General features: G+C 47.6%; 100 protein-coding genes, 1 tRNA gene and 2 pseudogenes (2 of these 103 running past the window's edge). 70 read left to right on the top strand and 33 right to left on the bottom strand.

Going from position 1 to position 115,343, the window contains the following annotated elements:
* The 3 genes in view from E0E47_RS06145 to E0E47_RS06135 are tightly spaced (at most 19 nt apart) and all read left to right on the top strand, a layout consistent with a single transcriptional unit that may run on beyond the window.
* On the top strand, positions 1-1,240 hold the 3' portion of the coding sequence (locus tag E0E47_RS06145; RefSeq protein WP_130893224.1) for a glycogen debranching enzyme N-terminal domain-containing protein. 707 nt of this gene lie to the left of the window's left edge; the window shows 1,240 of its 1,947 coding nt (coding positions 708-1,947); its start codon lies beyond the left edge, outside the window; it ends in the stop codon at positions 1,238-1,240.
* A gap of 19 nt (positions 1,241-1,259) precedes the next feature.
* Positions 1,260-2,540 (top strand): glycosyltransferase family 4 protein, encoded by a 1,281-nt coding sequence (locus E0E47_RS06140; protein ID WP_008624405.1) that lies wholly within the window; start codon positions 1,260-1,262, stop codon positions 2,538-2,540.
* Positions 2,541-2,556: 16 nt separating this feature from the next.
* Entirely contained in the window at positions 2,557-3,912 is a 1,356-nt protein-coding gene (locus tag E0E47_RS06135; protein WP_130893223.1) for a glycoside hydrolase family 57 protein, read from the top strand.
* A 421-nt stretch (positions 3,913-4,333) separates the two neighbouring features.
* Here E0E47_RS06135 and E0E47_RS06130 read toward each other — a convergent pair whose 3' ends face one another.
* Together E0E47_RS06130 and E0E47_RS06125 are read right to left on the bottom strand one after the other, a co-directional pair.
* Complete coding sequence (locus tag E0E47_RS06130; protein WP_130893222.1) at positions 4,334-5,743, bottom strand: DUF4270 domain-containing protein; 1,410 nt, start codon at positions 5,741-5,743, stop codon at positions 4,334-4,336.
* 24 nt (positions 5,744-5,767) lie between these two features.
* Entirely contained in the window at positions 5,768-6,592 is an 825-nt protein-coding gene (locus E0E47_RS06125; RefSeq protein WP_172604664.1) for a glycogen/starch synthase, read from the bottom strand.
* 188 nt (positions 6,593-6,780) lie between these two features.
* On the opposite strand from E0E47_RS06125, the gene panC reads away from it, so the two are divergent.
* Together panC and panD are read left to right on the top strand one after the other, a co-directional pair.
* Entirely contained in the window at positions 6,781-7,632 is an 852-nt protein-coding gene (panC, locus tag E0E47_RS06120) for a pantoate--beta-alanine ligase (RefSeq protein WP_008624413.1), read from the top strand.
* An 18-nt stretch (positions 7,633-7,650) separates the two neighbouring features.
* The gene (gene panD, locus E0E47_RS06115) at positions 7,651-8,004 is read left to right on the top strand and encodes an aspartate 1-decarboxylase (RefSeq protein ID WP_130893221.1); all 354 of its coding nucleotides are present in this window, start codon (positions 7,651-7,653) and stop codon (positions 8,002-8,004) included.
* A 402-nt stretch (positions 8,005-8,406) separates the two neighbouring features.
* Here the strand turns inward: panD and E0E47_RS06110 are convergent.
* The 3 genes from E0E47_RS06110 to E0E47_RS06100 form a co-directional block, all read right to left on the bottom strand.
* Positions 8,407-8,491 (bottom strand) — tRNA-Ser (locus E0E47_RS06110).
* Positions 8,492-8,765: 274 nt separating this feature from the next.
* Positions 8,766-8,966: a hypothetical protein gene (locus E0E47_RS06105; RefSeq protein ID WP_008624416.1), complete on the bottom strand. Its 201-nt coding sequence runs from the start codon at positions 8,964-8,966 to the stop codon at positions 8,766-8,768.
* 208 nt (positions 8,967-9,174) lie between these two features.
* Positions 9,175-10,380: a tyrosine-type recombinase/integrase gene (locus E0E47_RS06100; RefSeq protein ID WP_130893220.1), complete on the bottom strand. Its 1,206-nt coding sequence runs from the start codon at positions 10,378-10,380 to the stop codon at positions 9,175-9,177.
* 159 nt (positions 10,381-10,539) lie between these two features.
* Between E0E47_RS06100 and E0E47_RS06095 the strand changes: the two genes are divergently transcribed.
* Complete coding sequence (locus E0E47_RS06095; RefSeq protein ID WP_130893219.1) at positions 10,540-11,892, top strand: MATE family efflux transporter; 1,353 nt, start codon at positions 10,540-10,542, stop codon at positions 11,890-11,892.
* A 29-nt stretch (positions 11,893-11,921) separates the two neighbouring features.
* Here the strand turns inward: E0E47_RS06095 and E0E47_RS06090 are convergent, their stop codons facing one another.
* Entirely contained in the window at positions 11,922-12,350 is a 429-nt protein-coding gene (locus E0E47_RS06090; protein ID WP_232038353.1) for a hypothetical protein, read from the bottom strand.
* Positions 12,351-12,684: 334 nt separating this feature from the next.
* Positions 12,685-13,668 carry a hypothetical protein gene (locus E0E47_RS06085; protein WP_232038352.1) on the bottom strand — a complete coding sequence of 328 codons (984 nt, stop codon included), beginning with the start codon at positions 13,666-13,668 and terminating at the stop codon, positions 12,685-12,687.
* 291 nt (positions 13,669-13,959) lie between these two features.
* On the opposite strand from E0E47_RS06085, the gene E0E47_RS06080 reads away from it, so the two are divergent.
* From E0E47_RS06080 to E0E47_RS06065, 4 genes are all read left to right on the top strand, one after another.
* Positions 13,960-16,914, top strand: coding sequence for an outer membrane beta-barrel protein (locus tag E0E47_RS06080; protein ID WP_232038351.1), 2,955 nt, complete (start codon positions 13,960-13,962; stop codon positions 16,912-16,914).
* Between the two features lie 599 nt (positions 16,915-17,513).
* Positions 17,514-18,572, top strand: coding sequence for a tRNA 2-thiouridine(34) synthase MnmA (gene mnmA / locus E0E47_RS06075; protein ID WP_008624431.1), 1,059 nt, complete (start codon positions 17,514-17,516; stop codon positions 18,570-18,572).
* Positions 18,573-18,949: 377 nt separating this feature from the next.
* Positions 18,950-20,092, top strand: coding sequence for a DNA cytosine methyltransferase (locus tag E0E47_RS06070; protein ID WP_130893216.1), 1,143 nt, complete (start codon positions 18,950-18,952; stop codon positions 20,090-20,092).
* Positions 20,068-21,183, top strand: a complete 1,116-nt coding sequence (locus E0E47_RS06065; protein ID WP_130893215.1) for a hypothetical protein — start codon at positions 20,068-20,070, stop codon at positions 21,181-21,183. The genes E0E47_RS06070 and E0E47_RS06065 overlap by 25 nt, the downstream gene beginning before the upstream one ends.
* Before the next feature lie 91 nt (positions 21,184-21,274).
* Here the strand turns inward: E0E47_RS06065 and E0E47_RS17270 are convergent, their stop codons facing one another.
* The 8 genes and pseudogenes from E0E47_RS17270 to E0E47_RS06025 all read right to left on the bottom strand — a co-directional run bounded on the left by E0E47_RS17270 (position 21,275) and on the right by E0E47_RS06025 (position 28,310).
* Positions 21,275-21,487, bottom strand: coding sequence for a hypothetical protein (locus tag E0E47_RS17270; RefSeq protein ID WP_172604663.1), 213 nt, complete (start codon positions 21,485-21,487; stop codon positions 21,275-21,277).
* Between the two features lie 21 nt (positions 21,488-21,508).
* Positions 21,509-22,150, bottom strand: coding sequence for a dethiobiotin synthase (gene bioD, locus E0E47_RS06060; protein WP_008624434.1), 642 nt, complete (start codon positions 22,148-22,150; stop codon positions 21,509-21,511).
* Positions 22,147-22,908 (bottom strand): malonyl-ACP O-methyltransferase BioC, encoded by a 762-nt coding sequence (gene bioC, locus E0E47_RS06055; RefSeq protein ID WP_130893214.1) that lies wholly within the window; start codon positions 22,906-22,908, stop codon positions 22,147-22,149. Before bioC ends, bioD begins: the two co-directional genes overlap by 4 nt.
* The gene (locus E0E47_RS06050) at positions 22,893-23,561 is read right to left on the bottom strand and encodes a DUF452 family protein (protein WP_130893213.1); all 669 of its coding nucleotides are present in this window, start codon (positions 23,559-23,561) and stop codon (positions 22,893-22,895) included. Before E0E47_RS06050 ends, bioC begins: the two co-directional genes overlap by 16 nt.
* Before the next feature lie 13 nt (positions 23,562-23,574).
* The gene (locus E0E47_RS06045; RefSeq protein ID WP_008624440.1) at positions 23,575-24,738 is read right to left on the bottom strand and encodes an 8-amino-7-oxononanoate synthase; all 1,164 of its coding nucleotides are present in this window, start codon (positions 24,736-24,738) and stop codon (positions 23,575-23,577) included.
* Positions 24,739-24,762: 24 nt separating this feature from the next.
* A pseudogene (bioA, locus tag E0E47_RS17840) lies at positions 24,763-27,019 on the bottom strand (adenosylmethionine--8-amino-7-oxononanoate transaminase).
* Positions 27,013-27,456, bottom strand: a complete 444-nt coding sequence (locus E0E47_RS17530) for a hypothetical protein (protein WP_130893210.1) — start codon at positions 27,454-27,456, stop codon at positions 27,013-27,015. The pseudogene bioA and the gene E0E47_RS17530 overlap by 7 nt, the downstream one beginning before the upstream one ends.
* A 116-nt stretch (positions 27,457-27,572) precedes the next feature.
* On the bottom strand, positions 27,573-28,310 hold the full coding sequence (locus E0E47_RS06025; protein ID WP_130893209.1) for a helix-turn-helix domain-containing protein: 738 nt from the start codon (positions 28,308-28,310) through the stop codon (positions 27,573-27,575).
* A 185-nt stretch (positions 28,311-28,495) separates the two neighbouring features.
* Between E0E47_RS06025 and E0E47_RS06020 the strand changes: the two genes are divergently transcribed.
* The 12 genes from E0E47_RS06020 (at position 28,496) to E0E47_RS05965 (ending at position 42,759) form a co-directional block, all read left to right on the top strand.
* Complete coding sequence (locus E0E47_RS06020) at positions 28,496-29,473, top strand: UDP-glucuronic acid decarboxylase family protein (RefSeq protein WP_130893208.1); 978 nt, start codon at positions 28,496-28,498, stop codon at positions 29,471-29,473.
* 35 nt (positions 29,474-29,508) lie between these two features.
* Positions 29,509-30,111 carry a hypothetical protein gene (locus tag E0E47_RS06015; RefSeq protein ID WP_130893207.1) on the top strand — a complete coding sequence of 201 codons (603 nt, stop codon included), beginning with the start codon at positions 29,509-29,511 and terminating at the stop codon, positions 30,109-30,111.
* Positions 30,108-31,727 carry a glycosyltransferase gene (locus E0E47_RS06010; RefSeq protein ID WP_130893206.1) on the top strand — a complete coding sequence of 540 codons (1,620 nt, stop codon included), beginning with the start codon at positions 30,108-30,110 and terminating at the stop codon, positions 31,725-31,727. Before E0E47_RS06015 ends, E0E47_RS06010 begins: the two co-directional genes overlap by 4 nt.
* Positions 31,709-32,470: a galactosyltransferase-related protein gene (locus E0E47_RS06005; RefSeq protein ID WP_130893205.1), complete on the top strand. Its 762-nt coding sequence runs from the start codon at positions 31,709-31,711 to the stop codon at positions 32,468-32,470. The genes E0E47_RS06010 and E0E47_RS06005 overlap by 19 nt, the downstream gene beginning before the upstream one ends.
* A complete protein-coding gene (locus tag E0E47_RS06000; RefSeq protein WP_130893204.1) occupies positions 32,467-34,098 on the top strand; it encodes a vitamin K epoxide reductase family protein in 1,632 nt (543 codons plus the stop codon). The genes E0E47_RS06005 and E0E47_RS06000 overlap by 4 nt, the downstream gene beginning before the upstream one ends.
* A gap of 24 nt (positions 34,099-34,122) precedes the next feature.
* The gene (locus E0E47_RS05995; protein WP_130893203.1) at positions 34,123-34,368 is read left to right on the top strand and encodes a hypothetical protein; all 246 of its coding nucleotides are present in this window, start codon (positions 34,123-34,125) and stop codon (positions 34,366-34,368) included.
* Positions 34,369-34,561: 193 nt separating this feature from the next.
* The gene (locus tag E0E47_RS05990; RefSeq protein ID WP_172604662.1) at positions 34,562-37,288 is read left to right on the top strand and encodes an outer membrane beta-barrel protein; all 2,727 of its coding nucleotides are present in this window, start codon (positions 34,562-34,564) and stop codon (positions 37,286-37,288) included.
* A 68-nt stretch (positions 37,289-37,356) separates the two neighbouring features.
* Positions 37,357-39,573, top strand: coding sequence for a peptidase domain-containing ABC transporter (locus E0E47_RS05985; protein ID WP_130893201.1), 2,217 nt, complete (start codon positions 37,357-37,359; stop codon positions 39,571-39,573).
* Positions 39,570-39,773 carry a hypothetical protein gene (locus E0E47_RS05980; RefSeq protein WP_021981341.1) on the top strand — a complete coding sequence of 68 codons (204 nt, stop codon included), beginning with the start codon at positions 39,570-39,572 and terminating at the stop codon, positions 39,771-39,773. Before E0E47_RS05985 ends, E0E47_RS05980 begins: the two co-directional genes overlap by 4 nt.
* Positions 39,773-41,203 (top strand): DUF707 domain-containing protein, encoded by a 1,431-nt coding sequence (locus tag E0E47_RS05975; protein WP_232038350.1) that lies wholly within the window; start codon positions 39,773-39,775, stop codon positions 41,201-41,203. The genes E0E47_RS05980 and E0E47_RS05975 overlap by 1 nt, the downstream gene beginning before the upstream one ends.
* 10 nt (positions 41,204-41,213) lie before the next feature.
* On the top strand, positions 41,214-41,975 hold the full coding sequence (locus tag E0E47_RS05970; protein ID WP_130893200.1) for a hypothetical protein: 762 nt from the start codon (positions 41,214-41,216) through the stop codon (positions 41,973-41,975).
* A gap of 28 nt (positions 41,976-42,003) precedes the next feature.
* The gene (locus tag E0E47_RS05965; protein WP_130893199.1) at positions 42,004-42,759 is read left to right on the top strand and encodes a hypothetical protein; all 756 of its coding nucleotides are present in this window, start codon (positions 42,004-42,006) and stop codon (positions 42,757-42,759) included.
* A gap of 341 nt (positions 42,760-43,100) precedes the next feature.
* Here the strand turns inward: E0E47_RS05965 and ispE are convergent, their stop codons facing one another.
* Positions 43,101-43,982 (bottom strand): 4-(cytidine 5'-diphospho)-2-C-methyl-D-erythritol kinase, encoded by an 882-nt coding sequence (gene ispE, locus E0E47_RS05960; protein WP_130893198.1) that lies wholly within the window; start codon positions 43,980-43,982, stop codon positions 43,101-43,103.
* A 132-nt stretch (positions 43,983-44,114) separates the two neighbouring features.
* On the opposite strand from ispE, the gene dnaB reads away from it, so the two are divergent.
* The 5 genes from dnaB (at position 44,115) to E0E47_RS05940 (ending at position 49,494) form a co-directional block, all read left to right on the top strand.
* Positions 44,115-45,674, top strand: a complete 1,560-nt coding sequence (gene dnaB / locus E0E47_RS05955; RefSeq protein WP_130893197.1) for a replicative DNA helicase — start codon at positions 44,115-44,117, stop codon at positions 45,672-45,674.
* A gap of 128 nt (positions 45,675-45,802) precedes the next feature.
* Positions 45,803-48,310, top strand: a complete 2,508-nt coding sequence (pheT, locus tag E0E47_RS05950; RefSeq protein WP_130893196.1) for a phenylalanine--tRNA ligase subunit beta — start codon at positions 45,803-45,805, stop codon at positions 48,308-48,310.
* A gap of 8 nt (positions 48,311-48,318) precedes the next feature.
* Positions 48,319-48,477 carry a hypothetical protein gene (locus E0E47_RS17260; protein WP_172604661.1) on the top strand — a complete coding sequence of 53 codons (159 nt, stop codon included), beginning with the start codon at positions 48,319-48,321 and terminating at the stop codon, positions 48,475-48,477.
* Between the two features lie 32 nt (positions 48,478-48,509).
* Entirely contained in the window at positions 48,510-49,241 is a 732-nt protein-coding gene (locus E0E47_RS05945; RefSeq protein ID WP_008624499.1) for a YebC/PmpR family DNA-binding transcriptional regulator, read from the top strand.
* A gap of 1 nt (position 49,242) precedes the next feature.
* A complete protein-coding gene (locus tag E0E47_RS05940; RefSeq protein WP_008624500.1) occupies positions 49,243-49,494 on the top strand; it encodes a TIGR03905 family TSCPD domain-containing protein in 252 nt (83 codons plus the stop codon).
* 121 nt (positions 49,495-49,615) lie between these two features.
* Here the strand turns inward: E0E47_RS05940 and E0E47_RS05935 are convergent, their stop codons facing one another.
* Positions 49,616-50,041: a hypothetical protein gene (locus E0E47_RS05935; RefSeq protein WP_130893195.1), complete on the bottom strand. Its 426-nt coding sequence runs from the start codon at positions 50,039-50,041 to the stop codon at positions 49,616-49,618.
* A 68-nt stretch (positions 50,042-50,109) separates the two neighbouring features.
* Here E0E47_RS05935 and E0E47_RS05930 point away from each other — a divergent pair, with 68 nt between their 5' ends.
* From E0E47_RS05930 to E0E47_RS05915, 4 genes are all read left to right on the top strand, one after another.
* The gene (locus E0E47_RS05930) at positions 50,110-50,577 is read left to right on the top strand and encodes a C-GCAxxG-C-C family protein (RefSeq protein ID WP_008624503.1); all 468 of its coding nucleotides are present in this window, start codon (positions 50,110-50,112) and stop codon (positions 50,575-50,577) included.
* A 180-nt stretch (positions 50,578-50,757) separates the two neighbouring features.
* On the top strand, positions 50,758-50,958 hold the full coding sequence (locus tag E0E47_RS05925; RefSeq protein ID WP_008616818.1) for a winged helix-turn-helix domain-containing protein: 201 nt from the start codon (positions 50,758-50,760) through the stop codon (positions 50,956-50,958).
* Between the two features lie 236 nt (positions 50,959-51,194).
* Complete coding sequence (gene gdhA, locus E0E47_RS05920) at positions 51,195-52,532, top strand: NADP-specific glutamate dehydrogenase (RefSeq protein WP_130893194.1); 1,338 nt, start codon at positions 51,195-51,197, stop codon at positions 52,530-52,532.
* A gap of 141 nt (positions 52,533-52,673) precedes the next feature.
* Positions 52,674-55,634, top strand: a complete 2,961-nt coding sequence (locus tag E0E47_RS05915; protein WP_008624505.1) for a PEP/pyruvate-binding domain-containing protein — start codon at positions 52,674-52,676, stop codon at positions 55,632-55,634.
* 199 nt (positions 55,635-55,833) lie between these two features.
* Here the strand turns inward: E0E47_RS05915 and E0E47_RS05910 are convergent, their stop codons facing one another.
* A complete protein-coding gene (locus tag E0E47_RS05910) occupies positions 55,834-56,019 on the bottom strand; it encodes a helix-turn-helix domain-containing protein (protein WP_172604660.1) in 186 nt (61 codons plus the stop codon).
* Positions 56,020-56,040: 21 nt separating this feature from the next.
* The gene (locus E0E47_RS05905; RefSeq protein WP_130893192.1) at positions 56,041-56,592 is read right to left on the bottom strand and encodes a hypothetical protein; all 552 of its coding nucleotides are present in this window, start codon (positions 56,590-56,592) and stop codon (positions 56,041-56,043) included.
* 235 nt (positions 56,593-56,827) lie between these two features.
* Here E0E47_RS05905 and E0E47_RS05900 point away from each other — a divergent pair, with 235 nt between their 5' ends.
* The 4 genes from E0E47_RS05900 to E0E47_RS05885 all read left to right on the top strand — a co-directional run bounded on the left by E0E47_RS05900 (position 56,828) and on the right by E0E47_RS05885 (position 60,861).
* Positions 56,828-57,745 carry a radical SAM protein gene (locus E0E47_RS05900; RefSeq protein WP_130893191.1) on the top strand — a complete coding sequence of 306 codons (918 nt, stop codon included), beginning with the start codon at positions 56,828-56,830 and terminating at the stop codon, positions 57,743-57,745.
* Complete coding sequence (locus E0E47_RS17835) at positions 57,631-57,990, top strand: SPASM domain-containing protein (RefSeq protein WP_087944058.1); 360 nt, start codon at positions 57,631-57,633, stop codon at positions 57,988-57,990. Before E0E47_RS05900 ends, E0E47_RS17835 begins: the two co-directional genes overlap by 115 nt.
* 11 nt (positions 57,991-58,001) lie before the next feature.
* The gene (locus tag E0E47_RS05890; protein ID WP_130893190.1) at positions 58,002-59,687 is read left to right on the top strand and encodes a TonB-dependent receptor; all 1,686 of its coding nucleotides are present in this window, start codon (positions 58,002-58,004) and stop codon (positions 59,685-59,687) included.
* 274 nt (positions 59,688-59,961) lie between these two features.
* Complete coding sequence (locus tag E0E47_RS05885; protein WP_130893189.1) at positions 59,962-60,861, top strand: Abi family protein; 900 nt, start codon at positions 59,962-59,964, stop codon at positions 60,859-60,861.
* A gap of 131 nt (positions 60,862-60,992) precedes the next feature.
* Here E0E47_RS05885 and E0E47_RS05880 read toward each other — a convergent pair whose 3' ends face one another.
* Positions 60,993-61,244 carry a hypothetical protein gene (locus E0E47_RS05880; protein ID WP_130893188.1) on the bottom strand — a complete coding sequence of 84 codons (252 nt, stop codon included), beginning with the start codon at positions 61,242-61,244 and terminating at the stop codon, positions 60,993-60,995.
* A 37-nt stretch (positions 61,245-61,281) separates the two neighbouring features.
* On the bottom strand, positions 61,282-61,938 hold the full coding sequence (locus E0E47_RS05875) for an MFS transporter (RefSeq protein WP_262708091.1): 657 nt from the start codon (positions 61,936-61,938) through the stop codon (positions 61,282-61,284).
* Positions 61,939-61,973: 35 nt separating this feature from the next.
* On the opposite strand from E0E47_RS05875, the gene E0E47_RS05870 reads away from it, so the two are divergent.
* Positions 61,974-62,573 carry a hypothetical protein gene (locus tag E0E47_RS05870; protein ID WP_172604609.1) on the top strand — a complete coding sequence of 200 codons (600 nt, stop codon included), beginning with the start codon at positions 61,974-61,976 and terminating at the stop codon, positions 62,571-62,573.
* A gap of 318 nt (positions 62,574-62,891) precedes the next feature.
* On the opposite strand, the gene E0E47_RS05865 is transcribed toward E0E47_RS05870, so the two are convergent.
* Positions 62,892-64,226 carry an NADP-specific glutamate dehydrogenase gene (locus E0E47_RS05865; protein ID WP_130893186.1) on the bottom strand — a complete coding sequence of 445 codons (1,335 nt, stop codon included), beginning with the start codon at positions 64,224-64,226 and terminating at the stop codon, positions 62,892-62,894.
* 276 nt (positions 64,227-64,502) lie between these two features.
* On the opposite strand from E0E47_RS05865, the gene lepA reads away from it, so the two are divergent.
* The 3 genes from lepA (at position 64,503) to E0E47_RS05850 (ending at position 68,418) form a co-directional block, all read left to right on the top strand.
* The gene (lepA, locus tag E0E47_RS05860; protein ID WP_130893185.1) at positions 64,503-66,284 is read left to right on the top strand and encodes a translation elongation factor 4; all 1,782 of its coding nucleotides are present in this window, start codon (positions 64,503-64,505) and stop codon (positions 66,282-66,284) included.
* A 22-nt stretch (positions 66,285-66,306) separates the two neighbouring features.
* Complete coding sequence (locus tag E0E47_RS05855; protein WP_040602461.1) at positions 66,307-66,930, top strand: Crp/Fnr family transcriptional regulator; 624 nt, start codon at positions 66,307-66,309, stop codon at positions 66,928-66,930.
* Between the two features lie 258 nt (positions 66,931-67,188).
* Positions 67,189-68,418, top strand: coding sequence for an energy transducer TonB (locus tag E0E47_RS05850; protein WP_130893184.1), 1,230 nt, complete (start codon positions 67,189-67,191; stop codon positions 68,416-68,418).
* A gap of 142 nt (positions 68,419-68,560) precedes the next feature.
* Here E0E47_RS05850 and E0E47_RS05845 read toward each other — a convergent pair whose 3' ends face one another.
* The 7 genes from E0E47_RS05845 to E0E47_RS05815 form a co-directional block, all read right to left on the bottom strand.
* Positions 68,561-69,742, bottom strand: a complete 1,182-nt coding sequence (locus E0E47_RS05845; protein ID WP_008624523.1) for an iron-containing alcohol dehydrogenase — start codon at positions 69,740-69,742, stop codon at positions 68,561-68,563.
* A gap of 67 nt (positions 69,743-69,809) precedes the next feature.
* Complete coding sequence (locus tag E0E47_RS05840) at positions 69,810-71,474, bottom strand: AMP-binding protein (RefSeq protein ID WP_130893183.1); 1,665 nt, start codon at positions 71,472-71,474, stop codon at positions 69,810-69,812.
* 67 nt (positions 71,475-71,541) lie between these two features.
* Positions 71,542-72,213: a YggS family pyridoxal phosphate-dependent enzyme gene (locus tag E0E47_RS05835; protein ID WP_130893182.1), complete on the bottom strand. Its 672-nt coding sequence runs from the start codon at positions 72,211-72,213 to the stop codon at positions 71,542-71,544.
* A gap of 26 nt (positions 72,214-72,239) precedes the next feature.
* Positions 72,240-72,710, bottom strand: a complete 471-nt coding sequence (locus E0E47_RS05830) for a DUF4494 domain-containing protein (protein WP_130893181.1) — start codon at positions 72,708-72,710, stop codon at positions 72,240-72,242.
* A 507-nt stretch (positions 72,711-73,217) separates the two neighbouring features.
* A complete protein-coding gene (locus E0E47_RS05825) occupies positions 73,218-73,487 on the bottom strand; it encodes a hypothetical protein (RefSeq protein WP_130893180.1) in 270 nt (89 codons plus the stop codon).
* A complete protein-coding gene (locus tag E0E47_RS05820) occupies positions 73,474-73,842 on the bottom strand; it encodes a hypothetical protein (protein WP_008616784.1) in 369 nt (122 codons plus the stop codon). Before E0E47_RS05820 ends, E0E47_RS05825 begins: the two co-directional genes overlap by 14 nt.
* Positions 73,843-73,852: 10 nt before the next feature.
* A complete protein-coding gene (locus E0E47_RS05815; protein WP_008616782.1) occupies positions 73,853-74,062 on the bottom strand; it encodes a YtxH domain-containing protein in 210 nt (69 codons plus the stop codon).
* A 258-nt stretch (positions 74,063-74,320) separates the two neighbouring features.
* On the opposite strand from E0E47_RS05815, the gene E0E47_RS05805 reads away from it, so the two are divergent.
* The 12 genes from E0E47_RS05805 (at position 74,321) to E0E47_RS05750 (ending at position 85,594) form a co-directional block, all read left to right on the top strand.
* Entirely contained in the window at positions 74,321-74,821 is a 501-nt protein-coding gene (locus E0E47_RS05805) for an SPOR domain-containing protein (RefSeq protein WP_040602462.1), read from the top strand.
* A gap of 154 nt (positions 74,822-74,975) precedes the next feature.
* On the top strand, positions 74,976-75,401 hold the full coding sequence (ruvX, locus tag E0E47_RS05800; protein WP_008624532.1) for a Holliday junction resolvase RuvX: 426 nt from the start codon (positions 74,976-74,978) through the stop codon (positions 75,399-75,401).
* Positions 75,402-75,417: 16 nt separating this feature from the next.
* Positions 75,418-75,975, top strand: coding sequence for a peptide deformylase (gene def / locus E0E47_RS05795; protein ID WP_008624533.1), 558 nt, complete (start codon positions 75,418-75,420; stop codon positions 75,973-75,975).
* 56 nt (positions 75,976-76,031) lie between these two features.
* Positions 76,032-77,987 (top strand): tetratricopeptide repeat protein, encoded by a 1,956-nt coding sequence (locus E0E47_RS05790; protein ID WP_232038348.1) that lies wholly within the window; start codon positions 76,032-76,034, stop codon positions 77,985-77,987.
* A 93-nt stretch (positions 77,988-78,080) separates the two neighbouring features.
* A complete protein-coding gene (gene thrS / locus E0E47_RS05785; RefSeq protein ID WP_130893178.1) occupies positions 78,081-80,024 on the top strand; it encodes a threonine--tRNA ligase in 1,944 nt (647 codons plus the stop codon).
* Between the two features lie 71 nt (positions 80,025-80,095).
* Positions 80,096-80,740 carry a translation initiation factor IF-3 gene (infC, locus tag E0E47_RS05780; protein WP_130893177.1) on the top strand — a complete coding sequence of 215 codons (645 nt, stop codon included), beginning with the start codon at positions 80,096-80,098 and terminating at the stop codon, positions 80,738-80,740.
* Between the two features lie 79 nt (positions 80,741-80,819).
* Positions 80,820-81,017, top strand: coding sequence for a 50S ribosomal protein L35 (gene rpmI / locus E0E47_RS05775; protein WP_008624537.1), 198 nt, complete (start codon positions 80,820-80,822; stop codon positions 81,015-81,017).
* A gap of 118 nt (positions 81,018-81,135) precedes the next feature.
* Complete coding sequence (gene rplT / locus E0E47_RS05770) at positions 81,136-81,480, top strand: 50S ribosomal protein L20 (protein ID WP_130893176.1); 345 nt, start codon at positions 81,136-81,138, stop codon at positions 81,478-81,480.
* A gap of 124 nt (positions 81,481-81,604) precedes the next feature.
* A complete protein-coding gene (locus tag E0E47_RS05765; protein WP_008624547.1) occupies positions 81,605-82,501 on the top strand; it encodes a DUF368 domain-containing protein in 897 nt (298 codons plus the stop codon).
* A 14-nt stretch (positions 82,502-82,515) separates the two neighbouring features.
* The gene (locus E0E47_RS05760) at positions 82,516-84,243 is read left to right on the top strand and encodes an ArnT family glycosyltransferase (RefSeq protein WP_130893175.1); all 1,728 of its coding nucleotides are present in this window, start codon (positions 82,516-82,518) and stop codon (positions 84,241-84,243) included.
* Between the two features lie 9 nt (positions 84,244-84,252).
* Positions 84,253-84,636, top strand: coding sequence for a GtrA family protein (locus tag E0E47_RS05755; RefSeq protein ID WP_008624550.1), 384 nt, complete (start codon positions 84,253-84,255; stop codon positions 84,634-84,636).
* The gene (locus E0E47_RS05750; RefSeq protein ID WP_130893174.1) at positions 84,629-85,594 is read left to right on the top strand and encodes a glycosyltransferase family 2 protein; all 966 of its coding nucleotides are present in this window, start codon (positions 84,629-84,631) and stop codon (positions 85,592-85,594) included. The genes E0E47_RS05755 and E0E47_RS05750 overlap by 8 nt, the downstream gene beginning before the upstream one ends.
* 85 nt (positions 85,595-85,679) lie before the next feature.
* Here the strand turns inward: E0E47_RS05750 and E0E47_RS05745 are convergent, their stop codons facing one another.
* The gene (locus E0E47_RS05745; RefSeq protein WP_130893173.1) at positions 85,680-86,513 is read right to left on the bottom strand and encodes a hypothetical protein; all 834 of its coding nucleotides are present in this window, start codon (positions 86,511-86,513) and stop codon (positions 85,680-85,682) included.
* A gap of 249 nt (positions 86,514-86,762) precedes the next feature.
* Here E0E47_RS05745 and E0E47_RS05740 point away from each other — a divergent pair, with 249 nt between their 5' ends.
* From E0E47_RS05740 to E0E47_RS17790, 8 genes and pseudogenes are all read left to right on the top strand, one after another.
* A complete protein-coding gene (locus tag E0E47_RS05740) occupies positions 86,763-87,137 on the top strand; it encodes a winged helix-turn-helix transcriptional regulator (RefSeq protein WP_008624554.1) in 375 nt (124 codons plus the stop codon).
* A gap of 405 nt (positions 87,138-87,542) precedes the next feature.
* On the top strand, positions 87,543-87,761 hold the full coding sequence (locus E0E47_RS05735) for a helix-turn-helix transcriptional regulator (RefSeq protein ID WP_040602469.1): 219 nt from the start codon (positions 87,543-87,545) through the stop codon (positions 87,759-87,761).
* A 28-nt stretch (positions 87,762-87,789) separates the two neighbouring features.
* Positions 87,790-88,761, top strand: a complete 972-nt coding sequence (locus tag E0E47_RS05730) for a DNA adenine methylase (RefSeq protein ID WP_008624559.1) — start codon at positions 87,790-87,792, stop codon at positions 88,759-88,761.
* A complete protein-coding gene (locus E0E47_RS05725) occupies positions 88,754-89,575 on the top strand; it encodes a type II restriction endonuclease (RefSeq protein ID WP_008624566.1) in 822 nt (273 codons plus the stop codon). The genes E0E47_RS05730 and E0E47_RS05725 overlap by 8 nt, the downstream gene beginning before the upstream one ends.
* 2 nt (positions 89,576-89,577) lie before the next feature.
* Positions 89,578-90,420, top strand: coding sequence for a type II restriction endonuclease (locus E0E47_RS05720; protein WP_130893172.1), 843 nt, complete (start codon positions 89,578-89,580; stop codon positions 90,418-90,420).
* Between the two features lie 19 nt (positions 90,421-90,439).
* A complete protein-coding gene (locus tag E0E47_RS05715) occupies positions 90,440-91,309 on the top strand; it encodes a DNA-methyltransferase (protein ID WP_008624569.1) in 870 nt (289 codons plus the stop codon).
* 84 nt (positions 91,310-91,393) lie between these two features.
* A pseudogene (locus E0E47_RS17795) lies at positions 91,394-91,973 on the top strand (DUF262 domain-containing protein); the annotation flags it as partial.
* Between the two features lie 189 nt (positions 91,974-92,162).
* Entirely contained in the window at positions 92,163-92,945 is a 783-nt protein-coding gene (locus E0E47_RS17790) for a GmrSD restriction endonuclease domain-containing protein (protein ID WP_338045608.1), read from the top strand.
* 620 nt (positions 92,946-93,565) lie between these two features.
* Here E0E47_RS17790 and E0E47_RS05705 read toward each other — a convergent pair.
* On the bottom strand, positions 93,566-96,829 hold the full coding sequence (locus E0E47_RS05705) for a sugar-binding domain-containing protein (RefSeq protein WP_130893171.1): 3,264 nt from the start codon (positions 96,827-96,829) through the stop codon (positions 93,566-93,568).
* A 205-nt stretch (positions 96,830-97,034) separates the two neighbouring features.
* On the opposite strand from E0E47_RS05705, the gene E0E47_RS05700 reads away from it, so the two are divergent.
* The 3 genes from E0E47_RS05700 to carB all read left to right on the top strand — a co-directional run bounded on the left by E0E47_RS05700 (position 97,035) and on the right by carB (position 104,760).
* Complete coding sequence (locus E0E47_RS05700; protein ID WP_130893170.1) at positions 97,035-99,722, top strand: 4-alpha-glucanotransferase; 2,688 nt, start codon at positions 97,035-97,037, stop codon at positions 99,720-99,722.
* A gap of 29 nt (positions 99,723-99,751) precedes the next feature.
* Positions 99,752-101,389, top strand: coding sequence for an ABC-F family ATP-binding cassette domain-containing protein (locus tag E0E47_RS05695; RefSeq protein WP_130893169.1), 1,638 nt, complete (start codon positions 99,752-99,754; stop codon positions 101,387-101,389).
* A gap of 146 nt (positions 101,390-101,535) precedes the next feature.
* The gene (gene carB / locus E0E47_RS05690) at positions 101,536-104,760 is read left to right on the top strand and encodes a carbamoyl-phosphate synthase (glutamine-hydrolyzing) large subunit (protein ID WP_130893168.1); all 3,225 of its coding nucleotides are present in this window, start codon (positions 101,536-101,538) and stop codon (positions 104,758-104,760) included.
* A 61-nt stretch (positions 104,761-104,821) separates the two neighbouring features.
* On the opposite strand, the gene E0E47_RS05685 is transcribed toward carB, so the two are convergent.
* Entirely contained in the window at positions 104,822-105,703 is an 882-nt protein-coding gene (locus tag E0E47_RS05685) for a hypothetical protein (protein WP_008616733.1), read from the bottom strand.
* Between the two features lie 189 nt (positions 105,704-105,892).
* On the opposite strand from E0E47_RS05685, the gene E0E47_RS05680 reads away from it, so the two are divergent.
* The 3 genes from E0E47_RS05680 to E0E47_RS05670 are packed head-to-tail and all read left to right on the top strand — an operon-like array spanning position 105,893 to position 109,195.
* Positions 105,893-107,269 (top strand): DUF5690 family protein, encoded by a 1,377-nt coding sequence (locus tag E0E47_RS05680; protein ID WP_130893167.1) that lies wholly within the window; start codon positions 105,893-105,895, stop codon positions 107,267-107,269.
* Positions 107,270-107,293: 24 nt separating this feature from the next.
* Positions 107,294-108,082, top strand: a complete 789-nt coding sequence (gene phnX, locus E0E47_RS05675) for a phosphonoacetaldehyde hydrolase (protein WP_130893166.1) — start codon at positions 107,294-107,296, stop codon at positions 108,080-108,082.
* Positions 108,083-108,103: 21 nt separating this feature from the next.
* Positions 108,104-109,195, top strand: a complete 1,092-nt coding sequence (locus E0E47_RS05670; protein WP_130893165.1) for a 2-aminoethylphosphonate--pyruvate transaminase — start codon at positions 108,104-108,106, stop codon at positions 109,193-109,195.
* A 112-nt stretch (positions 109,196-109,307) separates the two neighbouring features.
* Here the strand turns inward: E0E47_RS05670 and E0E47_RS05665 are convergent, their stop codons facing one another.
* Positions 109,308-110,072 carry a YaaA family protein gene (locus E0E47_RS05665; RefSeq protein ID WP_130893164.1) on the bottom strand — a complete coding sequence of 255 codons (765 nt, stop codon included), beginning with the start codon at positions 110,070-110,072 and terminating at the stop codon, positions 109,308-109,310.
* Positions 110,073-110,462: 390 nt separating this feature from the next.
* On the opposite strand from E0E47_RS05665, the gene E0E47_RS17255 reads away from it, so the two are divergent.
* From E0E47_RS17255 to E0E47_RS05640, 5 genes are all read left to right on the top strand, one after another.
* Positions 110,463-110,645 (top strand): hypothetical protein, encoded by a 183-nt coding sequence (locus E0E47_RS17255; protein WP_172604659.1) that lies wholly within the window; start codon positions 110,463-110,465, stop codon positions 110,643-110,645.
* Between the two features lie 444 nt (positions 110,646-111,089).
* Entirely contained in the window at positions 111,090-112,145 is a 1,056-nt protein-coding gene (locus E0E47_RS05655; RefSeq protein ID WP_232038347.1) for a hypothetical protein, read from the top strand.
* 18 nt (positions 112,146-112,163) lie between these two features.
* On the top strand, positions 112,164-113,651 hold the full coding sequence (locus E0E47_RS05650; RefSeq protein WP_232038346.1) for a hypothetical protein: 1,488 nt from the start codon (positions 112,164-112,166) through the stop codon (positions 113,649-113,651).
* A 132-nt stretch (positions 113,652-113,783) separates the two neighbouring features.
* Positions 113,784-114,335: an HDIG domain-containing metalloprotein gene (locus E0E47_RS05645; protein ID WP_130893162.1), complete on the top strand. Its 552-nt coding sequence runs from the start codon at positions 113,784-113,786 to the stop codon at positions 114,333-114,335.
* Positions 114,336-114,439: 104 nt separating this feature from the next.
* A protein-coding gene (locus E0E47_RS05640) for a putative LPS assembly protein LptD (RefSeq protein ID WP_130894328.1) crosses the window boundary here: on the top strand, positions 114,440-115,343 show its beginning. Its footprint extends 1,916 nt past the window's final position; only the first 904 of its 2,820 coding nucleotides appear in the window; it begins with the start codon at positions 114,440-114,442; its stop codon lies beyond the right edge, outside the window.

The following is a 115,343-nucleotide window of genomic DNA, read 5'->3' as shown; positions in this document are numbered from 1 at the left end:
AGGCGAGAGTGTGGTATTTTCCGCCGGAGTGTCTGAGATAAAGACCACTCAGTTGAAACAGATAGCAGATTTTGAAGCGAAGATTCGTACTCCGAGGGATAATTTCTATCATTGTCTGGTAAATTCTGCACATCAATTCTATTATCATGTAGACGGGGAGAATTATATTTTGGCAGGCTATCCCTGGTTTAAATGCCGTGCGCGTGATATGCTGATTGCTTTGCCGGGATTGACTTTGGTCAATGAAGAAGTGGAGCAGTTTGAAATGTGCATGAAAACGGTGGAAAAAGGCGTTCGGGAATTTATGGCCGGCGAGCCGTTGAGCGTGAAAATACATGAAATAGAACATCCGGATATTCTTTTGTGGGCGGTTTGGTGTATTCAACAATATGGCAAGATTGTTTCTTTGCAGAAATGTGTCGAGAAATACGGACTTCTGGCAAAGGACATCATGATGTATCTGAGTACAAGTTCCCATCCCAATTTGAAAGTCAGAGACAACGGATTGGTATACGCCCAGGGGAAGAGTAAAGCCGTGACTTGGATGAACTCGACGGCAAACGGCCGTCCGATAGTACCGCGAAGCGGGTATATCGTGGAGTTCAATGCCTTATGGTATAATGCATTGAAGTTTAGCGAGGAGATTTGCCGGATGGCTGGCCGAAAGGAAGAGGAACAATATTTTGCAGGGATGGCCGCCAAGGCGGAAAATTCGTTCAGAAAGGTTTTCTTGAACCAGTATGGATATTTGTTCGATTACGTGGACGAGAAGAACCAAGAACAAGACTGGAGTGTCCGTCCCAATATGATATTTGCCGTGGCACTTGACTATTCTCCCTTGCCCCTTCCGGAAAAGAAAGCGGTTTTTGATATTTGTACGAAGGAGTTATTGACCCCTAAGGGGCTTCGTTCCCTGAGTCCCAAGAGCGGGGGATATAACCCGATGTACGTCGGCCCTCAAGTCCAACGTGACTACGCCTATCATCAAGGTACGGCATGGCCTTGGTTGGCTGGATTTTATATGGAAGCCTGCATGCGTTTGTATAAAAAGAGCCGTGTAAGTTTTGTGGAACGCGTGTTGGTGGGCTTTGAAGAAGAAATGTTTTCGCATTGTATAGGCACCATACCGGAACTGTTCGACGGAAACCCACCTTACCATGCCCGAGGGGCCATATCCTTTGCGATGAATGTGGCTGAGATTCTCCGTGTGGTGAAATTAATCGAAAAATATGATATATAAAGATTAGGAGGAACTGAATATGAAAGTATTAATGTTTGGTTGGGAGTTTCCTCCTCATATTCTTGGAGGACTCGGTACGGCAAGTTACGGTCTGACGAAAGGTCTTTCCTTACAGCCAGATATGGATATCACTTTTTGTATCCCGAAACCTTGGGGAGATGAAGACCAAAGCTTTATGAAGATTATAGGTATGAACAGCGTGCCTATCGTTTGGCGTGACGTGGATTGGAATTATGTAAACGGCAGGGTGGGCAGTTACATGGACCCGCAACTTTATTATGATTTGCGCGATCATATTTATGCCGACTTTTCATATATGCATGTGGATGACTTGGGCTGCATGGAGTTTTCCGGCCGCTATCCGGACAACTTGCACGAGGAAATCAACAACTATTCCATCGTGGCAGGAGTGGTGGCCCGGCAGCAACGGTTCGACATCATTCATGCACACGATTGGTTGACCTATCCTGCGGGCATCCATGCCAAGCAAGTCAGCGGGAAACCGTTGGTGATTCATGTGCATGCCACGGACTTCGACCGGAGTCGCGGAAATGTGAATCCCACAGTCTACAGCATCGAAAAGAACGGCATGGACCATGCGGACTGTATCATGTGCGTGAGCGAGCTGACGCGCCAGACGGTAATCAACCATTATCATCAAGATCCGGCAAAGTGTTTTGCCATGCATAATGCCGTGTATCCGTTAGCTTCCGAGCTTCAGGAGATTGTGGACCAAAGGAAACCCTATTCGGAACGCAAGGAGAAAGTAGTGACTTTCCTGGGGCGTATCACCATGCAGAAAGGGCCTGAGTATTTCATCGAAGCGGCCAAGCGGGTGTTGGACCGTACACACAACGTGCGTTTTTGCTTTGCCGGAAACGGTGACATGATGAACTCCATGATTGAGATGGCTGCAGCCTACGGGATAGCCGACCGTTGCCATTTTCCCGGGTTTATGAAAGGGAAACAGGTGTTCGAATGTTTCCGTGACAGCGACGTGTATGTGATGCCTTCCGTGTCGGAGCCGTTTGGGATTTCCCCGCTCGAGGCGATGCAAAGCGGGGTGCCTTCCATTATCAGCAAACAATCCGGTTGCGCCGAGATTCTGTCTAAGTGCATCAAGGTGGACTATTGGGACATAGATGCCATGGCCGACGCCATGTATGCGCTTTGCGTGTACCCTTCCTTGCATGAATATTTGCAGGTGGAAGGAAAGAAAGAGGTGGACGGCATCACGTGGGAGAAAGTGGGCCAACGCATCCGGAAACTTTATGACGAGACAATCCAAAAATATAAATAATCTAAAATCCTAAGACATGAAAACGATATGCCTTTACTTTGAAATTCATCAAAATATACATTTGAAACGTTACCGCTTCTTCGACATCGGTACGGACCATTATTATTATGATGATTATGAGAACGAATGCAGCATAACCAATACGGTTGAGCATTCCTACCTGCCTGCGTTGCAGGCTTTGCTTCAGATGCTGAAAGAGAACCCTGGATTTTTCAAGGTCGCTTTCTCGATTTCCGGCACTGCCATTGAACTGTTGGAGAATTATGCGCCATCCGTCATAGATTTGTTACAAGATTTGAACGAGACAGGAGGTGTGGAGTTCTTGGTGGAGCCTTATTCCCACGGCTTGTCTTCCCTGGCCAATGAGGAGAGTTTCCGGGAGGAAACCTTGAGGATGTCACGAAAGATTAAGGAACTTTTTGGAAAGTCGCCAAAGGTGTTCCGCAATTCTTCTTTGATATATTCCGACGACATAGGGAATATGGTAGCTTCGATGGGGTTCAAGGGATTGCTGACGGAGGGTGCCAAACACATCTTAGGATGGAAGAGCCCTCATTTTGTGTACCATTGTTCACAGAATCCGAACCTGAAACTCCTTTTGCGGGATTATAAATTGTCGGACGATATATCCTTGCGTTTCAGTAATTCCACTTGGAGCGAGTTCCCCTTGTTTGCCGAAACCTATATGGATTGGATAGCGGCAGTGCCGGAAGAGGAGCAAGTGATTAATATCTTCATGGAGTTGTGCGCATTGGGTATGTTCCAACCGCTTTCGTCCAATATCCTGGAGTTCCTCAAGGCCCTGCCGGCTTGCGCCAAGGCCCGTGGGATCTCTTTCTCCACCCCTTCGGAAGTGATAGACCATCACAAGTCGGTTGACGCGCTTGAAGTGCCTTATCCCATGTCATGGGTGGACGAAGAGCGCGACATCAGTTGTTGGCTGGGAAATGGCATGCAGCGAGAGGCTTTCAACAAGCTGTATAGCGTGGCCGACCGCGTGCGTATTTGTAACGACAGCCGTATCAAACAGGATTGGGATTACCTGCAGGCCAGCAATAATTTCCGTTTTATGACCACGAAATCCAGTAGTTGGAACATGTACCGCGGAATTTATGATTCTCCCTACGATGCCTTTACGAATTATATGAATATCCTTGGCGATTTCATTAACAGGGTGAATGGCATGTATCCTCGTGATATAGACAATGAAGAGTTGAATTCACTGCTTACGCTGATTAAGAACCAGGGAGAAGAATTGGAGGTGAAGGACAAAGAGATTGCACGTTTGAATGCCCGTATGAAGAAGTTGGCATCTGAAGGGGCGGAAACGGCCAAGAAGGTTTCCACGCGCAAGGTTGCAGACAAGAAGTGACGCATGCCGTTCCGTGTCCCACGGTGCAGGTTTGTGCGTGGGCATGGAACGTAAGATGACAGTGGCCGACTCGCCGTAAAGAAGTGGGTCGGCCTTTCTCGTGTATAGTACCGGGGAGGGGAGGCACATGCGTGACGGACGTTTCTTTGTTGAAAATCCGGAATCTTGTAATGTTTTGGTTTATAGGTCGGTAACATTCTCCTTAGATTCGTTTTTCATTCTCAGGAGATTGAAAAATCATTCGGCTTAGATTGATTTTCCGTTTGGCGCAGATTGGTTTCCCACAGCCCTGTGTCCGTTTTTTTTGAAAGTATGGTGAGAATTTGGCATAGGGAGGGGAATAAAAAGAACAGGTGGAGAAACCATAGGCTTCTCCACCTGTTCTTTTTATTCCTGCCGTGGTTACGGGTAAATGAGTGGGTTAATTGAACGTACTATAAATCACTTGGATTTTAAGTTTGTCTGTTGCGCCACCCACTAACTTGGCACTTCCCAGTCCCATGTCATGCGTCACGCTGACGATATTGTTGTTGTTGTCCTGGTTGGTTTCAACAGGAATGAGTACCACCTTGTTCCAGTCCTGATGCTGCTGTTCCCAAGCTTCCGGTGTGATGCCGGCTTTGGCAGATTCCTCATTCCTCTCTCTCTTACAGTAAGATACCAAGTTGCTGATGTTGGAAAAAGTATAAGTGTTATAGCTGCTGTTGAAAGAGGTGACGTAAGATGTTTTCTCGTCCGGCACTTTTCCTTCTTCAAAGAACGTGTACATGTCTTGTTTGCGCACCAACAATAGGGTCTGGGGAACCTCGAAGGCCGATTCCTGGTTTGTGGCATTATAGCGATACAAGGAGAATTGAGCCTGGCTGATGCTGTCGTTGAGGTGTCCTTGGTAGATTTCGTTTACAGGAAGTGTGATTTCCGTAAACACTCCGGCGGGAGTTTTCAAGTAAGTGCATTGGGTGTCGTTTTCTACCAACTCGGCCAGGTCATCATTTTCCACGTAAGTGTTCTGCAAGACTTCGGGAGTAGCTGCAAAACGGCTCATACCTACGTAAACCGTGTCTTTTTCGGCATCTTTATACCTGAAATAGAGATTCATGGCTCCTACTCTCATCTTAACCATCGTACCGTCCCCGTCCGTCAGTTTGAAATAGAAGCCGGGGCATACATGGCGTATGAAATTATATGAATTCTTGAAAAAGCCCTTGTTCTCGTAGTATTTCTTTATGATGAATGTGCCGTATTCTTTAGGCAGCATGATACGTATGTTCGGAGTGTATGAGCTGCTTTCCAGATAATCGTCCGACAAAGTGAAATCCTTTGTCGTGAAGACCTTTCGTGTAATGGGACCCGTTGCATGGCGGTTGATATACCGGCTGAAATCGGCATTGCTGTAATACGTTGTGTCCTCGCGCACGACGTTTGCGGTGTCCAATTCGTATACGTCTACTTTCATCGGATTGTTCTCGTCTCCGTAATACTTTTCGTAATATAACCTGATTTCAATGGAATCCGCTTCGATTTCTCCTTGCTCGTTCTTGACCATCAGGTCGTAAGCGGGGAATTCATAGTTTTCCAACGTGCCGAACTGCGCCAGAAACTCGGCCTTGATTTGCATGTTCGTTTCCGGGTCGGTCATACGTCCTAAGTAAGAACTGTTGCTATTGCTTAAAACGGAATCTGCCAATAGTGAGTGTGTGCTTGCTTCATATACCGAAGCGGAAGCGTTGATGTTATCGGAATCCGTGAAAATTCCGATAGTATCGGTCGTGTCGTCACAAGCCACGCTGCATAATCCGAGCAACGTGATGAATGAAGTTTTGAATTTCATGTTTGCAGAGGATGATAAATGTTTTTAGTCTTCATTCTTACCCTGGCTCCATACTTTGTCGTAGAAGTCGGCAAAAGCATCGGCGTCGGCGGCACTGACGTTTTCCAACACCGGAATCTCTTTGCTTTGGGCGTATTCGGCAAAGGCTTGGAACTTGTCCGTATCGGGCACGGTCAGCCCGTCGGAATAATTGATGGCTAATTTGTTCAGTTCGTCGTATGTCACTTCCGGGCTGAAGTCTTCGAGGACAGATGCGTTCACATCCCTGAACGTTATGCAATTGCCGAAATTCGTGCCCATCGACTGTTTCAAATCTTCGGAAGACATGGAATACACGATTTTGCTGTCGCGGAACGAAGGCTCTTCCTTATAGGCGGTCTTGACATAGAGGGGAACCAAAGCTGACATCCATCCTTGGCAGTGGATGACATCCGGAACCCATCGAAGTTTCTTTACAGTCTCCAATACGCCCCGCGCATAGAATATGGCCCGTTCGCTGTTGTCCTCATATTCGTTGCCGTTCTCGTCGAGAGCCATCAGGCGTTTCAGGAAATAGTCATCGTTGTCTATGAAATATACTTGCATCCGGGCGGCCTGGATTGAAGCCACCTTGATGATGAGCGGATGGTCCGTATCATCTATGATTAAATTCATGCCGGAAAGACGAATCACTTCGTGGAGCTGGTTGCGACGTTCGTTGATATTTCCCCATTTGGGCATAAATGTTCTGATTTCTCGTCCTTTTTCCTGTATTTCCTGAGGAAGTTCTCTACCCATAGCAGCCAGTTCCGAATCGGGAACATAAGGCGTCATTTCTTGAGTAATGAATAGTATTTTCTTTGCCTTCATTGTCATGTTCACTTTTTCCTTGGCACAAAGGTACGAAAAAAGTTTGGCATTATAGCCTTTTTCAAGGGAATAGAGCTTAATTCTTTCATTAATTTCACGTATTTATTTGGCTAATGTTTTTGCTATGTGGTATTTTATATGTTATTTTGCAGAGTTTTTTAGGGAATGCAGTTTAAAATCAACCACAAATGAAGTTAATTCATACAATTGAAGATTTGCGACGCAACTTGGCAGAGGCGCGTGCAAAAGGTGAAAAGATTGGATTGGTGCCTACGATGGGTGCATTGCATGAGGGACACGCTTCCTTGGTGAGACGTTGTGTAGCAGAAAATGATGTGACCGTAGTGAGCGTGTTTTTGAATCCTACGCAGTTTAATGATAAAAAAGATTTAGAGAAATATCCTCGGACGTTGGATGCGGATTGTGCTTTGTTGGAAGGTGTGGGGGCTGATTTCGTCTTTGCGCCGTCTGTGGAAGAAATGTATCCTCAGCCTGATAGCAGGAAATTCAGTTATCCGCCGGTGGATACGGTGATGGAAGGGGCTTTCCGTCCCGGACATTTCAATGGCGTATGCCAGATTGTGAGCAAATTGTTTGCCATCGTGGAGCCTGACCGTGCTTATTTCGGGGAGAAGGATTTCCAACAGATTGCGGTGATTCGTGCCATGGTCGAAGATTTGCATTTGAAAGTAGAGATAGTGCCTTGTCCGGTTGTCCGTGAAAAGAGCGGGTTGGCCATGAGTAGCCGTAACACCTTGTTGACGGACGGGGAGAAGGCTGTAGCGGCTCATATCTTCGGCATTCTTTCCAAAAGCAAGAATTTTGCCACGAACCATACCTTGAAAGAGACCCGGCAATATGTGGTGGATTCCTTGAATGCCATAGTGGGACTGGAAGTGCAATATTTTGCCATAGTGGATGGAGGGTCTTTGCAGGAACTGGACAGTTGGTCGGATTCGGATGACATCGTAGGGTGTATCACCGTTTTCTGTGGAAGCCAGCCTATCCGTTTGATAGATCATATTAGATATAAAGAATAAGATTAAAAGCAAAAGGGTATGATGATCCAAGTGCTGAAGTCGAAGTTGCACTGTGTGCGTGTGACGGAGGCTAATTTGAATTATATGGGGAGCATCACTATTGATGAGGACTTGATGGATGCGGCTAATTTGATTGCAGGAGAAAAGGTTCAGATTGTGAACAACAACAATGGTGAGCGTTTGGAAACCTATATTATAAAAGGTGAACGCGGTTCGGGGTGTATTTGCCTGAACGGCGCAGCTGCCCGTAAAGTGCAGGTAGGAGACGTTTGTATTATCATCTCATACGCCATGATGGATTTTGAAGAAGCCAAGACGTTTACTCCTACTGTCGTTTTTCCGGATTCAGCGACTAACCGTTTGGTGCGTTAAGGATTTGCGATAGGGGAGGGCATGCATTTGTGGAGTGCCGCTATCGTTCTTATATAATTGTTCCGGCCGACAGTGTCCGTAAAGAGACGGTCGGCCGGTTTCTTTTTTATTTCCTTTGCCCTTTTTGGCTAAACAGAAATTGTTTGCTCTGATAATAATATGAACCCTTTTAGAGTCGTGGTGATATGTGGCGATTTTATTTTAGATTTTCATCGGTTTGACTTAGCCTGTTGAGGAATAAACTTTTAGCGAACTGTTTGAGAAATAGAAGTAACGAAACTTTGTCTTTTACCGTACTTTTGAAGTCTTGTAAGCCGGACTTTCGGACAATAAAAAAAGCCACAAATCATTGATTTGTAGCTTTTTGTCCGTTTGCTGACCATTTCTGTCCAGTACGTTCAGCGGAGAGAGAGGGATTCGAACCCCCGGTGCCTCTCAGCACGACGGTTTTCAAGACCGTTGTAATCGACCACTCTACCATCTCTCCAATACTTTGTCCGGGAAACTCTCTTCCTCAAAAGCGATGCAAAGGTACGTGATTATTTTCATTCGTCCAAATTTTCAATGAAAAAAGTGCTTTGAATTTTTGATTTTATTCTTTCCCTGCTTTCATAGCCCTATGTAAGTTACTATTATTAAACGATATATAGAATAAAGTTTTAGGGCACTCTTTCAATAATCCGGTTCTTTATTTTATATAAACTCTATTATATATAAGGAGATTGGTGTTGTGTGGAAAGGGAATAGGACAGTTCTTTCGGCTACAATCTAGCCGATAGCATTTTCTTGAAGATTTCCGTTTGTTCTTTTCGTTCTTCCTCTGTAAAATCAGGATGCAGTGTTGCCAAGTAACATTTGAAGGTTTCTATGGCTTGCATACGAGCCATGGCTTTTCCTGCTTGTAAACCGCTGTGGTAAGGGGTGTGAGGCAATAGGCTGCGATTGAAATTTCCGTCACTCATGATTTTTTCTTTTAAGATGGGATAAAGTTAAGTGATTTTTTTTATTTCAACGAAGGGTTGGGAGAAATTTAGGACTAATGGGGTATATTTATGAGACAATTTTAGATTCATCTCTCCCGGGGAAACCGGGAGAGATGGGTGAAGTGTATCATTGTCATATTTTGGTCTTAAAGTATAACCACTTCACCTTCTATATGAGGTAGAATGGTTACAAGTCGTTTAATATTAAATAATTGGCTTTGTCTATGACAGTCGTGTCCAAAGAAGCCAGATAAATCTGTGTGGTGGTTTCGGAATCATGTCCCATTCCTTCGCTGATGATGGATAAAGGTATGTTTTTACTTTTAGCGATGCTCGCCCACGAATGCCTTGCAACGTACATGGACAAGGGGTGGGGGCTGTGTACGAATACGGACAGAATCTTGAGTTTCCTGTTTACCAGTGTGAGAGAGTTACGGTATTGTAGGCGTTCGTTTTCATTGGTTGATGTAATGATAGGGAGTAGGTATTCTGTCGGGTTAGGAGGGTATTTTTCTATAATCTCCTGCATGCATTGTTCCCATTTGATGGAAAGTTGCTGTCCGGTCTTTTTTCTGCGATAGGTCAGTATGCCGTTGTGCAAATCCTTTTTTTTCAGATATGCCATGTCTACAAAAGACATGCCTCGCGTGTAGAAACTGAAAAGGAACATGTCGCGGGCGTAGTCTACCGAACTTCCGGTCAGGAGTTCCTTTTCTTTTATCTGCCGGATGATGGGTTGGGGAATAGCTCGTTTTATGGTTTTCTCTATTCCGGTGTATACGTGGCGAAAGGGAAAGCGTTGTGTGGTCAGTTCTTTCTCCACTGCCCGGTTGTAAACAGCTCTTAAGATACGCATATAAAAAGATATGGTATTCAGGCTTAATCGTCCTTTTTTAAAGTATGCCTCATAGGCTTCTATTGTTTCCTGGTTCATCTCGTCCAGTATGATTTCTTCTCCGTTTTTGAAACGCATGAAGCTGTTCAGTGTGCATTGATAAGTTTCTCCCGTGCGTATTCTTCCTTGTTCTTTCAGATGACGGATGAGCGAGGTCATGAAACCGGTCAAAGTGTCGTTTTCACATCGCTTACGATAGAATCGGAGAAGCTCGTCAGTACTGTATGGTTGCCCTTTGCGCGTCAGGTTGGCAATGCACTCATTCAGACGGAACAAATCCTGTTTGATTTCATGTCGGTAGCGGGATAATATGGAATGCCTGTCCGGTCTGGAAGGAGATGGTGTGATGCGTGCGGTACGTGCGTTCCATTCGTCGGGATAGACTTTATACTTAGTCTTTTGTGAGCGTACGATACGACGGTGGATAACTTGCAAATAAAGAGTTCCTGTTTTTCCTTCGATAATCGAGGGTCTGAATTTTACTTTAACTGATGCCATTTGTATGTTTTTTAGTTATGGATTTATGGGCAAGTCTTAAAAAAGGGCTTGCCGTGAAATAAGTTCAAATGTCCAAACCAATTTAAAACATGCTGTAGACGTTGGGCATATCCGGTGTTTTTTATAATTTTGCCCGTCTAAATCGAACACTTATAAGAAATGGGAACCAAGAACGCTTTAACAGAAAAAGTCTATTCCGGGAAAGATATCATGCGTATTGCTTATCCTATTCTGATCAGCCTGTTGATGGAACAGATGATAGGAATGACGGATACAGCTTTTCTCGGCCGGGTGGGAGAAGTGGAACTGGGAGCAGCTGCCATTGCCGGCATCTACTATCTGGCTGTTTTCATGATGGGTTTTGGTTTCGGCGTCGGGGCCCAGATTTTGATTGCCCGTCGTAATGGGGAGAAGCATTACGACGAAATCGGCGAAATCTTTTATCAGGGTATTTATTTCATGTTGGGGTTGGCTTTGTTCGCTTTCCTGCTCACCAAAATCATTTCTCCGTTTTTGTTGCCGGTTATTGTGTCGTCGCCTCATATCTGTGAGGCTGCTCTCAGTTATATAGACTGGCGTATTTTCGGTTTTTTCTTTTCCTTCATAGCTGTAATGTTCCGGGCGTTTTTTGTTGGTACGACTCAGACTAAGACGCTGACACTGAACTCTGTGATAATGGTCTTGTCCAATGTGGTGTTCAATTATATATTGGTGTTCGGAAAGTTCGGCTTTCCGGCATTGGGGATTGCCGGGGCCGCCATCGGTTCGTCGTTGGCGGAGTTGGTTTCAGTCGTATTTTTCATTCTTTATACCTATCGTCGTGTGGATTTGGTCAAATACGGTTTGGTTCATCCTGTGCGTTACAGTTGGTGTAAACTTCGCAGGATGCTTGACGTGTCTTTTTGGACGATGATACAGAATTTTATCTCTCTTTCCACCTGGTTCTTGTTCTTTCTTTTCGTGGAACACCTCGGAGAGCGTGCTTTGGCCGTAACCAATGTCGTACGCAATATCTCCGGAATACCCTTTATGGTTGTGGCTGCTTTTGCTTCTACGTGCAGTGCCCTGGTCAGCAATCTGATAGGCTCGGGAAGAGAAGACATGGTGATGTCCACCATTCGTCAGCACGTCCGTCTGACTTTTATGATAGTGTTGCCGATGGTAGGATGTTTTGCTCTTTTTCCGAAAGTGATATTGGGTGTTTACACCAATATACCGGATTTGATTGCTGCCGCTATTCCTTCGCTATGGGTCTATTGTACGACTCCTTTGCTGATTGCTCCGGGAAATATTTATTTCCAGGCCGTTTCCGGTACGGGTAATACCCGCAAGGCTTTTATCCTGGAGATGGTGACATTGTCGTTTTATACCTTATATATATACGTTACCATCCAGCATTTGCGTTTCGATGTGGCTTGGTGTTGGACATCCGAGCACGTATACGGTTTTTGCATCGTGTTGCTTTGTTATGCCTACTTGCGTGGGGGCCGTTGGAAGTTGAAGAAGATATAATGTGTTCCGGTTCTTGTTCTGGTAAACATTTATCGGTTCAGGCTATCCGTACGGACATAAGTCGTGATTTGCCCGTTCTTTTCTAAGCTCAGCATTTTTTCGTCCACGTCTATAATCTTAAACGCCGTTCTCTCTGGTCGTTTTTGGGCCATGCGTTCGAACAATTCTTTTACTAAGGTCTTGTTTTCCTCCGTTATGCTGTCGCCGAATTCGTAAGTCGTGTTTTGAATGTCGTTGGCGATAATCAGGCTGTCGCCGTCTACTTTCCAAGTTCCGGGATGTTTTATGATACAGTCCATGGTGCCGGCTCCAGTCGTATTCATAAATGTGTGGTCGGCATGAAATTCAAAGGTTTGTCCGGGCAGGGCCGGATGTTCGTATATTCCTGCTATTCTGCTTTCGGTATCATTCTGGCAACCGATGGTTATGAAAGCGGTTGCAGCCATTAGGGCTGCCATGAGACAGGCTCTTTTCATCATTCATTATTAATTAATCGTTAAACTTATCGGGCAGCTCTGAGCCGCATCCTATCTTATCCAAAGATAGCGATTAATCACAGGAGAATTACTGTAAAATCCCCAAAATATTGCAAATTATTCTTATTTGATTTGTCGGACAAGGTGTTGGCTTGTCGGGTTATATAAAAGCAGAAACGGTCTCTCCTTCACGGAGAGGCCGTTCTTTTAGTCAGTGAAAACACTGACTTTTCATAGTTGAGGTTTCCTTATTTAGATTCAATTCATAGTTTTTTCCTTGATTTATGTTTCTTTGTCCAGAATGAAACACAGGTTGCTATCTCTTAGGGTCGCGTTTGCTGTGTGGGGCTGCCGGACTTCTTTTGACCGAGGGTGTCGGTTTAGAGAAAGACGAACGTGTAGGACTCCTTTGTATCCGTTGTGTACTTTGCACTCGCGGAGACATTGGCGATTTTGCCGTTGGGATTTCCGGGTGCACCGATGGACGGTTTACTGTTGTCCGGGTGGAACTCCGTCTATTGTAGTGGCTCTTCGTCCTCAGGTTCGTCACCGGTTCTTCCCGTTTTCTGTTGTCCGAATGTGGCCGTACGACGGGCGGTCGTTTATTGTCGTTGTCCTTTCTTGTAACTTGATTTCCAGGTCTTTGTACGGGGGTAAAACGGAAACCATTACCATGGTGCCCGTTCGGGCGTTGTCCTGGTCGTGGCGGTCTGCCGGGCGATTCGAAATGAAAACCAGAACCACCGTTGCCTTTGTGTGGCCCGGGACGGTGAGGTGGCAGGGCAGGACGCCCCGGTAACGGGCCTCTGTGTTCCCCTCTCAATCCTCCGTTCCATACCGGGCGCCGGTGAGCGTAGAAGCTCTGCCGATGCTCGTGCCGGTAACGGTAGTGTCCGCCCCTGTACACCCGGTATACCCTTGGTGGACTGTAATAGAAGCGGCTCGGGCTGTAAATGGTATACACCGGTAAGAACCACCCCGTAGCTCTCCATATCACAGGACGAAAAAAGTAAGTGGCAGCCTGAAACAAAGCATACTGCCAATCGTAGAGGATAAAGCGCAAATCGGCGTTTCTGTATTCCAGATACACGCTCGAAGCGTCGCTTGCCGTCCTGATGTTCATCAGGTAATCCAGATTGATTTCGTAGGCGTCGTTGTATTGTTGGTCGTTAAGGTTCAGTTCATACGCCATCTTGTCCGTCAGGAACCTGGCCCGGTCGCGGGCTTCTTCGTAAGACATGGCATTAAGGCTGGCCAGTCCGAAGCATAGAGCAGTAATCAGTCCTAATAACTTTTTCATGTCTTTTTTGTTTAACGGTTCGTACTTCATCTTTTCTACATTGCAAATATCCGGCTTTTTCATGGAACGTGAAAAGGATTTTTCCTATTTTGCGGTAGGCGTTTCCCTATCATACAAGAGGAGAATGTTTTTGGGAAAAGATTGGTTAATAGACTTTAAAAATGGGGGGGGTAAAAAGAGAAAGTTAAAAGAATTATCTTCGTTCATCATTTAAATCGTTACTTTTGAGAAGGCAAGATGGGAGGCTTGCGGAAAGCCTTATTTTGATAAATGGAAAAACAAGGAAGCCGAATGGAAGGACTTTTAAAAGCGATATGGGTGTGGGGGCTGTTGTTGGGTTTATCGTCCGGGGCTGTGGCTCAGGCTCGGCAGGAGGTAGCGAAGGAGGACACGGTTAAATCACGCGCCATTGCCCTTTGGGGGCATGTGAAGGACGGTTTCACCTATGCCGCCCTTCACGGCACGTTCGTCACATTGATGCGCGAAGACAGCACTGTGGTGGATACCATGCACGTGCAGTGTTTAGATCCCGGCACACCGCAGGAAGACACCTATTACAGGTTCAATGTACCTCCCCGGAGGGCGCGTTACATCATCAAAGCCGAGCATCCCGATTACTATCCGGAATACGTGGACTGCACGGTGCGTTACGTGGCACGCAATTCCTACGTTGATGCCCGGCATCATGAGATGCGCCGTCGTCAGCGTTCGTCGTTTGCAGACCGCAGTTTGGGAGAAGTGGTGGTAAAGGCTACCAAAATCCGGGTGGCTTACCGGGGCGATACGGTGGTCTACAATGCAGATGCCTTCAACTTGTCCGAAGGGGCGATGCTCAATGAACTGGTCCGCCAGTTGCCCGGAGCGGAATTGAAGCCGAACGGCGAGATTTACGTCAATGGTCGCAAGGTGGATTACCTGACGCTGAACGGTACGGACTTTTTCAAGGGCGACAACCGTAAGATGATCGACAACCTGCCTGCCTTCACGGTGCAGCAAGTGAAAGTGTATGACAAGACGACCGACCGCAGTGAGTTCCTCGGTTACGACACGGAGAAAAAAGCCTACGTGATGGATGTGAGCCTCAAACGCGAATATAACACTGGCTGCATGGCCAATGTGGCGGCGGGAGGCGGTACGGACAGCCGCTATGCCGGACGGGCTTTCGGCCTGCGTTATTCCGACCGCTCACGTGTGACACTCTTCGGTGGGATGAACAACACCAATGCCCGTTACGACCGGCCGGGCGAAAACGGAGAATGGCCGGAGGAAAGCCTGACCAACGGTGAGTTTGTCACCCGGCAGGCCGGTGGGGAGTTTTTTTGGCAGAACAAGGCGAGGGGCATTGAGGACAAACTCACGGCCAATGCCGAATGGAGCGACCAGTTCGTCAACCAAAAGTCGGCGACAGAGGCTTATCTGCCGCAAGGCAACCGTTACCCCCGTTCTTCTTCCCTTCAAGACGTGGATTATATGGGGGTGAATGCCAATAACTGGTTGACGTGGAAAACAAAGGACCATTTGCTCACCGTGCATTCCTACGTGGGTTACGACCGTACGGACACGCACGGTTATGCCCGTGATGCGGCTTTCGATGCCGACCCTTCGGCCGTGGGAGGCATCGACGAGGTGCTCGATTCCGCTTTTCTCCTTCCCTCGTCCGGAAGCGCACGGATGCGCTGGCTGAACCGCTCTTCCACCCGGTCGCTTTTTGAGGAATGGAAGTACAATGTGGGGCATGACATGATGTGGGACGCCAAGTTGCCGTGGGGTGACAACCTCCGGTTGCGATTCACCGGCTCTCTCAGCCGGACGGAGAACGACCGTTTCGAGCATTACCTGCTGGATTATGCTTCGTCCGGGTCCGAAGCCGACCGCCGCAACCGTTACGACCGCAGACGTCGGCGTAATTATTATTACCAACCCTCGGCGGAATACACCTTCAACTTTCCGAACGACTGGCATTTCCTTACCTATTATATATATAAGCAGGATTATCGTTCCGATTCCTCGCCACGCTATCGTCTGGACAGTCTGGCCGGTTGGGAGGTGGGGGCGGCCCGGCATTTGGGCGAATTGCCTTCCGCACGCGAATTGTTCGCAGCGTTGGACGTGCCGAACAGTTACTACCGGCATGACCTTTCTCGGGTGCATACTTTAGGGCTGCGTACTTTCTATTCCCGGCGGACGGAGGACAAATACGTTTGGTTCAATTTCCATCTGCCTTTCACACAGTCGAAGGAAGACATGCGCTACCGCCGGGAGGAGATAGATGCCAGCCTGCAACGTCGCGTGTTCCGTGTCCAGCCCGATTTCACTTATTTGGTCTATTGGTTTGGAGGTACAAGATATTTCAGGACGTTCATGGTCAATGCCGACATGGCTTTGGGCACGCCCGACCTTGTGAACCGTTTGTCTGTCCGAGATGCTTCCGATCCCTTGCATGTACGTGTGGGGAATCCGCACCTGCAAAACAGTTGGCGGTATAACTTCCGCACGGGATTCTTGCACCGCAGCTCGGAGAAAAAGTGGTTTACACAAGTGAACGTGAATGCCTGGCTTGGGGTGAACGACGTGGCACAGGGGTTCAGCTACAATTCCGAAACCGGAGTGTACACCTACCGTCCGCAGAACGTGGACGGTAATCGGGGCATCAATGGAAGTCTGGCATTTCAGAAAGAAGGTATGGCCGAATATTGGAATGTGGGAGCGAATTTGAACTATGACTTTCACCGTAGCGTGGACCTCTCGTCCGTGGAGGGGATGACGGAGAGCGTGTTGAGCAAGGTGCACAACCACGAGACGAAGGCCTACCTTTCCACCGGTTACCAGCGCGGAAGTCTGACCCTGAATGTGGGATGCGATGCCACTTACCGCCATGCCGACGGCAGCCGGGCGGACTTCAACACCGTGGATGCTTTCGATTTCCGTTACGGCCTTTTGGGAGAATACACGATGCCGTGGAAAATCCACTTGTCCACCCGTTTGAACATGTACAGCCGCAGGGGCTATGACGAAGCCGCCATGAATACGGACTATCTGATATGGAACGCCTCCCTTTCGCGTTCTTTCCTGAAAGACCGCCTGATGGTGAAGGTGGAAGGCGTGGATTTGTTGCGCCAGATGCGTTCCGTTTATATGGACGTGAACGTGCAGGGGAAGACAGAGACTTATTATAATATCGTGAAAGGCTACTATATGCTTACTTTGTGGTGGAAGTTGACACGAAATCCTAAAAAGCGGGAGTAAGGCGTGCAAAATGTCATTTCCGACCCGGTTTTCGGCCTGTCTGAAAAAGGAATCCAGAAAGAGAATGTGAAAAACAATTTATCCGGAATGCTTGTATGAAGCATTCCGGAAGGGTGTTTCTTAAAAAAAGGGGATTTTTCTCAGCCGAATGAAAAATCGTTCGGCTGAGATTGGAAAATCGTTCGGCTGAGAAAAGTTTGAGGATGTCAGCCGACAAGGGAAAAAGCGGGCTTCAATCGTGAAAAGACGAGGCTTTCACGGGCAGATTTGCCTCCTTTTTTCGTCTTTTATGAATTATTAGACCCTTTTTTCGTACAAGAGCCCGGGTGCAAAATGTCAGTGGATTGCTGTAAAGGCAAAACGGATAAATCCGTTATGGCGGAAGTCAGCGGACAGTCTCTGTCTTTATTTCCCGTTTTGCCCCGTTCGGATGCCAGAATGATAAAATCCTGATGTGGGAGAATCGTTTATTTGCAGTCAAATCCCACTCTGGGTGTGTATGGACGAAGGAGGAGGGAGCGGAATGTCAAATTGTCAGGATATGGCATTTTGCCAGAAAAACGCTATCTTTGCCGTAATAAAGACCAAAGGTTGCGGATATGAGGATAGCAGTATTGATTTCAGGCGGAGTGGACAGCGCAGTGGCCGTCCACCGGATTTGCGAAATGGGATATAAGCCGGATTTGTTTTATATCAAGATAGGAATGGAGGGCGAAGGGCTGAGCTGTACGGCCGAGGAGGACATAGAGCTTTCTACGGCTACGGCACGCCGTTACGGCCTGCACCTTGAGGTGGTGGACTTGCAAAAGCAATATTGGGAACTTGTGGTGGGCTACGCCATGGAGCGTGCCCGGCGGGGACTGACCCCGAATCCGGACGTGATGTGCAACAAGCTTATCAAATTCGGATGCTTTGAACAGGAGGTGGGACACCGGTACGACAAAATCGCCACGGGACATTACGCCACGGTACGCGAGCGGGACGGTAAAATATGGTTGGGTACGGCACGCGACCCCGTGAAAGACCAGACGGACTTTCTGGCGCAGATTGACAGCTTGCAAGTGGCAAAGCTGATGTTCCCTGTGGGCGACCTGATGAAAGAAGAGGTGAGGCGCATTGCGGAAACGCAGCGTCTGCCATCGGCCAAACGCAGGGACAGTCAGGGCATTTGTTTCTTGGGACAGATAGATTATAATGATTTCGTACGCCGTTTCTTGGGCGAACGGGAAGGGGCGGTAGTGGAAATCGAAACCGGACGTCGCATTGGTACTCACAAAGGGTATTGGTTCCATACCATTGGCCAACGCAAGGGCTTGGGGTTAGGGGGCGGACCTTGGTTTGTGGTGAAGAAGGATGTGGAGCAAAACATTCTTTACGTGTCTCATGGTTATGACACGCTTTTGCAGTATGGACATAGTTTTAATCTGAAGGACTTCCATTTCATTACGGGAAACCCGTGGGGCGACGCGCCGGAAGTGGATGTCACCTTCAAGACGCGCCACCAGCCCCATTTCATGAAAGGCCGCCTGTATCGCGCAGGGCACGGCTACCGGTTGGAAAGTCCCGAAAGGATACAGGGGATAGCTCCCGGACAGTTCGGTGTAGTGTATGATGCGGCGGCGGAGATTTGCATCGGGAGCGGCGAAATAGGGGTTTAGGCTTCTGCCGCTTTACCTTTTATATATTTATTGCATATGCCTGAATATAAAAATACATTTTCCAATCACTTGTAAAATGGGATAATTTCTAAAAATGTCAATCTGATGTCACAATAAGAGGATTGTTTGAACCTACCCATGGCAGCTCGGAGCGCAAGGGATAAACGAAATAGTGCCTACAAGACACAAGAGTTTTATTCAAATGCCAGGAATGTACGGTTAACACAGAAATAATCCGGCATTTGTGCTAGTTTCGCAACTTAATTGTGTATATTTGCAATCGGTAATAAGAAGCGTCCCATGAACTTTTGGAAGTGGATGTGAAAGAACTTTTAATTAATGATAACCCAGGTAATAAGCGATAGAAAGTAATTATTATGATCAAGGAATGCAGTCAAGATATTGGTAAATTAACAGCATTTTCTATATTCTCGGGTGCAGGGGGAATGGATATTGGTGTTATGCAAGCAGGCTTTGAAATATTGGCTTGCATTGAATTGGATCATAACTGCTGCGATACTCTTCGTGAAAACATCAAAAGAGAGAATCGGGAAACAAAAGTATATGAAGGAGATATCCGAACTTTTTCCCCTAAATCCATTATGAATGATTTGAGCATAAAAGAAGGCCACATAGACCTGCTGTTTGGTGGTCCGCCCTGCCAAGCTTTTTCTCAAATAGGAAAGCAGCTTTCCCTGCAAGACGATCGCGGAATGTTGTTGTATCAAGTTCTCAGATATGCAGAAGCCTTGAAGCCTCATGCCATAATGATGGAACAAGTAAAAGGTCTGCTTACCGCTAAAGACTTAAATGGAAATCCGGGAGGAGTATTCAACTCATTTATAGAAAAATTAGAAGCACTTGGCTATGTGCCAAAGTGGAAAGTCATGTTGGCCGCTGAATATGGTGTTCCACAGCTAAGAGAACGTGTCATATTGGTTGCAACGAGGAAACCAAATGGTTTTGTATTTCCTAGCCCTACGCATGCTTCTCCGGAGAGATGCAGTGGGTTGTTCGCTTTGTTGCCATACGTTACAGTAGGAGACGTGATTAACGATTTGGAAGAACCTTTGCAAAAAACAGACACAAGTACCATTCCAGACAACAGCCATTATGATGTCACACCAAAAAGGGATAGGGAGCGAATTCATGGAGTTCCTGAAGGTAAAAACTTGTCTTCACAGTTACAATTACCCATAGAACAAAGAGGGAGGTTAACAAAAAAAGACACCACCAAATTTCTTCGGTTAAATAGGAGTAAGCCATCAAACACTCTTAGGGGTGGGGAAATATTTTATCATCCTATTGCTGATAGGTATCTTACCCCACGAGAATACATGCGGATTCATGGCTTTCCCGATGATTATGTTTTGAGGGGGCCGATAAGAGGTAGGACGGGAACTGTTAAGGACTTGGATCAGCATCGACAGGTAGGTAATGCTGTTCCGCCTCCTTTGGCTAAATCAGTAGCGTTACAAATTAAAGAAATAATGGCATGCCACAAATCTTTGAACTTTTAGGTTATCCGGCTTCTGACAACTCGGAGAAAGTTGTTCAATCGCGGAAAAAGGCTTTTTGCCCTTTCATGAATGCCACTTGTGATGGTGGTGGCAATCGTTTTATGTCAGAATTGTTACTGAAAGAGCATCCGGAATTACAGATGTTTTTCAACTCTATGGAAACGGTTCCATCTGGAATATGTTCAATTCAACTGTCAGAGAATACTCCGCCATGGATTATCTGTCCTCGAAGATTGCTGTATATGGGAAGTAAAGCCAATGAGGATACGTTTAAAGGCGCAACGCAACAGAGGCTGCTTTCCAAATGCAATTTCCCGACAGGTTCTCGAATTGGGATTTGGGCGGAAACAAAAGTAAAATATGTAAAGGAACAATCAACAGAAGATAATGCTTTGTTTGATTACACATTTGATTATGTGCTTTCCAGGCTCGGAAGGGTTAGTTTGGAATCTGCTTCCATACAGACAGGTATGGCAGAAAACGAGTTAAAAAGAAAACTGACTGTAGCGGGCTATACGCTTGCACTTGTTAATGGAAACATCATGATTGAAGATTTCCCAATTGGTTCACCCTATATTGTGGAAGTAATGACTTCAAGCACATCAGGAGGAAATAAACGTATTAGAAGTTGCATCCCTCAATCTTTTGAAGATTGCATTTTAGGAAAACCACATAATGCACCTGGCATAAATTATAGGCAGGTGTGGGCACGGATGGCTAGTCAAATGATAGTCAAATCGCAAGCAGCCAATACTTGGGGAGGTTATACTATTTGGATTCTTCAGGATGTGCTGGCGGACTACATATCCAATAGTACGGCTCTAGACCTCAAGCATTTTATCACAGAACAATTATCTGAAGTCAACATCTTGTCTTTTTCATACTCTGAAAAATTCAAGTCACCCTCAAAGGGCGATACAATAGAACTTACAGACTCCACATTGTTCGCAGGACCAATACGGCCGTATAAAGATAATCAGAAAATATCCCCATCGTTTCAAGATATTGTTTTGGCTTCAGTATGTCCTCCAAAATCAGTGTTGCTTGCTGCACTTGCGAAGAAATCACTTTCAATTATTATCCAACTTTAGGAAAGTGTAACAATCCTATCTCATAGGCTTATGTCCTCGCTTTGGCCTCTCTTAATCTTCCAATCATATTTACGCGAGTTCGGGATAAGTTTCAAGCGAGAAGTCTCATTTGCGTAGGTGTTTCCATGTGCACGGGCAATGTCTCCGGTTTGTTTTCAAAGAAGTAGTAAGCCGAAAGCGCACCGCAGATGGTCACGATGAACCCGCGTATTTCATTACAGAAAACCCGTGGGGCGACGCGCCGGAAGTGGATGTCACCTTCAGGACGCGCCACTAACCCCATTTCATGAAAGGCCGCCAACATCGTGCAGGGCACGGCTTCCGGCTATATGAGCGGGAGGGTCACGAACCGGGTTTCCGGATATTCCTTCTCCAATAAATGGCGGATATAGCTTTCTGTATCGCGCCGGATGATGTCGTCTTTCTCTTCGGGGTATAGGTTGTACACGACCGTGTGCAGCCGGATATTCCGGCGTGCGATGGCTTCCAGACTCAATAAGGTATGGTTGATGCTTCCCAATTTGCCGGAGGTGACGAAAATAAGCGGGTAATGGTGACGGGCGATGTAGTCGATGGTCAGCAAATCACGGGTGAGGGGCACCATCAGGCCGCCCGCTCCTTCCAACAAGACCGCATCGTAGGTCTCACTGAGCCGTTGCGTGGCACGTTCTATCTTGTCGAAATCCACCGGACGTTTGTCTATCTCGGCCGCCAGATGCGGAGAGCAGGGATAGCTGAAAATTTCGGGCATGGTCAGTCCTTCGGCATCCTCGGGCAGCAGTCCCGTACCCATGATGCAGCGGTGCAGTTCGATGTCTTCCGAAAGTCCGGTATTACCCGTTTGGATAAGTTTTTGCGTAATCGTACGGATGCCTTGTCCGTTCCATGATTTGGCCAGATAGCCGGTGGCATAACTCTTGCCAATGTTGGTATCGATGCCACTTACGAAAAATACGTTTTCTTTCATTGTTCTTGTTTTTTGCAAATCATATAAATAGGGTGGTAAGTCAGGGAGACCGTTCCGTCCGGTGCGGCATATTGCCGGTGGTAGCGTCGGCAGAAGTCTTCCAGTTGTCCTTTGGTCCATTTCCGGTTCCGTATGCCCGTCACGCCGGTGGCCTGCAAGTGTTTCAGTACATCCAAGGGTGAGGAGAATGTGCGATGTAGGAGTTCTTCCCGGCTGTACACGATTTGGTATACGCCAGAAAGCATCCGGCGCAGTTCCTCTAATGAGCGGTAGGGCAACGCTTCGGAAGTGAGCGAGGCCACTTCCCTTACGTTCTGTGGGCCGAAAGTGCTGAAGGCCAGATAGCCTTCCGTCTTCAGCAAGTCCTTGCATTGGCAGAGGAACCGTTCGGGATGCTCGAACCATTGTATGGCCGAGCATGAAACGATTAAGTCCTGTCCCTTGGGGAAAGGCAGAGGCTCTGCGTCGCAGGCCCGGAATTGGAATCGGGGAGTGTCCGGCAGTCCGGACAGGTAAGGCTCCACTTCCGGGCAGATGTCGTTCAGGAGCAAGCTTCCGGGACGGGCATCACGGAGATATTCACGGGTGAACAGCCCTGTCCCGCATCCGATTTCAAGCACGTTCCAACCGTTGCTGTCGGGGATGTGGTTTTTGATGGCCCCGGCCATGTGCCGGGCCACGTGTCTTTGCATTTCGGCTTGTCGGTCGTAGCTGCCGGCAGCTTTCGCAAAACGTTGCCGTATCAATGCCTTGTCCATTCTTCCCCCTTTCCTTCAAGCAGACGGCTGAACAGCGGTGTATCGTAGTGTTCGGCTTCTGTTTCCATGATTTCTGTTCCTTGCCATGCCTTGTGTTGGTTGCGTGGCGGAAATATTTTGTCCCGGTTTCCTATGATGGCTTTGTCCCAGGTGAAGGAAGGGGCTGCACATGTGGTTATTACCTGTGCCAGTGCGGCCAGTTCTTCGCGGAGCTCTTCCGCCGTACGGGTGGGGGCATGGGACAGGAATTCTTCCGTTTGTCCGGAAGAGCCGCACATCCTGCGGCGGAAACGTGCTAACGTGTCTTCCGAGAAATGCTCCAATGTGCCTTTGAAAATCATTTCGGGGATTCCCCGCCGGTCGTCTATCGGGAAAGGCGTCCCGTTGACAGCCAGTTTCATTTGCCACGGAAAGGAACGCTCTGCGAAGACCCGGCTTGCCGCCCACACGCCCATCGACCATGCCAACAGTCTGATTTCTGTGTAGCCCTTGATTGAGGCATAGTCGAAATCCAACGTGCGGTAGTCGAAGCAAAGCAGGTAGTCATAACCTTCTTCCACGGGGCGTCGGAATAGGTTTTCTTCGCTTCCCCATCCGGCAAAAAACAACATGAGCCGGGGATTTCCTTCTTTCTTTATGAATGTTTGTTTCATTTTTGTTCTATCTTTAAAGTGTAGCCAATGTCGTGCAGAGACGGTCTGTCTCCTCGTCGGTCAATGCCGCGGTGAGTGAAAGGCGCAGGCGCGAAGTCCCTTCCGGCACGGTAGGTGGACGGACTGGCAGGACATAAAATCCTTTGCGTTGCATGTCTTCCGCTTTCAGGATGGTGTCGCGGCTTTCTCCTATTACCACGGGAATGATGTGACTCGAAGACGGGCAGGATTTGCCACTCTCTTGTATCGCTTGCCGCACGTGGAGCGAATGTTTGGCGAGCCGGTCGCGGCGCTCGCCCCACGTGTCCAGGCGGGACAGCACGAACTTTGTCCACGCGGTATTGAAGGGAGGCAAGGCTGTGGTAAAGATCAATGTACGCATGCGGTTGACCAGATACTCCCTTATCGTTTGGCTGCACACCACGTATGCCCCTACTGAGGCCAGTGCTTTGCCGAACGTGCCGCACAGGAAGTCTATGTCCTTCAGGCAGCCTTGTTCTTCGGCTATTCCCAGTCCCTTTTGTCCGCGTACTCCGACGGCATGTGCTTCGTCTACGTAAAGCATGACGTTGGGATATGTTTTTTTCAGCTCGGCCAAACGGGAGAGGGGAGCCACATCGCCGTCCATGCTGAAAATGCTTTCCGTCACGATGATGATTCTGGAAAAGTCATGACGGTGCTTTTCCAACAGGGCTTGCAGCTGCGTATAATCCTGATGACGGTAGCGGATGCATTTTGCAGCCGACAGGCGGATGCCGTCTATCAGACTGGCGTGTACCAATTTGTCGGCCAGTATCAGTGTGCTTGCGTCCGTCACGGCAGGCAATATGCCTGTATTCAGATGATAACCGCTGGAGAAGACCAGTGCCCCGTCCCGTCCGAACAAGCCGGAAAGCATCTCTTCCAGTTCGTCGTGGACGGGAAAATTGCCTGTCAGCAAACGTGAGGAGGAAGCCGAGAGCAAGAAATCGCGTTCGGAAAGGCCTTTCATGAATTCATCGCGTAGTGACAAGTCGGAGGCCAGGCTCAGATAATCGTTGGATGACAAGTTCAACATGTCGGTATCGTTTCGTATCATCCATTTGTCCCGGTGCCCGGCTTGTGGCAGGTTTCGCAAGTTGCCTGAACGTTGCAAGGCTTCGAGCGTGTCGGTATATATTTTCTCCGGTGTTTCCATTTTCGGTGTGTGGTTTGTTACGGTTTATAATGGCTGCCTTTGTCTAGCGGGTATTTCTCTTACGATTTTCAAGAGTCCGCTTGTCAGTTTTGTCAGTTCCTCCGTCCGGATGACAAACGGAGGCATCACGTATACCAGCCGTCCGAACGGGCGTACCCATATTCCCTCTTCCACGAACCGGCGTTGCATCCATGCCATGTCCACGGGATGTTCCATTTCTATCACTCCGATGGCACCTAACACCCGTACGTCGGCCACTTGGGGCAGGTCGCGGGCCGGAGCCAGTTCCCTGCGGAGCTGACTTTCTATGCGTAGTACTTTTTCTTTCCATCCGTAAGACAGGAGTAGCCTGACGGAAGCGCAAGACACGGTGCAGGCCAACGGGTTGCCCATAAACGTAGGGCCGTGCATGAAGGTGTGCGGGGCGTGGGCTGAAATGCAGGTGGCTACCCGGTCAGTCGTCAGTACGGCGGAAAAAGTCAGGTAGCCGCCCGTCAGGGCTTTGCCGATGCACATGATGTCGGGTTCCACTCCGGCGTGTTCCCATGCAAACAGTTTTCCCGTCCGTCCGAAGCCGGTGGCTATTTCGTCGAAGATGAGCAGCAGGCCGTATGCCTTGCACAACTTTTCCGCCTCGCATAAATAGCGGGGATGGTAGAAACGCATCCCTCCTGCACCTTGTACGACGGGTTCCAGTATCAGTCCGGCCAGTTCGCTATGGTGCCGCTCTATGGTCTCGCGCAGCGGAAGTATGTCTTTTTCGTCCCATTCCCCGTCGAACCGGCATTGGGGAGCCGGGACGAAATGCCGTATGGGGAGGGCGGAGCCGAACAGGCTGTGCATGCCCGTAACGGGGTCGCATACCGACATGGCGTTCCATGTGTCGCCATGGTAACCGGAACGGATGGTCACGAAGTTGTTCTTTTCCGGCTTCCCGGCCGCATATTGGTATTGTGCGGCCATTTTCAATGCGACTTCCACGGCCACCGAACCGCTGTCGGCATAGAATATCTTTTGCATGGAAGGAGGGGCTATGTCCAATAGCAGTTTGCCCAGTTCGATGGCCGGTTCGTGTGTTAGTCCGCCAAACATGACATGGGACATGTTCCGCAACTGGTTTTCCACGGCACGGTTCAATACAGGGTGGTTGTATCCATGCACGGCGCACCACCACGACGACATGCCATCCACGAGTTCCGTGCCGTCTTCTAGCGTAATGACACAACCTTCCGCCCGTCTCACTTTGTAGGTAGGGAGAGGGTCAATCGTGGAGGTATAGGGGTGCCACAGGTGTTCCCGGTCGAAGTTGTCGGTAATCAGTTCATAATTCATATCCCGTTTCTTTGATTCGTTTTACATCTTCTTCTACATTTGATCCTATCGTCGTAAGCAAGTCGCCTGAGATGGCCGAGTTTATTCCCGTGTACATGGCCCGGCGTACCGTTTCGTCGCCCAGTTGGGAGCGTCCTCCGGCAAACCTGAGATATGCGGAAGGATTCGCAAAACGGAACAAGGCAATGGTGCGCAGGATTTCTTCTTCGCTCAACGGCGGTATGGCTTCGAGCGGTGTCCCTTTGATGGGGTGTAGCAGGTTCAATGGGATGGAAGGGATTTCCAATGCTTTGAGCGTGAAGGCCAGTTCCGCACGTTGCCGCATGTTTTCTCCCATTCCGATGATGCCTCCGCTGCATACTTCCATGCCCACCCGGCGGGCGGCACGTAAAGTTTCTATTTTCTCAGCTTGCGTATGGGTGGTACATAGTCGGGCAAAATAGGAAGGAGCTGTTTCTAAGTTGCAATGGTAGCGGCTTGCTCCTGCCTGGCGCAGTTTGCGTAACTGTTCTTCGGAGGCAAGCCCCAGTGAGACGCAAAGGCTGAGTCCGGTGGTTTCGCGCAGATACGAGAGATGTCCGCACCATGTGTCCACTTCCTGGTCTGTGGGGCGTTTTCCGCTGGCCACCAACGAGAACCGGCGTATGCCCGATTGCTCGTTGATACGCGCATGGCGCAGGCATTCCTCTTTCGGGACGATTCCGTAAGTTTCTATTCCGGTGGGGTGGTGTGCCGATTGCGCGCACCATTTGCAGTTTTCGGAACAACGTCCCGATTTGGCATTGATGATGGAACATAAATCGAATTTGCGCGAAGCATATTTCAACGTGATGCGGTGGGCGGCATCGCATAGGGCATCAAGGGGCGCCTTTTCTACCGTCCGGAGCACTTCTTCCGGTGCGAGGGCCTGGCCTTCATGCACTTTCTTTTCCAGTTCTTCAATCATAATAAACAAGTATAAAAAGAGCGGAGTGACGAAGAAAACCCATGGGCATCCGTATGGATGTGGTGGGGTTCTTTCGTCACTCCGCTTGTATGGATGACAAATAAATGAGAATACGTGACAGGGGCTTCCGGGATATTCGTAAGCTTTATGGCCGCAGATAATCCGGACGCCGGAAAAAGAAAAAGGATGGACAATAGTTCCGGACTGCCTTCCGGTGGCTGTGGTTCTTCTTCCTTTTGTGTTCGGGTATCACTGCCTCTGCTTCCGTTTCCAAGGTTCATTGTGTTCTTGTCCTTGCTTAATGCGGAGTCAGCGATGCTTTTGCATACGCGTCCTATCGTGACGTGGCTATGCAGGCTTCTGAATATGGCATATCCTTTCCGGCTCCAGCAACGGAAACGGATGGTTTTCTCAGCGTTGTAGATGACAGTCTTGTGCATTCAAAAGTCCTTTAGCCATTGCAAAAGTATGAAAAAAAAGATAACCCCGGAACAAGCTAACGTAGAAATAGGTTAAAAAAGACATTAGTACGTACAGGCACACATTCGGATTTGTTTTAAATCTGCTTGCGGTTCATGATGTCCACCCAGACACTCACGACGGTGTCCGTTTCGAGGCGTTTGAACAGGTTCCGTTTGGTGGTTTTGATGGTGTTTACCGACTTGCATGTCTGTTCGGCGATTTCTTTTTCAGTGTATCCTCTGGCAGACAAAAGCAGGATTTCACGTTCCGTCTCGCTCAATCCTTTTATTTTCTTTTTGTACCAATCGTGGCATAGCAGGTCGTATTTGTAATACGTATCGGTCTCCGTGTGCAGCATGAGGGCGTGTCCGGGGGCTTTATGTGCCGAAGGTAATATGATGCATATCGCAATCCAGACCCGGCCGTCCGGGGCAAGCGCAAACGGAGTGAGTTTGTGGTTTAAGAGTGTTTTTTTCCTGTTTCGGATAAGGTCTATGTCATAGGACAGGGTAAAGCTTTTCCTTTCACCGGCAGGGAATGTGTGGAATAGGCCAAGGCCTTTTTCGTGAATCTCCGAAAGCATGTCCCGTTCTTCTTCCGGGACATGTTTCAAGTACGTTTCATAACTGAAACCTTTGCTTCCGTCCGTTTTCTCCCCGCAAAGTCTGGCGATTTTGTCGGATACGTACAGGAAATCCCTTTTAAAGTAATCGATAATATAGATATATGTGGTACTTCCGAAAAATATCTTGAAAGCTTCTATAAGCGGCTTCGTTTTTTCGTATTCCTCCGGTGATATGTAAGGAATAAAATATGTGGGTTGAGTTTTCATAACAGCTCCATTGAAATCAAGTTAACTGTCGCAAAGGTATAAAAATCCTTTTAATAGAATAATAAAAAAAACGATAATTTTCACACTTTAGGGTGAAAATGGCCTTTGGAACTATAAAAACATCATTCAAAATTTGGCGAAACGGAGTCAAATCACATTCTTTGCATAAACTTAAACGTAAGGCCATGACAAAACAAGAATGGAAAACAAATCTTAGGGCATTGGTTGCAGGTGGTGCGGGTTTCGTGGGCAGCCATCTTTGCCGGAGGCTTCTTCAATCAGGTTATGGGGAAGTCATCTGTGTGGATAACTTGCAGACCGGCCGGATAGCCAATGTGGCAGATTTGTTATGCTCTCCGCATTTCAGGTTCTTCGAGCATGATATCGTAAATGGGTTGCCCGTATCCGGGGCATTGCATGAGATTTACCATTTGGCCTGTCCGGCTTCTCCTGTGCAATATCAAAAATCTCCGATACATACGTTCAAGACTTCCGTCCTTGGCAGCATCCATCTTCTGGAACTGGCCAAAGAGAAAGGGGCAAGAATCCTGTTTACTTCCACTAGTGAAGTGTATGGCGATGCGCAAGTCTCTCCCCAAAACGAATCATATTGGGGCAATGTGAATCCTTTCGGTATCCGCAGTTGCTACGACGAAGGGAAACGAGGTGCCGAGACCTTGTTCCACGACTATCATGAAGAATACGGTGTAGATACACGTATCATTCGCATATTCAATACATACGGGCCGCAGATGAGTGCGGAGGACGGTCGTGTAGTGTCCAATTTCATTGTGCAGGCACTTCGCGGCGAGCCTTTGACTATCCATGGCGACGGCACCCAGACACGTTCGTTCCAGTACGTGACAGATTTGATAGAGGCGATAGTCCGCACCATGCGGGACGGAGTGCCGCATGGCCCCATCAATGTCGGCAACCCTTACGAGATTTCGGTAAACGATTTGGCGGAACGGGTGTTACGCATGACCGGTTCCCGATCGCCTGTTGTGTATAAACCTCTTCCACAGGACGACCCCTGTCGCCGGCGGCCAGACATTACATTGGCCGCATCCGTGTTGGACGGGTGGAAGCCGGTGGTGGGGTTGGATGAAGGTTTGTCGCAGACTATAGCCTATTTCCGTCAGAATATGAACCAGGTTGTATAAAGCACGAATATGGTTGTTTGTTACTTAGTAAGTGTATGAAAGAAGAAATGGATAAAATCGCGGATTATTTGCTGTTACGGAGCGGTTATATGCAAGAGCTTGGGCTGTTTCATGGCAAGATGGGTGTGGTGGTCGCATTGTATCTGTATGCTGATGCTTATGGAGACGAGGTGATGCGCGAGTACGCATGGGAGTTGTTCCAACAAGTGTATGACGGGGTGCATACCGATATGCCGGTAGGTTTGGAACGCGGTTTGGCCGGTATCGGTTACGGCACGACGTTCCTCTGTAAACGCGGTTTGGTGGAATGTAGCTTGAATGACATCTTGGAAGACATAGACCGCAAGATTATGGAACGTGATCCGCGTAGGCTGACAGACATGTCTGTACGTTCAGGTGTGAGGGGATTGATGCTTTACCTTGGTCTGCGCCAAAGCGTGGAGGCTGTGACGACGTTCGACAGTCGGTATATGATGGAATTACAGGACACAGTGGAAAGGAACAACCTGTCTTGCCGGACGTTGGACTTCATGGATGTTTTGAACGAACCCACATTTCCAAAGGCGGAATATATCGAGAAGCCGTTAGGCATAGACGGGGGATGTGCTTATTATATATTAAAATCCATAGGGGTATGATGCACATATTCATTTTCAATAATGCGAGCCGTGCGGCCAATTATGGCATAGGCACTTACGTACGTTTGTTGGCAGACGGGCTTTTAGGACGTTCCGGCGTGAAAGTGTCTTTTGTGGACATGTTTTCGGACGTGAAAGAGTATTCGATAGCGGAAGACGAACGCGGATGCCGTCATTACAAGGTTCCGGCTTTGTTTTCGGGTATGGAGAATGAGCCTTATTGCCGCAATGTGTTTTATTTTTTAGCCAGGCATATCAAGGCGGAGGATGATGAACGATTGGTGTTCCATTTCAACTATTTCCAGCATAAGCCGCTTGCCTCTTTGCTGAAAGGGCAATACTTTGATTGCAGGATTGTTTTTACGGTGCACTATTTGGGGTGGTGTTTTGAGCTGAAAGGCAATAAGACCCGTTTCCGTGAACTGATAGCTGAAGAGTATCAGCCGAAAGATGACAAGGAAAGAGGCTTGTTGGCGAGCGTGGAAAACGAAAAAGAGTTTTTGCATTTAGCTGACGAGGTCATTGTCTTGTCAAAAGATACACAACAGATTCTGGCTGAAGGCTATGGCGTTTCTTCGGATAAGATGCACTTGGTTTATAATGGTTTGGGGGATGGTTTATGTTTCGACAAAGATAAAAATGTAGGAAATGGCCGCATAATTCTGTTTGTCGGTCGTTTGGACGAGATTAAGGGGTTGAACTATTTGATTCATGCGTTCAGGCATATTGCAGACAAATATGCGGATATCCGTTTGGTGGTTGCCGGGGACGGGGATTTTCAACTTTATTTGTCGCAGTGCAGGGATTTGCAAGGTCGTGTCTCCTTTTTAGGGAAAGTGTCAAGCAGTGAGGTGGAGGACGTTTATCGGTCTGCATATATCGGCGTAATGCCTTCTTTTCATGAACAATGCAGCTATACGGCCATTGAGATGATGCGTCATAAAATACCTTTGATTGGTACGGATACAACTGGGTTGGCGGAGATGTTGGATGCCACACCGGAGTTGCGCGTATCCATTGATGAAGATAATATGATGGATGAGGAGTTTACGGAGCGTCTTGTGTCCTGTCTGAATTTGTTGTTGTCGGACGAGGATGCATATCAACGGGCGGCGGATGCCGTGGGCAAATTGTATGAAGCCCGTTATAAGGTGTCAGATATGGTGCATGCCACGTGCGGGGTGATGGAAAGTTCATGGGACAGGCCGGATTATACCGTGTCGCCCGATTATCTGAAACATATAGATTCCCGTATGATACAGTTGATAAACCAATGTCCCGACATAGATACGGATTTTTACGGGATGGGAGGAATCGGTGTATATTTATGGAAAAGGGTGTTGGATTTATGTGACAGGAAAGAAGGGGATTTCCAAGCTTCCCTGATACTGGAACATTTGATATACTATATGGATTGGGTACAGGATGTGGTTGGTTCGAGTCCTTTGCCTGTGGAATTGTGGGCCATGATACGAAGTATGGGACAACACGGTTTTTATAAGACGTGTGTGAACGCGTTGCTCGTGCGGCAACCCGGTTCGGATACGCTTTTTCAGATGCCGTCAGATAGAGTTATAATACAAAATGCCTTAAAGATATGCAACTGCAAGATTTAAAATCACAGCTTACTTTTGTCTTTCCGGTACGCATAGATTGTGAAGAAAGACGGGAAAACCTCCGTGTCGTATTGCGGCAGCTCGATGGTTTAGGATGTCGCATGCTTGTATTGGAAGCCGATGCGGTGCCTGCCCTTGGGGAGGAAGCTTGGCCGGATGGGGTGGAGTACACTTTCGTGGAAGATGCTTCGAAGGTTTTTCATCGCACGCGGTATATCAATGAATTGCTGCGTATGGCCGGTACGGAGGTTGTAGGAGTATGGGACACGGATGTGTTGGTCGGTTACGCTCAGATTGGTGAAGCGGTGCAACGGATTCTTGAAGGATGCACCATTGCTTATCCCTATAACGGACAGTTTGTGATGCTTTCGGAACAAATGTCGGTGCATACAAGGAAAAAGCCGGATTTGGAATATTTGCGTAGCATGAGACTAAATTCTTTTTTTGGACGTAGGTTATTCGGAGGAGCTTATTTGGTGCATCGTCAGCGTTATTTCCAATGTGGAGGCGAGAATGAACGGTTTATTGGTTGGAGTCCTGAGGATGCGGAACGGATGCACCGTGTAAGGATACTCGGACACAAGGTGGCATGGACTCAGAGTGGGCAACTCTATCACCTGTATCATCCCCGTGGTGCGAGTTCCAGTTACCAGTCGAAAGACGATGCAGACCGGTTGAGACGGGAACTGGTGAAAATCTGCAGTATGGATAAAGAAACTCTGATAAGTTATCTGTTGAAATGAAAAATATATTGGAATCTTTTCTCGACGCTTTAGAGGTGCGCTATACAAAGCGGTATGTGCGGCGTTTGTACGAAGAACATCCGCATAGAGGCAATATGTACGGGCTGAAGCAGATGTTGGCAGTGTATGGCGTCAGGGCTTTGGGTGTATATATGGAGGACAAGGATTTGCTGAATCTCAGCTATCCCTGTATTTTCCATACGGGAAATGATTTTGTTATCGGTTTGGAGAGCAATGGGAGCCGGATTGTATTCTGGCAACAGGGGAAGAAGAAGACATCCACGCATGAAGCTTTCAAGTCGGATTGGACAGGCAATGTGTTGGTGGTGGAGGATTTGGAAAAGGCCGGTGAGCCGGATTTCAAAAAGCATCGGTGGGAAGATTTGCAGTTCGTGGCTCGATGTTTTTGTCTGCCAACCCTATTGGTGTTTGCTACAGGGATGGGATGTGTAAATAATTGGGGTGAGTTGTCTTTTCTCCATTTGTTTTGCATGTCGTTGGATCTGGTAGGCTTGTGCCTTTGTTTCATGCTTATGCAGAAACAGTTATTGGGCGAAAGCAAATATGGTGATAAGGTATGCTCATTTTTCCATCATGCTGATTGCAACAGCATATTGGAGGGGGCGTATGCCAAGATTTTTGGGGTCAGTTGGAGTGAAATCGGATTCGGTTATTTTATGGCGAATATCCTGTTGCTTTCGCTTTATCCATCAGGTATTGACGTGTTGCGTGTGGTGAATGGGTTGGCCATGTGCTACGGGGTGTGGAGCATCTATTATCAATGGCGTGTGGCTAAGAACTGGTGTGTGCTTTGTGTGTCAGTGCAGGCTGTGGTGTGGTGCACGGGCATCATGGCGGCTTGCCATATTCGGGGCATTTCATTGTCCGTCGAGGCTTGCTTGTGGTCGGCCATGGTTCTGGTGGCTTGTGTGATGCTTGTGCATCAATATGTCTTTTCGTATCAATCGGACAAAGAGCGCATCCGTATGGTACAGCAATACAAGGGATTGAAAGCCAATAGTGTTGTGGCCAAAGCTTTGATAGAAAGCAGTACCTATTACAAGGTTTCGGAAGAGGATTCTTCTGTCGTCTTCGGAAATAAAGAGGCTCACTTGCATATCACGGTTCTCAGCAATCCACATTGCAATCCGTGTGCAAGGTTACATAAAAGGGTAGAGGACATGCTAAAGTGGTATGGCGACGACCTTTGTGTGCAGTACATCTTCACGGCTTTCAGTGAAAAGGCGGAAGACAGTTGCCGATACCTTATTTCGTGTTACGACAAAGACAATCCGGAAGCCACACTCAAGATATATGGCGAATGGTATGCCGGAGGAAAGAATAGATATGAATCCATTGTGAAGGAGCATGCGGATCGTATTCATACGGACGAAGTGGAGCAAGAAGTACAGAAGCATTTCCGGTGGTGCAAGGGATATGGATTTACGGCTACACCTACGGTATTGGTGAATGGTTTTCTTTTGCCTCGCGAGTATGACATAGAGGATTTGGTGATGCTAATAAACTGTCGGATAGAATATCCAAGAAAAAATATCGTACACGATATCAATGGCCGAAGCACTACGCCATTGGGAGCAGAGTCGCTCTCTGCAGAAGAGTCAGTGTGATTGTTTAACTTTCCAAACAGAAACATGATGAAGAAGCTTAAAAGATTTGCTTTGAATGATGCCAGGATGTTGTCCCGTGAAGAGTTGGCCGCTGTTGAAGGTGGTTTGGATATGACTGCACTGGATGAATGTACTGTATATACAAGAGGTATGACTTGTGTGTATGCTTTGGGTTACTGTGATGGGCATCAAGCGATAATGTTAGGCAAATGTGCTATTAAGTATGAACAAGTTGGAACAGAGGTGAAAGCCATTCCTTTTTGTGAGTAAAATCAATTTTAATATTCCGTCGGCATCCCATCGTTGATGCCGATGGAATTTAGTGTGTTATTTGAGTAAAGATGGTAGTATTGATGACGATATGGATGGAAAAAAATTGTTAGTGCATATTTTATTGTTTTTTTGTTATGTACACTCTTATGCACAGACCGTAGAAATAGTCGGTGAGATAGAAGATGATTTTTTGAAAACTCCACTTAGTGGGGTGAAGGTATCTATTCTCAATCCGGATAGTACAGTTGTGGTGGATTCTGCAAAGACTGTGGATTTTATAGACCGTAATGGAAAACTTCTGCAGGTGATGTTTTCTGCAGCAGTTAAAGCTGAAAAACGGGATTATTTAGTACATGCTACCCTGCCGGGTTATACTGATGTGTGGAAGCCGGTATCCGTCCTTCTTCCTGAAAATAGCTCCGTAAGATTGGAAGAACCCATTAAGATGCGCAAGGAGCGTAATTTGGCTTTGGACGAGGTGGTTGTAAAAGCCACCAAGGTCAAGATGTATTATAAAGGGGATACATTGGTATATGATGCCGATGCTTTCAAACTGCCCGATGGTTCGATGCTCGATGCCTTGATACGCCAGTTGCCGGGCGTGACGATGAATGACGGCGGCGAGATATTCGTGAACGGGCGACGGGTGGATGAGTTACTGCTCGGTTCGCGCACTTTTTTTCGTGGAAATAAGAAAGTACTGATGGAAAACCTACCTTATTATACGGTGAAAAACCTAAAAGTATATGAAAAACAGACGGACAAGAGTGAGGCGTTGGGATACGATGTGGAACCGCGCAAGTATGTGATGGACGTAAACTTGAAAAACGAATATAGCCAAGGATATATTGCCAACGTGGAAGCTGCGGGCGGAACGGAAGACCGGTGGTTGGGGCGCGGCTTCCTTTTGGGGTTTGCTGACCGCTGGCGGTATGCGTTGTTGGGCAATGTGAACAACGTGAATGAAAGCCGCCACATCGGTGAGCATGGCCATTGGTCTCCGGCCACCATGCCCCAGTCGCTTCTCACTACGCGCAGCGTAGCGACCGATTTGGATTACCAATCGAAAGATAAAAAGGTGACGAACAATTTCAATGCCGATTTCACATCGTCCAATACCGAATCGGAGATGCGTCAACGCTATGAGCAATTTCTTGAAGGTAGCAAACCCATGTCGCTTACGGAAAACCGTAACGAATCTGACAACTGGCACTTGAAATTGGTCAACCGTTTGGTGTTCAAAAAACCGTCTTACTTTGATTTCACGTCTTATTTTGATTATGACAAGTGGGATGCCCGGGGACGTTCCGGGTTTGAGCAATGGGATAAGGATTTGACAGCTTCCATGCGTACCAATGCTTTGAGCGAGGGACGCGGATGGGCTTTTTGCCAAGAGTCAGGAGGAACTTTTAACATCAACAAGGAGAAACAATGGCATGGTGGATACTCCTTATTTTTCCGGTACAGTGATAACCAGTCTTGGTTATCCAACCGTTACGACACATGGCGGACAGTTTCGCAGGCTGAAGACGTACGTTATAATGCCAGCGACGTTTCCAAACGTTGGACAAACTTTTCTTTGAATACGTACTTTACCTTTTCCGAACTATGGGGCAAGGTAAATCTTCTAACGGGAGGGAACGTGCAGTTCTCAGGTGACCGGAGCCATGATTACCTCTATCATCCCGACACGTTGCTGTTGGCCTCGCAGCTCGACATGCTGACGGCCATTACCGACCCGTCCAATTCTTATGACAGCCACCAACGTAATTGGCAATATAAAGTCTATCTTGCGTTAAGCCAACAAGCATCTTATAGTGTAGGAGATTCTCCTTTGAAAATCATGTACGACCAATGGAGGATAGGTGTGGACGTACCCGTTTCTCATCAATCGTTAGATTACAAAAGAGGTGTCATCGACACTTTGGCACACGATACTTGGGTGTTCTTTACGCCCAATGCCGCCTTCCGCCATATGTCGAAAGACGGTAAGCACGACTTTCGTGTCGGGGTCGGATACAACTGTTCCCCTGCCGACCTGTTGAACCAAATAGCTTATCGCGACGACAGCCAACCGCTTGTGGTTAAGGAGGGAAATCCCGACTTGAAGGGGACGGCCACGACAAGTGCCAATGTCGATTATACCCGGAAATACGGGACGCACGTCAGCCTATGGCATGCGGGCGCGTCGTTCAACTACCGCCACCGTGACGTGGCGCAGTCAGCGAGTTACAATCCGGTGACGGGCGTGTACACTTACAAGCCTATGAATGTGAGCGGAGCTTATTCCGCTACGGCACGGTTCGACATTTCGGCCAACATCGGCGAGAAGCGTTATTGGACATGGCAGATGAATGCAGATGCGAATTATGACCATTCCGTAGACCACGCCATGTTGGCGGGGGAGACGGAAAGCCACGTGAATGCGGTGAACACCACTGTCCTGCACGATGGTACTTATATCCAATATAATAAGGACGCATTCAACATCCGGGCTTCCGGTGACATCCGTTGGCGGCATTCTGAAGGACGGATGCGCGATTTCGAGACACTCGATGCCTTGGATTTCAACTACGGACTTTCTGCCCGTTACACCCTACCACGTATCAAGACCACCTTGTCGGCCGATGCCACAATGTACAGCCGCCGGGGCTATGGCAGTGCGGAATTGAATACGGATGACTTTGTGCTGAATGCCTCGCTCAGCCAACCGTTCTGGAAAGGCAAGCTCATTGCAAGGATTGAAGCGTTCGACCTGTTGCATCAGGTTTCTTCCACACAATATAGTGTCAATGCGCAAGGGCGTACCGAAACATGGTTTCGTTCTCTGCCCCATTACGTGATGTTGCATTTGGTGTTTCACTGGAACAAGAATCCTAAAAAAGGAGGGTGTTCAGGTTCATGTCCCATTTTTTAGTGGATATTTTAGTGTCGTTTAAAAGTGCATCAAAAACGGGAACAGTAAATTGGAAACTCTGAAAAAATATGAATAGGTTGAAACGTTTTCCACACTTCAGACAGAATAATGTGTCGGATTGCGGGCCGACTTGTTTGCGTATGATTGCGCGGTACTACGGTGTAGACTATACAGCGGAGATGTTGCGTCGTCATTGCCATGTTTCACGTCGTGGAGTCAATATGTTGGGCATAAGCGAAGGAGCGGAACATATCGGTTTGGATACGGTGGGGATGAAAATGACATTTAGCCAATTAGCGGAGGAGGGTGTATTTCCCTGTATCCTGTATTGGAACCAGAGTCATTTCGTGGTTTGTTACGGTATAGAAAGAGATAAGGCGGGAAGTTATAAAATCCATATTTCAGACCCTGCCTCGCAACGCCTTACCTATACCCGAGAAGAATTTGAGCGATGTTGGATTGGAAGACGTGCCGAAGATAAAGGGTGCGGTGTGGCTTTGATGTTGGAACCGGGGGAGAATTGGGGAAAGGTGGAAGATGAATATCGGAAGAACAGCAGAAGCATTTTTTCGTTTACCCGTTATTTCGTGCCATACCGCTGCATGATAGGCCAGTTGCTGTTGGCCATGCTTGTCGGGAGCTTGATACAGATGGTGTTGCCTTTCCTTTCGCAAGCGATGGTAGACCAAGGTATCAACGGGCGAAATTTGGATATCATCACCCTGATACTTTTGGCGCAGTTGGGTTTCTTTGTGGCCACACTGAGTATCGACTACATCCGTTCGTGGATTATGCTGCACATGAATTCGCGTATCGATATTGCGCTGATTTCCGATTTCCTGATCAAACTTACGGCCATGCCCTTGCAGTTTTTTGATGCGCGCATGACGGGCGACATCTTGCAACGTATTGGAGACCATGGACGGATAAAAGGCTTCCTATTGGGCAACAGCATGCGTATCGTGTTTTCGATAGTGAATTTCATTGTATATTTGGGTATTCTGGCCTATTATAACATGGTGGTGCTGACCATTTTCCTTGTGGGCAATGCTTTGTATGTGGCATGGATTTCGTTCTTTATGCGCTATCGGAGAGAACTTGACATCAAGCGGTTCAACCAGTCTGCTTTGGAACAGAGCAAGATGATACAGTTGGTACAGGGCATGCAGGACATCAAGCTCAATAACAGCGAACGCCAGAAGCGTTGGGAGTGGGAACGGATACAGGTCAAGCTCTTTCAGATTGGCCTGAAAGGGCTTCGCATCGGGCAGGTGCAGCAGTCCGGTTCGGTATTTTTCACGCAAACCACGCATATACTTATTTATTATATCGCAGCGAAAGCCGTGGTGGACGGTTCGATGACCCTGGGTATGATGATGTCCCTGACCTACATTATCGGGCAGGTGTCGGCTCCGATTGGGGAGTTCATCGGTTTTGCACAGTCGTTCCAAGATGCGAAAATCAGTTTGGAACGGTTGAATGAGATACATTCGCAGGATGACGAAGAGGCGGATATTGATAAAAAACTGGCCACGCTTCCTCAAAAAAGGGACATTTGCATTGAGCGCCTTTCGTTCAGTTACACTGGTTCGGAGCGGGATTGGGCATTGAAGGACGTTTCCATTCATATTCCGGAGCGTCAGGTGACGGCCATCGTGGGCGAAAGCGGATGCGGAAAAACCACGCTGATCAAACTGCTTCAGGGATTTTATGAACCGACCCGTGGCAGTATCAAGGTGGGAGGAGTAAATCTCTCGGACATCAACCCTCATACTTGGCGTGCGGCCACTGGTTCGGTGATGCAGGACAGTTTTATCTTTTCCGATACCATAGAGGGGAATATTGCTTTCAATACAGACGAGGCGGATAAAGAACGTATGAAAAGTGCCGCCCGTATGGCGCGGATTGATGATTTTGTGGAGTCTCTTCCTTTGGGCTATGACACCGTCATCGGCATGGAGGGCAAGGGGGTGAGCCAAGGACAGCGGCAACGCATCCTGATAGCCCGTGCCATCTACAAGAATCCGGAGTATATTTTCCTCGACGAGGCGACCAATTCGCTCGATGCCACCAATGAAGCCCACATCATGGACAATCTGCATTGTTTCTACAAAGGACGTACGGTGGTGGTCAGTGCGCATCGCCTGAGTACCGTAAAGGATGCCGACCAAATCATCGTGATGGACAAGGGAAAGATTGTGGAGCGCGGCAACCATCAAAGCTTGTTGGAAAAACGGGGCAGGTATTATGAATTAGTGAAAAATCAAATGAGTGTCATGGCATGAAACAGCAGAAACAACATTGTCCGGAAGTAGAGCGGCTCATGGGGGGACGCTTGCCGTTTGTTACACGGTACGGCATAACCATCGTGGTCATTGTGATGGCATTGGTGTGTGCCGGATTGCTGTGGTCGGGAGGGCCGTCGCAGCAACTGATGAGGGATATTATGAAACATACAGTCCAACAAATTAAAAACAAAATATAATGAACCATTCCAATTGTGTGATTTCGGCAATAGGGCGGAACAGCCTGCACCGTATGTGGCTGAAGGGGGAGTGCAATTTCGACTTGCACTTGGTGGTCTACGATGATTCCATGGAAGAGTTTCGTGGAGACACGGAGTATATTTGCCACATCAAAGGATATAAGTTGAGAGTCATCTACCGGTATCTTGAGATGCATCCGGAGTTGAAGGAGCGGTATGATTATTTCTTCTTTCCGGATGATGACATCCAAATGGATGCCGCGACCATCAATGCCCTCTTCGAGTCCATGCGGCGTTACCGTTTGCAGATTGCACAGCCGGCATTGCGTATGTCTTATTACACGTGGAGCCATACGTTGCAAGACCGGTATTGCAAGTTGCGGTACATCAATTTTGTGGAAATGATGGTGCCGTGTTTCTCACGTGAGGCGTTAAACAAAGTGTTGTTCACTTTTAATGAGAACGAGACGGGATGGGGGACGGAAACCCATTGGCCGGTGCTCATTAATGCTTCGCAAAGGGACATGGCCGTCATCGATGAAGTAAGCGTGGTGCATACACGTCCCATCCAATCGGGACAGGCCATCCATAACAGGGAACTGGCTGCTTACTTGCGAAAATATAACCTGTCTACCAAGGTGCTTCATTATGATTGCCTGCCTTCTGAAAGACGGTATTGCTGTGACAGGAACACCTTCAGGGAACTCTGCAACACGTTGGGGCATTGGATAGGAACAGAACGAATATCGGCTTTCTCGGCAGGCGAGGACGGGTACTTCGGATATGTACACTTCCTGTTCCTGTTTGCCCGTATGACACAGATGCAGAACTATGCGGATGCGGGTTATGATTTGTTGTGCAAGGCGCAGGACAGTTTGGGGACGGTGATGCACGATATGACTTTCCGGAGCGGTATAAGCGGATGTTGTTGGCTGATAGAATATCTGTCAAAAGAAGGGCTTATAGAGGAGAATCCCGAAGATTTGCTTGAAACGGTGGATGCGTATATCAGGCAAAATGTCAGGGAAACGATGCCGGTGGAGGATTTGGCCGGGATAGGGCGTTATTACTTGGCCAAGATGCAGAACCGTCCTGCGAAGGAACATCGCGATGACTGCGAGAGGATGGCCGTTTTGTTGCAAGGCCGAATGGGGGAGGAGGATCCTGCGGTTACAGTGGATGCCCTCACGTTGATGCAGGCTTGCGGAATGGAAACGAGGGAACAACTTCGAGTATTGGAACGCAAAATAGAACGTATGGAGTGTACTCAAGTGGAGCGTGTATATATGCTGTTCCGTCTTTATCTGTTGACGCACGATGGTTATTTTTTAGCAAGGGTGCAAGAGGGGATGAAAAACCTTCGGCCGCAGTTGATGACATTGGAAGATGCGGTAATGTTAGTTGAAATCATGTATCACACTGTAAAATAAGGAGAAGGCTATGAAGACGGCAATATTGTTTGTGACGCATATTTATAATGAGGATATAGAACGGCAAATCATCAAGTTACATGAAGAGACCAAGGACTTTGCCACATTGTATGTCGGCTTTCAGGCAGACAAGGTGCGCATCACGCTGCCGGATGGCATCCGTTCTTTCCCCTTCACCGTCAAGGAACTCAATAGGTTGGGGTATCGTTCGTGGGGATGTACTTTGATGGACGGGAATTTCCACTTCGTGATGTTGGACTTTTATCTCAAACATACCGGTTATGACTTTTATTGGCTTATAGAATATGATGTCCGTTTCAATGGGGATTGGAAAAACTATTTCGAGTTCTTTGCGGATAAGGATGACGATTTTATTTCTGCCCATATTGGAGACTTTTCCGGGGATACCCGATGGACAAGATGGAAAGAGATAGAATTGGTCAATATCAAACTGAATCATAAGATGTTGTTACGTTCTTTCAATCCGATATGCCGTTTCTCTAACAGGGCGCTTTCTTTACTGAACGAGCGATGCCTATTGGGCGACAGGGGACACAATGAGGTGTTGATGCCTACATTGTTCAAATGCTTCAATTTGAAAATATCCGATTTCGGGGGGAATGGCAGATTTATATACACCGGTTGTCCGGGATTGTTTTATACGGATGACCCGAATGATGTTTGCGGGGACAAATGTACCCATCGTTTCCGTCCTGCTCATACGGAGGGTGAAATGGCATTGCCTGGTATGATTTATCATCCGGTGAAGTAATAAACTAAAACAAGTAAGATAGAAGATAATGGAAAATTACAATCATAATTGTTTGGTCTTTGCCACACATAAATTGGACGAAGGCATATTGGATTACTTGGCTTACCTCAAAAAGGAAGTGGAAGGGGTGATGGACCTTTTGGTTTTATACGACCAATCTGCCCATCCGATAAAAGAAGATGATTACCCCGGATTTCGCTTCTGTTTTTTTGAGTCTGTCGGATTGAAAGGTTTTTTCTATCAGAATGAGAGGTTGCTACCCAACACTTTTGTAGCTTTGGCGGAATGTGCGGAACAATATCGTTACGACCATTACCTGCTGATGGAAAATGATATTGTGCTACATGGGGATTTTCGCCGTTTCGTCCAACGGGTCAATGTCGAGGACGCGGTGGATTATATCCATATTGCCACCGATGTGGAGGGCGGTCCGCAAAAACATTGGCCTGTCCGGTATATACAGGACTGTCCTTTTAAACATCTTTATTTCTCTTGGTGTCACATCTTGTATGTCAGTCATGGTTTCTTGACGGACGTGGCGGAGTTCATGACACGCAATGATTCCATCCATTACGAGTTCCTGCTGCCCACTATGGCGTATAACGGCAATTATCTGGTTCGGCAGTTTGAAAATTTCGGCTACAATTTCCAAGTTTCCTGGGGACCGGCAGAACTTTACGAAAGCAAGTATATGAACGAGCGTATGCCCGATACGTTCTATCATCCGGTGAAAGATTTGAGTATCGTGGATTGGGGAGCAGGAGATATGCCCCAAGGGACGTGAAACGGCCGAAAAAATGACCGCCAAACGATTTTCCGTTCTCAGCCGAATGATTTTTCAATCTCAGCCAAGCGATTCTTGAATCGGTTGGCATCGTTTGAGGCATGTATTGAAGGCTTTTTCCCGTCTTCCACCCCTTTCTATACGAGAATACAAAAAAGGGTTCGCATCCTTCATACTTCCTCAATGACAGCGACTTATGGTGAAGGCTCTGTGCTCTTGGCCTTCACCGAGCTTTCACGCGGATGCGTTTTCGCGGTGTGAAAACATCCTTCACCCTTTCTGCTTTGATACTGTCATTCAATGGCTTATGGTGAAGGATGTGGTGAGAAAGGGGAGTTCACCTAAAGCAAGGCCTGAAAATAAAAGCTTCCCGGGAAAAGCCTGCGCATATCCGTTTCTTCCGGTGCCGTCCGGAAAAGGCCGAAAACGCTCGAACCCGAACCGCTCATGGAAGCGTATGCCGCTCCCCGGTCGTACAGCCGTACCTTGATGTCTGCGATTTCGGGATGGAGGGCAAAGACTCCTTCTTCGAAATCGTTCGTCAGGAGGCCTTTCCATTCCTCTACGGGGCGGCGGATGATGTCTGTTACAGGTATTCCGGGCTTTCGGGGGATGATTCGGGCGTAGGCTTCCTTCGTGGACACGAAGATACCGGGCTTCACCAGAACGAGGTGCCATCCGGAGAGGGAAAGGCCGACGGGAGTGAAGATATTGCCGATGCCTGTGGCAAATACCGGACGGTTGCGTACGAAGAAAGGGCAGTCGGCTCCCAAGCCGGTTACACGTTCTTCCAGTTCGTTGTCGGACAGGCCGAGGTGGAACATTTGGTTGAGGCTTTTCATCGTATGGGCCGCGTCCGACGAGCCGCCCCCTAAGCCTGCGCCCGACGGGATTTGCTTATGCAACGATATGGAAAGGTGGGGAAGGGAATGGCGTTCCTGTATCAGGCGCAAAGCCTTGACGAGCAGGTTCTGTTCCGGCGGGCAGTCGATGCCGATGCCGCCCCACCGGAATGTATAATCTTCCGTGGCGTGTTCTTGCACGGGGATGCCGTCGGGAAAGATACCTTCCGGGCGGCTGTCCGTGTTGCCGGCAGCTTCGAGTTGCAAAGTGTCGCACAGTGGGATGGGGTAGAACACGGTTTCCAGGTTATGGTAACCGTCGGGACGGCGTTCCGTGACGTTCAGTCCTAAATTGATCTTAGCGTTGGGATGGCAAATCATGATATGATGTTTTATGTATGCAAAGGTAAACAATGTTTGGCAACGGTAGATAAAATCTTCATAAAAGAATGCAGCCCACAGGCTTTTTTTAGGAGGGAAAGGATTATCTTTGCACGCAAAACCAGACTTGATATGGCAGAAACGAGAAAGACAGGGCGGCGCACATCCGTGCGCGCCAAAGTGAACGTGCCGGAGGAGGATGCCTACGGGCACGTGCAGCCGCAGGCTCTTGAATTTGAAGAGGCTGTGTTGGGTGCTTTGATGATAGAGCAGGATGCCTATTCGCAGGTGAGCGAGATATTGCGTCCCGAGAGCTTTTACGACCACCGCCACCAGCTTATCTATGAGGCCATCCGCACGCTGAATCTCCAACAGAAGCCGGTGGACATCCTGACGGTGACGGAACACCTGAACTCCATGGGCAAATTGGAGGAAGTGGGTGGTCCGTTCTATATCACGCAGTTGAGTGGAAAAGTGGCTTCTTCCGCCCATATCGAATATCACGCCCGTATCATCGCGCAGAAATTCTTGGCGCGCGAGCTGATTACCTTCACCAGTCTGGTGCAGACGAAGGCTTTTGACGCGACGGTGGACGTGGACGACCTGATGCAGGAGGCCGAGGGAAAGCTCTTCGAGATTTCGCAACAGAACATGAAGAAGGACTATACGCAAATCAATCCCGTGATTCGCGAGGCTTACGACATGTTGCAGAAGGCGGCGGCACGCAGCGACGGGTTGAGCGGGTTGAGCAGCGGCTTCGAGAAGTTGGACAAGATGACTTCCGGTTGGCAAAACTCCGACTTAGTCATCATCGCGGCCCGTCCGGCCATGGGAAAGACGGCTTTCGTGCTTTCCATGGCCAAAAAGATGGCGGTGGACATGAAGATTCCCGTGGCCATGTTCTCGTTGGAAATGAGCAACGTGCAGTTGGTCAACCGTATGATTGTCAACGTGTGCGAGATTCCGGGAGAGAAATTGAAAAGCGGGCAGTTGGCGCCTTACGAATGGTCGCAGTTGGATAATAAAATCACCCAACTGTATGATGCGCCGTTTTATGTGGACGACACGCCGTCGCTGTCCGTTTTCGAGTTGCGTACGAAAGCCCGGCGTTTGGTGCGCGAGCATGGGGTCAAGATTATCCTGATAGACTATCTCCAGTTGATGAATGCCAGCGGCATGTCGTTCGGCAGCCGTCAGGAAGAGGTCAGCACCATTTCGCGTTCGCTCAAGGGGCTGGCCAAGGAATTGAACATTCCGATCATTGCGCTGAGCCAGCTGAACCGTGGGGTGGAGAACCGTGAGGGCATCGACGGCAAGCGTCCGCAGTTGAGCGACTTGCGTGAGTCCGGTGCCATAGAGCAGGATGCGGATATGGTTTGTTTCATCCACCGTCCCGAATATTATAAGATATATCAGGACGAGAAAGGGCACGACCTGCACGGCATGGCGGAAATCATCATCGCCAAGCACCGTAACGGTGCCGTGGGCGACGTGCTGCTGAAATTCCGTGGAGAATACGCCCGTTTCCAGGACCCGGAAGAAGATGCCTACGTGCCCATGCCGGGCGAGGCCGTGGCTTTCGGTACCGGACGGGGAGCGGATGTGCCTTTGCCTGCGGCCGACATGATGCCTCCGTCTGATGCGGCTTCTCCTTTCGGTGCGCCTTTGCCCGAGGGGCCTCTTCCTTTTTAAGACGGGTGGTTCCGGTGGTGGAATGAAACTCGTTGGCTTCTTGAGGCTTTGTCTGCATTCTTCTTGGCGGATTGCCTGAAAAAGTGTATTTTTGCGCGTTATTTCGAAATAAATTAAAATCTTAAGATATGAATATCTCTTATAATTGGCTGAAAGAGTATGTCGATTTTGATTTGACAGCTCAGGAAGTGGCCGATGCGTTGACGTCGGAAGGCCTGGAAGTGGGTTGCGTGGAAGAAGTGCAACCGGTGAAGGGCGGTTTGCAGGGACTGGTCGTCGGTGAGGTGCTGACTTGCGTGCCCCATCCCAATTCAGACCACATGCACGTATGTACGGTGAACCTCGGCGAGGGGGAACCAGTACAGATTGTGTGCGGTGCGCCGAACGTGGCAGCCGGACAGAAGGTGGTGGTGGCTACGTTGGGTTGCAAATTGTATGACGGCGACGAATGTTTTACCATCAAGAAATCCAAGTTGCGCGGGGTGGAGAGCAATGGCATGATATGTGCGGAAGATGAGATTGGTATCGGTACGGACCACAACGGCATCATCGTGCTGCCTGGGACGGCTGTGCCCGGAACCCCGGCTGCGGAATACTATAACCTGAAGAGCGACTATCTTATCGAAGTGGACATCACGCCCAACCGTGCGGATGCCTGTTCGCATTACGGTGTGGCCCGCGACCTGTATGCCTGGTTGGTGCAGAACGGCCATAAGACGGCTTTGCATCGTCCGTCGTGCGACAGTTTCAAGGTGGACAGCCACGAGTTGGACATCGACATCGAAGTGCAGAACGCGGAGGCTTGTCCCCGTTATGCTGCCGTGACGCTCCGGAATTGCGAGGTGAAGGAAAGTCCGGAATGGTTGCAAGACAAATTGCGCACGATCGGTCTGCGCCCCATCAACAATATCGTGGATGTGACGAATTACATCATGTTCGCCTACGGACAGCCTTTGCACTGTTTCGATGCCGACATGATCAAAGGGGGAAAAGTGGTGGTGAAGACCATGCCCGAAGGTACGCCTTTCGTGACGCTCGACGGTGAGGAACATAAGCTGAGCGACCGCGATTTGGCCATTTGCAACATAGAAGAGCCGATGTGCATTGCCGGTGTGTTCGGCGGAAAAGGGAGCGGAACGTATGAAACGACCCGTGACGTATTGTTGGAAAGTGCTTATTTCAATCCGACGTGGATTCGCAAGAGCGCACGCCGTCATGGCTTGAGCACCGATGCTTCTTTCCGTTTCGAGCGTGGCATCGACCCGAATGGTGTGATTTATGCACTGAAACAGGCTGCCATGTTGTGCAAGGAACTGGCAGGCGGGGAAATCGCCATGGAGATTAAGGACGTATATCCCAACCCGCTGCCTGATTTCATCGTGGACTTGAATTATGAATACGCTTACGGCCTGATGGGAAAGAATATCGGGGCGGACACGGTGAAAAGCATCGTGACGAGCCTGGAGATGAAGATTCTGGAGGAAACGGCCGAGGGATTGAAGCTTCAGGTGCCGGCCTACCGTGTGGACGTGCAGCGCCCGTGCGACGTGGTGGAAGACATCTTGCGCGTGTACGGATATAATAATGTGGAGATTCCTTCATCTGTGAAATCCACGCTGAATGTCAAAGGCGATGAAGACAAAAGCCACAAATTGCAGAACCTCGTGGCAGAACAATTGGTAGGTTGCGGCTTCAATGAAATCCTGAACAATTCCTTGCAGCGTGCCGCTTATTATGACGGGTTGGAGAGTTATCCGGCTTCGCATCTGGTGAAACTGATGAACCCGTTGAGTTCCGACCTGAATGCGATGCGCCAGACGCTGCTGTTCGGCGGGTTGGAATGTGTGGCACATAACGCCAACCGCAAGAATGCCGACCTGAAGTTCTTCGAGTTCGGGAATTGCTACTATTTCCGCGAAGAGGACAAATGCCCCGACATCATTCCCGGAGTGAGCAGCAGCCGCGACCCGGAGGTCATCAAGCATGTGCTCGACGCTTATTCGGAAGACTATCACCTCGGACTGTGGGTGACGGGCAAGCGGGTGAGCGGTTCGTGGGCGCATCCCGACGAAGACAGTTCCTTTTATGAACTGAAAGCTTACGTGCTGAACATCCTGACCCGTTTGGGTGTGAATTTCGGTGCATTGGTTTTTGCGCCGAGCCGTAACGATATCTATTCAAAAGGTATCGAAATTCAAAACCGTGGCGGTAAGGTCTTGGCCATGTTGGGTATCGTGAGCCGGAAGATACGGAAGATGATGGATGTGGACGCGGAAGTCTATTATGCCGACCTCAACTGGAAACTTCTGATGAAGGCCATCCGCAACAACAAGATCAGTTACACGGAAATCAGCAAGTTCCCCGCTGTGAGCCGCGATTTGGCTCTCTTGTTGGACAAGGGTGTGGAATTTGCCGAAGTAGAAAAGGTGGCCTATTCCACAGAGAAGAAGCTGCTGAAGGAAGTGACGCTTTTTGATGTGTACGAAGGAAAGAACCTGGAAGCCGGGAAGAAGAGTTATGCCGTGAACTTCGTGCTGCAAGATGAGACGAAGACTTTGAACGACAAGCAAATCGACGCAATCATGAATAAGTTGATTGCAAACTTGCAGGCCAAGTTGGGTGCTAAATTGAGATAACCCGCGATATGAAAGGATTAGTCGTAGCCAAGGCCATATATTATGTACTGGTGTTTTGTTGGTTGTTGCAGATCACCCTTCAGGGGTACACGCGTGCGTTGATTGTCCCTACGGTGGTGCTTATCGTATATGGCCTGGTGCTCAACTATAAAATGAGAAAAAGATAAATAGAAATCATCATATTTAAAATTTTATTCCAATGGGAAGAGCGTTTGAATATAGAAAGGCTGCAAAGCTGAAGAGATGGGGCCACATGGCCAAGACATTTACAAAATTGGGTAAACAAATCGCCATAGCCGTAAAGGCCGGTGGGCCGGAACCCGAAAACAATCCTACGTTGCGTTCGATTATTGCGACTTGCAAGCGTGAGAACATGCCGAAGGATAACATCGAGCGTGCCATCAAGAACGCAATGGGAAAAGACCAGAGCGAATATAAGAACATGACTTACGAAGGATACGGTCCTCACGGTATTGCTGTATTCGTGGATACTCTGACCGATAACCCGACACGTACGGTGGCGGATGTCCGTTCGGTGTTTAACAAGTTCTCAGGAACATTGGGTACGATGGGTTCCTTGGCTTACTTGTTCGACCATAAGTGTGTATTCACCTTCAAGAAACCGGCTACGGTGGACATGGATGAGTTGATACTCGACTTGATAGATTTCGGGGTGGAAGAGGATTACGACATGGACGAAGAGGAAGGTACGATTACGATTTACGGCGACCCGAAGAGTTACGGTGCTATCCAGAAGCACTTGGAAGAGCAGGGCTTCGAGGATGTCGGTGGTGAATTCACTTATATTCCGAATGATTTGAAGGAAGTGTCGGCCGAAGAGCGTGAAACGTTGAACAAGATGGTGGAAAAACTGGAAGAGTTCGACGACGTGCAGACGGTTTATACGAATATGAAGCCTGAAGAAGAATAAGATGAAAACGGTTTATCAGACGGAGGGAACCTGTTGCAAGCAGATAGAACTGGAGGTTGACGGGGACGTGGTGAAGTCCGTACGTTTTTTGGGCGGTTGCCATGGTAACCTTCAAGGGATTGCCCGTTTGGTGGAAGGCATGCCGGTCGCAGATGTGGTAAGCCGTTTGAGCGGCATTCGTTGCGGCATGAAGCCAACTTCGTGTCCGGACCAACTAACGTTGGCTCTGCAGCAGGCTGTTTCCCGGTCTTGATGGCATGATTATAAAGGACTCCTCCCCGTCCTTACCTCTATATAATATAAGGTAGGGACGGGGAGGAGTCGTCTGGTGACGGAAGTCGGGTGTTCAACCTGTCTTCCATCGTTTTTGGAGGTTAGCGGTCCGGGCTATAGTGGCTGTCATAATCTTCGGGGGTGAAACGTACCTGGAAGCGCACTTTTCCCGATGCTTTGGAATAATAGCAATAGGAAAAACTGATACCCTTCTCTTTGTAGGACTTCAAATCCACGGAGTTGACCACGTTTTTGCGCAAAAGATTCTTAAGCGATTCGCAGGCTTGAGCGTTCATCACCGTGTCGTTATCCAAAACTCCTTCCAAAGTATAATAATAATTTAGTGTACGCGAATGCTCGTCATACGTGAGGCTGTCCATAAGGGTGTACTGGTCCATTCTGCGGGGGCATTGCTTTTCCGTGTATTCCCGTGCTTCGCGGGCGCAACGTTCATCGAAACTTTCAAAGTGGCAGGCACAGACCCCCAACAGCGTACCCAGTAAAAGTGTGGTATTAATCTTTTTCATATCTGATGGTTTTACGTGCGAAATTAATTTATTCTTTGTAATTTTGCAAATCAATCCATTGAAATGATATGAAAGACAAAGAAGAAAGGATAGCCCGTGCTGTGGCATATTTCAAAGAGGGGTATAATTGTTCGCAGTCCGTAGTGGCGGCTTTTGCGGACCTGTACGGCTTTACGCATGAACAGGCCTTGCATATATCTGCTTCGTTTGGTGGAGGGATAGGCCGCATGCGGCTCACCTGCGGGGCGGCTTGTGGCATGTTCCAGTTGGTGGGACTGGAAGTGGCAGCCATGGAAGGCAAAGACCGTGAGACGAAATCGCGGAATTATGCCATCGTGCAAGAGCTTGCCGCCAGGTTCAAAGCAGAAAACGGTTCTATAACCTGCGGAGAATTGTTGGGATTGAAACGGGATGCACCGGTAAGCAACCAGGCAGAAGCCCGTACGGCGGCTTATTATGCCAAGCGTCCTTGTCCGAAGATGGTAGAGTCGGCTGCCCGCATTTTTGCTGATTATTTGGACTCTATCGGTCGTTGATGTCAATGTTTTGCCACATAATACACCTAAAAAGTCTTTTTTGCGTTAAAATAGCATATAAACCCACAACTATTTTAAGTTTTTTTATATGGCATACAAATAAAATACTACCTTTGTACGTATTTATGAAAGAATATCCTTTGAGAGGATGAGATTATTAACTAAAAGTATTTGAGTATTATGTTTGAAAATGCTGGTGAGGTGGCAGGCCTTGTATGGAATGCCTTGAATGAGAGTGCACCGTTGAGTGCAAAAGATCTGAAGAAAGCAGCAAAAGTGAAAACAGACAAAGAATTGTATCTTGCACTGGGTTGGTTGCTTCGTGAAGATAAATTGGTTGTTGCAGGCACGGAAAAAGAACCCGTATTCTCTTTGAAGTAATAAAGGGGCTTTGATTGACTGACAAGAAAGCATGTCGTAAGCGCGGAATCTTTCGTTTTAGGCGGAGGAAATACCGCTTAAGACATGTTTCTTTTTTTGTGGTTCTTTTGTTTTTTGACATTTTGGTATCTATATAGGATATTTAATCTTCTATTTCTTGCTTTTGTTGGCTTGTTTTTGTAGATTTGCCCCAGTGTTAGTCAACATAATGTTAGATGTCCTTAAAATTGTAGGCTATGGATATTCAGAGAATAATGGCTCAGCTTGAGGCCAAGCATCCTGGTGAAAAGGAGTATTTGCAAGCAGTTCGTGAAGTGCTTATCTCCATAGAAGACGTGTATAATCGCCATCCTGAATTTGAACGTGCCAAATTAATCGAACGGTTGGTGGAGCCGGAACGCATCATCATGTTCAGGGTCCCTTGGGTGGACGACAAGGGAGAGGTTCAGGTCAACTTGGGTTATCGGGTACAGTTCAACAGTGCCATCGGCCCGTATAAGGGTGGATTGCGTTTCCATGCGTCCGTGAACCTTTCCATATTGAAGTTCCTTGGTTTTGAGCAGACATTCAAAAATGCACTGACCACACTGCCCATGGGGGGAGGTAAGGGAGGTTCCGATTTTTCGCCACGCGGCAAGAGCGATGCCGAAGTCATGCGTTTCTGTCAGGCTTTCATGAACGAGCTTTACCGTTATATCGGTCCGGAAATCGACATCCCGGCTGGTGATATCGGTGTGGGGGCAAGAGAAGTGGGCTACCTCTTCGGGCAGTATAAGAAGCTTACGCGGGATTGGAGCGGTGTGCTCACCGGAAAAGGGCTTGAATTCGGTGGCTCGTTGGTGCGCCCCGAGGCCACCGGATATGGAGGGCTCTATTTTGTGCGTGAAATGTTGTCCGACAAAGGAATCGACATCCGGGGCAAGCGCGTGGCCATCAGCGGATTCGGCAATGTAGCCTGGGGCGCTGCCCAAAAGGCCACACAGATGGGCGCCAAGGTGGTGACTATTTCCGGTCCCGACGGATACATTTATGACGAAGACGGGCTCGACGAAGAAAAGATTGCGTACATGTTGGAACTTCGTGCGAGCGGGAACGATATTTGCAGCCCCTATGCGGAACGCTTTGCGGGGGCTAAGTTCGTGGCAGGCCGCCGTCCGTGGGAAGTGAAGTGCGATATCGCTTTGCCGTGCGCCACGCAAAACGAGCTGAACGGAGAAGATGCCCGGCACCTTATCGAAAACGGAGTGATATGCGTGGGCGAAATCTCCAATATGGGATGTACGCCCGAAGCCATTGATGCGTTCATTGCCCATAAGATGCTTTACGCTCCGGGCAAGGCTGTCAACGCCGGAGGCGTGGCCACATCCGGATTGGAGATGAGCCAGAATGCCATGCACCTCAGTTGGGCGGCCGAAGAGGTGGACCAGAAACTTCATGCCATTATGCACGGTATCCATGAGCAGTGTGTGAAATACGGCACTGAGCCGGACGGTTATGTCAATTATGTGAAAGGAGCCAATGTGGCCGGATTCATGAAAGTGGCCAAGGCCATGATGGCGCAAGGAGTAGTATAGGTGGTTTTGTCATGAGGTAGAAAAGGGAGCGGTGCCGGAAATAATCATTTTCGGGTACCGCTTTTTTGTGCCGCATTTTTTGCATGCTTGCGGATTTTTGTGTTTATTTGTTTCCGCAATCAGAGATAAGGACAGGCTATTATGACAGACGATAAAAACAAAGAATGCCCGCTCTTGCGGGACACCGCTTTTGTGGACCTGATGAAGCGGCGCATTTTCAATGTGTTGCTCATTGCCAACCCGTATGATGCTTTCATGTTGGAGGATGACGGACGGGTAGAGGAAAAGATTTTCGATGAATACGTGAAATTGGGTTTGCGTTATCCTCCCCGTTTTTTCCAAGTCGCTTCGCAGGAAGAGGCGGAAGAAGAGTTGGGCAAGACCACTTTCGATTTGATTATCTGTATGCCCGGAACGGACAATAATGACGTGTTCGACATCGCACGGGGCATCAAGACGGACAATCCCACGATACCTATCGTCGTGCTGACTCCGTTCAGCCATGGTATCCGGAAGAGTATGGAGAACATGGACTTTTCTATTTTCGATTACGTGTTTTGTTGGTTGGGTAATACGGACTTGTTGCTCTCTATCATCAAGTTGATAGAAGACAAAATGAACTTGGAGAACGACGTGGCGGCCGGAGTACAGATGATATTGTTGGTAGAAGACTCCATCCGTTTTTATTCCTCCATCTTGCCCAACCTCTACCGGTTCGTGCTCCAACAAAGCCTGGAATTTGCCACAGAGGCACTGAACGCCCAACTCGAGACGTTGCGCATGCGTGGGCGGCCTAAGATCGTGTTGGCACGTACGTATGAAGAAGCTTGGGGCTTGTACACTCGTCATAAAGAGAATACATTAGGGGTCATCAGTGACTGCCGCTTTCCCCGTAACGGGAAGACGGACGAGATGGCCGGTTACGAGTTATTGTCGGCCATCCGTGCCGAAGACGAGTTCGTGCCGCTGATTATGGAGTCTACGGAAGCTGATAAGAGTGCTTGGGCCGAGAAGTGCGGGGCGCATTTCATCGACAAGAATTCCAAGAAGATAGGGGTCGACTTGCGACGTTTGGTACGTCGGCATTTCGGTTTCGGAGATTTTGTCTTCCTCGACCCGAACACGATGGAAGAGGTGGCGCGCATCAAGAACCTGAAAGACCTTCAGAACAATATCTTCACTTTGCCCAAGGAATCGCTCCTTTATCATATTACGCGCAACAACGTGTCGCGTTGGTTGTGCTCGCGGGCATTGTTCCCCATATCCGAGTTCCTGAAACATATCACATGGCGTTCGCTCCAAGACGTGGATGCCCATCGTCAAATCATATATGACGCGATTGTGAGCTACCGCCGGATGAAGAACCAGGGCGTGGTAGCCGTGTTCCACCGCGACCGTTTCGACCGTTTCAGCAATTTCGCACGTATCGGTGAAGGGTCGTTGGGCGGAAAAGGGCGTGGCCTGGCCTTTCTGGACCACATCATCAAGCAGCATCCGGAATTGAACGCGTTCGACAACGCGGATGTCATGATACCTAAAACGGTGGTGCTCTGTACGGACATCTTCGACGAGTTCATGGATACGAACGAACTTTACCAGATTGCGCTTTCGGACATTCCGGACGAAGAGATTCTCCGTGCATTCTTGCAAGCCCGGCTGCCCGAACGCCTGATTGGTGACTTGGAGGCTTATCTCGATGTCGTGCGCCAACCCATAGCCATCCGTTCCTCTTCCTTGCTCGAAGATGCCCATTACCAACCTTTTGCCGGGATATACTCCACCTATATGATACCTTACGTGGAGAGTCGTGACGTGCGGCTGAAGATGTTGCGCGATGCCATCAAGGGGGTATACGCTTCGGTGTTCTACCGCGACAGCAAGGCGTATATGACGGCCACGAGCAACGTCATCGACCAGGAAAAAATGGCGGTGATTCTTCAGGAAGTGGCCGGAAACCGTTACGGTGACCGTTTCTACCCGAACATCTCCGGTGTGGCCCGTTCGGTGAACTACTACCCCATTGGGGACGAAAAGGCCGAAGACGGCACGGTAAACCTTGCGCTCGGGTTGGGGAAATACATCGTGGACGGCGGCATGAACCTGCGCGTCTGTCCGGCCCATCCCGACAAGGTGTTGCAGACGAGCGAGATGGAAATAGCCTTGCGCGAGACGCAGACGCGGTTTTATGCTCTCGAAATGAAAGCCGTGGAGGAGGATTTCAGGGTGGACGACGGTTTCAACCTGTTGAAACTTCCGGTCAAGGAAGCCGAACAGGACGGTTCGCTGCAATTCATTGCTTCCACGTACGACCCCTACGACATGGTGATTCGCGACGGTATTTACGACGGAGGACGTAAACTTGTCACCTTCTGCGGCGTGTTGCAGCAGGGCGTGTTCCCCCTTCCGGAGCTTTTGCGGCTGATTCTGAAACTTGGGCGTGAGAGCATGCGCCGCGAGGTGGAGATAGAATTTGCCGTGAAGCTGAATCCCGACCGTACGGGGGTGTTCTATTTGTTGCAGATACGTCCGATGGTGGACAATAAGATGATGCTCGACGAAGACTTGACGGAGATTCCCGACGAGAAGACGCTGATACGTTCGCATAACGCCATCGGCCAAGGGGTGAGCAACGAGGTGTACGATGTGGTCTATGTGAAGACCGGCGATTATTCCGCTTACAACAATCCGGCCATAGCCGACGAGATAGACCGTATCAACCGCCGCTTCCTGGAGGAGGGGCGCAACTATGTGCTAGTCGGCCCGGGACGGTGGGGCAGTAGCGACCCATGGTTAGGCGTTCCGGTGAAATGGCCCAACATTTCAGCCGCCCGTGTCATTGTGGAGTCCGGGTTGACGAATTACCGTGTAGACCCTAGCCAAGGCACGCACTTCTTCCAGAACCTGACCAGTTTCGGCGTGGGATATTTCACGGTGAATGACTTTTTGGGCGACGGGGTATACAACCAGGCTTTCCTGAACAGCCAACCGGCTGTGGAAGAAACGGCCCACGTGCGCCATGTGCGCTTTTCTTCGCCCGTGGTCATCAAGGTGGACGGGATGAAAAAGGAAGGGGTGGTCATGCTTCCCGGAGTGGAACAGTAAAGATTTATGGCCTATTGGCAGAATAAGAAGACGAATTTTGTAAATGATTGGTTGATAGATGTTTGAGGCAATACTGAGAGCCTCTTGTTTTTCTCCGCAGAATGAAAAATCGTTTGCAGGAGAATGAGAAATCGTTTGCCTGAGATTGATTTTCATTTCTCAGGCAAACGATTTTTCGTGTCCGGATTGTCGGGATATATTATAATAAATCATAATATTCTGCGTAAGCTACGGCTTCTTGGAGGTTGCTCACGTTCATTTTGAGGAACAGCCTCCTTTTGGCCGATTTTATCGTATCAAGGCTCTTGCAAAGTTTGTTTGCGATGTCTTCCATCTTATGGCCTTGGGCAGATAACGTGAGGATTCCGCGTTCCGTCTCGTTCAATATAATCCCACTGTCCTTAATTCATTCGCCCTTGTCCATGTCATATTTATAAAACGCACGGTGGCCTTTTCTCTTTACGGTAATGTTTCCTGCTTCATGCATTACGGAAGGTTTCATGATGCATAAGGAAAACAATGGCATGCCACCCCGTCCCAAAAGGATGGGGGTTGCAGTTTGGTGGACTAACAGCTTTTTCCTGCCGTTCAGGACGTGTATGTCGCATGAGATGTTGTATTCCGTACGTTCTGCCGGAAGTTGGTTTAGCAAAAAAATCTGTCCTTCTTTAAATGTCGTATAAAGTATGCGGTGTTCCTCTTCGGGTACGAAGTCTAAATAAAACCGGAATCCCATTTCCTTGACTTTTTCCGCCGTCAGGCCTAACAAACGTTCAAATTTCCCAGATGTATAGAAGAACTCTGGAGATTGTGCATTCGAGATGTATATGTACTGGTTCGTATTCCTGGCAAAGGCATCAGCGGTTCTTTCGATTAAGCTTGTTTGCAGGTTGTTACAATCGTATGGGCTGTTTGGCTTACTGATGGTTTTGAAAAACTCAAAAAGGTGTTTATTCATGTTTTTTTAATCGTTAATATGTGAAATTAGGTCTTTAACCTTGCTATTTCATTGCATGGCACGAATTTACTTTGTTTGGTTTAAAAAAACAAGGAATGTTTCCCGTTTTTGATGAATTTCGTAATTCGTTGCACACTTTTGTGTGCATTTAGTGTGTCTGTGCACAAAGATAAGCTTGTTTGTTTGGTGGTGTTCGCGCAAACAATTTATATTTGTACCGTAAAAAAGAAGAAATATGAAGTCAAGTGATTATAATTATTTCATCCCTTATAAAGATGGGCATATCTTTTTCAATGGCATCACCAAGCGGTTTTTCCTCGCTTCGGAAAAGAACCATGCCAAACTGATGGACATCATCTCCCGTCCGGATGACTACCGGGAAAAGTACGCTCCTTTTTTGGAAAGGATGTCGGCCGAGGGCTTCGTCGTGGAAGACGATGTGCAGGAAATGGACATCATACGGGAGGAGTTTGACAGGAAGCGTAACTCCGGTCAATATACGCTTATGGTACTTCCTACTTACGATTGCAATCTGCGTTGTTGGTATTGCATTCAGGAACACCAAAATATGACGTTGTCAGACGAAACTGTCGCCCGTATCAAGAAGCACATTGAAAAATACCTTTTGGAAAATGAGATAAAAGAATTTCGCCTGTCTTGGTTTGGGGGAGAACCTCTCTTGGCTTACCGAAAACTCATCGAAATCACGCGGTTTTCTAAAGATTTTTGCGAATGCCATCATATAGGATTTTTTAGCGACATGACGACCAACAGCCTGTTGCTCACTTCGGAACGGATAAAAGAGTTGGGTGGTCTTGGCCTGCGCAGTTTCCAAATCACGATTGACGGTTGCCGCGAGAAGCACAACCAAGTGAAACGCGACAAGGATAATGCGGCTTTCGACAAGGCGGTCAATAATGTATTGGAGATTGTCAAGACGATTCCGGATTCTTACTGCATACTGCGCATCAATTATTCCGACCAAACGTTGGAGCCGGGCAAAATCATGCATGATGTCAACCTGATGATTCCGCACGAATACAGAAAACAAATTTTTGTTATGTCGACCATGCACATTTCAATTGCATATTCCCGAATGGAAATGTCGGAAAGTGCGACAATGAGAAACCCGAAGATGCCAAAGGTGTGCTGACAGAGTCTGGTGATATTTTATGGAAAACGGAGTACCGGTTTATCCAGTACCACCAACTTTCATCAGGTAGTGAATGTGTGGAATGCAAATATTTGCCGTTTTGCATGGGGCCGTGCCCGAGACGGAGAGAAGAAATGTATGTCCAACACAAGCACATCGTATGCCAACATAAAGATAAGGAAGAGGCTATGGAAAAGGTGATTGTGGACTATTGTGAGAAGAACTCCGATTTTTATAATATTTGAACCTTTCGGCCATGAAAAACGTGAAGGTAAGCTTGGTTGTGTCATTTCTTGTTTTTTGTCTGTTTCCGCAAGGAGTGGAGGCGGTCTCCCCTTTTACGGCCATAGATAGTATAATGCAAGGCTTGAAGGCGGACAGTTCGGCTGTATCCAAGAAACTGCCCACCGTTACGGTAGAAGCCAGCAATATCACCCACTATGCCGACCGGGACGTGGTGCATATCACCCGTTCCATGCGGAAGGGCGCACGCAATACGGCACAAATGTTGGGAAACATTCCCGGAATCGATTGCAACTACGCCAACAATGCACTCACCTATTACGGTTCCTCCAATATTCTAATCTTAGTGGACAGTTTGGAGAAATCGGCAGACTACGTCAAGGAATTGCATCACCTTCGCTTCAGCAAGGTGGACGTGGTGCCCAATCCCACAGGGAAATATGCAAATTACGATGTGTTGATTAACCTGCATACTAAACCCGATTATACAGGGTATGAGGGAAACGTGTTCCAACAAATGTCTGTCCGGCCCAATGAAGATAATGGAAAAAATAAAAAATTCTCGGGAGACTATTCTTCCGCTTCATTCACTTATACCAAAAACAAATGGAACTTCATCGGGCGGTATAATTTCCGGTTTTTACAATCGGAAAAGAATAATGCGGAAAGTACATATACGAACCATGTGAACCGCTTGCAGGAAAGTACAACTTCACCGATGTCGTTTACCAATTTTTTTCGTATACATAACACTTATTGGGCCATAGACCATCAAATAAACAAGAACCATTCCGTGTCGGCCTCATATTACTATTCTGCCGATGCCAAGGATGATTACACGTATGCTGAAGCGGAGCGTTTGTGGCTTGACAGTGGAAAGAAAGAAACCATAGGGAAAAGTGGGGTTTCTCGTATCAATAGCGACCGTCATACGTTGGGCCTGTATTATCGTGGCCGGAGCGGAGTATGGAACTATACTTATGATTTTAATTACATCAATGATGGGTGGACCAGCGACAAGAATTACCGGCAGAATACCGGTTACGCATCCGATAACTATTTCCGTAACCACATGGACTACGTTTGGACTAAAAGCGAAGTGAACCGTCGTTTTTTCAACAATCGTTTTTATTTTAGCGCGGGATATAATTTTACATGGAAAGATTATGAACAGGAAGACCGTCTTACGAGAAACCTGCTGAGCGAAAATGCCTACCACCGTAATGAAATTTGGACATGGCTGTCTTACCGCATCAAGGACGGCACGGATTTGAATTTCAGTGCTTCGGCCGAACATGTAAAGACCCATACGGCAAGCTACGAAGACAAGAACATGGTTTATAAGTTCAGTGGGATGTTCTACCACCGTTGGAACAAAAAGATATGGATGCGCCTTAATTATTGGTGCAACACATCTTATCCTCAACTCGACCAAGTGACGGAATACGGCTATTTTACCGATTCATTGACATGGAGTGGCGGAAACCTAGCATTGCGCACACAAGTGTACCATTCGGGACGGTTGTGGGTGGACTTCTTTAACCTTTTCAATATACAGACGGGTTATAACTATTCACCCAACCAGTTTTCTAACATCATCGGACGTGGGGAAGGTACATTGCCGTCAGGTGAAAATGGTGCTTACATTACATACACACCGGAGAATATGCTGTATAAGGAGTTTTGGACGACAATTTGAATGATTTTATAACTGCTTGATATTGTGCGTATTATTTAATGAACAAAAGAGAATATATGAAAAATAGTACCATTTTAGTATCACTATTTATATTTCAAAAAGAGGACGACTGAACAGCTATCAATGCTTTGGCAAATATTCATAATGCAGTTTTGAGAACAAAGTTATCGAATATTTTGGTACTTAAAAAAGATTTGTTACCTTTGCAGCATTAGAACCTGCCAAGCCTCTCAACGATGCTCAAATCGGCGGGTCGTTTTTTTATTATACCTATATGAAAACGAAATTCACCAAACCCTATTCCTCTCCGGAACAGATTGTTCAGATATTAAAGACACGTGGTATGCTCATGGAAGATGAGCAGAAAGTTGAGAATTACCTGATGAACATTGGCTATCATCGGTTATCTGCCTATATTTATCCTTTTTATAAAAATCCCAAGGAGGATTTGCTACTAAAGGATGGAACGACTTTCAAACAAGCACTAACGCTTTACCGCTTTGACAAGAAACTGCGCATACTCCTTTTCAATGAGATTGAAAAAATAGAGGTCGCCATCCGAAGCATATTGGCAAATGTCGGATGTCAAGAACTGAATGACAAATATTGGATAACAAAACCGGAATATTTTGCCAATGCGGATAAATTTAACCAGACATTGGCTGTCATAGAAAAGGAACTGGCATCGAGTAAGGAGGATTACATCGAGGATTTCAGGCGCAATTATGTTGAAAGCTATCCTCCGGCATGGATGATAACGGAAGTGCTGTCTTTCGGAAATCTGAATTATATTTATTTCAACATCGCCAGTAATAAGTTGATGAAACGCATAGCCGGTTATTTCGGACTGAAACCGCAGGTATTCACCTCGTGGTTGACGGTGCTTGCCAATCTTCGCAACATGTGCTGTCACCATGCAAGGATATGGAATAGGGATTTTATGCTGAACCCGGCAGAGCCGCGCAAAATGTCAAACACATGGATTGACACATCGAAAATAGGCAAGAAAAGGATTTTTTACCGGCTATGTATAATCAGATATTTCCTTGCGTCCATTTCTCCAAATAATAACTTCAACGAAAAAGTTGCTAATCTATTAAATTGTTTCCCTTCAATAGATATTACAGCTATGGGATTTTGCAACGGTTGGAAACATGAACGTTTATGGAATTGATTTGTACTTTTTATATCGTAACTTTGAATTTACAGTAAGTAAATAAAAAATGATGGCGGTCACACGAGATGACTGCCATCAAAAGAACAACCACTTTTCATTTTGTTAGTCAAGACTAAATTAGTCATATTTTAATTGCCTAAATTAATCTTTCTGACATATTCTGTATCTTCTATTGCATGAAGATATGATCTCAATAAGGTGTATCTTGTTTTTTGCTTGGGAGTATCAAAATCTGTATTTTTCTTCTTCAAATTCTCCTTAATTATTTGCAGCTTATGTACCATTGAAAGAGAATCTTCGATAATATCATAACCATAAAGGTCGATTTCATCAATTTTCAAGTCTATTTGTAGTAATATATTACTTATTTCTTCTTTCATGAAAATGGTATATGCTATGTCGATTAAAAGTTTTTAATCAGGATTTGAAATTCTGCTCATATTTATAGTGTAGGACAAACAACAATATACAGCCCAATAAAGCAAGTGGAATACCTACTAATGCCGGAGTACGGTAATCCCCATTCGTATTTAAAGCTAATCCACCTAAATATGCAGCTATGGCACTGCCTACATTGAAAGCCATTTGAATGCTTGCCGCCCCTAACATTTCTCCGCCTTTTGAAAAACGAATATTAAGATATTGCAAAGGACTACCGACACCGAATAACCCCGCAGTACCTATAACCATTAACGCAACATATGCCCATGGAACAGGTGATAGAAAATAAATTAGCACAAGTGTTATAACCATACATGATTGTACGATTGCCGCCACAAGTCCGGCTTGAAATTTGTCGGCAAAACGTCCGCCCAACAAATTTCCGAAAACCATTCCGCAACCCGCTACTACCATTAGCCATGTCAGACTTTCCGGCGAAAAGCCTGAAACATTTGTCAATAATGGGTCTATGTAACTATACCAACAATATACTCCACCATTACCCAATAATGTTCCCATTATGATTAACCAAGGAGCAGGCGATTTAAGAAAACGAAATTGCCCCTTAAATCCCGTATCCGGTAATCGGTTAATTTGTGGAATCCATTTTCCGATGCCATAAAGGGTTATCATTCCCTAGCAAGCTATAAGTAAAAAGTTTAAACGCCATGAGAACAAAGTGCTTAAAGCCGTTCCCAATGGAACTCCTACAACAGTGGCAAATGTCATTCCTGCAAGTACAATGGAAACAGCTTGAGAACCTTTTCCCTCGGTTACTAACTGTTGGGCAACGATTTACCTTTTTAAAAAAAATCAAGGATTTTAGAATAAGCGGTATCTTGAAATACCAAAACATGGAAGCGAAATTCAAGAGAAACAAGAATACGAACCAAGGCTTTACAGGTTTTCTTACCTCAAATTATTACAATGACAAGCATTTCCTGTCTATACAGGCAACCTATCAGGTTTTCAATGGATATCAGGTTAGAGCACAGGGGAAAACCACGCAAAAAATGGATTGTTTGGCGTTCATTTTGGGTAAAGACTTTTTCCATCAACGTGTGAACCTATCAGTGCAATACGTGACTCCGCGCCTTTTTCTTGATGGAAACAGTATAAGCAAAACTGAATCCGAGGCTGTCAGTTCTTATGATTTTTATGATATAAACGAAACGATACGCCACAGCCTGATGTTCACATTCTCTTATCGTTTTCATGGAGGAAAGAGCGTCCGGCAGTACAACCGTAGCATGCAAGAAGAGAAATAAGCGCGCTTGATATATTTAGTATTTTGGATGAGGCGTTCTTCCATGAAATCTCTTCGTCTGGTGCTTTCTTCGCGTGTAAATATGGATAACCGGAATGCGCGAAACTACAAGAATGGACAGACAAATACTTGGTGTGACCGGAAAAACGGGTTTGCACAAGGACGGGAGCTTGGCTTACTCGGACTTTCACCGGCTGTTCCTTTGACTCTGGACTAAGCAAGGGCATAGCCAAACTGTGCAAGGGATGAATCCCAAAAGAGAAAAAGAGCCGGGAATACGTAAATCCCGGCTCTTGACGCTTCTGTATTGCAATTAACCTTATACGATGCCTTGAGCCATCATAGCCTTGGCCACCTTCATGAAGCCTGCGACGTTGGCACCTTTCACGTAGTTGACGTAACCATCGGCTTCCGTTCCGTACTTCACGCAATTCTGGTGAATGTTCTCCATGATGGCGTGCAGACGGGCATCTACCTCTTCCGATGTCCAAGACAGACGTTCTGAGTTCTGGCTCATTTCAAGACCTGAAACCGATACACCACCGGCGTTGGCTGCCTTGCCCGGTGCATACAGAATCTTGGCTTCCTGGAATACGCGGATGGCTTCCGGAGTAGAAGGCATGTTGGCACCTTCGCTTACGGCCATTACACCGTTGGCTACCAACTGGCGAGCCTGGTCGCCGTTGATTTCGTTCTGAGTGGCCGACGGCAGTGCGATGTTTGCCTTTTCGCCCCAAGGCCGTGCGCCTGCCACGTATTTGCAACCGTATTTCTCTGCATATTCACGGATACGTCCGCGATACAGGTTCTTAAGCTCCATGATGTAGTCGAGCTTTTCGCGGTCGATTCCGTCCGGATCGTAGATGTAACCGTCTGAGTCGGACATCGTGAGTACCTTTCCACCGAGTTGAAGTACCTTTTCGGCCGTGTACTGGGCCACGTTGCCGGAACCGGAGATGAGGACTGTCTTGCCTTTAAGGTCGGTGCCTTTGGTCTTCAGCATTTCCATGAGGAAGTACACGTTACCGTAACCCGTGGCTTCAGGACGGATGAGCGAACCGCCGAACTCAAGTCCCTTGCCGGTGAATACGCCGCTGAATTCATGGGTCAGTTTCTTATACATACCGAACATGTAACCGACTTCGCGTCCGCCTACTCCGATGTCACCGGCCGGCACATCGGTATCGGGACCGATATGGCGATTGAGTTCGAGCATGAAAGCCTGGCAGAAACGCATCACCTCGGCGTTGCTCTTACCGCGCGGGGAGAAATCGGAACCGCCTTTTGCTCCACCCATGGGAAGAGTCGTCAGGGAGTTTTTGAAAGTCTGCTCGAAAGCCAAGAATTTCAAAATGCTGAGGTTTACGGAACTGTGGAAACGGATACCGCCTTTATAGGGGCCGATTACGTTGTTATGCTGTACACGGTAACCCATGTTGGTTTGAATCTGGCCTTTGTCGTCCATCCAAGTGACGCGGAATTGATAAACGCGATCAGGAATACAGAGACGTTCAATCAGATTGGCTTTTTCGAACTCAGGGTGTTTGTTGTACTCTTCTTCGATCGTACTGAGAACTTCTTCTACAGCCTGATGATACTCAGGTTCGTTAGGGAAACGACGTTTCAAGTCTTCCAGAACTTTTTTTGCATCCATGTGATAAATCCTTTTTAAATTAATATTATTCGTTGACTTTATCTTTTCTACCTTATTTCTCCTTAAGAAAAATCTCTCTCTTGGTTTTCAGTCGCCAAAGTTAATCATTTAATAGCAAACTGCCAATAAAAACGAGAAAAAAAATCTTTTTGCTATTGTTTTTAGCAAAAGACAAACATTTCTTCGTATTTGTAGCGCTTTATATAAAAATAAGGTTTGGGATTTTGTATTTCTTCCGGTTTGCACTATCTTTGCATAGCATTTTTTGAATTGAAGATGAAGAACATCAGGAATTTCTGTATTATTGCGCATATAGATCACGGTAAGTCTACTTTGGCAGACCGTTTGCTTGAATATACGAATACGATAAAGGTTACCGAAGGGCAAATGCTCGACGATATGGATCTGGAGCGGGAGCGTGGTATTACCATTAAAAGCCATGCCATCCAGATGGAATATATATATAAAGGAGAGAAGTACACGTTGAATCTGATTGATACGCCGGGGCATGTGGATTTCTCATACGAGGTTTCGCGTTCCATCGCGGCTTGCGAGGGGGCGTTGTTGATTGTGGATGCCACGCAAGGCGTGCAGGCCCAGACCATCTCCAATTTGTATATGGCCATAGAGCATGACTTGGAAATCATCCCGGTCATTAACAAATGTGACATGGTGAACGCCATGCCGGAGGAAGTGGAGGATGAAATCATAGACCTGTTGGGATGTAAACGTGAGGAGATTATCCGTGCGTCGGGACGTACGGGAATGGGAGTGGATGAAATTTTACAGGCCGTGGTGGAACGTATCCCCCATCCGGAAGGGGATGAGGGCGCTCCTTTACAGGCATTGATATTCGATTCCGTGTTCAACTCGTTCCGTGGGATTATCGCTTATTTCAAAATCGTGAACGGCAGTATCAAGTCGGGCGATGAAGTGGCTTTTATCAATACGGGCAAGGAATACACGGCGGATGAAATCGGGGTATTGAAGATGGAAATGTCCCCACGTAAGGAACTGCATTGCGGGGATGTGGGGTATATTGTTTCCGGTATTAAAACGGCAACGGAAGTAAAAGTCGGCGATACGATTACTCACGTGGAGCGTCCGTGTGATAAAGCCATTTCTGGTTTCGAGGAAGTTAAGCCTATGGTTTTTGCCGGACTTTATCCCATAGAAACTGAGGACTTTGAAAATCTTCGGGCCTCTTTGGAAAAATTGCAGTTGAACGATGCATCGTTGACCTTCCAACCGGAATCGTCCGTGGCGTTAGGCTTCGGTTTCCGTTGCGGTTTCCTGGGCTTGCTCCACATGGAAATCGTACAAGAACGTCTGGACCGCGAGTTCAATATGGATGTGATTACGACCGTACCCAACGTGTCTTATCTCGTATATGACAAGCAGGGTGGAGTGAAAGAAGTACATAACCCGGCCGGTATGCCCGAAGTGACGCTGATCGACCATATAGAGGAGCCATATATCAAGGCTTCCATCATTACGACAACCAACTTCATCGGCCCCATCATGACCTTGTGTCTGGGGAAAAGGGGGGAGTTGTTGAAACAGGAGTATATCAGCGGAAACCGTGTGGAACTCCATTATAGCTTGCCTTTGGGTGAGATTGTGATTGATTTTTATGACAAACTCAAAAGCATATCAAAGGGCTATGCCTCTTTCGACTACCATCAGGACGGTTTCCGTCCGTCTAAACTGGTGAAGTTGGATATATTGTTGAACGGGGAACCGGTGGATGCGTTATCCACTTTGACGCATATTGACAATGCGGTGGACTTCGGGCGGAGGATGTGTGAGAAACTGAAGGAGTTGTTGCCCCGCCAACAGTTCGATATTGCCATACAGGCCGCCATCGGTGCCAAGATTATCGCCCGTGAGACAGTGAAGCAGTTGCGTAAGGACGTGACGGCGAAATGTTACGGAGGAGATGTCAGCCGGAAAAGAAAATTGCTTGAGAAACAGAAGAAAGGAAAGAAACGGATGAAACAGATCGGTAATGTGGAAGTGCCGCAAAAAGCTTTCTTGGCTGTCCTGAAGTTGGATTAACCTAATAAAAAACCTTATGACTATGGATTTAAGACGCGACGTGGCTCGTGAAATAGCCCGGATATATTGCCGCTTGTCTCCATCGGGTATCGAGGCATTGTCCGAGATACTTGTACCTTTCAAATATTCGAAAGGCGATGTGGTATTGCCCGAAGGGGAAACGTGCCGTCACATGTATTTCGTGGAACGCGGAATGGTGAGGCAGTATTATTATAAAGGTGGACGCGACGTGACGGAACACTTTTCTTATGAAGGGCGAATCGTGATTTGCATTGAAAGTTTCTTGAAACAGGAACCTTCACGGCTGATTGTCGAGGCGTTGGAAAACAGCAGGCTTTACGGCATTCCGTATGATGACTTGCAGGAATTGGCAGACGAAAATAAAGAGATTGAGTTGTTGTTCCGTAAGATTATGGAACATGCTCTAATCAGTTCTCAGGTCTACGCTGACAGCCAACGTTTTGAGAACGCTACGGAGCGTTACCTTCGTCTCTTGAATACAAAACCCGAGATATTGCTGCGTGCGCCGATGCTCCATGTGGCTTCTTACTTGCAAATGTCGCCTGAAACATTAAGCCGTGTGCGTGCGGCTCATTTGGAAGAAATGAAGTCTGAAAAAGGCAGCGTGTCCAAGACTGAGACTTAGGCTGAGGTGCCGGGGAGTGATACGCCCATGACGGGATTACGGAGGATATGTTTCTTTTGGAAAGAAGGAGCATATCCTTTGTTTTTCCCCTTTTCAGAAGTGGTGTGATTTTTTTACGGATTTGGCGCGTTGTTCTTTTTTTATTATTACCTTTGTGTAGTGGATCTTAAATTAACGGTATCATGAAACTGCTGCCCGGACATCCAGCCTGTGGAGTTGTGTAATGCCTACCTATGTTGAATTTTTAAATCAATTCTTATGAAGAGAGTAATTAACCTAATGAAGATGGTGGCCCTTAGTGGTGTCGTGGTGTTGGGTTCATGCCGGGCCGTGAAAGATGGAACTGGGGTGGAGCGTGCGGAATACGGGCACGAGATGTCAAGCCCGTTAGAAGGTTTTTGGAAGAAGACTTGGATTCGGAAGAAAGGAGATTCCCATAAGGGCTCCCAACCGTTCGTGCATTACAAGTATTACGGGGACAAGCACATGGTGTCGCTTTCCGTGTGGTATGTAGGTACCAACGATGTGGACGTGGATTTCGAAGGGCGATACTTCCCTTTTGAGTACATGTCGAAGAAAGTCATTCGTGAAGGTGGTGAGAATTTGAAAATCAAGACACGGGCAGAAGACATGTTCGAACTTTCATGGACGGGTCGTTCCACGGCGGGGGAGACGGATTATGAAGAGGGTTGGGAACGGTATCCCATGCCTTCAGGATTGGCCGCTATACATCAGGGGATGCGCGATGCCCACGAGGCGGACGGACGTTACGCAGGCATGTGGGAAGTGCAAGGCTTGCGGCAACCGTTGACGGGCGAACTGATACCACCCAAGTTGAAGAGCTACAAATGGTATGGTGACGGCTACTTCTTGGGCTTTACACCGGCTCGGACCGGAGAAGACCGTGTGCACTTCAAGGGGCATGCCGGAACTTTCACGTCGGAGGGTGACAGCGTCATCAAGGAGCGCGGTGGGCGTAACAAGGTGAAATGGTTATCGGATGACATGTTTGAGATGTCGTGGTTCAACGGACGGGGTGTGGCTACCGAGGTGTGGAAGCGTGTGGAAAACGACGATTTGGAACAGCAGGTGCTTCGCGTGCTGAAGCCGATGTTCCTGCGTGTGGAAGGTTTGTCTGTGGCAGATATGTATGCTGCCGACAAGGTGTATGAGAAAGCCGATGTCCCTCCGCAATATCCCGGGGGAATAAACGCCCTGATGGAATATATGTCATCTAATATCCACTATCCTGCGGCTTGTGTCAAGGAAAAAGTCGAAGGCAGGGTGATGGTTTCTTTCGTGGTGGACAAGGATGGCAACGTGACGCGCCCGAAAGTGGTGAAAAGTCCAGATGTGCGCCTGAGTGCGGAAGCTGTGCGGGTCATCATGGCCATGACGAAGTGGAAACCTGCACGGTTGGACGGCAAGCCGGTATCCATGAAAGTTACCGCTCCCATCATGTTTGCATTAAAAGGAAAGAAGAAATGAGGGTTGGAGGAGTCGGTACAGGAATCTGAAAGTCCTGGTTTGCAGCGGGGTTGCAACCTAAGAAAAAGGGAAAGGCGTGTCGCTCTTTCCCTTTTTTGTGTCTTGTTTCCATGAGGGTTTCCCTGTATAGATACCCGTAGGTTTAGCGTGCCGCACGGTAGATGTGCTCCATGTCCTCGCGGTTCAATACTTTGAAGCCGCCGATGGTATGGGTACCATCATAACTGCATTTACGGGACATCTCGTGAATTTCCTCGTCTGTGATTTCGCGTCCGATGAGTTCGTGTATGCTAGTAGGCATGCCGATGGCCCGGAAGAAGCGTTCCAATGCTTCGATGCCGGCCAAGGCTGTTTCTTCTGCTGACTTGAAGTTGTTTTGTATTCCCATGGCATTGACGGCGAATTGTGCGAAACGGGTGGGATTTTCAAGGTAGACGTAACGCGCCCAACTGCCCCATACGGCAGCCAGGCCTGCGCCGTGGGTTACGTCGAACATGCCGCTGAGTTCGTGTTCCAGAAAGTGCGTGGCCCAGTCAGAAGTGGTACCGCAACCGGTCAAACCGTTGTGAGAAAGGCTGCTTGCCCACATGATTTGGGCGCGATGCAGGTAGTTGTCCGGTTGTTGCAGTACTTTGAACGCGCTATCTTGTACGGTGCGGATGAGGCTTTCGGCAATGGAGTCGGTTACGGTCATGTCATCATCGTGGGAGAAGTAGCGTTCCAACGTGTGCATGATGATATCTACTACGCCGGCTGCCGTTTGATAGGGAGGCAATGTAAAGGTGCGCTCTGGGTTCATTACGGCAAACTTGCAACGGAGCTTATCGCTGCCGTAGTCTTTTTTCAGGTCGCCGTCTTCGTTGGTAATGACTGTGGCGTCGCTCATTTCGCTACCTGCTGCCGGGAGGGTGAGCACGGCTCCCAAGGGGAGGCAGGTATCCGCCTCGGCTTTATGGGTGAAAAAATCCCAAACGTCTCCTTCGTAGGTTACTCCCATTGAGATGGCTTTGGCGGAATCGATTACACTGCCGCCGCCGATAGCCAAGATGAAATCTACACCCTCGGCACGGCATAAATTGATGCCCTCGTGTACTTTTGAGAGACGTGGGTTGGGCACGACTCCTCCCAACTTCACATAAGGGAGATGTTCGGCTTCAAGTGCATGGCATACTGCGTCTAACAGTCCGGAACGTTCTGCGCTTTTGCCTCCGTAATGTACCAATACTTTTGTTCCGCCGTATTGTTTTACCAATCGGCCTGCCGCCTGTTCCGCTTTTCTTCCGAAAGCGACCTGCGTAGGGGCGTAGTAATTGAAATCTTTCATTGTCTTTTGCTTTTATGTTTTTTCTTGGGCAGATTTGTAATTTTCGTTTTTATCAGGGATGCCTTGACTATACCTGGCAATCCGTGTACAAATAGCGTTTGATGCTTTTCTTAGGGGTTTTCTCGAATTCCTCTTGGAAGATTTTGATACCGGAAAGTTGGGCATATCCGGGCAGCATACTATTCAGTTCTGTCCGGTTTTGTTCCATGACGTTGGCCAAATCCGAGTCTTGTAAACCTAAATTGTGCGCTTCTTCAAAGTCCGGATACACCAACCCATAAAGTTTTTCTCCTTTTTGGATGACGATGCTTTCGTTGACCAAAGTCAGGTTGTTTAGCAAATCTTCAATTTCTTCAGGATAGATATTTTGTCCACTCGCACCTAAAAGCATGTTTTTGCTTCTGCCTTTGATGAAAAGGTTGCCATTTTCGTCCATGATACCGAGGTCGCCTGTACGATACCAACCGTCTCGAAATGCTTCCTGGGTTGCTTCTTCGTTTTTATAGTATCCCAACATGACATTGGTGCCTCGGGTGAGGATTTCTCCTACGGTGTGTTGCGGGTCATTGCTGTCAATCTTGATTTCCATACGTGGAGCCGCCTTGCCGCAAGAACCGGGTGCGAAAATATTCCAGTCTGCGTATGAGATAATCGGGGCGCACTCCGTGGTGCCGTAGCCCACAGTGTAATTGAAACCAATGTCGTGAAGCAGCATTTCTATTTCATGATTGAAAGCTGCCCCGCCTATGATGATTTCATAGAAATTTCCTCCAAACGCCGCTTTGAGCTGTTCGCAGATTTTGTCTTTGATCTTTTGACGGACTAATGGGACTTTCAATAGCATCTTTACGGTTGTACCCTGGATTTTAGGAAGAACCGCCTTGCGGATAATCTTTTCTATGATTAAGGGGACGGCGATAATGATACGCGGCTTCAACTCGGCAAATGCTGCAAAAAGAACATTGGGGGACGGGTTCTTGGTCAGGAAGTAAATGTGGCATCCCGTGCAAAACTCAAAGATAAATTCAAAAGCCATCCCGTACATGTGAGCCATGGGCAACATGGAAATCACGTTATCCCCGGTTTTCATGTGCGGACTTAATACTTCCTTGGCAAATTCCAGATTGGACCAAAGGGCACGATAGGGAATCATTACACCTTTCGAACGGCTTGTCGTGCCTGAAGTATAGTTGATGACAGCCAGTTCTTCCGGTGCTCCTTTATAATATGATATATGGTGTTTGCGGAAGTTCATGGGGTAGCGTTCGCCGAACAACTGGTTCAGATGTTCCCGTGCATACGCGACTTTTTGCGTGCGACCTACAAGGAGTGAATAATCTGCAATGTTGATGATTCCTTCCAGATTCGGCATTTCATTGGCGTCGAGATTCTTCCATACCAGATCACCTACGAAAAGTAGTTTGGCTTCACTGTGGTTCACAATGTTATGAACCTGGTCGGCTTTGAATTCGTGCAAGATAGGCACGGCCACAGCCCCGTATGTCAGCGTCGCAAAAAATACGGCTCCCCAATGGGCACTGTTCCGTCCGCAAAGGGCTATCTTGTCTCCCGGTTTTACGTTGCTGTATTCAAAGATAATGTGAAGTTTCTCTATGATTCGGGCTATATCTTTATATTGAAAGGTTTCTCCTTTATAATCAGACAAAGCATCAAGATCCCAGTTGTCCTTGATGCTTTGTTCTATTTGTTCGTTAAAACTAAGTTTTTCCATTGCACAATTCTTTTTATTTTGTGCAAAACTAAGGAGAAAAAACGATTAAAGCAAGAATAATATGCTTTTAATACACTCTTTCACCAAATATTTTACTTCCCACGCGGATAAGCGTACTACCTTCCTCTATTGCAATGGGATAATCATGGCTCATGCCCCATGAACATTCTTTGAAATAGGGAGCATTTGCAAAAGCTCCGGTTTTCAGTTCCTTGAACAGTTCGTATGCCAGATGGAATTCAGATCGTACTTGTTCCATATCGTCCGTATTGGAAGCCATGCACATCAAGCCGCAAATTTGGACATGTGCTAGCTTTTTCCATTCTTCATCCGCTATCAACGTGCGGCATTCGTCCGGTGTGAAACCGAATTTGGTTTCTTCCTTGGCCACGTGAAGTTGAAGTAAACAGGGTATCACCCGTCCGGACTTTTCTCCTTGTTTATCTACCTCAAGAAGTAGTTTCATGGAATCTACCGCATGTATCATGGCTACGTATGGAGCGATATACTTCACTTTATTGGTTTGCAAGTGTCCGATAAAGTGCCACTCGATGTCTTTGGGGAGGTTATCGTATTTACGGCGAAGCTCTTGTACATGGCTTTCGCCGAAGACGCGTTGCCCGGCAGCGTATGCCTCCTCAATGCGGCTTTCGGGATGGTATTTGGACACGGCCACTAACCGGACACCGCAGGGAAGCGAGGCCGTGATACGTTTTATTTCGTCCTGAATCTGTGACATGGCGTTATAGTTTCAATGAAACGGGATTATGCTTCGGGGAATTCCGGTTTCTCGTCCACTTCGGTTTTGTAATGGAACACGTCCATAATAGGCGTTTCTGCAATAGAGGCGATTTCGTAGTCGGCCATGGTGCTTTCCATTCCTTTGTCAAGGCGTTTTACGGCATCGCGCAGATCCGAAGCTTGTATCAGCATGTTTTGGTTGCTTTTCTTTTCCGTCCCGCTTTTTTCATCAAGGGTGATGAAAGCCACTTTGGCTTTGAACCAACGGTCGGCTGCATCTTCGTCCGTTTCGAACAATTCGGCATATTTGGCCCGTTTGATGTCTGTCACTTGAAATTCGCCGGACATGAACGGTTCTATTTCTTCTATAAAACGTCTTTCGGCTTCAGTGAAGCTCAGGGCATCTACCAGATAGGGCTCCGTGACTTTCTTGACCAAGCCATTTTCTAATGTTTTTTCGTATCTTACCTTGCATTCAAACCATTCGTTCATCATAATTGTAATCTTTGTTTGTAGAGTTTAAAAACAACGCAAAGTTACACGATAATTCTTAATTCCATGCAGTTCCTTCCGGAAAAATTTTATTCCTCTCACTGTCCTCCCAATCGTTTTCAGAAAAATGGCTTCATCTTTCAGGTTGTATGGTAAGTTTTTGTCATACAGTATATTATGGAATGAAAGACAAGAACGGTATCTTTCAGTTTCCTTTCATGGCGGAAAGCTGCAAAAAGTTCTCAGCCGAATGATTTTTCAATCTCAGCCAAACGACTTTTCAATCTCAGCCAAACGATTTTTCGTTCTCAGCAGATTGAAATGAAGCATGGCTGAAAGATGGCTGAAGTATCTTTCAGCCTGTAATCTTAACATAATGAATGCTTTAGTGATCGAACTGAAAGATGAAGGGGCTTTTTACAAAATCCCAGTGTAGGAGGTGGGGCATACCTGTACTGGCAATAGTGTTTTTTACCGGCTATTTTATGAAACGGCTTTTTGGGCAAACGGTTATCTCCGTTTTCCAAAAAGCCGGCGTATGTTACGTGCTACTCTCATTCCCATCATCACACCGTCATATACGGCTAACCCTTGGTCTACCATATTCATGAATGAGCCTAATTTGGATGTGGCTTGCGGGGGAGGAGTGAATAGTTTATGGGTAGTTGTTTTAATGTAGTCCGCACTTTCTTTTATTTGGCTTTTTACTTCAGCCTTACGAGTACGGATTTCTTGTAAAACATCTTCGGTATGGTGGGAAGGAATCTTATTTGCTGCCATCTTCTTTAGTAAGGATTAGTTTGGTCATGAAACGTGCCATGGGCTGAATGACCATGCGGTTTCGGTTTAAATAGAATATGACGGTCAGTAACAGGATGAAAGCGGAAATGAGGCCGAATCCGAGTGAAAGGCTTCCTAATACATCTCCTAAGTAATAGGCTAATGCGAAGGTGAGAAAAAGCAAAACGATAGAACCTAATAATAACAAGACGGTTACAATCAGAATGGCCGAAAGAATGACCGTCATTTTCTCTGTGGCATCCAATTTGACAAACTCTTTCTGGAGCTCAAGATATTTCTTAAACTCCAGTAAGAGTTTGCCTATACTTTCTATGTTTTTACTGTTTGAAAACATAAAATGTCATTTACACTTCTTCGGCGGATTTGATTTCATCTGCAATTTCGTCTACGAGAGAATCCATCTCTTTGCGGTTGAGTTTGATGCCGCGTTTACGCAATGCTTCTGCTATTTTATCACGAGTTTCAGTTCCTTTTTCCGGAGCAAACAAAATTCCTACTGCTGCACCTACGGCTGCGCCGCCAATGAATGCTGCTAAAAAACTTAATGCTTTCATATTATTTCTATTTTATTTGAGTTGATTACATTCACAAAGTTATAAATTCTCTTGATATAATCCTCATGTTTATCACTTTTTTTTGATTATTTTTTTTGCCTTGTTGATTTAACCTTTTTTTTGTGCCAGTCCTTTTACCATATATAAATAATGTGTACCTTTGTCTTTTGATGTGGATGTTATATGCCGTGAAAATACCAGTGACATCGACAGTATGGTTTTAGAGAATCATTTAACTAAAAAATAAGTAGAAGAAGTATGAAAAAGTTTTTTGTGATGGGACTTGGGTTGAGTGCGGCTTTTGCAATGACCTCTTGCAAGTCTTCCGAGAGCGCATACAAAAAGGCGTATGAAAAGGCAAAGCAGCAGCAGGTTGTTGCTACAGAGCAGGAGCCGACCCAGACGCAGACGACCACCCAAGTGGAAGTGACACCTGTCACTCCCTCGACAACAACCTCCACGGCCACTAATGCAGATGTAAATACGGTTCGTGTGCAGAGTGAGAATGTGACGGTGGTTTCCGGAAACGGTTTGAAAGCTTATAGCGTAGTTTGCGGAAGTTTCAGCCTGAAAGCCAATGCCGAAGGTTTGCAGAAGACATTGTCGAATGCGGGTTATAATGCGCAGATAGCCTACAACGAAGCAAAGAACATGTATCGGGTGGTGGCTTCTACTTACGATGAAAAGGCTGCTGCCGTGCAGTCGCGTAATACTTTGCGCGGCACTTATCCTGACGCATGGTTGCTTTTGTCTAAATGATAGATTTAGAATAATATATAGTTTATACAACACACGGGAGCGAGTTTTCATTTGCTCCCGTGCATCGTATAGAGAAGCCTGTTTTGGTTATTAAGAATTATTTGTTTTTATACCGGCGTTTTTTTCGTCTGTTTTCATTAATTTTGCAACTTATATGGGAAGGGTTTTAGCTATTGATTACGGGAAAAAACGTACTGGAGTTGCTGTGACGGATCCGTTGCAGTTGATTGCAAACGGGTTGACAACGGTTTCTACCTCGTCTGTCATGGATTTTATTGTGTCTTATGTCCAACAGGAACATGTGGAACGGATTGTGGTAGGCCAACCAAAACAAGCCAATGGGGAAGATTCTGAAAATATGGGCAGGATAAATTCTTTTGTGCGGCGTTTGCATGAACGCCTGCCGGAGATTCCGGTTGAATTTTTCGATGAACGTTATACTTCCGTGTTGGCCCATCAGGCTATGTTGCAAGGAGGTTTAAGGAAGAAAGCCCGGCAAAACAAAGCTTTGGTGGATGAAATCAGTGCGACGATTATCCTGCAAGGTTGGATGGAATCCCGTATGATGCTGAAAAAATAATAATATACAAAATAATATGGTATTACCAATTTATACTTTTGGCCAACCCGTTCTGAGAAAGGTGGCCGAAGATATTACACCGGACTATCCGGAGTTGAAAACTTTGATAGACAATATGTACGAAACTTTGGAGCGGTCTGAGGGAATTGGGTTGGCAGCTCCCCAAATCGGCTTGTCCATTCGCCTGGTGGTGATTAATTTGGACTTGATTTCCGATGACCTGCCCGAATATAAGGGGTTCGTTCATGCATTTATCAATCCTCACATCTTGGAGTATGATGATGCGGAAACGGATTCGATGGAAGAGGGCTGTTTGAGTTTGCCGGGCATCCATGAACCTGTGCGTCGTCCCACACGCATTCGTGTGAGTTACTTAGACGAGGTTTTCCAACCCCATGACGAATGGGTGGAAGGGTATTTGGCCCGTGTCATGCAGCATGAGTTCGACCATCTTGACGGGAAAATGTTTGTGGACCATTTATCTATGTTGCGTAAACAAATGGTGAAAGGAAAACTGGGAAATTTGCTGAAAGGAAATTTCCGTTGTGCTTATAAGGTCAAGACGAAAAAGTAATGAAGAGGAGCAGGAAAGTATATCTTCTTTTCCTTTGGTTTTTTTCCGTGTCGGCGATGGCACAGATTAATACCGACCGGATGATGCTGATGGGGCGTAATGCGCTCTACTATGAGGATTATGTACTTTCCATACGCCGCTTCAATATGGTAATTTCGGCCAAGCCTTATTTGTCGGAGCCATATTTTTACCGTGGATTGGCCAAATTTTATTTGGAAGATTATACCGGGGCTGAGGAGGATTGCGGGACTGCTATAGACCGCAATCCTTTTTTGCCCGATAATTATCGTTTGCGAGGTTTATGCCGGATCAATCTGAAGCGTTATGACGAAGCCGTTTCGGATTATATGAAGTTGCTTGAAATCGAACCCAAAGACGAGAGCGGATGGCATAATATGACCTTATGTTATTTACAACTCAAGGAGTACGATAAGGCTGTGGAATGTATAGACCGAATGTTAGGTTACTGGCCGCAAAAGGCCTCCTTGTACACTTTAAAGGCACAGACTTATTTCGCCCAAAAGGATACGGTTGCAGCCATGGCAAACATAGACCGGGCATTGGAAATCAATCCATACGAGGGGCAGGCTTGGAGCATGCGTGCGGCGGTCCATGCCGGGCGGGGAGAATATAAGTTGGCCGAAGAGGCTTTGGATAAGACCATACAGCAGATGCCCCGCGAGGCCGGACATTATATCAACCGTGCGTTGGCGCGTTATCATCAGCGTAATTTACGTGGGGCGATGACGGACTATGATACGGCATTGGAAATGGACTCCACTAATTACATCGGGCATTTCAACCGTGGTTTGCTCCGGGCCCAAGTGGGAGATGATAACCGGGCCATAGAGGATTTCAATTTCGTGTTGAAGTTGGAACCGGATAATATGATTGCGTTGTTTAACCGTGCGTTGATGTTGAACAATACAGGAGATTATCGGGGAGCTATCCGGGATATAAATGCCGTCATCAAAGAGTTTCCTAATTTCTTGGCCGGCTATCAGTTGCGGGCAGAGGTGCGCCGGAAGATGGGCGATACCAGAGGTGCCGAACTGGATGAATTCAAGGTATTGAAAGCCCAGATGGACCAACGTTACGGTGGAAAGAAACCGCAGAATACGAGGCAGACTCGAAAAGTGAGCGACCGCACGATGGAAGATTATAACAAACTGGTGGAGGCTGATACTTCGGAAGATGAATCGCCGACGTATGAAAGCGAATATCGTGGCAAAGTGCAGAACCGCAGGACGGAATTGGCTCCGGAACCGGCTTTGGTCCTGACCTATTATACTGGGCAGAGTGATTTTCAACGCAAGATGTACAATAAGGAACTCGAACGTCTGAATCGTTTGGGCGTTTTGCCGGCACGTCTGGTGTTGACTCACGACGAAGTGTCGTTGGATGAAGCCCGTATACAAAAGCATTTTTCTTCCATTCAGGCTCTTTCCGACAAGATTGCCCGGCAGCCGGACAATACATTATTATATTTGGCCCGTTCCATAGACGAATATCTTGTACAAGACTTCGAGAAAGCATTGGCAGATATTGACCATGCTATTAAATTGGATAGTTCTTATCTGCTTGCTTATTATATGAGAGTGCAGATTAGAATGAAAAATCAGGAAGTCCGGATGGCAGAAAAATCTGAAACTCCTTCTAAGGGAGAGGCGAAATGGACGTTCGACACTTCCCGTTCCGAATATCAGGCAGCATTGGATGATTGTGACCGGATATTGGCTCGGGAACCAGATTTTGCCGGTTGCTATTATAATAAAGGTAATATCTACATGCAGCTGAAGTTATGGCCGGAAGCCATTAAGGCCTACACGCAGGCCATTAAGCTTCATGCGGATTATGCCGAAGCTTACTACAACCGGGGGGTGGCTTATATCCTTTCGGGCGACTACGCTTCCGGCATTCCCGATTTGAGCCGGGCCGGAGAGATGGGCTTATATAAGGCTTATAATTTGATTAAAAGGTATAGGGATAAGGCTGCTACAAAGGTGGAATAAGCTAAAAAACAGCCACTTTTTTGATAGATTGTGCCACTGTCTCATGAAAAATAGCTAATTTTGCAACTTTGAAAACGGACAATACGTATAATTATGATAAAGATAACTTTTCCTGACGGCTCTGTGCGTGAATACGAGGCCGGTGTGACAGGTTTACAAATTGCTGAGAGTATTTCTTCCAGACTGGCACAGGACGTGCTGGCTTGCGGAGTGAATGGTGAAACGGTCGAGCTGAACCGTCCGATTAACGAAGATGCTTCCGTGATGCTTTACAAGTGGGAGGACGCGGAGGGAAAGCATGCTTTCTGGCATACTTCCGCTCACCTGATGGCTGAGGCTATGCAGGAACTTTATCCGGGTATGCAGTTCGGTATCGGTCCGGCCATAGAAAACGGTTTTTATTACGATGTGATGCCTCCTGCAGGTACGGTTATCCGTGAAAGCGACTTTGCCGGTATTGAAAAGAAGATGTTGGAGTTGGCACAACGTAAAGAACCGGTCGTGCGGGCTGAAATATCCAAAGCCGGAGCCTTGAAGTTTTTCGGTGAGCGCGGCCAGACGTACAAGAACGAATTGATAGAAGACTTGGAAGACGGGCATATCTCCACTTACACCCAAGGAGCTTTCACGGACTTGTGCCGAGGTCCGCACTTGATGAATACGGGTGTTATCAAAGCCGTGAAAGTGACGGCTGTATCATCTGCGTATTGGCGCGGAGACGAGAAGCGTCCGCAGATGACCCGCGTGTATGCCATCTCTTTCCCCAAAAAGAAGATGTTGGACGAGTATTTGACGTTGTTGGAAGAAGCCAAGAAACGCGACCATCGTAAGATAGGAAAGGAAATGGAGCTTTTCATGTTCTCCGAACGTGTCGGCAAAGGTCTTCCGATGTGGTTGCCGAAAGGTACGGCTTTGCGCTTGCGTCTGGAAGATTTCCTGAAAAAAATTCAAAAGCGTTACGGTTACCAACAGGTGATGACTCCCCATATCGGTGGTAAGAACCTTTATGTGACATCCGGGCATTATGCCCATTACGGGAAAGATTCTTTCCAACCGATTCATACGCCGGAGGCTGACGAGGAGTATATGCTGAAGCCGATGAACTGTCCGCACCATTGTGAAATTTACGCTTGGAAGCCGCGTTCATATAAAGACTTGCCTTTGCGAATCGCCGAATTCGGAACGGTGTACCGTTATGAGCAGAGTGGAGAGTTGCACGGACTGACACGTGTGCGTTCGTTTACGCAAGACGATGCCCATATCTTCTGCCGCCCGGATCAGGTGAAAGATGAATTCATCCGCGTGATGGAGATTATTCAGATTATTTTTGGTGCATTGAATTTCGATACATTCGAGGCTCAGATTTCTTTGCGCGACCCGAACAACCGTGAGAAGTATATCGGTTCGGACGAGGTTTGGGAAGAAGCTGAAAATGCCATCATCGAAGCTTGCAAGGAGAAAGGCCTGAATGCCAAAGTAGAATATGGCGAAGCTGCATTCTACGGCCCTAAGCTCGACTTCATGGTGAAAGATGCCCTCGGACGCCGTTGGCAGTTGGGTACGATACAGGTGGACTACAACTTGCCCGAACGTTTCAAACTGGAATACACGGGCGAGGACAACCAGAAACATCGTCCGGTGATGATACACCGCGCACCGTTCGGTTCCATGGAGCGCTTCTGTGCCGTACTTATCGAGCATACGGCCGGTCATTTCCCCTTGTGGTTGACACCCGACCAGGTGGCTATCCTTCCGATTTCCGAGAAGTTCAACGATTACGCTCAAAAACTTTGCGCGTATTTTGATGAACAAGACGTGCGAGCCATTGTGGACGACCGTAATGAGAAAATCGGACGCAAGATACGTGACAACGAAATGAAGCGCATACCTTACATGCTGATTGTGGGAGAAAAAGAAGCAGCCGACGGTACGGTTTCCGTACGTAAGCAGGGCGAAGGCGACCAGGGAAGCATGAAATTCGAAGATTTTGCAAAGAAAATCAACGAAGAGGTTCGTAATATGACAAATAAATATTAAATTTGCACCCGATTTTTAAAACTCAATAGTCGTAATCGGAAAATAAAAACAGAAGAGAACAACATTTTTGAATGAAGAAAGACAATTTAAAACAGCAATATCGTATCAACGAACAGATACGTGTGCGTGAAGTCCGGATAGTGGGCGATGATGTGGAATCTACGGTTATGCCGACGGCTAAGGCACTGCAAATGGCGGAAGCACAAGGCGTAGACCTCGTGGAAATCTCCCCGAATGCAGTTCCTCCTGTTTGTCGTTTGATAGACTACAGCAAGTTCCTCTACCAACAAAAGAAGCGCCAGAAAGAAATGAAGGCCAAGCAGGTGAAGGTAGACGTAAAGGAAATCCGCTTCGGTCCCCAGACGGACGATCATGACTATAACTTCAAACTGAAGCATGCGCAAGGGTTCCTTTCAGACGGAGACAAGGTGAAAGCCTATGTGTTTTTCAAGGGGCGCAGCATTCTTTTCAAGGAACAAGGTGAAGTCTTGTTGCTTCGTTTCGCCAACGATTTGGAGGAATACGGCAAGGTGGAACAGATGCCGGTGCTTGAAGGGAAGCGCATGACAATCTTCATCGCTCCGAAAAAGCAGGCGCAAGCCAAGAAACAGGCTGAGCCTGTGGCTGAGGCATCAGTGCAGAAAGCGGAACGGAGCCAGCCGAAAGCCAATGCTCCCAAAGAATATAAGGGGCCGCGCGTGGAAGGCGAAGATTGATGAAAAGGGAAGAGTAAGTGCGTAACGCCTTGGTATATGCGTTGCCACACATTGAATAATAATTTAAATATTAAACAAAATGCCAAAAGTAAAGACTAATTCCGGTGCCAAAAAGAGATTCCGTCTTACCGGAACAGGTAAAATCAAGAGACACCACGCTTTTCACCGTCACATCTTGACGAAGAAGACGACGAAGCAGAAAAGAAATCTGGTTCACGATGACATCGTAGTGACAGATAACATGAAGCAGGTTCGTGACCTCCTTTGTCTGCGTTAATTAAAAGTGTAGGTCGTATTAACAAAGTTATTAACCGAATGCTTTAGCCTGAAGTTCATCCATAAACAGACTCATAGGAGAGGGGGATGGCGCTAACATTCAAAAAGATTAAAAAATTATGCCAAGATCAGTAAATCATGTTGCTTCAAGAGCAAGAAGAAAGAAAATTTTAGGTTTGACCAAAGGTTACTTTGGTGCACGTAAGAACGTGTGGACCGTAGCCAAGAACACTTGGGAAAAAGGTTTGACTTATGCATATCGTGACCGTAAAAATAAGAAGCGTAACTTCCGTGCCTTGTGGATTCAGCGTATCAACGCTGCTGCCCGTCTGGAAGGCATGTCTTATTCCCAGTTGATGGGTGCATTGCACAAGGCCGGTATCGAAATCAACCGCAAGGTGCTTGCCGATCTGGCCATGAATCATCCCGAGGCATTCAAGGCTGTGGTAGCGAAAGTAAAATAAAAAAGGAAATCTGAGCAGATTTCAAGATAAAAAGGTGTATTGTTTGTCAATACACCTTTTTTTGTTTTACTTTGTATCAATAAATATTATGCTTATTCATCAGTTGGATTAAATTACGATTTCAATGGAAAGAAGAATTAAAGATTATGCTGTTTTGACCTTAAAAGGAATGGCTATGGGAGCGGCCGATGTAGTGCCCGGAGTTTCCGGAGGGACGATTGCTTTCATTGCCGGTATTTATGACGAGCTTATCAATTCCATCAAGAGTATCAACATGCATTCCCTGAAACTGCTGTTTACTGGGAATTTGGCCGGGTTCTGGAAGGCCGTCAATGGAAACTTCCTGTTTGCTTTGCTGTTGGGTATCGCCATCAGCGTGTTTTCTTTGGCCAAGCTGATTACTTATTTGTTAGTCAACGAGCCAGTGTTGGTGTGGTCTTTCTTTTTCGGTTTGGTATTGGCTTCTACATGGTTCGTTTCCAAAGATATTAAGGGATGGAACTGGAAAACCGTGGCAGGGTTTGTGGTTGGGGCAGCTGTGGCCTATTACATTACGGTGGCTACTCCTGCCGAGACGTCCACCAATCTGATGTTCATCTTCCTTTGCGGTGCCATAGCGATATGTGCGATGATACTTCCCGGCATATCCGGCAGCTTCATATTGGTGCTATTGGGGAAATATTTCTATGTCATGGAGGCGGTGAAGACTTTGGACTTGGTCGTTTTGGGGGTCTTTGCCTTCGGCGCAGCCTTGGGTATCACCAGTTTTTCCCGTGTTTTGTCGTATGCTTTGAGGAATTTCCGTAATATTACCTTGTCTGTCCTTTCCGGCTTTATGCTAGGGTCGTTGAATAAAGTGTGGCCTTGGAAAGAAGTAGAGAAATTAGTTTCAGACGGTCATGAGGTGATGATAGAGCATAACGTCGCACCAAATACGGAGGTGGCCGAGGCGGTCGTTCTGATGCTTATCGGGTTTATATTGGTGTATGTGTTGGAAAAGATTTCAGCTAAAAAAGCATAACGGATTGTACGGAGATGTATAAGAAGGATTACTTTTGGCCGTTGGTTGCGTTGTGTGTCGTCTCCCTCTTTTTGTTTTTGGGACAAACGTTTTTCAATACGCGTGGCGAGCCGCGAGAAGCTGTGGTGGCCCTTTCCATGTTGCAGCAGGGAAACTGGGTGCTGCCAGTGAACAATGGGGTTGAGTTGGCTTTCAAGCCTCCTTTCTTCCATTGGTGTATCGCTGCAATTTCTACGGTAGCCGGCACGGTGAATGAATACACCTCTCGTATGCCTTCGGCTTTGGCCTTGTCGGCCATGGTGTTGTTCGGGTATGTGTTCTATGCCAAAAGGCGCGGTGCAGAGGTGGCCTTTATGGCCGCTTTGCTCACATTGACCAATTTCGAGGTGCACCGTGCCGGAGTGGCCTGCCGTGTGGACATGGTGCTGACGGCAATGATGGTCATCGCATTGTACCAACTTTATAAATGGGGAGAGAAAGACCTGAGAGGCGTACCCTGGGTGGCTGTACTCTGCTTGAGTGCGGCTGCCTTGACGAAAGGGCCAGTGGGCATCGTCCTGCCTTGTCTGGTTCCCGCCGTATTCCTGTGGATTAGGGGGAGGAAGCTCCTGCGCATTTTCTTTTCTTTCCTGATGGTGGCCGTGTTGGCCTGCCTGTTGCCGGCCGTATGGTATTGGGCGGCTTACCAACAGGGCGGTGACCATTTCCTTGACCTTGTGTTGGAAGAGAACGTCTATCGTTTTTTGGGAAAGATGACTTACGCCGCACATGAGAATCCGGCTTGGTACAATGTGATGACGGTCGTGGCCGGTTATGTGCCTTATACCTTATTGGGGCTTGTCTCCTTGTTCTTTTTGAGGTACCGGAGACCGCAGGGACAGGTACGTACGTGGTGGTCGCGTTTCGTGGCCTATATCCGTAATATGGACGATACTCGTCTGTATTCGTTGTTGTGCATCGTCATTATTTTCACGTTCTACTGCATTCCGAAGAGCAAACGGAGTGTCTATTTGTTGCCGATATATCCGTTTATAGCTTATTTTCTAGCAGAATATATCATTTATCTGCGCCATCGCCATTTGAATGCCTTACGCGTTTTCGGCAGTATCATGGCCTCATTGGCTGTGCTGTTGCTGTTGGTTTTCGGCGCAGTCCGTATGGGATGGGTGCCCGACTCCCTGTTTGCCGGGCGGCATGCGGCAGAGAATATAGTCTATATGCACGCGTTGGAAGATTTTCCCTTGACGGTATTTGCGGTCTTCGGTGTACTGGTTCCTGTGGCGGCAGCTTGTTGGTATTTCCGTGTCCAACGCCGTAATGCGGCCGACAACGGCATTGTTTACGCTTTTATTGCCGTGGTATTTTCCATTTTCTTTGCGCTCGACGGAGTGTACCAGCCCGTCATCCTGAATGTGAAGTCAGACCGTGCCGTGGCCGAGGAATTACGTCGCATCGTGCCCGAAGGCAGGTTGTATTCTTTCCGTACCGATGTAGTGGAAGGCAATCGCATGCATCCGTTCACGGTAAATTTTTATTTGGGCGACAGGATGGTGCCGTTCGATTGTTTTACGCCGCCATCCGAGGGGTATGTGTTCATGGGAGGTGAGATGGCAGCTCCGTTTCTGGAACGTTACGGTGCGGAGTTCTCGTTGGAAGAAGTGTATGCCTCTAACCATCGTAGTTGTGATGACAAGCGGTATAATATCCTTTACCGTTTCCGCAGGAAACAGGCAGAACCTTAAGAGAGTACCATGATGCAGAGGAAGAAGCTTTTTGTTACGTTCGTCCGTTTTGGCATAGTTGGAGTGTTGGCTACAGCACTCCACTACGGCTTTTATTATCTCCTGCATTTCGTCATGGGAGCCAATGCGGCCTTTACGGTCGGTTACCTGTTGGGCTTTGTGTTCAATTTTTATATGACTTCTTATTTTACGTTTGGTACGTCGCCTTCTTGGCGGAAACTGTTCGGTATGAGTGGGGCACATGCGTTCAACTACTTGCTGCAAATCGGGTTGTTGAATTTCTTCCTTTGCATGGGGGTAGACAAGGTATGGGCACCTTTTCCCGTATATGCCATTGCGGTTCCCGTGAATTTCATATTGGTACGTTTTGTATTTACATCTAAAAATGAGTGAGACAATGAAACTGGTAATCGTGGTGCCTTGTTATAATGAAGAAGAGGTGTTGGTCGAGACGACCCGCCAACTTTCTTCGGTGGTGGATGAATTGCTTTCGGACGGGAAAATAGGTGAAGGTAAGATACTCTACGTGGATGACGGTTCGCACGACCGCACTTGGGAACTAATCCGGGGATTTTCCGAAACACATCCGAGTGTGTCTGGGCTGAAGTTGGCGCACAATGTCGGCCATCAACAGGCACTGTGGGCCGGTTTAGAGTGGGCGGCCTCGTATGCGGATGCAGCTGTGTCCATTGATGCCGACCTGCAGGATGACGTGCGTTCCATCGTCAGTATGGTGGATGCCTGGCGCGGGGGGGCCGACATCGTATACGGCGTGCGCCGGGAGCGTGCGACGGATACTTTTTTTAAGAAAAATACGGCCTTGGCTTTCTATAAGTTGATGAATGCCCTAGGAGGGGATGTCGTCTACAATCATGCCGATTTCCGTCTGATGAGCCGTCGTACGTTGCAGGCTTTGATGGCTTATCCCGAAAGGAATCTCTTTTTGCGCGGGATGGTGTCGGCCTTGGGATATCCTTCGGCACGGGTGTATTACGACCGTAAGGAACGTATGGCCGGCGAGTCGAAATACCCCTTGAGCAAGATGCTCAGTTTTGCGTTGGACGGCATCACGTCTTTTTCCGTCCGTCCGTTGCGCTATATCTCCATGCTCGGCTTGTTGTTCATTCTCATTTCTTTGGTAGCGATAGTCTATGGCATTGTGGTGTATGTCGAGGGCAATACCATTCCGGGATGGACCTCCCTTTTGGTTTCCGTATGGTTCATCGGAGGAACCATACTGATGGCCTTGGGCATCATCGGGGAGTATGTGGGCAAGATATACAAAGAGGTGAAGCGGCGGCCGCGTTATTTCGTGGAACAGACTGCAGGAATGCAGGAGCCGCAGGCTTGAAGTTGCGGCTCCATCCGATGTCATGGCTTCCTCAAGGACCTTTGCAACGATTCGTCAACTCCTTAAAATATTGCTTCATATACCTTTATTGATACAAGGCTTTGCCTAAATCTTCCAACCCCGTTTCTCCGGGCAGACCGGGATAGGCTTGTTTCATGGCATCTACGAAAGCCTGTGCCGTCTTGTTTTCCTCAAGCAGCTTTTTCGTCTTTTTCAGGTAAGCAATCTTGAACTCTACCGCATCGCGTGTGGCTGCACCGCCATGTCCGCCGATGAACAGCGTCGCACCTGAAGCCAACGAGTTTTCGGCCTCTGTGATTTCAGCGTCAATGGCAGCCGGGGAAGACACTTGTAAATGGCTGATATGTGCTTTTGCCGGAGTCCAATGAGTGTAATACGCTTTGTTTCCTATCAGAATGCTTGCACCTGGGAAATCCGATGCGGCACCGTGACGGAACTCGAAAGTTACTCCTGCCCAAGTCTTTGTTGCGCCGAAAGCCACTTCCGTAACCTTGCCTGTGGGCATGTCTGTCAGGGCATCCCCGAACGCCTGTGCAAAACCTTTCATCATGTCTCCGTACACTGCGCCTTTCGTGAATTCGGGCATACCTTGGGCCATTACCACGTCATGCTTTCCTGTTCCTCCCACATGATAGTCCGTGATGCGTTTCTCCACGGGCTTTTCCAACTTGGAAAGATGAGTGCCAAATTCAGCCACATTGTCTTTGAACAGTGGTTGTTCCATGGTCACGAGGGCATCTTTGCCCTCAACGATGTAACTTGCATCACCCAACGTGTCGTTGGTGTAATATACATGCAGTTTGTAATTGCCGAGGTCATGTACCTCGAAACGTCCTTTGCTCTGTGCCATAGCTATAATTGTTAAAAAATTGAATAAAATGAATAGTACTTTTTTCATTGCTTTTGATTTTTAATGCGTGTCTGATTGTTTATTACTTACTTATAAGTATTCTCATTCCTTTTATGCTGCAAAATTAGAAAGAGATTATGGGCTATGCAAGTAGGTTCTTGTCCATCAGTTACTTACGTGAAAGTAACTATTGTTGGATATGAGACACTTGCCGATAAAGAATATTTCTAAAAAAGTTTCTTGCCGCTTGAAGGGAATTTGATTACTTTTGTAGAGTAAACAGAAATACATTATATTATGTATAGGACAACGATAGAAGATGCCGTGTTTCCGAACTGTCCAATACGGAATATTTTGGCCAGACTCTGCGACAAATGGTCTCTTTTGGTCATATATACGTTAGACAAGGCAGGTAAGGAAGCCGTACGTTTCAAAGAGTTGCAGCGTGAAATCCCCGACATATCACAAAAGATGCTAACGGTTACCTTGAGGACATTGGAAGATGACGGCTATGTCACCCGTACAGTGTATCCCGAAGTTCCTCCAAGGGTAGAGTATGCGCTGACTGCACGGGCATACACTTTGCTTCCGCATGTCAATGCGCTGATAGCATGGGCTTTGGAAAATAGGGATGCGATTATGGAAGACCGGAGAAAAGCCTGTAAAAAATGAGGCATGCCTATATGCGGAAATAGGGTAGGACGCACTTGCGGTGTCCGGTCCTTTCGACGGATTAGGTAGAAACGGCAATGGGTGGAACTGTCGATTTTTTCTTAAAAATTCTGTTAGAATTTGCCGAATAGCTAAAATGAGTGAATTATGAGTTTCTCACCTCAATAGAGGTAATGTTTTGGCAATAGTTCTAAATTCTGTATTATGTATAAGTTTGCTTGTCAAACAACTCTTTGTTTTTCACTGCAACAAAAATGCTGCTGATAATTTTTTTGCAAGTGTACAATTTAATCTTGAATTATCCCAGAATGATATGCTAAATAATAATAAAAGTGTAGCAAAAACAATGTGATTTTAAAAAATATTTCATTATTTTTGCGTTAAACGCAATAATAAAGATAAATGATGAAAGATATAAATCGTATAAAAGTCGTGTTAGTGGAGAAGAAACGGACAAGCAAATGGTTGTCCGAGCAATTAGGAAAAGATCCTGCAACAATCTCAAAATGGTGCACTAATACGTCACAACCAGATTTAGTAACATTGACCAAGGTAGCTGTTCTATTGGATGTTGATGTTCGTCAGCTTATCAATAAAACGAAAGGTACTAACACTGATGATTAAAAATCATTAGTTCAAAAAATGATTAATAATGAATACAAAAGCAAAGCCATTCATCAAATGGGTTGGTGGTAAAGGGCAACTCATTGAACAACTGGAGGCAAAACTTCCAGCTGACTTTGATAATTGGGATAATGCGACATACATAGAGCCATTCGTTGGCGGTGGTGCTATGTTGTTTTACATGCTGCAACAGCATCCAAATATCAAACGTGCCGTAATCAATGACATCAATAGTGACTTGATTACTTGTTACAAAACGGTGCGTGACAATGTGGAAGAGTTGATTCCTGCGTTGCAGAAAATTCAAGCGCAATATTATGCTTTGCAAGACATGGAAGCGAAACGTGAGATGTTTATGGTTGTACGCCAACGCTACAATGAGAAGAATCTTGACCCGATAGAGAATACGGCAAAATTCTTTTTTCTAAACCGTACTTGCTTCAATGGATTGTATCGTGTAAACAAAAAGGGCTTATTCAATGTTCCTTGTGGAAAGTATATGCAACCACAGATTTGTGACGAAGATACGCTTAGAGCAGACAGCGAGTTATTAAAAAGAGTGGAAATCTTAGAAGGTGATTTTGAGAATACTTTGCTTTGTGCGCAAGGTAAGGTATTATTTTATTTTGATCCTCCTTACCGTCCACTTAGTGGCACTTCAAGTTTTAATGATTATACAAAAGAAGCGTTCAATGATGATTCACAAGTCAGGTTGAAGGAGTTCTGTGACAAAGTGGTAGCCGAGGGGCATAGCTTTATGCTGAGCAATTCAGATTGCAAAGGAAAGAATGAAGCAGATAATTTCTTCGATGTCTTATATGCAGATTATTATATAGACAGAGTTATGGCTTCTCGTAATGTGAATGCAAACGGAGCTAAGCGAGGAAAGATATCTGAACTGTTGGTTCATAGTTACCGCAACACAAAAGATTGGCAAATGAACGATATAAGCAACCACAAGCCACAACGTGTGGCTATAAAACAGAAAGCTTATGCTTAAAGATTTCGATAAATTCATGTCTCAACTCAAAGAGACAAACCAAACGTTGGACTTCTTCTGTGACTTTGAAAAAATCTCACAGAATGTGGAGGATATAAAGTTGAGCCTGTGTATGCTCAACAGTCTCATTGGGGCATCCGACTTACGTAAAAGTATTGAAACAATATGGAACAGGGATAAGAATGCCTTTTCCGTTATGGATATATTGGTGGCAGTTCGTACTCGTGACAAGAAAAAGATACTTGATTCTGTTGGGAACTGCGTACCATTGGAAGGTATGTTCAACTCTGTAGATTCTGTTATGGCATTCTTGACAGAAACAGGACTTGGTGATGTCCTTCAAAGTCAGAAAATTAAGAATCTTGTAGATTATGTCTTTGGCATTGAAACAGGATTGGATACAAACGCAAGAAAGAACAGAAGCGGACACGTTATGGAGAATATGGTAGCCAACATTCTCACGAATGCTGGTGTTCCTTTCAGACAAGAAGTATATTCGAGAGAATGGTCTGCAATTACAGATGTGTTGGGAGATGATGAAAAGCGTTTTGACTTCGTTGTTGAAACTCCATCAAAAGTTTATCTGATTGAAGTCAACTTTTATAGTGGAGGTGGCTCAAAGCTAAATGAGGTTGCACGTTCATATTCTGATATTGCACCGAAAATAAACTCCGTTGAGGGTTTTGAATTTGTTTGGATTACAGATGGTATAGGTTGGAAATCTGCAAAGAACAAATTGCAAGAGGCATACGGAATTATCCCAAGTGTGTATAATCTAACATCTGTTCAAGATTTCATAAATAATATAAGATAGTTATGACACAAAAGGAAAATTTCTCTGTATTCTTTGATAATATAACAGAAATAAAAATAGGTCTTAATTATTATACGGACTTCAAAAAGGTCATGAACAATATCAAGACCATATCCTTGCGACTTACCCAATTGAACTATTTGGTAGGGCAAAAAGATATGCGTAAGGCGGTAGAAGAGCTTTGGGAAGAGAACCCTAAAGCTTTCTCTGTTATGGGAATACTTGTTGCTGTCAGAAAAAAGCAAAATAAAAAAGCATGGGGGCGTGACGGAAGTGAGCGTCTCGTATATAACTACTTTGATAGTGTTGACCATATAATGGAGTTTATCGAAGACTCAGGATTGCTCACAATTTTACAAGATGAACACATTAAAAATCTTGTTGACTATGTTTTTGGCGTAGAAACAGGTCTTGATACTCATGGACGAAAAAATCGTATAGGAGAAATCATGGCTTCCAGAATTGCCCAACAATTTGATGAGGCAAATATATCTTATGAACGTGAAGTTCAATCAAAGATTTTTCCTGCCATAAAATCAGTATTAGGAAAGGATTCTAAAAGATTTGATTTTGTTATTTCATGTCCAGGCAAAAAATATTTGGTCGAAGTAAACTATTATGGAACGCAAGGCTCAAAAGTTACAGAAATTCCACGTTCGTATATGGATGTTGCCAAGAAAATAAATTTAGTAGAAGGTTTTGAGTTCGTTTGGATTACAGATGGAATTGGTTGGAAAAAAGCCAAAGAACAACTGAATGAGGCTTATGATGAAATTCCAAATGTATATAATCTAAGCACATTGCAAGGTTTTATAAATAAGATTCTTCAAAACGCCAAGAACTAAGGCTATACGAAACTTTCAAATGGTACAATCATACTATAAATCATCCAACAATGATTTCGCTCTTGCTCATGGCGACTGTTTCAAACTTCTCAAAGATTTTGACTTCAAGTTTGACATGATATTTGCCGACCCTCCTTACTTTCTATCCAATGGTGGAATATCGTTGCAGAGAGGTAAGGTCGTGTGCGTAGATAAAGGTGATTGGGACAAAGGCAAGTCGCAAGAGGATATGTTGGCATTCAACATGGAATGGCTACGTCTGTGTCGTGACAAGTTGAAAGACAATGGTACTATATGGATTAGTGGAACTTATCACAACATCTTTTCTGTGGCTAATTGTCTGACGGAACTTGGCTATAAAATTCTGAATGTGGTTACTTGGCAGAAGACCAATCCTCCTGCCAACATCTCATGTCGTTTCTTCACCTATTCCACGGAGTTTGTAATTTGGGCAAGAAAGATGCAGAAAATTCCGCACAAGTTTAACTATGACTTGATGAAAGAACTGAATGATGGTAAGCAAATGACAGATGTATGGCGAATGCCTGCTATCGGTCGTTGGGAAAAGACTTGTGGCAAGCATCCGACACAAAAGCCTTTGCGCTTGCTCGTCCGGATGATTCTTGCATCAACCAATCAAGGCGATTGGATTCTTGACCCATTTAGCGGAAGTTCCACGACAGGTATTGCCGCCAACTTATGTGGACGACGATTTGCAGGACTTGAACAAGAGGAAGATTTTTGTAAGTTGAGCAAAGCAAGACGTGAAGAAATAGAAAGTCTTGAAAACTATGCCAATCTACTAAATCACATAGAAGACTTGCACAGGTTGAAAGATTATTCTATGGCAAATGAAGATATTAGTGATTACAACCAAATGCCATTTTAGTTTGCTAATACATTTTATGAATTAATTTTTAGATAGGTTTATGACAAAACTTAATATTGACCAGAAGACAGTAACTCGGACTTCTTGATACCAGACTATCAGCGTCCTTATGCTTGGGGTGATGATGAGTGCAAGACACTTTGGGAAGACCTGTTTAGCTTTTCTTTCCCTAGTGACAACACAGATCAATTCAATGACAACGATGAGTACTTTCTCGGTCCAATGGTCACATTTAAGGATGACAGAAAAAAAGGAAATTATAGATGGACAGCAGCGTCTTACAACATTGATGTTGCTACTTCGTGCTTTCTATAATAAACTGGGGCATATACAAGATACTCGTTCAGTAAAAATGAAAGAGGGTATAGAAAAGTGCATTTGGCGTGCCAACGGATTCGGTGAATACAATAAGGATGACTTGAAAATAGACTCAGAGGTTGCCACAGACAATGACAAAGATGAGTTTCTTGATATTCTTAAAAATGGTGATGCAGCAGGAAAGCATAGCAAATATGCCTTGAATTTTCGGTACTTTGAAAAAGGGATTGGCATATTTCTTTCTCACTACCCAAGTTATTTTGCGTATTTTCCACTTCGTATTCTGAACAACTGCGTACTTCTTCCAATCGAAGCAGAATCGCAAGATACTGCATTGCGTATTTTCTCTACACTCAATGATAGAGGTAAGCCACTTTCTGATGCAGACATCTTTAAGGCTCAGTTCTACAAATACTATTCTTCACTTGGCAAGAAAGATGATTTCATAGCCATTTGGAAAAACTTGGAAGTGATTGCGTCTGAAGTATTTCATCCAATCAGTGGGACACCCTTGGACGAACTCTTTACACGCTACATGTACTATGAGCGTGCATTGCAGGGAAATAAGTCATCAACGACAGAATCGTTGCGTAAGTTCTACGAGAAAAACAATTATGAACTGTTCAAGAAAGAGTCAACACTTGAAAACCTTGTCCGTTTGGCTCATTTTTGGCAAGACGTAAACAATCAAGATGAGGAACGGTTCTCCATCCGCATCCTCAAATGTTTGTTTGTGCTAAACTATGCGCCAAATGGTATGTGGACTTACTTTGTTTCGGTTTTCTTCATGCATTTCCATGATGATAACGATGAACTCGAAGAGGAAAATTTCTTCCACTTCTTGAATCGCATTATAGGATTCATTTGGGCATATGCAATCACGAATCCTGGTGTTAACTCCTTGCGTACTCCAGTGTTTGCGGAGATGGTGAATATTGTAAACGGTACAGACGTAACATTCAACAATTTCCTGTTTGACGAGACAAGGTTCAGAGCGCAATTCTCCAATTATGTGTTCTCCAACAATCGAGCTATCACTAAATCAATGATAACTTGGTGGGCATACACCTTTGCCAACCAACCATTGCTTTCTTTGGAGAATACTTTTGATATAGAGCATATATTCCCACGTAATCGCCAACAGAAGGAAAACAGCTTAAAGAATCCATATTCATTAGAAATGCTTGGAAACAAATCTTTGTTGGAACGCCGTATAAATATACGTGCATCTGATTATTGTTTTGTTGATAAAACAAAATACTACATGGGGGCCAAACTGCCAAAGGACAGAAAGAAGGCACAAACATTGCCGAACTAAAAATGTAAGCCAATGAACTTACAGATTATACAGAACAAAACATAACAGAACGTTCAAAATACATACTTGATGGCTTTGTTGAATATCTAAAAACAAATGCCTTAATAAAGGGTTGCCAAGCTACAAACGCTTAAAAAAGTGTTTGCTTGGATGATATTCATCGCTTATGTTTATGCTACAAAGCAAGACATGGGCGATGAATGTTGCACATATGTTTCTACTTCTCCATGACTTTTTCTTTTTTGTCAAAGTGTCAAAGCCGAATATGGTATGGGCAAAAAATAGGGGACGCCTTTTGAAAAGTGTCCCCTTTATGGTAAAAGCCGCACCGATGATGTGATGAAAACTCCGAGCTAACAAGATTTGAGCGCCCGTCACCTTTGTAATCCACCGGCAATTAAGCTACCCGAAGGCGTGGCCCGCCATTAGTGAGCGAAGCATTCTCGGTTTTCTGAAATAAATTGATGAGTATCCCAATCTAACCGATGCGGCTCTTTTTTCTATATGACAAAGGTAAGTCATTGTACCCAAAAAAGCAAATAAAATGCCTGTTTTTTTAGATTGGAAATGAAAAGCCCCGCTTCTTTTCCGGAAAGGAGCGGGACTGTCAGGGGGGCGGCTTATTTGAAATGTTCCAGAAGTTTTTCCAGTTCGGTGGTAGAAATGATTTCCACACTGCCGTGTTTCACTTCCGTGGGGTTCCGGATTTCGTCATCGGATATAGGATACCATTTGTGTTGGGACGGGTCGGTACAGCCCGTATAGCTTACTCCCCGGTCGCCATTGAACTTGTCGAAATAGAGGAACCACCCTTTCCCGCCTATCACCGGAAAGACTTCCGGACCTTCGACTTCTATGTAGCGTGATGGCAGTAGCGGAGTGGAACCTTCGAAGCGCTGCACGCACGGGTCGAGGCTTTTCGATGTGGCACAACGGATGGTCTTCTCTCCGTTCCGTTCGTCCTTATAGTAGGCATAGTATGTGCCCCCTTCTTTCAGGATGGTCATGTCGATGGCTGTGAAGCCCGGGTCGAAGTAGACAGTCGGAGTGGAGAAGGTGAGCCAGTCTTTCGTGGTACAGTAATGATGCACCTGCCGGTCGCCGATGCGGGAGGACCAATAGAGGTAGAACGTGCCGGTCTGTTCGTCGTAAGTGAATTCCGGTGCCCAGGCGTTGGGCGATACGGGGCCGCCGTCGTGCCCGTCCATCAGCATGATTTTCCCGTCGTCGGTACGTGTACCGCCGTTGGCGGCTGTCCAGTGGATGAGGTCGTCGGACTCCCAGTGGAACAGGGCGGGATGGTCCCATCCCCAGGTATGTACGAGATGGAATTTGGTTTTACCATTGTGCGTGACACGGTGCAAATAAGGGTCGCGCAGCCAGATGCCGTCGTCGTAAGCATTGAAAACGGGGCGGCTGCCGTTGATGTCCGTCCATGTCTTTCCGTCGCGGCTGTAGGCATAGAACAAATGTTGTGCGCTGGCTTTGAAATAAGACATGAGGTACACGCTGTCGGTGGCCTTGACCTCCGGCATGGCTTGCCGTCCGGGCATGGGGACGACGGTATATTCCTCTACAGGGATGTATTCTGTGTAGCGCAGGCCCGCGTCGATGTATTGTCCTCCGTGGCCTTGGTGGGCATGGATGGCCATGACATTGTCGCTGTTCGGTTTCAGTGTGGCCAACGCTTCCGGGGCGATGGGTTGCGCCACGTAGCGTGTGGTATATCCTTTGACTTCGTATGCTTTGACTCCGTTGAGATAGACTTCGCAGTCGTCATCTTGGTAGAGCCATAGTTGCAAGGCATTGATTTGTTCCTGCGAAAGGTTGCCGATGGAGAAGTGGCGGCGTATGTAGATGTCGGATGTGTTCCATGCGCTCCGCACGAAAGTGTTGGGCGGGCTACCGGCACCGAAACCGGCTTCTCCTTTGTCCCACTGGCTGTCGTCGAACGATGGGGCGTACCAATCGCCGGACGGCGTGACGGTGGTATAACTCCACGCCTCGTCGGACGATGTATCCGCAGCGCCGACCACTACTGTCTGGCGTGAGCGGTTGTGTATGGTGCGCAGGATCTCTTCGCGTACGGAAGCCCGTTCCTCCGGGGCTATCTTGAACACCTTGCGGTCGTAAGTAAGCAGTCCGTTCAGTTCTTGTTCCACGTCGCTCGTCTGCGTATATACGGATGCCCAAAGGCCTTGTTCCTGTAAACCTTGCAAGGCGACGGTATAGGCGTTGAACCTTTCGGCCAAAGCCTTGCTGTCCGGCACGGAAGTGTATTCCATGTCGTTGCCTTTCCACAGGTGCCCGTCCACTTTGAGGGTGATGCCCCCGTATTCTCCGCATACGGCCACCCGTTCGTTGAGCGGATTGCTTTGGAGCGAAGGCACGGGATAGCTGTGTTGGTCGATGATGTCGCCCACCTCGAAGTCCACCCATCCGCTTGCTGCGTCGATTAGTCGTGTGCTATCGGCGTTGCGGATGGCTTCCACACCCTGGCGTGTGTGGACGTCGTTGCCTGAAGCGTATTGTCCCCATCCCTCGTTGTAGGCTACCCATACGACGATGCAAGGATGGTTTTTCAGCGTGTTGACGACGCGTGTACACTCATCGTAGAAGTTCTGCCGGATGAAGTCCTGGCTGCCGATGCTGCCGTTTTCGTCGAAGTTCTTGCTAGGCATGTCCTGCCATACGAGCATACCCATTTTGTCACAGTAATAATACCAGCGTGCAGGTTCTACCTTGATATGCTTGCGTATCATGTTCATGCCCAACGATTGTACGGCTTCTATGTCGTAGCGCATCCCTTCGTCTGAAGGAGGAGTAAGCAGGCCGTCCGGCCACCATCCTTGGTCGAGCACACCGAATTGGTACAACGGTTTGTTGTTCAATAGCATGCAGGGATGTCCGTCCACCATACCCCGGCTGATTTTACGCATGCCGAAGTATCCTTTCACCCTGTCGGTCTGCATGCCGTCATGATGCAGGCTGATGTCCAGGTCGTAAAGGTGGGGGGAGCCGGGCGACCATAGTTTGGCTTCCGGTATGCTGAGCGTGTGGGGCGCGTTGACGGACATTCCGGTGAGTTTGGCTACCGTTTTTTGACCGTCTTTGACGATGATGTCGGCCGTGGCGGACGTGCAGTCCGACGTGATTGTGAGCGAAACGGTGCCTGCATCGATGTCTGACGTCACATCGTAGCGGCTGATATGCGCAGGGGAGACCGGTTCAATCCATACAGTCTGCCAGATGCCCGTTACCGGGGTGTAGAAGCATCCGCCCGGTTTGAGGGTTTGCTTGCCCAACGGTTGCCCGCCGTGGGTCGTGGGGTCTGTGACGGTTACTTGTATTTCCTGTTCCTCCCCGTCGCGGAGCAACTTTGTGATGTCCATGGAGAACGGGTCGTTGCCGCCGCTGTGGCTCCCGGCTTTTTGTCCGTTGACGTACACGGCACATTTCCAGTCCACCGCCCCGAAATGGAGCAGGATGTGCCGGCTTTTATAGGCTTTGGGAAGTTTGAACGTACGTTGGTATACGAAAGTAGACCGGGCGTTTTCTTCGAAATTCGTATCCATGATGCCGGACAGGGCCGATTCTATGGGAAAGGGAACCAATATCTTTTGGTTAAACTCCGTAGGCGGCAGGTTGTAACTGAGGTCTGCCGACTTCTTCTTGCAGTAATCCCAAGGGCCGTTGAGCGACATCCACTCGCTGCGTTCCATTTGTGGACGCGGATATTCGGTCCATACTTTGTCGGGGTTGATTTTTTCACCCCACTCGCTCATGATGGGAGCTTTTTTCCGAACCCAATCCGCAGCCGTCAGGTTGGCAGCCGCCGTCAAGGCAAGGACGGTGAATAGGTCTTTCAATAGGTTGTGTTTCATAAAATCAAAATATGTTTAAATGACGCACAAATTTAATGGTTCGTGTTACGGTTCATTGTATGTATTTGGGAAAAAGGCCGTTGGAAGTGTTTTTTTGATGCAAAATCACCAATTCGTGACGTAAAAAGGGTCGGTTTTATTTTGTTCTACGCCCTTCATCCCTTATCTTTGTACGAATACTTTTAAAGAGCAAACCCACAAGTTTATGAAACTGCATTTCTCGATAGAATATCTGACGCATTGGGGGGAAGACGTCAGGGTGTCCTTGACGTTGGTCGATGCAAAGGGACGTACCCAGACACAGACTTATCCGTTGGAAACCCGTGATGGTCACAGATGGACGGGAGAAGTGCTCATTACTGACGGACGCATCCGGTCTTTTTATTATCATTATAGTATATATAAGGAAGGCCGTAAGTTCCGGACGGAATGGGGCTTCATACCTCGCCATTTCAGGGTCGACGTTACCCAAACTTATTTGTTCCGGGACAACTGGCAGGATGTCCCCCTCTTGTCCCACCTTTATACATCCGCTTTTACGCAGTGTGTCCGTCCGCATACGGCCGAGACGGAAGAATTGCCGTATTTCAACAGTACATTGATGTTGAAGGTGAGTGCTCCTCAGCTTGAGGAAGGGCAGGCGTTGGCTCTCCTTGGGAACCAACCGGCACTGGGGGAGTGGAATCCGAATTTTGCGTTCCGCATGAAAGAGACGGGGCTGTACGAGTGGAGTGTGACCTTGAGTGCGGCCGGTGTCACTTTTCCCTTGGAATATAAATATGTCGTCATTGATGCGAAGACGGGCGATTTCGTGGCGTGGGAAGGCGGAGAAAACCGTGTGCTGCCGATAAGCGGGGTGGCAAAAGACGAAGTGGCCGTTATCTCGGATCCTCCGTTGCGGATTCGGGGAAACCGTTGGAAAGCGGCCGGTGTGGTCATACCCGTTTTTTCATTGCGCAGCGAAGGCAGTTGCGGGGTGGGGGATTTCGGCGACCTGAAAACCATGGTCGATTGGACGGTGCTTACCGGGATGCGCGTCATCCAGCTGTTGCCCGTGTACGATACGACTATCCATAAGAATTGGATGGACTCTTATCCATATAATAGTATTTCCATTTATGCGCTCCATCCCCAGTATGTCGACCTGCGCCAGTTGCCGAAGCTTGCGGACGAAAAGGAAATGGCGGAATACGAAGAGCGTCGGGCTGCTTTGAATGCTTTGCCCCAAGTGGACTACGAGGCGGTAAGTGCCTTGAAGCAAGAGTACCTGCATGCCGTGTTCCGTCGTGAGGGTAAAGAAATGCTGTCCTCCGGACGCTATACGGCTTTTTTCAAGCGTAACGAAGATTGGTTGGTGCCCTATGCGGCGTTTTGCGTGTTGCGCGACCGTTTCGGGACGGCCGATTTCCACGCATGGCCGGAGTATGCGGAATACAGGAGGGAAGACATACGTGCCTTTTGCCGTCCGTCCGCTCCGGCCTATGAGGAAGTTTCTTACTACTATTATGTACAGTTCTGCTTGCATGAACAGTTGTTGGCGGCTTCCGATTATGCTCGTGCGAAGGGAATTATCCTGAAGGGGGACATCCCCATCGGCATCAGTCGCAACAGTGTGGAGGCTTGGGTGGAGCCGTACTACTTTAACTTGGACGGTCAGGCCGGTGCGCCGCCCGATGATTTTTCGGTCAACGGCCAGAACTGGGGCTTTCCTACTTATAATTGGGAAGTCATGCTCGAGGACGGTTGCAGTTGGTGGGTGCGTCGTTTCCGTAAGATGGCCGAGTATTTCAATGCCTATCGTATCGACCACGTGTTGGGATTCTTCCGGATATGGGAGATTCCGTCCGATTCGGTACATGGTTTATTGGGGCATTTCTCTCCTTCGCTTCCGATGAGTGTGGAAGAGATTGAGAGCTATGGGCTTCGGTTCCGGAAAAATTATTTTACCCATCCCAATATCAGTGATTGGGTATTGGATAAACTGTTCGGTGAACGTGCCGAGGAAGTGAAGGCCGTTTATCTGGACGCTTTGGGCATGGACTGGTATGCGATGAAGCCCGAGTATGACACTCAACGCAAGGTGGAAGCGGCTTTTGCCGGGAAGACTTCGCCCGAAGATGTGGCTTTGCGCGAGGGGTTATACGCGCTCATCAGCAATGTGCTTTTCATTCCCGACCCGAAGCAGCCGGACAAATATCATCCGCGTATTTCGGCTCGGTGCGATTATCTGTACCAGACATTGAGCGAGGAAGAGAAACGGGCTTTTGATGCCTTATACGAAGATTATTACTACCATCGGCACAACGAGTTCTGGTACGGGCAGGCCATGCGTAAACTGCCCGTTTTGGTGGAAGCGACTCAAATGTTGGTGTGTGCCGAAGATTTGGGCATGGTGCCGGCATGTGTCCCATGGGTGATGGATGACTTGCGCATCCTGACGCTTGAGATTCAAACCATGCCCAAGAAGTTCGGGCTGAAATTCGGACGGCTGGAAGAAAATCCTTACCGGAGCGTGGCCACCATATTTACCCATGATATGCCCACCCTTCGCGGGTGGTGGGAAGAGGATGCTGTGCGTGCGCAACAATATTTCAACGAGGTGTTGCAAAAAGACGGGGAGGCTCCTGCTTCCATACCGGGTTGGCTGTGCGAAGAAGTGGTGGCACGTCATCTTTATTCTCCTTCGATGCTCTGCCTGATTTCGTGGCAGGACTGGATGTCGATAGACGAACGGTTGCGTTATCCCGATGCGGATTTTGAACGTATTAACGTACCTTCCAATCCGCGAAACTACTGGCATTACCGTATGCACCTGACGATAGAGGAATTGATGGGGTGCGACGATTTGAACCGGAAAATCCGTATGCTGATTACGCATAGCGGAAGAGATTGAAAGCTTTTATTCATATTTAAAAATAATTTATGGTATCTGTAGACGGACTGGCCGTGGAATTCGGCGGAACGACTTTGTTTAGCGATATTTCTTTTCAGATTAACGAGAAGGACCGTATTGCCCTGATGGGAAAAAACGGGGCAGGGAAGAGTACATTGTTGAAAATATTGGCCGGGGTGCGGCAACCGACGAGAGGGCGTGTCACGGCTCCTAAGGATTGTGTGATAGCCTATTTGCCACAGCACTTGATGACGGAAGACGGGCGTACGGTATTCGAAGAGGCTTCGATGGCCTTTTCCCATTTGAAGGAGATGGAAAAGGAAATAGAAGCCATGAACCAAGAGCTGGCCATCCGTACGGACTATGAGAGCGAGGATTATATGGCTTTGATAGAGAAGGTGGCCACGATGAGCGAGAAGTTCTATGCCATCGACCTGACCCATTTCGAGGAAGATGTGGAAAAAGCCTTGTTGGGATTAGGATTCGAGCGTTCGGACTTTACGCGTCCCACGAGTGATTTCAGCGGAGGTTGGCGCATGCGCATCGAGTTGGCCAAATTGTTGTTGCAGGATCCTGACGTGCTGCTGTTGGACGAGCCGACCAACCATTTGGACATCGAGAGCATACAGTGGTTGGAGCAGTTCCTGACGGAGAGTGCCCGTGCCGTAGTGGTTATCAGCCACGACCGCAAGTTTGTGGACAATATCACGACGCGTACGATAGAAGTCACGATGGGGCGTATCTACGATTACAAAGTCAATTACAGCAAATACCTGGAACTTCGTAAGGAACGGCGCGAACAGCAAATGAAACAGTATGAAGAGCAACAGAAGATGATTCAGGAAACCAAAGACTATATCGAGCGTTTCAAGGGCACGTACAGTAAAACGTTGCAGGTGCAGAGCCGTGTGAAGATGTTGGAAAAGTTGCAGATTATCGAGGTGGACGAGGAAGATACGTCGGCTTTGAGGCTGAAGTTTCCGCCTTCGCCCCGTAGCGGGAACTACCCGGTGACGATGGAGGATGTGGGTAAGTGTTACGGTGACCACCGTGTGTTCGGTGGTGTCAACCTGACGGTAGAGCGGGGCAACAAGATTGCTTTTGTAGGACGTAACGGTGAGGGTAAGTCCACTCTGGTGAAATGCATCATGGGTGAGATAGAGCACGAAGGCACGCTGACGTTGGGACATAATGTCCAAATCGGTTATTTTGCCCAGAATCAGGCTTCGTTGTTAGACGGAGAACTGACGGTGTTCCAGACGATAGACGATGTGGCCCAAGGGGAAATCCGCACGAAGATACGCGATTTGTTGGGGGCTTTCATGTTCGGAGGAGAGGAAAGCACCAAGAAGGTGAAGGTGCTCTCGGGGGGAGAACGTACACGTCTGGCGTTGCTCAAACTCCTGCTTAACCCGGTCAACCTGTTGATATTGGACGAACCTACCAACCATTTGGACCTGAAGACGAAAGACATTTTGAAGCAAGCCTTGGTGGCGTTTGACGGCACGCTGATTGTGGTGAGCCACGACCGGGACTTCTTGGACGGATTGGTTAGTAAAGTGTACGAATTTGGTCATGGAAAGGTGCGTGAGCACCTGTGTGGCATTTATGAGTTTTTGGAACAGAGAAAATTGGAGAACTTGCAAGAGTTGGAGCGGAAACGTTGATTTTTGCCCCCTTTGCCGATATTTTCCCGTGAATTTCTGGGAGAAAAAAAATAGAATGCTTAATTTTGCCCCAATTTTGGGATTCTGTGTAAAGCAGGGCTTCTGAAAGCGTGTGATTGTAAAACAACTATAATTCTGAAAAGAGGATGAAGAAACAATTCAAAAAGGTCTTGGTTTTGGGTTCCGGAGCGTTGAAAATCGGTCAGGCCGGTGAATTCGATTATTCCGGTTCGCAGGCACTGAAAGCATTGCGCGAAGAAGGTGTCCGTTCTGTGTTGGTTAACCCTAACATCGCTACCATTCAAACTTCCGAAGGAATTGCCGATGAGGTCTATTTCTTGCCGGTCACTCCTTATTTTGTGACGGAAATCATTAAAAAAGAACGTCCCGACGGCATTTTGCTGGCATTCGGAGGCCAGACGGCGTTGAACTGTGGAACGGAACTGTACCGTAACGGAGTGCTGGAGGAATACGGCGTAGAAGTGTTGGGGACTTCGGTAGAAGCCATCATGTACACGGAAGACCGTGACCTTTTCGTGAAGAAACTCGACGAAATCCCGATGAAGACTCCTGTCAGCAAGGCTGTAGAGAATATGGAAGACGCCTTGGCCGCAGCACGTGAGATCGGTTACCCGGTCATGATTCGTTCGGCTTACGCATTAGGCGGTTTGGGTAGCGGCATCTGTCCGGACGAGGAACGTTTCATCGAATTGGCCGGTAGTGCCTTTACTTTCGCACCGCAGGTCTTGGTGGAAGAATCCTTGAAAGGTTGGAAAGAAATCGAGTTCGAGGTCATCCGCGATGCGAACGACCATTGTTTCACCGTAGCCAGTATGGAAAACTTCGACCCGTTGGGCATCCATACGGGCGAGTCCATCGTAGTGGCACCGACTTGTTCGCTGACGGAAGAACAAGTGACGATGTTGCAGGATTTGTCTAAGAAATGTATTCGTCATCTGGGAATCGTAGGCGAATGCAACATCCAATATGCTTTCAATGCCGAGACGAACGATTACCGTGTCATCGAAGTAAATGCCCGCTTGAGCCGTTCTTCGGCGTTGGCTTCCAAGGCCACCGGTTATCCGTTGGCCTTTGTGGCGGCCAAGATTGCCTTGGGATATACGTTGGACCAGATAGGCGAGATGGGCACGCCCAACTCAGCATACGTGGCTCCTTCGTTGGACTACCTGATTTGCAAGATACCACGTTGGGACTTGACGAAATTCGAGGGCGTGTCGCGTCACATCGGTTCGAGCATGAAATCAGTAGGCGAAATCATGTCTATCGGCCGCTCGTTCGAAGAGATTATCCAAAAAGGTTTGCGTATGATAGGCCAGGGGATGCACGGTTTTGTGGGCAATGACCACGTGCATTTCGACCAACTGGACGAAGAACTTTCCAACCCGACGGATTTGCGTATTTTTGCCATGGCACAAGCTTTGGAAGAAGGGTATACCATACAGCGTATTTATGAGTTGACGAAGATAGACCCGTGGTTCATCGGCAAGTTGAAGAACATTGTCGATATGAAAAAAGAACTGGAGGGACATGATACGTTGGAGTCCGTTACTCCTGAGTTATTGCGTGAGGCCAAGCGGTTGGGCTTCTCCGATTTCCAGATTGCACGTTTCGTACTTAAATCGAAAGGTACCAACATGGAGAAGGAGAACCTGCAGGTGCGCCAGTACCGTAAGCAACTGGGTATCTTACCGGCTGTGAAGCGCATCAACACGGTGGCATCCGAACATCCGGAACTGACGAACTACCTCTACATGACATACGGCACGGATGGCTACGATGTCAATTATTACAAGAATGACAAGTCAGTCATCGTGTTGGGTTCCGGCGCTTACCGTATCGGTTCTTCCGTGGAATTCGACTGGTGTTCCGTCAACGCGGTACAGACCGCACGCAAGTTGGGCTACAAGTCCATCATGATCAATTATAATCCCGAGACGGTTTCGACGGACTACGACATGTGCGACCGTCTCTACTTCGACGAGTTGTCTTTCGAGCGTGTGCTCGACGTGATCGACTTGGAGCAACCGGGCGGTGTCATCGTGTCCGTGGGCGGACAGATACCGAACAACTTGGCCATGAAACTCCATCGCCAGTCGGTACACATCCTGGGCACGTCCCCTGTGTCTATCGACCGTGCGGAGAACCGCAACAAGTTCTCGGCCATGCTCGACCGCCTCGGCATCGACCAACCGGCTTGGCAGGAGCTGACTAGCTTGGACGACATGAAGGCTTTCATCGACAAGGTGGGTTATCCCGTATTGGTTCGTCCGTCGTACGTGCTTTCCGGTGCGGCCATGAACGTATGCCACAATGAGGAACAGTTGACCCGTTTCTTGGAAATGGCCCGTGAAGTGTCGAAAGAATACCCGGTAGTGGTGTCCCAATTCATGCAGGAGACGAAAGAAGTGGAGTTCGATGCCGTGGCACAGAACGGGGAAGTGGTGGAATACGCCATCTCGGAACATATCGAATATGCCGGTGTGCATTCGGGCGACGCCACATTGGTGTTCCCGGCCCAGCACTTGTATTTTTCGACCATGCGTGCCATCAAGAAAATCAGTAGCCGCATTGCCCGTGAGCTGAACATTTCCGGTCCTTTCAATATCCAGTATTTGGCTAAGGGGAACCAAATCAAGGTCATCGAATGCAACCTCCGTGCGTCCCGCAGTTTCCCCTTCGTGTCGAAGGTGTTGAAGCGCAACTTCATCGAGACCGCCACACGTATCATGTTGGATGCACCGTACGACCGTCCCGACAAGTCGGTGTTCGACATCGACCGTATCGGCGTGAAAGCTTCGCAGTTCTCGTTCGCCCGTTTGCAGAATGCCGACCCCGTGTTGGGCGTGGACATGTCTTCCACCGGAGAAGTCGGTTGTTTGGGGGACGATTTCAATGAGGCTTTGCTGAATGCCTTGATTGCTACGGGCTACAGTGTGCCGAAGAAGGCGGTGATGCTTTCGTCCGGCGCGGTACAGTCCAAGGTAGACCTTTTGGAACCTAGCCGCATGTTGGCCGCCAAGGGATATGATATCTATGCCACGGAGGGCACGGCCCGTTTCTTGAATGACAACGGCGTGAAAGCGATAGCCGTGCACTGGCCCGACGAGCATACGGCTGCCGAGAACAACGTGTTGACGATGATAGCCCAACATAAGTTCGATTTGATTGTCAATATCCCTAAGGATCAGACCAAGCGTGAACTGACGAACGGTTACCGTATCCGTCGCGACGCCATCGACCACAACATACCGTTGATGACGAATGCCCGTTTGGCCAAGGCGTTCATCGAGGCGTTCTGCCAGATGGATATGGAACAGATCCAGATAAAGAGTTGGCAGGAGTATAAATAAGATATAAGATAGAAGAAGCCGCGCTTTTGTCCGTCGGAGGCAGAAGCGCGGCTTTTGTTTTTCAGAGTTCCAGCATCTTTTTTTCCCGTTCCAAGTCTTGGGTATCCAATGACGGGGACGGGACGGTACAGGTCTTGATGAAATCTCCCGGTTGACACGTATAATTATAATAAGGTAGGAGGTCGTCCGGTATTTGTTCTTTGGGAATGATTTCGCCTTTCAGCGCCAAAAAATCGTCCATGTCCGTGCTGTCGGAATGCTTGACGAAGAGAATCCGGCGTGCAATCGGGTTACGGTTGTAGTCGAGACAGAGGTAAAGCCCCTTCAGCATTTTGGGAAAGTCATACATGGGGAGTTGCAGGTAGATGGTAAAAAGAGCCAGTTCCGGGCTCTCACGTTCGTTGAACAGGATGTAGGAACTCGTGTGATTGTTGAAAAGCCCCACGCCGGAATGGGTGGTATTGTAGGCACTCATGTGCACCACCCGTACGTATTCGTTGTTTTCGGAAGCCGTGATGAGGTAAGGCTCCACTTTCAGGGCATCGGCAGCCGACGAGAGACTGTAGCTGATATAAATGCCGCTGTAATTATAGGCTTCCTGCGCGGAAACCTGCGATTCTCTGGCCATCATGTCCCAAAAAGGGCTTTTTCTCTTTTCTCCACCTTGTGGCGGTTCCAGTTCAAAAAGCCTTTCTTTCATGTCTTCCAGATTCCCGAGCAGCCGTTTCTTGGATACGTTGTTCACTTGCGAGAGGGCATAGTCCAAAGCTTCTTCCTCGGCAATGCCTTTCTTTACTTCGCCGATAAAGGTCGGCAGTACGCTGGAGTAGAGCGAAGAGAGCACACTGGCCGCCATTTGCGTATGGTCGGCGATTTCTTTCATCTTCACTCCGTTGTTTCTTAAGTATTCTATGCGTTTGTAAATTTCAAAAAGTTCGTTCATTATACCTTTTATATTGTATTACCGACTGCAAAGTAAATACATTCATGTTATAGTTCCGTTGCATGAATGTTTCATTAATGTTACATAACAATTCGTTGATTTCATGAAAGTTATTAATAATAGAATTTCATTTTTCCGTTTAGGAATACATGATAACTTTGCCGTCGAAAACCAAGAAACGATAGAAAAATGGAGATTATGGAATTGAAGGCAAATCAGAAAAAGACTCTCTCGGATGTGTTGTTCATCTTGTGGGCCGGCGGTGCGGCTTTGTTGTCTTATTCATTGGTATATGCACTTCGCAAGCCTTTCACGGCAGCCACGTTCGACGGGATTGACTTTTTCGGAATGGACTATAAGACGGCCACGAGCATCGTGCAGATTGCGGGTTATTTCCTCTCCAAACTCATCGGAATCAAGGTGATTTCGGAGATGAAAAAAGAGAACAGGCTGAAGTTCATTATCGTCTCTGTGGCTGTGGCCGAATTGTCTTTGGTGTTGTTCGGAGCGTTGCCCCGTCCTTATAATGTCTTTGCCCTGTTCTTCAACGGGTTGTCGTTGGGTTGCATGTGGGGAGTGATATTCAGCTTCTTGGAAGGTCGGAGGGTGACGGACTTATTGGCCAGCCTGATGGGTTTGAGTATCGCCATCAGTTCCGGTACGGCCAAGTCGTTGGGGCTTTTCGTGATGGACGGGCTTCATGTCAGCGAATTCTGGATGCCCGCGTTCATCGGTGCGTTCGCTTTCCCGTTGCTTTCCTTGTTGGGATGGGCGATGACCCGGCTTCCGCATCCTACGAAGGCCGACATGGAATTGCGTACGGAGCGTGTGGCTCTCGACCGCAAGGGACGTTCGGCTGTATTTAAGAGCTTCATGCCCGTGTTGTTGATGCTCTTCTTTGCCAACCTGTTCATTACCGTGTTGCAAGACCTTAAAGAAGACTTCCTCGTGAAAATCATCGATGTGAAGGCGGCAGGGTTGTCTTCTTGGGCTTTTGCCCAAATCGACGCTACGGTCACTTTGGTGATTCTCGTACTGTTCGCGGCCATGTCGATGGTGAAGAGCAACGTCAAGGTTCTCTGCCTTTTGTTGGCCTTGGTTACTTGCGGCTGTGCCGTGTTGAGCAGTGTGGCCTTCCATTACGAGGCTTGGAATTTGCCCGTCACGCTTTGGCTTTTCCTGCAGAGCCTGTGCCTCTATACCGTCTATTTGAGTTTCCAGACTCTTTTCTTCGAGCGTTTCATCGCTTGTTTCAGGATAAAAGGCAACGTGGGTTTCTTCATTATTACGTTGGATTTCATCGGTTATATGGGTACGGTGTTGGTTCTGGTGTTCAAGGAATGTTTCAATCCCGATGTCGACTGGTTGCAATTTTATAACTTTGCGTGCAGTTATGTGGGCATCATTTGCAGTGTGTCCTTTGCCTGCTCTGCGGCTTACATCGTATGGCGTTACCGCCGGGAACGCCACCGTGGCCCGAAGAATTTCGTCTATGCTCCCTCTGCGCCGTTCCCTTGCGAGGGCGAGGAGTATGCCCTTTCCCCGGAAGTGATTAAAAACAGATAAACCATTTAGTTCAAACATAGAAACATGAAAAAAATTGAGTGCATCATTTTAGATTGGGCCGGTACGGCTGTGGATTACGGTTGCTTTGCCCCCGTGGCAGCTTTCATCGAGAGTTTCAACGAGATCGGCGTGCCGGTGACGGCTGCGGAGACCCGTGCTTACATGGGGCTGACCAAGATTGAGGAAATCCGTGCCCTGTTCAACATCGACCGGGTCAAGGCTGCATTCCGCGAGAAGTACGGTCGCGACTACACCGATGAGGACGTGCAGGCCCGTTACGAGGCTTTTCAGCGCGTGTTGTTTGATACCTTGGAGAATTATTCCGAACCGATACCCGGCGTGGTGGATACCGTAGAGGCATTGCGCAGGGCCGGTATCAAGATAGGTTCCACCACCGGATATACCAACAAGATGATGGACATCGTGATTCCGGCGGCGGAAAAGGCCGGTTACAAAGTGGACAACTGCGTGACTTCGGACCATCTGCCTGCCGGACGTCCTTATCCTTATATGGTCTACCGGAATATGATAGATTTGGCCGTACCGTCGGTGGATTGCGTGTTGAAGTACGGAGATACGATAGCCGACATCAAAGAAGGAGTGAACGCCAAAGTGTGGACCGTGGGTGTGGTCATGGGAAGCAACGAACTGGCCCTCACGCAGGAGGAAGTGGCTGCCATGTCGGCCGATGAATTGGACGCACGCAAGGCCGAAGTGCGCCGCCGCATGTTGGAAGCCGGTGCCCACTATGTGGTGGACGACATTACGGAACTTCCGGCAGTAATCGAGACTATAAACCAAAAAATGAATTAATACATTAAAAAAAACAAGAATATGAGACCTTATCTTTTGTTGACGCCTGGTCCGTTGACCACTTCAGAAACCGTAAAAGAAGCCATGCTGAGTGACTGGTGCACTTGGGATGAAGATTATAACGTGGGAATCGTGGAAGAAATCCGCAAATCGCTAGTGGAGATGGCCACGAAACATCCGGAAGAGTACACTTCCGTGCTGATGCAGGGTAGCGGTACCTATTGTGTGGAAGCCGTGTTGGGCAGTGCCCTCAAGCCGGGTGACAAGCTGCTTATCTTCAGCAACGGTGCTTACGGCAACCGCATGGGAGTCATTGCCGACCGCCACGGCATTGCCTACGACATGGTGGCTTTCGAGGAGACCATGCAGGTAGACCCCGAAGTGGTGGAGAAGAACCTGTCGCGCCACGGCGATGTGACCCACGTGGCTTTCGTGCACTGCGAGACGACCACGGGTATCCTGAACCCACTGCCGGAATTGGCCCGTGTGGTCAAGGCGCATGGCAAGAAACTGATTGTGGATGCGATGAGCAGTTTCGGCGGTGTGCCTTTGGATGTGCAGGAACTCGGCATCGATTTCCTCATCAGCAGTGCGAACAAATGTATCCAGGGCGTGCCCGGTTTCGGCTTTATCATCGCCCGCCGCAGTGAACTGATGGCTTGCAAGGGCGTGTCGCGTTCTTTGTCGCTCGACATCTACGACCAGTGGGAGACGATGGAAAAAGGTCATGGCAAGTGGCGTTTCACCTCGCCTACCCACGTGGTACGCGCCTTCAAGGAAGCCATGGAAGAGCTGAAGGCCGAAGGGGGAGTGGCAGCCCGTTACGCCCGTTACTGCAAGAACCACGAAGTATTGGTAAAGGGCATGGAGTCGCTCGGCTTCAAGGCATTGTTGCCGGCAGCCGTGCAGTCGCCGGTCATCACTTCGTTCCTTTATCCTGAGAAGGACTTCGACTTCAAGGCTTTCTATGCCGAGTTGAAAGCGAAGGGCTTCGTGATATATCCGGGCAAGATTTCCCAGGCCGACACTTTCCGTATCGGGAACATCGGCGACGTATATCCTGAAGATTTCGAGCGTCTGGTTGAGGCCGTGAAGGCTTGCCGTGAGGCTTGATCTCGATAAAATGTGTTGATAAGTGCGCCCGTCGGACAGGATTCCGGCGGGCGTGTTCTTTATGGCCTCGTGAAGGGTGGAACGGGCTTTGCCGGGAGATGCGGGCACATGGTTATGTTCCGGGCGTGAAAACCCAATGGTCGTCGTGGCTTTCATGGGGATTGAAACGGTAGCCTTCCCATTCGAAGGTTTTCAAATCTTCGGGATTTTCAATACGGTTCTTCAGGATGAAACGGGTCATTTCGCCCCGGCACATCTTGGCATAGACCACTACGGTGGACAACCGTCCGCCTTTGTAAGTATAAAAATCCGGGGTAACCACCCGCACTTCCCGGGTGACGCGTGTCCAGTCGAACAAGTTTTTCATTTCCGCACTGGCCAGGTTCACCAATATGCCTCCTTGTTGCCGTATGGTCGAAATGAAAGTGTCCGTCAGTCGTGCGCGCCAATAGGCGAACAGTGTGTGGCCTTCTTCCGGCAGCTTTACGTGCCCTTCCAACCGGTAGTTCCGGATGCGGTCGGCCGGTCGCAACAACCCGTAGAGAAACGAGGTAATGAACAGGTGGCTTTGGGCGTATGTCCAGTCTTCCGTCGTGAAATCTTGTGGCGCGATGTGCTTGAACACCATTCCCGTGTAGGCAGATAAGGCCGGAAGTCCGATTGTCCCTTCATCATGGAACGCACGGAATTGCAGGCCGGTGCGTGCCGCGATTTGAGGATTGACATGTAGCATGCCGGCCAGCTCCCCGGCTGTGAATTCCGTCATGGACAAAGCGATGTGGCGTGCCTCTTCGATGAACAGGGGAGAGGAGGCCGGGGGAAGAACCGTCGGCGTTTTTTCCGTCATCGTTTTGGCGCAAGAGATGAATGTGAGCATTTCCAGAGGGGATTTATGGGTTATGTTGAAATCATTTTGATGGCAAAATTAGGTAAAAATGAATCTTTTTGCTACTTAATTAGTGTTTTTTAGACTTTTAGCTCTGCATGAAAAGGAGCAAATAGGATGGATTTCGGCAGAAAAATGCCATTCTTTCCACTTGATTGCGGTAAAATGTCCGCAGAAAATATGATTTTTATGTGCCGAAATAAAAATCGTTCGGCTGAAAGCGAAAAACGAATCTCAGCCGATTGAATGTGAAAATTCGTAAAAACGATATTTTCGAGGGTTGTAGGAAGGGAAAAGCTGGCCAGAAACGGACTTTTTGTCTCTATTTGGGCGTTTCGGATGTGCAAGCATGGGTTGACAAAGTGCCGCACTGGATGCTTTATGGCTTACAGCCCGACGGGTTTCTTGCCGGAGGAGGAGGGGGATGTCTGCCGTTTTGTCGCTTTTTCCGCGAAAAGCTGTCTTTTGGGTTATGGCATGAGTCGCGAGATTCGCGTGTTTGTGTTTGCTGCGCGGTGGACACCGGAATATGGAAACCGCGAGTGGACACGGTGGACAAAATGACAAAAAGTAAGTTCCCCATTTCCCTTTTTGGAAGCTTGCAGAAAAAGTTCCGGTTTTTCTTTTGTGGTGTTCAAATAAATTTCATATCTTTGTATCAAGTCCCGTAGTGTCGGGATGGTAGAATAGAAGAGAGCGTCTTTTTGGAAATTACTTTGTCGCAATAGAAAATCCCCAAATTCTAAATGAGAACGCAAAGTGATACAACAGATGCTCACGCTTCATGTATATACCCGTGCTTGCATTCCCTGTTTCGTCGGGGGATGTGGGTACGTATATCCATAAGCGTGAGGCTGTTGTTTGGCTGTTTGCGTTTTCACCGGAATGGGGATTCCGCTATTGTGGCAAGCAGTCCGGCAAGCAGCCTCACGCTCCTCTTTAAATCTTGGTAATAAATGTAAACAGTCCGGTGGATGGCTGACGGACGCAATAAAAAAGATGGAGAATATGAAGAAATTTTTTCTCTTGATGATGGCTTGCGGCGCGGCTCTTTGGGGACGTGCGCAGCAAGGGACGGATGTCCTCATGGCAACCCTTCAACACGGGGATGAGGTGAGTGTGTATTACGGTAAAACGGCCTTGGAGGAAGCTTACACGGCTGCTGCGGACAGCGGGGACGTGGTGACGTTGAGTGCGGGGGTGTTTTCTTTTTCTAATCATGAATTTCAAAAATCATTGTCTGTTGTAGGGAATGGTTTTGTGTCAGACATGGAGAACGGGATATATCCTACAATTATTGAAGATGGTCTTTATTTTAAACCTCGGGATGTAGTGGATGATGACGGTGAAATGGTGAAGGAAGGTGTAAAAGTTGATGGAATCCGATTAGAAGGTCTTAAGCTTTCTTATGTATTATTTCAAAGCTCAGGTGTGATTCGGGATTTTCAGATTGTGAAATGTCAGTTAAGCGGCTCTGAACGTCCTCTTCTTTTTGAATCCAGTACGGAGAACTTTGTTTTACGGCAAAGTGTCTGTGATGGTGTGCAATTCGGCGCAGGTAATGGGTGCAACCATCAAAATTTTTATGTTTGTGGCAGTTATGTCGCGGTTATAGATTTTCCTAAAGAGTATTGTACCGTAAATGTTGACCATTCATTGATAAATTCTTTGTATCAAAATGAATTGGTTGGGCTTTCATTAGGCAATAGTATCGTGAAGGCATCTAATATTTCGAGTGGCGTAGTGGCTAATAATTGTGTTTTTATAGATAATACTCCGTACAATCTAATAGGTGCGGGTAATTGGGTGAATTGCAAGCTCGCCGGAATCTTCGAGGAAAGCATGAACGACATGGCATGGGACGGCGTGAAGACATTCAAGCTGAAATATCCCGAAGAGTACGTAGGGACGGACGGCATGCAGGTCGGACTTTACGGTGGTCCTTATCCCTACAACCCTACGCCTTCCATACCCCAAATCAAAGAAAGCCATATCGACACGACTGTGGCCGCCGACGGCAAGCTGAAAGTGAGCGTGACGATAGAGGCACAAACCGAAGACTAACGGGAAATGGAGGTGCGTATGAAAATCTATCATTGGTTACTTCCCGCCCTTTCGCTTTTCCCTGCTTCCGCTGCCGCACAGATGGCCGGTTATGAATACTGGACAGACGGGAACGACACACAGCGTACGTACGTGGAGCAGACACAAGGAAGCGTGGGGATAGAGATAGATGTGGAGGATTTGCGTCCGGGCATACACCGTTTCCATTTCCGTGCATGCGACGCTCAGGGGCGTTGGAGCAGTCCGTTTTGCCGTTATTTCCTTCGTTTGGGAAAAGCGTATGACGGCATCGGCATGGCCACATGCGAACATGCCATAGACGGTGGCGAATGGGCGGAGGCCGCTTTGGTCGACGGCCGTCTCGATTTGGAGCTTCCCGTATCAGGCTTGGTGCCGGGCGTGCACCGTCTTATGCTCCGTTTTGCCGACGAAGCAGGACGTTGGACAGGGATAATGACCCGTAATTTTGTACGTCTCGGGCCGGATTATTCTTCCAATACCCTGCGGAGCTATGAGTGCTGGATAGACGGCGATTATGCCGCACGGGTGGAAGGCACGGCCGAAGGAGGCATGGTGGAACTGGAGTTTCCCACGTCGGATTTGTCCTACGGGCTTCATCGCGTGTCATTTCGTAGCCGGGATGAGGCGGGGCGTTGGAGTGCGCCGTTCTCCCGTTATTTTGTGAAGGCAGAACCTTCTTTGGCCGACAACCGTATAGAAGCCTATGAATATTGGTTCAACAACGGAAAAACCACACGGGTGGAAGTCACCCCTGCCAATCCTTTTGCGGCGGATGATATCTGGCTGGACGTAGAGGGCGTTGTGCCGCATGAGATCCCGGAGGATTACACGGTGGATTGGGAAACATGTACTGCCTATTGCCCGGACGACGTGGTATTCGCCATGCGTTTCGGCGATACCTCCGGGCGTTGGACGGAGGCGCGTACCGACACGTTTGCCTATGACGTTCCGGTGGCATTGGATTTCCGCTCCTTGGTTTACGGTGATTCGGCCATGGTCGTGCAGCCCGGTGTTGGCCGGATTTATGCTTACGAAGTCACGGTGCAGGCCGGTGACTCGTTGGTCTGGGGAGCGAATGCCCCTTGCCGGATGGACATCTATGGCGAAAACGGGACACGGCTTTACCGTTTAGGCCAGTCCGTAGGCGCGATGGAGCAGAAGATGGAGGCGGAAACCAACGGGAAACTGTATGCGTTGGCTTACGGCTCACGTGTGGACACCTTGTCTTTGTGGTGCCATAAATTGGTGCCGACCCGTATCTCATGGGTAGAGTCCGGCGTCAAAGTCTCGGTGTCGGAAGGGCATATCCGTGTGGCGCAGGCCGAAGGATGGGATTGTTCGGTTTACCATACGCAAGGATATGTGGTAGAGCGGCGCAAGGGGGTGAAGGTCTCTGAAGATTTCATCCTTCCGCGAGGAATCTATGTGGTTTGCCTGACGTCGAAAGACGGTAATACATATAAGAAAAAAGTAATCGTTCCGTAAACGATTGGCGTTAAGGTGGGTGGACCTGGGCAAGAGTGTTCCGGGTCCGCCTTTATGTATTTTAAGGATAGTTCTTAGGAAAACACTGTTTTTTATCGTACTTTTGTGGCGATCAATCCGAGCTGAAATAAAATGGATGCAATAGCCTTGATAGATAAATATTATGCTGATACCCCCCGCTTGAGGGAACTTCTATGGATTCATAGCCGCCAGGTGGCCGACCGTTGCCTGAAAATAGCAGTACTCCATCCGGAGTTGGGTTTGGATAAGGCATTCTTGGAGGAGGCTGCTTTGTTACATGACATCGGCATTTTGCACACCCATGCTCCCGGTATTTTATGTACGGGAGACGCACCTTATATTTGCCACGGTTATCTCGGGGCGGAGATGCTGCGTGCGGAAGGGTTTCCGCGTCACGCCAGGGTGTGCGAGCGTCATACCGGTGCGGGGCTTTCGCGCGAAGAAATTGCAGCGCAGGGTTTGCCTATACCTGTGCAGGATTATTATCCGGAGACTTTGGAGGAACAGCTCATCTGTTATGCGGATAAATTTTATTCCAAATCCCATCCCAACGGGGAAAAAACACCGGAACAAGCGTTGAAGAGTGTGAGCAAGTATGGCGAGGACGGAGCACGGCGTTTTAGGCATTGGATGGAACTTTTTACGGAAAATCTCGGGCATTAAGCGGATTTTATGTAATTTTGCATCCGCTTACTGGTTTAGAACAAGACTGAATTCGGTTGAAAACAAAAATAGCTATATTCCTTTTGGTGGGTAGTTCATTCTGTATGTTGGCGCAAGGCGGATTGAACGAAGGGCTTTCGTCTTCTTACGTTGAGATAGGAAGAGGGATGTCCGATAGCTTGGTAAAAAATAGTGGAACTGCGGATTCTTTACTAAAAGATACGGTACTCTTCGGTTTGCGTGAGTTGGCGGCGGACAGTGCCGGGCATCTTCCTGACAGTGTCAGGGGAAAGGTTGCCATTCCGGATAGCATCGGGGCAGCGGTCACAGACAGCTTACAGGCTGATTCGGTGGCGGAAGATACCGCCAAAGTGAGCAAGTCGGTGCTCGACCAACCTGTGGAATATACGGCATCCGATTCGGTGACCTTCGAGGCCGGACTGGGAAATGCCAACCTGTATGGTAACAGTAAAGTAAATTATACCAATCTGGAGTTGCAGGCCGATTGGATTACGATGAACATGGACAGCAGCATCGTTCATGCCGTAGGACGTCCCGACTCCACGGGAAAAGTGCAGAACCAACCGGTATTCAAGCAAGGAAGCGACCAGTATGAGCCGGAACGTATCAGTTACAATTTCAAGACCCGCAAGGCATTTATTGATAACGTCTACACGAAGCAGGGGGATGGGTTCATGATTAGTGAAGAGTCAAAACGCGATGCTGAGGGCGTGACATACATCCGTCATGGCAAATACACGACATGCAGCGCGAAACATCCTCATTTTTATTTGGCATTGACACGTGCCAAGATGCGTCCGGGGAAGAATGTCATATTCGGTCCTGCCTATTTGGTGGTGGAGGATGTACCTTTGCCGTTAGCCATTCCTTACGGTTTCTTTCCCTTCAGTAAGAAGTATTCTTCCGGGTTCATCATGCCCACGTTCGGTGACGAAAGTATCCGTGGTTTCTATTTGCGTGATGGTGGGTATTATTTTGCCATCAGCG

The organism is Paraprevotella xylaniphila YIT 11841, assembly GCF_900683745.1.
Lineage (GTDB): Bacteria > Bacteroidota > Bacteroidia > Bacteroidales > Bacteroidaceae > Paraprevotella > Paraprevotella xylaniphila.
Note: the sequence above shows the minus strand (reverse complement) of the source record. Positions and strands in the feature narration are given on the sequence as shown.

Coding starts and splice junctions, on each gene's coding strand:
- E0E47_RS05735 (WP_040602469.1), top strand. CDS start 87,543: ATGAAAGATATAAATCGTATAAAAGTCGTGTTAGTGGAGAAGAAACGG.
- E0E47_RS06020 (WP_130893208.1), top strand. CDS start 28,496: ATGACAAAACAAGAATGGAAAACAAATCTTAGGGCATTGGTTGCAGGT.
- E0E47_RS05885 (WP_130893189.1), top strand. CDS start 59,962: ATGAAAACGAAATTCACCAAACCCTATTCCTCTCCGGAACAGATTGTT.
- E0E47_RS05865 (WP_130893186.1), bottom strand. CDS start 64,226: ATGGATGCAAAAAAAGTTCTGGAAGACTTGAAACGTCGTTTCCCTAAC.
- E0E47_RS05930 (WP_008624503.1), top strand. CDS start 50,110: ATGAAAGACAAAGAAGAAAGGATAGCCCGTGCTGTGGCATATTTCAAA.
- E0E47_RS06005 (WP_130893205.1), top strand. CDS start 31,709: ATGCAACTGCAAGATTTAAAATCACAGCTTACTTTTGTCTTTCCGGTA.
- E0E47_RS05965 (WP_130893199.1), top strand. CDS start 42,004: ATGGAAAATTACAATCATAATTGTTTGGTCTTTGCCACACATAAATTG.
- E0E47_RS05750 (WP_130893174.1), top strand. CDS start 84,629: ATGAGTGAGACAATGAAACTGGTAATCGTGGTGCCTTGTTATAATGAA.
- E0E47_RS06095 (WP_130893219.1), top strand. CDS start 10,540: ATGGGAACCAAGAACGCTTTAACAGAAAAAGTCTATTCCGGGAAAGAT.
- E0E47_RS05980 (WP_021981341.1), top strand. CDS start 39,570: ATGAAACAGCAGAAACAACATTGTCCGGAAGTAGAGCGGCTCATGGGG.
- E0E47_RS05815 (WP_008616782.1), bottom strand. CDS start 74,062: ATGAAAGCATTAAGTTTTTTAGCAGCATTCATTGGCGGCGCAGCCGTA.
- thrS (WP_130893178.1), top strand. CDS start 78,081: ATGATAAAGATAACTTTTCCTGACGGCTCTGTGCGTGAATACGAGGCC.
- E0E47_RS06100 (WP_130893220.1), bottom strand. CDS start 10,380: ATGGCATCAGTTAAAGTAAAATTCAGACCCTCGATTATCGAAGGAAAA.
- E0E47_RS05645 (WP_130893162.1), top strand. CDS start 113,784: ATGGATGCAATAGCCTTGATAGATAAATATTATGCTGATACCCCCCGC.
- E0E47_RS06085 (WP_232038352.1), bottom strand. CDS start 13,668: ATGAAAAAGTTATTAGGACTGATTACTGCTCTATGCTTCGGACTGGCC.
- E0E47_RS06050 (WP_130893213.1), bottom strand. CDS start 23,561: ATGAAACAAACATTCATAAAGAAAGAAGGAAATCCCCGGCTCATGTTG.
- E0E47_RS05850 (WP_130893184.1), top strand. CDS start 67,189: ATGAAGAGAGTAATTAACCTAATGAAGATGGTGGCCCTTAGTGGTGTC.
- rplT (WP_130893176.1), top strand. CDS start 81,136: ATGCCAAGATCAGTAAATCATGTTGCTTCAAGAGCAAGAAGAAAGAAA.
- E0E47_RS05825 (WP_130893180.1), bottom strand. CDS start 73,487: ATGGCAGCAAATAAGATTCCTTCCCACCATACCGAAGATGTTTTACAA.
- panD (WP_130893221.1), top strand. CDS start 7,651: ATGATGATCCAAGTGCTGAAGTCGAAGTTGCACTGTGTGCGTGTGACG.
- gdhA (WP_130893194.1), top strand. CDS start 51,195: ATGGATATTCAGAGAATAATGGCTCAGCTTGAGGCCAAGCATCCTGGT.
- E0E47_RS06015 (WP_130893207.1), top strand. CDS start 29,509: ATGAAAGAAGAAATGGATAAAATCGCGGATTATTTGCTGTTACGGAGC.
- phnX (WP_130893166.1), top strand. CDS start 107,294: ATGAAAAAAATTGAGTGCATCATTTTAGATTGGGCCGGTACGGCTGTG.
- rpmI (WP_008624537.1), top strand. CDS start 80,820: ATGCCAAAAGTAAAGACTAATTCCGGTGCCAAAAAGAGATTCCGTCTT.
- E0E47_RS05835 (WP_130893182.1), bottom strand. CDS start 72,213: ATGTCACAGATTCAGGACGAAATAAAACGTATCACGGCCTCGCTTCCC.
- E0E47_RS05880 (WP_130893188.1), bottom strand. CDS start 61,244: ATGAAAGAAGAAATAAGTAATATATTACTACAAATAGACTTGAAAATT.
- E0E47_RS06130 (WP_130893222.1), bottom strand. CDS start 5,743: ATGAAATTCAAAACTTCATTCATCACGTTGCTCGGATTATGCAGCGTG.
- panC (WP_008624413.1), top strand. CDS start 6,781: ATGAAGTTAATTCATACAATTGAAGATTTGCGACGCAACTTGGCAGAG.
- E0E47_RS05875 (WP_262708091.1), bottom strand. CDS start 61,938: ATGATAACCCTTTATGGCATCGGAAAATGGATTCCACAAATTAACCGA.
- E0E47_RS05890 (WP_130893190.1), top strand. CDS start 58,002: ATGAAAAACGTGAAGGTAAGCTTGGTTGTGTCATTTCTTGTTTTTTGT.
- dnaB (WP_130893197.1), top strand. CDS start 44,115: ATGGCAGAAACGAGAAAGACAGGGCGGCGCACATCCGTGCGCGCCAAA.
- E0E47_RS05720 (WP_130893172.1), top strand. CDS start 89,578: ATGACACAAAAGGAAAATTTCTCTGTATTCTTTGATAATATAACAGAA.
- E0E47_RS05970 (WP_130893200.1), top strand. CDS start 41,214: ATGAAGACGGCAATATTGTTTGTGACGCATATTTATAATGAGGATATA.
- E0E47_RS17255 (WP_172604659.1), top strand. CDS start 110,463: ATGGCTTACAGCCCGACGGGTTTCTTGCCGGAGGAGGAGGGGGATGTC.
- E0E47_RS05840 (WP_130893183.1), bottom strand. CDS start 71,474: ATGGAAAAACTTAGTTTTAACGAACAAATAGAACAAAGCATCAAGGAC.
- E0E47_RS06065 (WP_130893215.1), top strand. CDS start 20,068: ATGCCACAAATCTTTGAACTTTTAGGTTATCCGGCTTCTGACAACTCG.
- E0E47_RS05655 (WP_232038347.1), top strand. CDS start 111,090: ATGAAGAAATTTTTTCTCTTGATGATGGCTTGCGGCGCGGCTCTTTGG.
- E0E47_RS05900 (WP_130893191.1), top strand. CDS start 56,828: ATGAAGTCAAGTGATTATAATTATTTCATCCCTTATAAAGATGGGCAT.
- E0E47_RS05695 (WP_130893169.1), top strand. CDS start 99,752: ATGGTATCTGTAGACGGACTGGCCGTGGAATTCGGCGGAACGACTTTG.
- E0E47_RS06090 (WP_232038353.1), bottom strand. CDS start 12,350: ATGGCAGCCCTAATGGCTGCAACCGCTTTCATAACCATCGGTTGCCAG.
- bioD (WP_008624434.1), bottom strand. CDS start 22,150: ATGAAAGAAAACGTATTTTTCGTAAGTGGCATCGATACCAACATTGGC.
- E0E47_RS05725 (WP_008624566.1), top strand. CDS start 88,754: ATGCTTAAAGATTTCGATAAATTCATGTCTCAACTCAAAGAGACAAAC.
- E0E47_RS05905 (WP_130893192.1), bottom strand. CDS start 56,592: ATGAATAAACACCTTTTTGAGTTTTTCAAAACCATCAGTAAGCCAAAC.
- E0E47_RS05765 (WP_008624547.1), top strand. CDS start 81,605: ATGGAAAGAAGAATTAAAGATTATGCTGTTTTGACCTTAAAAGGAATG.
- E0E47_RS05650 (WP_232038346.1), top strand. CDS start 112,164: ATGAAAATCTATCATTGGTTACTTCCCGCCCTTTCGCTTTTCCCTGCT.
- E0E47_RS06025 (WP_130893209.1), bottom strand. CDS start 28,310: ATGAAAACTCAACCCACATATTTTATTCCTTACATATCACCGGAGGAA.
- E0E47_RS06105 (WP_008624416.1), bottom strand. CDS start 8,966: ATGAGTGACGGAAATTTCAATCGCAGCCTATTGCCTCACACCCCTTAC.
- E0E47_RS05870 (WP_172604609.1), top strand. CDS start 61,974: ATGAGAACAAAGTGCTTAAAGCCGTTCCCAATGGAACTCCTACAACAG.
- E0E47_RS17790 (WP_338045608.1), top strand. CDS start 92,163: ATGTACTATGAGCGTGCATTGCAGGGAAATAAGTCATCAACGACAGAA.
- lepA (WP_130893185.1), top strand. CDS start 64,503: ATGAAGAACATCAGGAATTTCTGTATTATTGCGCATATAGATCACGGT.
- E0E47_RS05975 (WP_232038350.1), top strand. CDS start 39,773: ATGAACCATTCCAATTGTGTGATTTCGGCAATAGGGCGGAACAGCCTG.
- E0E47_RS05985 (WP_130893201.1), top strand. CDS start 37,357: ATGAATAGGTTGAAACGTTTTCCACACTTCAGACAGAATAATGTGTCG.
- E0E47_RS05935 (WP_130893195.1), bottom strand. CDS start 50,041: ATGAAAAAGATTAATACCACACTTTTACTGGGTACGCTGTTGGGGGTC.
- ispE (WP_130893198.1), bottom strand. CDS start 43,982: ATGATTTGCCATCCCAACGCTAAGATCAATTTAGGACTGAACGTCACG.
- E0E47_RS05730 (WP_008624559.1), top strand. CDS start 87,790: ATGAATACAAAAGCAAAGCCATTCATCAAATGGGTTGGTGGTAAAGGG.
- E0E47_RS05940 (WP_008624500.1), top strand. CDS start 49,243: ATGAAAACGGTTTATCAGACGGAGGGAACCTGTTGCAAGCAGATAGAA.
- def (WP_008624533.1), top strand. CDS start 75,418: ATGGTATTACCAATTTATACTTTTGGCCAACCCGTTCTGAGAAAGGTG.
- E0E47_RS05945 (WP_008624499.1), top strand. CDS start 48,510: ATGGGAAGAGCGTTTGAATATAGAAAGGCTGCAAAGCTGAAGAGATGG.
- E0E47_RS05745 (WP_130893173.1), bottom strand. CDS start 86,513: ATGAAAAAAGTACTATTCATTTTATTCAATTTTTTAACAATTATAGCT.
- E0E47_RS17260 (WP_172604661.1), top strand. CDS start 48,319: ATGAAAGGATTAGTCGTAGCCAAGGCCATATATTATGTACTGGTGTTT.
- mnmA (WP_008624431.1), top strand. CDS start 17,514: ATGAGGATAGCAGTATTGATTTCAGGCGGAGTGGACAGCGCAGTGGCC.
- E0E47_RS06045 (WP_008624440.1), bottom strand. CDS start 24,738: ATGGAAACACCGGAGAAAATATATACCGACACGCTCGAAGCCTTGCAA.
- E0E47_RS17270 (WP_172604663.1), bottom strand. CDS start 21,487: ATGTTGGCGGCCTTTCATGAAATGGGGTTAGTGGCGCGTCCTGAAGGT.
- E0E47_RS05790 (WP_232038348.1), top strand. CDS start 76,032: ATGGCACAGATTAATACCGACCGGATGATGCTGATGGGGCGTAATGCG.
- E0E47_RS05755 (WP_008624550.1), top strand. CDS start 84,253: ATGATGCAGAGGAAGAAGCTTTTTGTTACGTTCGTCCGTTTTGGCATA.
- E0E47_RS05760 (WP_130893175.1), top strand. CDS start 82,516: ATGTATAAGAAGGATTACTTTTGGCCGTTGGTTGCGTTGTGTGTCGTC.
- E0E47_RS05665 (WP_130893164.1), bottom strand. CDS start 110,072: ATGCTCACATTCATCTCTTGCGCCAAAACGATGACGGAAAAAACGCCG.
- E0E47_RS05740 (WP_008624554.1), top strand. CDS start 86,763: ATGTATAGGACAACGATAGAAGATGCCGTGTTTCCGAACTGTCCAATA.
- infC (WP_130893177.1), top strand. CDS start 80,096: ATGAAGAAAGACAATTTAAAACAGCAATATCGTATCAACGAACAGATA.
- E0E47_RS06070 (WP_130893216.1), top strand. CDS start 18,950: ATGATCAAGGAATGCAGTCAAGATATTGGTAAATTAACAGCATTTTCT.
- E0E47_RS05830 (WP_130893181.1), bottom strand. CDS start 72,710: ATGATGAACGAATGGTTTGAATGCAAGGTAAGATACGAAAAAACATTA.
- E0E47_RS05845 (WP_008624523.1), bottom strand. CDS start 69,742: ATGAAAGATTTCAATTACTACGCCCCTACGCAGGTCGCTTTCGGAAGA.
- E0E47_RS05700 (WP_130893170.1), top strand. CDS start 97,035: ATGAAACTGCATTTCTCGATAGAATATCTGACGCATTGGGGGGAAGAC.
- E0E47_RS05915 (WP_008624505.1), top strand. CDS start 52,674: ATGACAGACGATAAAAACAAAGAATGCCCGCTCTTGCGGGACACCGCT.
- E0E47_RS05715 (WP_008624569.1), top strand. CDS start 90,440: ATGGTACAATCATACTATAAATCATCCAACAATGATTTCGCTCTTGCT.
- pheT (WP_130893196.1), top strand. CDS start 45,803: ATGAATATCTCTTATAATTGGCTGAAAGAGTATGTCGATTTTGATTTG.
- E0E47_RS06140 (WP_008624405.1), top strand. CDS start 1,260: ATGAAAGTATTAATGTTTGGTTGGGAGTTTCCTCCTCATATTCTTGGA.
- E0E47_RS05855 (WP_040602461.1), top strand. CDS start 66,307: ATGGATTTAAGACGCGACGTGGCTCGTGAAATAGCCCGGATATATTGC.
- E0E47_RS05805 (WP_040602462.1), top strand. CDS start 74,321: ATGAAAAAGTTTTTTGTGATGGGACTTGGGTTGAGTGCGGCTTTTGCA.
- E0E47_RS17530 (WP_130893210.1), bottom strand. CDS start 27,456: ATGCACAAGACTGTCATCTACAACGCTGAGAAAACCATCCGTTTCCGT.
- E0E47_RS05670 (WP_130893165.1), top strand. CDS start 108,104: ATGAGACCTTATCTTTTGTTGACGCCTGGTCCGTTGACCACTTCAGAA.
- E0E47_RS05680 (WP_130893167.1), top strand. CDS start 105,893: ATGGAGATTATGGAATTGAAGGCAAATCAGAAAAAGACTCTCTCGGAT.
- E0E47_RS06135 (WP_130893223.1), top strand. CDS start 2,557: ATGAAAACGATATGCCTTTACTTTGAAATTCATCAAAATATACATTTG.
- E0E47_RS06125 (WP_172604664.1), bottom strand. CDS start 6,592: ATGAAGGCAAAGAAAATACTATTCATTACTCAAGAAATGACGCCTTAT.
- E0E47_RS05925 (WP_008616818.1), top strand. CDS start 50,758: ATGTTTGAAAATGCTGGTGAGGTGGCAGGCCTTGTATGGAATGCCTTG.
- E0E47_RS05685 (WP_008616733.1), bottom strand. CDS start 105,703: ATGAACGAACTTTTTGAAATTTACAAACGCATAGAATACTTAAGAAAC.
- E0E47_RS05820 (WP_008616784.1), bottom strand. CDS start 73,842: ATGTTTTCAAACAGTAAAAACATAGAAAGTATAGGCAAACTCTTACTG.
- bioC (WP_130893214.1), bottom strand. CDS start 22,908: ATGGACAAGGCATTGATACGGCAACGTTTTGCGAAAGCTGCCGGCAGC.
- ruvX (WP_008624532.1), top strand. CDS start 74,976: ATGGGAAGGGTTTTAGCTATTGATTACGGGAAAAAACGTACTGGAGTT.
- carB (WP_130893168.1), top strand. CDS start 101,536: ATGAAGAAACAATTCAAAAAGGTCTTGGTTTTGGGTTCCGGAGCGTTG.
- E0E47_RS06000 (WP_130893204.1), top strand. CDS start 32,467: ATGAAAAATATATTGGAATCTTTTCTCGACGCTTTAGAGGTGCGCTAT.
- E0E47_RS06010 (WP_130893206.1), top strand. CDS start 30,108: ATGATGCACATATTCATTTTCAATAATGCGAGCCGTGCGGCCAATTAT.
- E0E47_RS05705 (WP_130893171.1), bottom strand. CDS start 96,829: ATGAAACACAACCTATTGAAAGACCTATTCACCGTCCTTGCCTTGACG.
- E0E47_RS06080 (WP_232038351.1), top strand. CDS start 13,960: ATGGAAGGACTTTTAAAAGCGATATGGGTGTGGGGGCTGTTGTTGGGT.
- E0E47_RS05995 (WP_130893203.1), top strand. CDS start 34,123: ATGATGAAGAAGCTTAAAAGATTTGCTTTGAATGATGCCAGGATGTTG.